Consider the following 81399-nt stretch of genomic DNA (forward strand, 5'->3'; position numbering starts at 1 on the left):
CGGGTCCGCATGGCTGGACCTTCGCCTTCGGCGACGAGCTGCAGCCTTTGCTGTCGTGGCGGTGGCCTCGCGTGCTTGCCGCGCTGAGTGCCGGGGCGATGCTGGCGCTTGCCGGGCTGATGATGCAGCGGCTGACCGGCAATCCGATGGCCAGCCCCGAAGTGCTGGGCATCAGTGCCGGTGCCGCCCTTGGCATGATGGTGGCGCTGTTTGCGCTCGTCGATGCCGGGCGCCCGGTTCAGACGGCGGCGGCAACGATCGGCGCCTTCGCCACTTTGCTGGTGACGCTGGCGATCGGCCGTCGTGCCACCTATGCGCCGGAGCGGCTGCTGCTTGCCGGCGTTGCCCTGACGGCCTTGTTCGACGCGCTGATCCTGGTGCTCACCGCGACCGGCGATCCTCGCGCCATGCTGCTGCTCAACTGGCTGACCGGTTCGACCTATGGCGTCGATGTCGGTGACGCCCTGCTGACCGGTGGTATCGCGGTCTGCCTCTTCGCGCTCGCGCCTTTCTTCGTGCGCTGGCTCGACATCCTGCCGCTCGGCTCCGCCGCCGTTCAGGGCCTTGGCATCAACCTGAAGAGGGCGCGGCTTCTCGTGCTGCTGGCCGTCGCGGCACTCACCGCGGCTTCGACGCTGATCGTCGGTCCGCTGACCTTCATCGGCCTTATGGCGCCGCATCTTGCTCGTCGCCTTGGCCTTTCCCGTGCGCTGCCGCAGGCCATTGGCGCGGTGCTCGCCGGCGCGCTGATCATGGTCGCCGCCGACTGGGTGGGCCGGATCGCCATCTTCCCGCGCCAGATCCCGGCCGGTCTCGTCGCCACGTTGATCGGCGGCCCGGTGCTGATGTGGCTGCTGCGCCGCCGCTGACCGTTTTGCCCCTGGAGATATCCATGTCCAAGATATCCATGTCCAACGCGACGCCAGCCCTGATCGCCAACACGGCGGTCCACGATCTTGTTCCGGCGCAGGGCGGCGCGCCCTGGCGGATATTCCTGCATGTGCCGTCCGGGCCGGTGCCCGAGGCCGGCTGGCCGGTCCTCTACATGACCGACGGCAACGCCGTCATCGGCACGGCGGTCGACGCCATGCGCGCGCAGGCCTTCTATCCCACGGGCACCAATGTCGGCTGGGGCGTCATCGTCGCCATCGGCTATCCCGTCGACGGCGCCTATGATCCGCTGCGCCGCTCATGGGATCTCGGCCCGCCGCCAGGCAAGACCTACCCGCCCTTCTACGAGGGCACGTCCGAAGTCCGGACCGGTGGGGCAGGGAAATTCCTTGCTTTCATCGAGGATGAGCTGAAGCCGTGGGTCGCCAGCCGGGTCACGGTCGATGCCAGCCGCCAGGCGCTTTACGGCCATTCTTTCGGTGGCCTGTTTGCGCTCTACGCCCTGTTCACGCGGCCTTCTTCCTTTCAGACCTGGATCGCGGCGAGCCCCGCCATCTATTGGGAAGAGCGTGCCATCGACCGCTTTCTCGAAGCCTTCGAGGCCGCCATTCCCGATGGTTTGGCGGCGACCATGATCCTGTCGGCCGGCGAGTACGAGACCGAGAAGCTGGCGCCGTTCCAGATTGGCGCCGAGGACGAGGAAAAGCGCCTGAAGCAGAAAAAGGTGACACGCACCGACGCATTCGCGCGGGCAATGGCGCAGCGTCTTGACGCTCTCCCGGGCGTGCGCGCCAGTTTCGAACTGCATGCCGGCGAGAACCACATGTCGATCCTGCCGGTCACCGTCAATCGCGCGGTGCAGGCGGCGTTTGCGGTGAGGAGGGACACCGCCCTTTGCTGAACGCCGCAGCAAGACGGTCGGCGCTGTCATTCCTGTGAAGGGGAGGCGCTCAATCGGCGGTAGGAGACGCCGCCGAAGTTTGCCGTCACAAAATCCGTGACGGACATCTTGCGCTTGCCTCCGTCGCTGCAGGCGTAAACCGGCCAACCGGCATCGCTGCATTCGCTGGCAGCGCAGATGCGCGCCAGGCAGTTGCCGATAGTCAGCCGGAAGCCGCCCTTGCCGGCGAAGCCTTGCAACAGGCTGCCGTCCGCCGAGCGCCATGTCCGCGCACGGAATTCCGCCCGCAAAAGCAGTGGTTCGAGAGGGACCGCAAGGTTGTTTTCGCCGGCACGCCCTGCGAGCTGCAGACGGAAGCGCGCCATTGCGGTCGCGTATGCAGTCACAAGATCGGCTTGGCGAAAATAGGCGGTTGCCAGGCTTGGGCGGTCAAGCAGATGAGACGTCCACTCGCCTGCCCCTACCGGCCTCACCAGGGCAACAAAGGCAAGAAAGGCGAAGCAAGCTCGTGACATTTCCAGCAGCCATATCTGTCTCGGCGTGCCGGTTTGCCCCCCGGTTGCCCTCCCATAACATCCCGCCAATCGGCGCCCGGCGCAAGCCGCTTGCTAAGGCAGTTCAGAAGGCCGCCGAGCAAGGGATCCTGGAGCCGAAGACGGTGACCCGCATCGACGAACCTGTGCGGGCGATCGCGAGAGGGTGGCGGTGTTTGCGGCAAGGGATCTTGACCAGCCCAGGGTTTCCTAGCCGATGCGAGCCGGCGGCAGCTCGAACAAAGTGGCGCCGTTCTCCCGGCCGCGCTCGACATAGCCGATGACGCCGAACCATCTTGCGACATCCGGCCCCTGGAGCCAACTGCGCGAATGGATGGCGAGATTGCCGGCGAGCGCCTGGATATGCCTGATATGCCGCTTGCAGAAACGGACGGTCGTGGCCCGGAAGAAGTCCTCCCGTGCGGCGAACAGCGTGTCGGCGGCGTCGCTGTTCTCATGCCAGGCGATGATCGCCACGGCCTTGTCACCCTCGACAAGCGCGTGCGCGCGGCCCTCCTTCAAATTCATCATAAGGTTGTCGTAGGCGATCTTGCTGTCCTTGCCGGCAGCGACGTATTCGTCCGACATCCGCTTGGACAGACCGCGAAAGACATCCTCCAGATCCCCAAGCGTTGCTGCGCGTGCTCTCATTTCACCTCCTGCAGCCCCAACGGGCAGTTTGCCCTAGGGTTGAGGGGTGGCCAAGCAAATTAAATCCGCCGGCGGGCTAATGTGCGCAAAGTGATTCCACTTGGCGATGCAGGCGGCGACGCCACGGGGGTGCCCAGAACGGACCAGGAGGGGATGGTGCCAGAGGCGGAATCGAATTGTTAGCTATCTATTTGAATTTAATTATAAAAAGTCAGTGAGGATATTGATAAATACCCACAAAATTACCCAATCCAAAATCATACCGATGGTTCGGTTCCGTTATCCACAGAAAATTGCTTTGCATGATGCGATAGATGCTATCATTTTGCCACCTCTTGCAATCGGATTTCATCATCTCGCCTCGGCCTCCACGATACGGGATTCTCAATCCACCGATTGATATCCGACTCCCGCCATCCGGCACCGTTGACACTGATCCTGATCTGAGCCGGAAATGTGCCTTCGGCGATCTTGCGATACATGGTTGAGCGGGACAGGCCTGTCCGGGCAAGGACAGTTCTGCTGCGGATGATACGGTCGGGTTCTGGCATGGCTGGCCTGCCTCCTGCTGGATGCTTCTGATATCTGGTGGGCAGGCATAATGGGGAACCGCAGCCGCGCAATACGGGTTTGCCGCCGTATCGTAAGTTGACGTGTTATCGGCGGCAAATCGGATGGGTCAGATTCCGATGCCCTTGCCTCGGCCGAGCCCGATGCCGTGGTTAAAGGCGAGTTCCACACCCAGACGCCGGCCGGATTCGACATGGATGCCGAGCGCCTTCTTATGATTGGCAAGCAGGGATTCAAGTTGAGGGTCGCGTTCAAGGCTCTTGGCCATATCGGACATGGCCGAGCGCGTCGACCTGTAGCCGGACATGTCGCCGGCCTGATATTGGTCGTGGCTTGTCCGATCGAGCTTTTGCCAGCGTTCCACGAACCGGTCAGCGCGGCGGCCGGGATCGATGTCCATCCCAGTGCGGATTTCCGTTTCAAGCTGGAGAGCAAGCACGATACGGCTGACGCGGCCGGCCCCCGCCTCACGGACAAGTTCTGGATTTTTCACATAGGCCGCTTCGGCATCGCGCCAGCCATGCGGCCGCACCTTCTCGAAAGCGCTACGGGCATCCCTCAATTCGCGCATCTGCTCGGGACTGCCGTGCCCGTCTGCATTTCCAGTACTGAGGATCGCGTCGAGCGCGCGCGCGTGACGCACAAGCGCCTTCGTGCGAGCACTGCGCAACGCCGCTTCCGCGTCCACCGGCACAGTCGTGTCGCGCGGCGCTCCAGTGGCGACATTTTCTCTGCCGGGCGTAGGGCCTGGATCTCCGATCCGCACCCCAACATCTTCCCTTTCCGGTCTTCGCCCACCTTCCAGCATGGGTTCGCCGTCTCCGGGCGAGCGCAATCCGTCCAGCAGCTCGCCGATCCTGTCGCGCAGCTTCTCCGGAACGATCCGGCGCACGATCTCGACGACGCGCTCGCGGAACGTGATGCCGCGCCGTTCGGCATAGCTCCGCGCCGGGTCGACCTGCTCGTAATCCGATGCCATGTCTTTGGCGCGGTCGCGTGACAGCGTACGGTCCAGCTGGTCCCGCGTGCTGAAGTCGTCGCCGCCATAATGCAGGTCCATGCCGTCTCGATGCCGCGACAGTGCGACGTAGCTGCCATGCGCGTCCATGCCCGGCGTGGCGAGCACATGGGTCCGGTCGACGGTCACCCCTTGAGCCTTGTGAATGGTCGCGGCATAGCCGTGGTCGATGTGCGCGTAGTCTTTCAGGTCGAAGCGAACCGACCTGCCGTCATCGGTGCGCACGGTCATGCTCTGTCTGCTGACTTCCTCCACGATGCCCAGCGTGCCGTTCTTGACGCCAAGCCCGCGCTCGTTGCGCAGGAACATGACCCGGTCGCCGCTGGCGAAGTTTCTTGGGCCGCGTTCGACAGTCACCTGAACCTCGTCGCCGAGATCGCCGGCAGCGCGCATTCGCTCGCGCGCTGCCTGGTTCAGCGCACGTACCTCGTCGTTTGTGTGGGTGAGAATAATCCGGCTTGCGTCGGGCTGTGCCCGCCGGTCGCGATCCCAGCGCTCGACGAGTTCACCTCGCGCGTCGTCGCGCGTCGCGGCCTGATGCACCATGCCTTGCGCATCGTAGGCGCTGATCGCAGCATTGATCCTGCCGGTTGCCAGATCGCGCGTGGCATCACGCTGCCAGTCCTGGCGCTGCCGGCGCACCTGGCCGATTTCGACGCCGCCGTGTCGCTCGTGAATCGATCGGAATGCAGCACCGGCTTCGATCGCCTGCAACTGCTGCGGATCGCCGACGAGGACGACTTTTGCGCCAACGTTGGCGGCATGGGAAAGCACGCGCTCCAACTGGCGCGTGCCGACCATGCCGGCCTCATCGATCACCAGGACATCGCGCGTGGTGAGCAGATCCCTGCCCTGTCCCCAGCTATGCTCCATGCTGGCGATGGTGCGTGACGGGATGCCTGATCCGCCTTCCAGATTCTCGGCGGCAATGCCGGAGAGTGCGGCGCCTCGGACCTCGTAACCCGCCGCTGCCCATGCCTGGCGCGCGACGCCCAGCATGGCGCTCTTGCCCGTTCCGGCAAAGCCGACAATGACACCAAGACCGCGACCATCGGTGATGTGATCCAGTGCATCGACCTGCTCTCCCGAAAGGACAAGCCCGCGTTGCGCAGCCCGCGCCAGAGCTGCCTCGCGATGTTCGTCACTCACCGTGTGTCGCTCGTCCAAATCGATACGCTCTGCCGCGCGGTGAAGGCGCTGTTCGGTCTCGATCATCTGCCTTGTGGTGAACCGGTCTTCGCCGCGTCCGTCCTTGCCGAGTTCGACCAGATCGGGTGCGTTGCTGATGGCTGCCACCATCTCGTTGAACTGCTCCATTCCATCGCTGTGGCGGTGCGAGAACTTCGCCATGTCTTTTCGGGTGAACGTCGACTGCTGATGCGTGATGGCGTCGAGCGCCAGGTGAGGATCCGCAATGATGCGCGCACCATTGTTGCGCGCGATCTCGCGATGCAGTTCGGCGCGATCTGCTTCAATGCCGCCAGCGTCAAGGCCACTGCCCTCGATGCGTTGAGCCGGTGCACCAATCTGCGTTTGCGGCTCCAGTGAAATGCCCTGCGCTTCCAGACTGCGATGATCGATGCGGGCGTCGATGTCGAGTTCGGCCAGGCGTTCATTGGCCAGTTCCGCCCATCGCTCGCGCCAGCGCTCAACCAGCTGGGTAGCATTCCAGTCTCGAACCTTTGACCCGAAACCGTTCTCATCGGCGGACCGCATGGTGAGCATGACATGGGCATGCGGTTTTGGACTGCCATCTTCGGCCCTGTCCCAATGCACATTGAGATCGGCGACCATGCCCCGGCTGACAAACTCGACTTGTACAAAGTCGCGCGCCAGTTCGATGCCTTGCGCCTGGCTGAGTTCGCGCGGGAGCGCAAACTCGACTTCGCGGGCAAGCTGCGCGTCCTTGCGGACCTCGAAACCCTCGACATCGTTCCACAGCCTCTCGCGGTCGCGCCAGGCCTCCGGCGCACTCTCCGGCAGCATCACCTCGGAATGGACGACGCCGCGTTTGGCTGAAAAATCGTGGCTGCGTTCGATGCGCTCGTCACGCAATCGCGAGGCCGAGCGATACGCGGCCGACGCGACAGCACTGCTCCCTGCCTTGCGGCCAATGACCTTGACGTGAAGATGATAGATCGCCATCGCGACCAGATCATTTGCACGTCAAAGCGCACGTCGGCACGACGTATAAGCGCGCCCTCCCTCGAAAAATTCTCGGGATGGACCAGCCCGTCCCGGGCTGTCTCGGCAACCTTAAAGCCTTCCGGCGGACGCTCAATTATCATCCAGAGATCGACAATTGATGGAGACAGCCATGCGTAAACCACGAGACTTCGACGCCGAACTGAAGGCGCTGGAAGACAAAGCGCGCGAGCTCAAGACGCGAAAGGTGCAGCAGCTTGGCGAACTGGTGATCGCCACCGGTGCCGATGAGCTCAGCCCGGGTGAACTGGCTGGTGCACTGGTCGCAATCGCTGAGACGACAGACACGGCAAAGCGTGAGGCATGGGCCAAGCGTGGAGTGATGTTTTTCGAAAGCAGGTCACGGCGAACTGCTCCGGCATCTCAGCGCAACGTTCGCGGTGCTCAAACGCAATCGGGCAGCCCACAATCGCCGGCAGGCGGTACGGGCTCGCAATGACATGCGCACCTGGCAGGTCGAGCGACGCCAGCGCACCCGACATCTGATCGAACTCGGTGGGCTCGTCGTCAAGGCAGGCATCGTCGAGCTCATCAATGACGATCGCGCTACGATCTACGGCGCGCTGCTGTGGATCGCCGAGAAGCTTCAGCGCCACGAAGGCGAGCATGCGCAGGACTTGTGGGCCGCGAAGGGAAAGCAGGCGTTTGATGCGGAACGGCATGAAGAGCGAGAGAATCAGGGAACGTAGGCGCGAGTAACGGGCGGCGAAGCCCCAAACAGCGAAGCTCCGCCCGCGTTGCGCAAGCCGTCGACGCTGCGTTTAACGATGTCGCATGGCTCGATTGGGAAAGGGACCAATGCCGGGAAGCAGACATATGTTCGCGTTCAAAACAGGGAGTAGGTTCGGATCTCGTCAAGCGCCGTTGGATCGCCCCGGTTTGAGAGATGGCTGCCGCCAACGGTAGACGTTTTCTAGAACGTCCGGGCGGCGCGTCGATTTTTCGATCGAGGAGACACGGCAACTCGCTTATCATCCATGCCATGGACATAATCACACCTGCAGCACGGTCGGCCATGATGGGCCGCATCAAAGGCAAGGACACGAAGCCCGAGATGGCTGTTCGCAAGCTGGCCCATGCAATGGGCTATCGCTTCCGGCTCCACCGCCGCGATCTGCCGGGAAAGCCCGACGTCGTCTTTCCGTTACGAAATACAGTCGTTTTCGTCCATGGTTGCTTCTGGCACCGCCACGAAGGGTGCAAGTTCTGCTATACTCCCAAGTCAAACATTGAATTCTGGCAAGGAAAGTTTAATGCTAACGTCGCCCGCGATGAACGCGTGCGACGGGAGCTTCAGGACTTGGGGTGGAAGGTAGCAATCGTATGGGAATGCGAGGTCCGTGATCTGCCTGGCTTGAAGTCGAAGCTCCAGGCATATTTGGAATCATGACCGCATCCGACCATCAGCTGATTCGCCGAAACAAGCTCGTTCGCCTGCAGACCGGGGCGACCCCGCGCGCACTCGAAATCTGCTCGGGTTGCGGGGGGCTATCACTCGGACTGAAGACTGCCGGCTTCGAACTTTCCGCGCACATCGAACTCGATGCTGAAGCCGCGCGAAGCTATGCGTTTAATTTCGGCGGCGACCGCGAGCCTGGTGACGCCTGGTCGAAGCCGCGCGATATGGAAGATGTAACGGCCGCGAAGCTGGTCAAGGATCTGGGGTTCGAAACATCAGCTTCAGAGTCCTTTGACGTTCTTGCCGCCGGCCTGCCGTGCCAAGCGTTCGCGCGAATTGGGCGCTCCAAGCTACGCTCGATTGCCGGCCACGAAGACGCGTTTCAGAAAGACCCGCGCGCTTCGCTCTACCGCCGCTTCCTCAAATTCGTCGAAGACACGCAGCCGCTGATCATTCTCATCGAAAATGTGCCGGACATTCTGAATTTCGGTGGTCACAACGTGCCCGAGGAAATCTGCGAGACCCTCGAATTGTCGGGATATCGCACCGGTTACACAATCCTCAACGCGGCGTACTACGGCGTACCCCAGGTCCGGGAGCGTCTCTTCATCGTCGCACTCGCCGATGTCCTGGGCAAAGCACCGAAATTTCCGGAACCGCTGCACTTCCTCGATCTGCCGCGCGGGTACGAAGGCTCTCGTCGTGTAGCCCTTAAGCATGTTGACCCCGGAAGCCACCGCTTCCACGAAATTCATATCCCCTCGGCGGACCTGGCCGACGCCGTCGGCGCGAAAGCCGCGCTCGATGACCTGCCGAGGATCAAGGAACACGCCAGCAATCCTGCCGTCATAAGACGCCGCAAGCTCTCGGAAGTTCTGCCCTATCGGGAGCTGGCTACCGGCCCGTCGGCGTATGCGCTGAAAATGCGGAACTGGCCCGGCTTCGAAACCGCAGATGGGGCCAACGGCCACCTCATTCGCCTAACCCCGCGTGACTTCCCGATCTTCGCGGGCATGAAGCACGGCGCCGACTATCCGCAGGCACGAGCGCTTGCTGAACAGATGTTCCAGGACGCGCTGATGGCGCAAGGGCTGACGCACATCAGCAAGGAGTCAAACGCCTACAGGGATCTGCGTGCGCAGGTGGTCCCGCCGTATGATCCGGAGAAGTTTCCGAACAAGTGGTGGAAGCTTGATCCGTCGAAGCCCTCTCGCACATTGACCGCGCACATGGGGAAGGACACCTACTCGCATATTCACTACGACAGCACGCAGAAGCGGACTGTCTCAGTGCGCGAAGCAGCACGGCTCCAGTCGTTTCCAGACGGTTTCGTCTTTGCCGGCGCGATGAATGCTGCCTTCCGTCAGATCGGCAATGCCGTCCCGCCGCTACTCGGCCTCGCAGTTGCCCGTGTCCTCAAAGAGCAGCTGACCAGTCGAACCGGCAAGAATAAAGAGGCTTCTGACCGGCAGGCGGCGTGACATGTCGCCTGAACGCATCATCGAGATTACCCCGGAAGCACCGGCCCTCATCACGTCGCTGAGAGGCCTGGGTTACTCGCCTGAAACGGCGCTCGCCGATCTGATCGACAACAGCATCACCGCGCAGGCTCGCTCCGTCGAGATTGACCTCCAATGGAATGACGGAACGCCAGTCGTCGCAATTCTGGACGACGGCAAAGGCATAGATGAAAAGCGCCTCGCCCAGGCACTGAAACTCGGCGGACAGGGGCCCGACACTCCCCGTGGGGCATCCGACCTCGGCCGGTTCGGCATGGGGCTCAAGACCGCCTCTCTCTCGCAGTGTCGTCGAATGACCGTCATCACCAAGGCCGACGCGACCCTTAGTGCCGTCATACTTGATGTCGACACGATCGCCACGCGTGGCTGGATCGCGATCGTACCCGATCCGCTTCCGACACATCCGTTCGTGGCGGAACTCGCGCAGCGCCCGACCGGCACCCTCATCATCTGGGACCGGATCGACGAACTGAGCGGTCTCGCGGGGCTCCAGAAAGAAGCTTTCTATCTGCGTATCGAAGAAATCAGGGCGCATCTCGGCATGATCTTTCACCGCTTCATCGGCGGTGATGCGTCGCGCCTTTCAATCACGCTCAACAGACGCGCAATCAAGGCGTGGGACCCCTTCCAGACAACACACCCTTCAACGCAGGAGATGCCCTCCGAACGCATTCGCCACGCGGGGACGTCGTTCACTGTCAAACCCTATGTGCTTCCTCACCGCGACCGCTTCGAAAACGATCGGGACTATGAACTCGCAGGCGGCCCTGGTGGCTGGGGCGCACGGCAGGGCTTTTACGTTTATCGCGGCAAGCGCCTGCTTGTCGCAGGAAGCTGGCTGGGTCTCGGCGGCGTTCGAATCTGGACGCGCGACGAAGCGAGCCGCCTCGCTCGCATCGAAGTCGACCTGCCCACCGGGCTTGATCGCGACTGGCGAATTGATGTGCGCAAGTCCCAGGCGCGTCCACCCGGAGCACTACGTGCCCGACTGACTGCCATCGCAGGACGCTCCCGCGAAGAAGCTCGAGAAGTGTTCGCTTTCCGCGGCCATGGTCCCCATCATCGCGGCGCGCGCCACGACGTACCCGCAGTCTGGCTGGCTGTGCCGAGTGCCAAAGGCATTCAGTACCGCATCAATCGGGATCATCCCGTTGTTGCCGCATGTCGTGCGGCCGCGACCGGCGGATTGCGCCCGCTTAACGCCGTACTGTCGATCATCGAGCGCAGCGTTCCCGTGGAACGCATCTGGCTCGACGTGTCGGAATCTGAAGGCGCCGAAGTCCCTGCTCTTGACGCAGAAGATATTGCTCAGCTGACTGAGCCGCTCGTCGAACTCGGCAAGGCTCTGCCTGCCAGCATGACGACAGACCAGCGCATCGATGCACTTCTGCTCAATCTTCCGGGAGACCTGACACAGCTGCGAACGGAACTGACAAGAAGACTGGGGGGTCGGCATGGCTGATGTTGTCGAGGCTCTCGCTCTGAGAGCGCGGAAAATTCTGCAGATTCAAAGGGACGTCGGCGACGAGATCACGCGCGAAAGCATCGCGAAGATCATCGGCCTGGATGCGCCCATCTTCAGCCTGACCACGAAGCAGATCATCTCCCCCGAACAGCTTGAGGCGGCAACGCGCCTGCTCTGGACTATCTTTGTCACCGAACAAGGGCCAGCGCTCTCGCTGATCGACACATTACGACCGGCCGCCTGGTATGTTGGCGAGCGACGCCAGCCGGGAGATTTCATGCGGCGCTACCTTAACAAGCTTGAGGAAGACGGATGGCCAGAAGAATCCATTCTGCAGCTTCAGGACAGCACTGCGAGAATTCTTGAAGTAATGGACGATCCCAAGCGGCCCGGCAGCTGGGACTGGCGCGGTCTTGTCGTGGGTGACGTGCAATCAGGAAAGACGGCTAGCTATGCTGGCGTCGTAAACCGCGCTGCAGATGCTGGCTACCGGATCATCATCGTCCTCGCCGGCATGCATAAGATTCTGCGCCTGCAGACGCAGAAGCGCTTCGACAATGACTTTCTGGGTTACGATACCAATCCGAAAACCCGACAGCCCCACCAGCCCATGCGCATCATCGGCGTCGGTAATTTCAACTCGCAGCTGACAGTCGACAGCCTGACGATGGCTGACCCGAACGGAGACTTCAGCCAGCGCATCGCCGACCAGCTGAGCTTCTCTCCCGTCAACCAGCCTTGCGTGTTCGTCGTCAAGAAGAACGCAAAGGTGCTGGAAAACCTCAACGGTTGGATTTCGCGTCTGCCCGGGCCTGCGAAAGCTGCCCCAGTGCTCGTCATCGACGATGAATCCGACCAGGCGTCAGTCGATACGGGCGACCAGCCGCTCCTGGAGGACGGGACGTTTAAGGAAGAATACGAGCCCAAACGGGTCAACGGTGAAATCCGTCGCCTGCTGATGTCCTTCGAGCGCCGCGTCTACGTGGGTTACACGGCGACCCCGTTTGCAAACATTTTCATCCATGACGAACGATCGGCGAAGAATTTCGGCCCCGACCTCTTCCCCTCGACCTTCATCGTTTCGCTCACGCCGCCCGATGACTATTTCGGCCCAGCCGCGGTTTTCGGTACAAACGATGATGCGGACAATCTTGGTCTGCCTCTGGTCCGGCCGCTTGAGCAGACCGAAGAAAACTGGATACCGGAAACGCACAACAAGACGCTCAAGCCTCTGTTCAACGGCCAGGATGTCATTCCGAGAAGCCTGGAGCGGGCAATCGACGCCTTCCTGCTCACCTGCGCGGCACGCGCCGCCAGAGGGCAGGAAACCGAACACAACTCGATGCTTGTGCATGTGTCGCGGTACGTCGACGTTCATTCCGAGGTTCACCGACAGGTAGAAAAGTACCTGTTCGAAACGCGCGCCATGATTTCCAACGGCGACCGCGAAACACTCCAGCGCCTCAAGTCGGTGTGGCAACTCGACTACCTGCCGACGACCGAAAAAGTCAGAACAACGGTCTACGGGCGTAATACCTTGCCCGTGACCTGGGAACAGGTTCTGACTGAGCTTCCTGAAAGCACGGACAAGATCCAGGTCATCACGGCCAACGGCAAGACGAAGGCCGACATTGACTATGATGCCTACAAGAAAACTGGTTACTCCGTCATCGCCGTCGGCGGTGACAAGCTTTCTCGGGGACTTACGCTCGAAGGGCTCTCAGTCAGCTATTTCCTGCGCATTTCGCGCCAATATGACAGCCTTCTGCAGATGGGGCGCTGGTTCGGCTATCGCCGCGGGTTCGCCGATCTGTGTCGGCTCTTTACGAGCGCAGACATGGAAGACTGGTTCCGATACGTAGCGACCGCGCAGAAGGAACTGCGGGGCCAGTTCTATGAGATGTCCATCACGAACGCGACGCCGAAGCAGTTCGGCCTCAAGGTCGCGGTGCATGACATTCTCGAAGTCACCGCGAAGAACAAGCAGCGTCACGCCGAACTTCACCAGAGTAGCTACGCCGGTGAGGGCAAGGTTCAGACGGTTATGTTCCAGGACGCAACGACCATTGAGCGTAACGCCTCTGTGACCGATGACTTCCTCGTCGCACTAGGTTCCGGAATGGAAAATCCACGCCGTCCGGGACCGGGTAACAAGACGGCCTCGGGCACACTGTGGACGGGCATTTCGGGCCAGGACATTGCTGCCTACCTTAGAAACCTGACTTTCCCCCCGGAAAGCCACCAAGTCGACGGCAAGAAGCTGGCGAGCTACATTAGCGATCAGCTGGCGATGAACCCCGCCGAGCTTACAGACTGGAGTGTCTACCTCGCCACTGGCGATCAAGAGCCCGTTGATCTCGGTGACCGCCGCATCAAGTGTATCCTGCGTTCACCCCGGGAATCCAGAAACGGCAAGCCTATGCCCGGCGACCGTTTCATCATCGGAACCGCCCTCAGCCCGCTCGATCAGGCCATCGATCTTACCGATGAGGAATTCGATTCTGCGTTGACTATGACCAACAACGAACGGCTGACACGCACCAAGCTGCCGACGGATGTCCCCTCTGGCGAATTCATCCGCAAAGCCCGCGGTGCGCGGCCGCAGAACGGCCTACTGATCATCTATCCCATCGATCCCGTAATGGCAGAGGTCGAAAAGACCCAACGCCCAGTAATCAGCGTTGTTGTCAGCTTCCCGGATAGTGATGCGGCCGACAAACGCGTTTATCTGATCAACAGTGTCCGTCAGCGCGAGGTCTCATGACCGACTGGCTTGTCGCACTGAATAAAGCCTGGGATACGCTCGCAAAAAGCCCGCCAGTCTCACGTCAGTATCGTTCCAAACTGATCTCGACTGAGGTTCCTCTCGATGTCCTGGCCGCAATGCGAGCTACCGACAATGCACCGTGTCTGATGCTGCAGACGGAACTGAGCCAGGACGCGCTCTTCGAACTAGGCGGAATGCGCCTCAGCCTCGTACCCGACACGACTGGCATATTCCTGGTGCTTTCGCTCGAAGACAGTTCCAGACGCGATCTATTCGCAACAATCTGTGCCGACGTGGTCAGTGCTGCAGCACTGGCAAACCGCGCTGACGCACTGGATCAATTTCTCGCACGCCTGGACGCCTGGCGACAGTTCCTCCGAGATCGACGCGACGGTCTCTCAAGATCCGAAACCGTTGGCCTGATCGGAGAACTCATCATTCTCGGTCGGATACTCACATCCCATGCTAACGGCCTCTCGACCTGGCAAGCGCCCAATGATGGATTGCATGACTTCGTAGACGAAGGCCATGCTCTGGAAATCAAGACGGGGCTCGGACCTTCATCGACGATTACAATTTCCGCTCTGGACCAGCTTGATGTCTCCGGCCTCAGCCGCCTCGATCTCATGCATGTCAGGCTGATTGAGACCCCGGAAGGAAAGCCCCTCCGGGATTTCATGTCCGATGTCTCAGCCCGGCTGCCGAATGATACAGGGCGCCGTGCCTTCGAAAATGCGCTTCTCAGTCGTGGCCTGATGCCCGATGACAATGTTGCACGCGCCGTGCCCAAGGTTCAGCTTCGCGCTATCGACAGTTACCAGGTCCAGGAGACCTTCCCACGCTTGGTCCGTGCAAATCTCCCGGTCGCCATTACCGACGCCACCTACTCGCTCGAAGTGCGAGCCATCGCAGGCTTTGCCACCGATACGGCCCTCGTCCTTGAAGCGTTTGTTCAAGGAGACCCGTCATGACAGATGACGTAGTAGCGGCATTCTCACAAGAAATCGCCGCCGAGGTCGAAGAAGGCCTCACGACCGACGCACCCTTCTCCCAGGAGGTATTCACTCGCCTCGTCCTTGAACGACTGGAAGATGCCGGACACCTGGAATCGACGTTTCCGCTCTACCAGGAAGGCCGCGTTAGAAACGCGCTCTATCGGATCGATGGCTACGCCTTTGACGAAGAGCGTTCGCGCCTTGACCTGTTCACGACCATTTACAGTGGTGAGCTTCCGGCAGCGAAGCTGTCGACTGCCGATGTGACAAAGGCCATCGAGCGCGCGCTTCGTTTCGCCAATGCGTGTGTTAACGGCTTGGCAAAGGACTTGGAGCCGTCAAACACAGACGCAAGCGATCTGGCCCGCCTGATCGAAACGCAGGCTAAGGACTTGGCCGTCATTCGCGTGGTCCTGCTCACCGATTGCATCGTCGGCAGTCTGGCCGGCTCAACGCAGTGGCGGGATCGCGAAGTCCTGTTCGAGGCATATGATATCGTCAGGCTTCAGCGCGTCCTCGGTGAAGGCGAAACGCGGGCCGATATCACGGTAGACCTTGTGGCACTTACCGGCGACGGCGTTTCCTGTCTCCATGTGCCCAGCCATGACGGCGGCTATGACGCGTACCTTGCAGTTCTACCCGGTGAGGCCCTTTCAAAAATCTACGAGCGCTACGGTGTGCGCCTGCTCGAACTCAACGTCCGGGCATTTCTCGGCCTTCAGGGCAGGAAGAGCGTCAACGCCGAGCTGCGCCGCACGATCGTCGAACAGCCGTCCATGTTCCTCGCCTTCAATAACGGGATCGTGGCAACAGTCGATGATCTCGAACTCGCCGACAACGGCGCTGGCGGAACAGAAATCACATCCTTGAGGGGACTTCAGATCGTGAATGGCGGCCAGACGACGGCGTCCCTTCACCGCGCGCGCCGCAAGGAAAGTCTCAGCCTCGACAACGTCTCGGTTCCCATCAAGATTATTAAGGTGGGCGGTGCCGACCTCGGCGAAATGGTATCCTCCATTTCCCGGGCCGCCAACCGCCAGAACACCGTGCAACTCGCCGATTTCTCGGCAAACGATCCTTTTCACCAGAACATCGAGACGATCGCCAACAATACGTGGCTCGATGATGGCAAAGGCCGCTGGTTCTACGAGAGGGCTCGCGGCTCCTACATCGCAGCCGAACAGAAAGCGGCCTACCGCAAAACGGAACAGCAGGCCTTCCGCATGCAAACGCCCAAGAACAGGCGTCTCAGCAAGCTGGACGTCGCCCGCTATCTCGCCGCCTGGGATGGACTTCCATACCGGGTCTGCCTTGGTGGCCAGAAGAACTTCCAGCACTTCATGCAGCTACTCAAAGATGAGCCTCAGAGGCCTATCGGCGACGCATGGTTCAAAAGGCTGGTTGCACTGGCGGTACTCTATCGCGCGACCGAGAAGAAGGTCCGAAGCATGAAGTTTCCGGCCTACGGAGCGCAGATCACAGCCTATGTCGTGGCCGGTCTCTCCCACAGAGCCGGGGGCAGGGTCGACTTCAACCGCCTCTGGTCTCGCCAAGCCATCAGCCCGGAGTTGGAACAGCTCATTGAAACCTGGGCCCCGCAAATGGATATCGCCATGCGCGCGTCCGCCGGTCAGAAGAACCCCAGCGAGTGGTACAAGAAGAACGAATGCTGGCAGGAAATTCAGAACCAGCTTCCGCCTCTCGGCGACCCGCTTCCTCCAGAGCTGTCCTATGCCGCGGTGAGCGCTGAAGATGGTTCTATGGTTGCGCCCGTGGGCACGACGCATTCCGTCGCGGACTATGACCGCATAGCTCTGTGCATGAAGCTCAACGGTGCGATCTGGCTCGACGTGGCGGAGAAAGGTCAGAAGGCCGGTGTGGTACACTACCGCGTGGCCGCGATCTGCCGCACACTTGCCAGCTATGCGGCTGGCGGCTGGGGACAGAAGCCATCACCGAAGCAGGCAAAGCCGGCACTTGAAGCTGCGTTCGCTGTCGACCGCGCGGGGGTCGTAGCAACCGGCCTTATCGAGCGGGCCGCTGAAGCCAGTTAGGCTTCTTTGGAAATTCCTCTTCGAGCCATGCCTTGACGGCGGGCAGGCTGCCTCGGCCATTCCTTCGCAACAGCTCCACGATGTCCTTGGCAGATAGGATCAGGATCGGGTGCTGATCTTCCTTGATCTCCTTGTAAGCCTGGAGATCAACGCATGACGTGGTTACCAGAACACCGAACTGCCGGTGCCTCAGACGGGAAATCAGCCGGGACATGTCCTTTACCCCCACAGCGGTCGGCGGCGAGTAACACTTCGCCTCAAGGGCGAAGTCCATAAGGATACCGCTCTGACCGGTACCGACACGCAGCTGGCCTACAGCATCTCGACCTCCGTCACGCGATGGTCGCGTTACGTCTAGGCCCGCGATGTCTGGAATCATCAGTCGCGCAAGTGCAGCGGCACAATGTTCGAAGGCGTGGGGACGGTCCTTGAAATGCTCGCGGACAGCGCCGATCAACGCTTGGCCGTCCTTGTCGTCCGGCAGCTGCTCCGCCCGCGAACGGTACTCCATGGTATGACCCGCGATCAGTGCCTTGCGCTTGCCTGTCTTGCGCCATGTCTTCCAGGCATCGGGAGCAAGCCCGTGATTCGGCTGTTTCGCAACTATGCTGTCGATCCATGCGCGCGACATCTGTGCCGCATCGAGAACCGTGAAACGCGCCCGATAATTTTGGAATCTACTGCCCTTGACGTTGCGCCAGATCGCGACCAGTTCCTCAGAGGCATCAAGATCGCTGGCGCCGGGCACCGCCAATCCGAGAAATCTGACATCGCGCGATACGCCTACGCCTGAAAAAAGGAAGATAGGCGGGACAACGCCTCGTCCTTCGGCGCCCGAGCGAGAATCTTCGAAGATCGTCTTCAGGATCAGGTTGCCGTCGCGCCCGGTGTCGTGCAGGTCGCGCCCCGGCTTCTTATTATCGCCGTAGTAGGTAAAGATGCCCGTCTCGGCATCAAGATCGTCAGGCCAGTCCGCATCGTTCATGCTCGTCATCAGCACGAGCATCTCCAGCTTGCCCTTCACCTTGCCGCGGTAGCGAAAACCGCCCTGACTGTCGACGCGCATGAGCGTAGGTAGCGGATCATCGCCCGCATTGCCTTTGCGGCCGCCCTGGTAGATTGCGTCTACATGCAGATCGGAACTGGATAGCTGATCAACTGGAACGACTTTCACGATTCCCCCTGAAGCGATTTTGGGGGCATTTGCTGCTGAAGTCGAGACGAAGGCCTTGTTGTATTTTCATAACCACTAATGGCGTTTGCTTCGGACGGGCTCTCGTGAACGGAGGCCTTCAATATCCGCCATCCGGCGTCCATCCCTGGCGTGTTGGCGGCGCAGACCTGGAACACTGCCTGAAAGCGTCGTTGGACAACGGAGGACTGCGTGGCCGCAGCGCTCAACGGTCTGGATCAGCAAGAGCCAGTTACAACTCCATCGCTCCACAATGAGGCGCTCTTGCGCGAACACGAGCTGCCTATCATTGAGCGGCAGCTCAGCAGCAGCACAACCACCCAGGTCTGAAATAGGCGCGTTGCCCGTCGGAAGCTTGGGGGCCGCAAACAGTCTGACCGCTTCTGGAGTTGGTAACGCGAATAGCGGAACTTCAAACTGATATGACCAAGATCTTGGATTGGCCAGAGCAGCCTTTAGATAGCGCCTCGACACTAAGTAACCCTACTTCGCTTAGCAACCGATGACGGGCGTTCTGCGAAGCAACCACCAAAGGCGGCTTAGCATATTTTAGACGCCTAGTTTCAATAAGGCGGCATCTAGAACAATGAGCAATTGGGCCGAACTGGCTTCCAGGTCGTCGTTACTTAACGCTACCATATGTTCGGCCCACGCCATTTTCGCATGTGTCTGTACGTCCCCATCCACACAGCTACTATAAAAAATCTGCCATGACGGTTCGATGAGTTCGCTCAGCTTGAGGTCTTCCTCGGCGAGGCGATTGCCAAGGGTATTGCTGAGGAGACCCTTCTTAGGTCGATCAACAAGCCAATTGTTTGCTTTTGCCTCGGCCCAGCGAGACGCTGGCCACATCTCTTCAAAACAAATCGGAAGGTCAACCCCCAATTCGCGCGCAGCTGCAAGATGGCTGGGGACTGGCAGTTGAGTCAAACTCACAAACTTCCAGTTTGCCTGTTCTTCGGCGAATTTTTTGACCGTACGTTCACCTTCTGCATCGGCGTCAACAATCCCAAGGGCTCTAACGCGCTTATCTACAGGCATGTGCTTGGTTCGATATTCCCAAGATCGGAGCATATTCGTCACGTAGTTAGCTCCGGCTCGAGCAGGAGGCTCGGCAACAAATATCAGCGCTGCCTTGGTGGGCCTGAACCTTGCAAGGAGAGCCTTGAAAACCAGATATTCAGTTCCCCCTTCAACGAAGAGCGTGGGCAGGTTATCAGTGTTGAGGGCAGATAATTTATTCCTGAGATCTTCAGACTGGGAAGACGCCTCGGCTAATGCATCTTGAGCCGCTTGAATATGTGGCGCAATAATTGCCATTGCGCCCATGGACTCGTCCAACGATACACTAGCGTCTGCCGCTGAATTGGCTTTAGTTCCAACTGTCGGAGCGGTGTGAGAAATGTGGTAGGCAGTGCACATGCCCGCGTTATCATCATACAAGTGCATGTTGTAGAAGATCGGAGAATGCGTAGTCAAAATCACTTGGGAGAACTCATCCTGGGCAAGCTTCTTGAATGAATCTGCCAAGGCCTGGGCTCTGCGGAACTCTAAATTGTTCTCTGGTTCCTCATAGGCCCAGATGAAGGTCGGTGACAGCCCAGAAGCTTCTCTACTTTTCTCGGCAATGAATTTAAGGATCAACGGAATGTAGCGCGCTTTGATCCCGTCGCCGCGACTGTCGAGTGAAATCGACTTTTCACCGTTTAGGAAATCCAAGCTTTCAAAAATCGACGTGAGGTCGTTTGGGAGCCTGAGCTTTGAACTGTCTTTAAGCTCAAGGGAGATACTTTCCAGAAGGCCCGAAACTGCGTTGCCGATCACGGTCTCAAACTGTCCGCTGCTCTCTCTAACGACGCTTTCAGACGCTTGTGCGATCACTTCAAAAATTCGCCCGCGAAGACTCCGGAAAAAATCGGCTCCGCGTACCGCCGGAACATATTCGAATTGTATTCGGTTAAGGAGTGGAGGAACCCGCGACCGGGTCGAAAGTTCGAACAGCTCCTCAATATAACCACTGCCACGCTTTTTCTTCAGGAAGCGAATGCCTTGCATTTCTGCGCGAGATTGCAAGCCATCCGCCCGCCATCGCTTTCGCCACAAGACCTGCTCGCCATTGTTCTCCCTATAGGATTCTGGGAGTTCCAGTCGTAACTCCACAGCGATTTCGGGCGCCTTTTTCGCTCGTGGCTCAGTGTAACGATTGAAGTCATTCGCAAAACTGAATTGCGTGTTTGGATTAGTTTGGCCATTGAAAAAAAGGTTTAGCGCGCGAAGAACATTGGACTTTCCACTGTCATTGTCTCCGACGATGACCGTCAGGTCCGTCGGATTCATATCGAGTTCTGCGATTGATCGAAAATTTTCGATCTTTATTCGACGTATCTTTGGCATTCGCCCCCCCCCAACAAACCAGACTGTGCGGGCATTCCAAATTCTATGTTTCAGTTAAGCCCCCACCTGCAATAGCACAGCCAGAGCAGGCGTAAACGCTTATGAGAGCGTCAGTTTTACCTTCTTTCCCAATAACACTGTCAGATCACGGTCAATCAGCACTCTTTTCCTCAACCTAGTGATAATCTTTTCGATATCCTCGAGCTTTCCATGCCGATAGCTCGACATGATGCAGCACTTGTCAGTGCGCGTCGCTTTGACAACGACATAGCGCCACGTCCGATCCGCTGACAGCAGCAATGCCAACGTCTGTTTCCCATTGCATGGGTTCTTTATCGCGCTGACGCGCAGGACGGCACGTCGTCGTGTGGCCGTCCTTGCAGCATCGGGCTGGTGAGGCCAGATGGAGCGTCTGGTGTAACTGTGCGATGTCAGCTTTGGGCGAACGATAGGTAGGGCCTCACCGGCCGAGATCAGGCGCAAAGTTGCCGTTCGCTCCGGCGCTGTTTAAGGGCGCGCGAGCGAGCGGGGGCCCAATTTTCGTCCACCCGAAGAACTGCAATCCTGCCAATGTCGGTCCAACGGCATGTTCTAACAAGGATGAGTCCGGAGTCGGTTTCTGCCGAAATCGGCAACTTCCCGGCAAACGATACTGCGTTCGCGGTCCAATCACTTAAAATCCAAGCTCATTTCCACCAAACGACGAATGGCCTCTGATCGAGTAGGCAAGTCCGGTTGTTTGCGACGCCATTCGTCAATCCTGCTCAGCAAGTCTCCTGAGAGGCGCAACTCGAAACGTTCATTTTTTATTTCCGATGGGTTCGGCGTATTTGACAATGTGAATATCCGTAATGTACGGTATGTACGTAAGAGTGGTCACCACTTGCAGCCGAACGACGTGCTCGAACACGTCGCCCGGCTTGACCACAACTCAAGCTGTCTGGAGCTCGGATCATGGCTGATTCCGACAATACCACGACTTTGCCTTTCGTCATCGGTCAGCAGGGCGATGATCCTGATGGCCCGGCACGGCAAGCCATAGATCACGCTTTGAGCCTGTGGAACGAGTGGCAACAAGCTCGATATGCCTCGTTGGTATTGTGTCGGGTGCAGCAGCGTTTGGAGGCACGAATGATGGCCAATACCGGAATTCCGGTATTGACCTCAGGCGAATCCTTGTCATGGCGGATTCCGGTGGCCGCGTCGGAGGCGAGCGCGGAATATGCGGTGGCTCGCGAGGCAGAGGTGTTTGCCATGACCGAGGCACTCAGATTTCAGGATGCTATCCCCAGCATTGCGGCTCTGTCGCTCGCTGGGATCATCGCAAAGCTGGAAATGATTGTTGGCGCCGACCGGGACATCGGCGATCCGACGGATTTCCCATGGCCGCACATTGCGTCCGTATTGCGCGACCTGAAGGCACTTGTGGGCGAGCTGCCAGCCTATCGACCTGACCGCGCCATTACCCGTGCGGAAGTGGAGCGGCATTGGAAAGAGGCCGCGAAACTCGTTGCGGCTTTGGAAGTAGAAGAACTCTGAAAATCAGTAAGTTGGCTTCCATCGTGACCGACGTTTCAAGTGCCGCGTCCATTCTGGCGAGGGCATGGCCGTTCTCGTTTGATGGGTCGCCGGATTAAGCAGGATGCCTAGGGCACGACGAGCGCGATTGAGATTGACTTGGCTAGCCCAAGAGCCCCGAGCCCAAACTCTAGGTTGCCGCTAAGTGAATAGCTTTAGTGATTATGCCGACGGTGATCACGCCAGCCCGGAAACAGCGGCCCTGCCGCGCAACGCGGACAAAACTAACGGCCCACCTTGAGTGCGTCTAGTAAATCTCCCCACTCCTGCATCAGCGTCACCCGCTGCTCCCAATAGGTCGCGCGGTTGTAGGTCCGCCGGATGGCGTTCTTGTCCTGGTGCGCCAGGACAGCTTCAATCACGTCTGGATCGTAGTCGCGGGCGTTGAGGATGGTGCTGGCGGTCACCCGGAAACCATGTGCGGTCACTTCGTCCTTTCCGTAGCCCATACGTCGTAGCGCAGCGTTCATGGCGTTCTCGGAAAGCGGCCGTTTTGTGGAGCGGATCGAAGGAAAGACTAGGCCGCCGTCCTCTGAAAGCTGCCAGACCTCTTCCAAGACCGAAAGCGCCTGTTTGGACAGTGGCACGTCGTGCGGAGCACGCATCTTCATGCGCTCGGCCGGAATATGCCAGACGGCCTTCTTTCGGTCGAACTCGTCGCGCGTGGCGCCCCGTACTTCGCCGGGGCGGACACAGGTGAGGGCAAGAAACTGGAGGGCGGCTTTGATGGTTGGCCAGCCGTCGTATTCGTCGACCGTCATCAGGAGCTTGCCGAACTTCTTTTCATCGGTGATAGCGGCACGACCGTTGACTTTCGGCGGCTGGAGAGCGCCCCGGAGGTGTAGGGTTGGGTCGGCCTCTGCCCGTAAGGTGACAATGGCCAAGCGGAAGACGCTGCCTATTACGCCGCGTAAACGCCGCGCTGTCTCTCTTCGACCACTCCTTTCGATCTTCTGGAGGAGTTGGAAAATTTCGGCTGGAGTGATCTCGTTGATGGGGCGCTTGGCGAGTGGGCCGGCTAGATCTCCCAGGAGCCATTTGGTTTTGGTGATGGTAGCCGCCGCAGCGTCCCGTTCCTCCATCCGCGTGACATACTCCTCCGCGACCAAGGCGAAGGTGGTGCGTGCTTCCGTGATGGCGGCAGTCTTCTCCTCTTTGCGTTTGGTGGAGGGGTTGATGCCGGCGATCAACAGCCTCTTGGCGTCGTCGCGCTTTCCTCTCGCGTCGAGAAGTGACACCAGCGGGTATTTTCCAAAGGAGAGGATATTTTCCTTCTCCAGGTAGCGGTACCGCAGTTGCCAGAGTTTGGAGCCGTTGTTCCGGACGAGGAGATAAAGCCCGTCGCCATCAGCAAGACGAAACGGCTTGTCTTTAGGCTTAGCGTTCTTGCAGGCGAAGTCGGAGAGAGACATGGGTAACGGACCTCCCGGGTAATGGGTAACGCCTAAATCGTTACCCACAAACCGATGCGTTGCAACGGTACGCGGTGGGTCACCATAAACCGCCAAACTAGGCTAAGTCATTGATTTCTATCGAATGGTGAGACGTCGTGGGAAGCGATGGGAAAGTGAAATGGTGCCCAGAGGCGGATTCGAACCACCGACACGCGGATTTTCAGTCCGCTGCTCTACCAACTGAGCTATCTGGGCCTGTTCCGGCAAACGAAAACTCGCAGGCCGGAATTCATCGAGGCGCCGTGGGCGCCCCTTGAAAGCGCGTGGGTTATAGCACGGGAATTCGGCCTGTCCAGCGCCTAGGTGGCGATTTCAGGCAGGAAAAGCGATGCCGTGCGGTGCCCCGGTTTCCATGCTGCTTGCAGGCCGGAATGGCGCACGGCATGGCACGATCCGGCCTTCGCCATTCTTGTCCGTGCCGCTATTGCAGGCTGAAACGCCGTGACATGTCTTTTAGCCGGCGGTCGAGGCGCAGCAATGCTCGCGGCACTGGGCGCCCGCAAGTCGCCATCGCCTATCTGGCGCCGGTCACGCCGCGGCGAAAATCGGAAGGCGACATGCCGGCGAGCTTGCGGAACGACTTGTTGAAGGCGCTGAGCGAGCCGAAACCCGAATCCATGGCGACACGCAGCACATTGGCGTCCTGATGCATCAAAAGCGCCTGCGCATAGCTCAGCCGCAACAGGCTCACATACTCGTTGAGCGTCATGCCGGTGGATTTCTTGAACAGGCTCATGGCGTATTTGGGATGGATGTCGGCCGCCGCGGCGATGTTCACGCAATCGATGTCATAGAGGAAGTTTTCGGCGATGAAATCGCACATGCGTCCGACATTCCGCGACGATTGCTGGTCGAAGGGGCTGCCTGTTTCCTGGTCGGTCGGAGTTGCGGATACCAGCCGATAGGGCTCGAACCGCACTCGCTCCAGCCGCAGCAGCAATTCGTTGACGGCATGTTCGGCCTTGGCCTGGTCGCCGGACCGGGCGTAGCGGTTCCAGCGCTCGAAATTATGGTTGTCGGACTGGTCGGTGGCTGATGTCACCAGTGTTGCGCCCGTCATCAGCCGGTGCCTTATATCCGTGGGCAGGTGCAGCCGGAAGAAATGCACCAGCGGCAGATGCGCTCCGGCATAGATGGCGTCGTCGGACAAATCGTCCATCTGGTGCGGCAGGCCACCCCAGAACAGGCACATCTCGCCGGCCGAAAGCGAAATCTCGTGGTCGTTCATGCGGTAATGCACGCTGCCGCGCACGATGAAATTAACCTCGACTTGGGCGTGCCAATGCGGCTTGAGCATCACCAACGGATTGGTGTGAAACATCTGCAGGAGCAGCGGCAGGCCTTCCACGCTGCTGGCCCCAGGCTGGTAGAACGGCCGTTCAGGCATCTTACTTTCCGCCAATTTCATATTCCCTTTGACGGCGACAGGCCTTGCCCGGTGCATAGTCTAGCCACGCTCACAGTGAGAGAGCAAATGAAATGGGAGGATTTCAATGCGCATCACAATGACCTGCGCCGCGCTCGCGCTTGCCCTGGGCTCAGCCCCGGCCTTCGCGCAATCCGGCGAAATCACCATCTGGAGCTGGAATGTCGCGGCTTCATCGCTGAAAGCGACCATTGCCGGCTTCAACAAGCAATTTCCCGACGTCAAGGTCACGGTCCAGGATCTCGGCAACCAGCCGACTTACGACAAGTCGATCGCCGGCTGCGCCGCCGGCGGCGTCGGGCTGCCTGATGTCGTCACCATCGAGAACGGCGAGGCCGAGAATTACTGGAGCCAGTTCCCCGACTGCTTCGTCGACCTGCATACGCTCGGTTACACAGCCGACGACCAGAAAAAATTCCCCGATTTCAAGCGCACCGAGTTGGAAGTGGGCGACAAGGCCTACGCGATGCCGTGGGATTCCGGCCCGGTGGCCGCCTTTTATCGCCGCGACTTCTACGAAAAGGCCGGCGTCGATCCGGCTTCGATCAAGACCTGGGACGATTTCATCGCCGCCGGCAAGAAAATCCAGTCCGCCAATCCTGGCGTCTCGATGACCAATGCCGATTTCAACGGCGACTCGGAATTCTTCCGCATGATCTCCAACGAACAGGGCTGCGCCTATTTCTCCGAGGACGGACAATCGATCACGGTCAACCAGCCCAAATGCGTCGATGCCATGACCAAGGTCAAGGAGATGAAGGACGCCGGCATCATCTCGTCGGCCGACTGGGGCACCAAGATCACCAACAACACCGCCGGCACCGTCGCCACCCAGATCTATGGCGGCTGGTATGAGGGCACCATTCGCACCGAATCTGCCGGCGAAAACGGCAAATGGGGCGTCTATCTGATGCCGAGCCTCACCGCCGACGGGCCGCGCGCCGCCAATCTCGGCGGGTCCTCGCTGGCCATCACCTCGGCTTCCAAGAACAAGGAGGCTGCCTACGCCTATCTGAAATACACGCTCGGAACCAATGAAGGCCAGATCACGATGCTGAAGGAGTTCGGCCTGGTACCGTCCCTGGTCTCGGCGCTCGACGATCCCTATGTCGCGCAAGGCTTGTCTTACTGGGGCGGCCAGGCGGTATGGAAGGACATTCTCGGCACCTTGCCGAAAGTTGTTCCGAGCCGCGGCACGCAGTTCCAGAGCGACGCCGAAATCATCGTCCGCGCCGTGCAGACCAAGTATCTGGCCGGCGGCTATCCGGACGCCAAGGCGGCGCTCGACGATGCCGCAAGCCAGATCGCGGCGGCGACCGGACTGCCCGTCAAATCTTGATCACCGCTTCTCCTTCTCCCCTTGTGGGAGAAGGTGGATCGGCGCGATAGCGCCGAGACGGATGACGGGTGCTCCAGCGGAGTGAGACGTTTGCGTTCCCCGGAACACCCCCTCATCCGTCGCCTTCGGCGACACCTTCTCCCACAAGGGGAGAAGGGAAGACCCAGGCGACGGCGTGAAACAACAAGCGGTAGAAGGAGGAGCAAGATGCGCAATCGTAACGCCACGGCCTATCGCTTCCTCACGCCCTATCTGCTGATCTTCGCGATCTTCTGGGTGTGGCCGATCATCAGCTCCTTCATGATTTCCTTCCAGGCGACGCGCACCGTGCCGTGGCGGTTCGCGCCGAGCTTCAACTGGGGCCGGTTGATCGGCGATCCGGCCTTCTTCAACGCCCTGAAGAACACGCTGCTCATCCTGGTCATCCAGGTGCCGGTGATGATCTCGCTGGCGCTCGTCATGGCGGTGCTGTTGAACTCGCCGCTCTTGAAGGCGCGTGGCCTCTACCGCTTCGCCTTCTTCGCCCCGGTCGTGGTCGGCGAGGTTGCCTATTCGGCGGTGTTCCGGCTGATGTTCAACCTCGATTTCGGCATCATCAACAAGCTCCTGAACAGCGTCGGCCTGCCCAAGATCGACTGGTTCTCCAACGTCGCGCCGGCGATGGCGCTGATCATGATCGCGGTGACCTGGCGCTGGGCCGGTTACAACGCCATCATCCTGCTCGCCGGCATGCAGTCCATTCCCGAAGACGTCTACGAGGCGGCGACGCTCGACCGCGTCAGCAAGCTCAAGCAGTTCTTCTACATCACGCTGCCGCTGCTGAAGCCGGTCATCGTGTTCTGTCTCGTGCTGTCGATCATCGGCACCATGCAGCTGTTCACCGAGCCCTTCCTGATCACCGAGCGCGGCGGGCCGGGCGGCGGCACGGAGACGCTTGGCCTGCTGCTTTACCGCCAGGGCTTTCGGTCGCTCAACTTCGGCTACGCCTCGGCCGTCGCCTACACCATGGCCGGGCTGGCGATCGCCATCACGCTGGCGCAGCTGTGGCTGACGAGGGAACCGAAATGAGTTCGCGCTCCTCCGCCAGGCTGGGACGCAGCATCGCTCTGCATCTGTTCCTGACGCCGCTGGCGCTGATCTGGCTGTTTCCGCTGTGGATGATGGTGGTGTTCTCGACCATGCCCGACAACGGCATCTTCAGCCCCGGCATCGAGCTTTTGCCGCACGGCAATTTCATCGACAATTTCAACAATCTGCAGCGCGACACGAACTTCGTCGGCGCCATCGGCATTTCGGTCTCGGTGGCGGTGACCTACACCATCCTGTCGGTGCTGCTGACGTCGATGGCCGGCTGGGCGCTGGCCCGATACCAGTTCTTCGGCAAGGGCGCGGTTGTCGCCATCATACTGGGCACCATAACGCTGCCCTATGCGGTCGTGCTGATCCCGCAGTTCATCATGGTGGCGCGCGACTTCAAGCTCGCCAACACCTGGGTGGCGCTGATCGTTCCGCCGCTGTTCAATTCGCTCGGCGTGCTGTTCATGCGGCAGAGTTTTTCGATGATGCCGGACGACCTCTTCGATGCGGCGCGCGTCGAGGGCGTGAAGGAGTGGCGCATCTTCCTCTTTGTCGCGCTGCCTTTGGCGCGGCCGATGCTGGCCGCACTCGCCATCATCCTGTTCCTCGCCTCCTGGAACAATTATCTGTGGCCGCTTTTGATCAACAGCCAGCCTGGTTCGATGACGGCGCCGGTGGCGCTCGGCACGCTGATCGGCCTCACCAAGGTGTCATGGGGCGGCATCATGGCGGGCGCCGTAATGCTGACGGTGCCGATGCTGGTCGTCTTCGTGCTGCTGCAGCGCCATTTCATCGCCGGCATTGCCGCCGGCGCGGTCAAGTAAGGGGCAGCATGGCAACGGTCACGCTCACCAATGTCGTCAAGCGCTTCGGCGTCTTCGAGGTTGTCCATGGCGCCAGCATGGACATCAAGGACGGCGAGTTCGTCGTCTTCGTCGGCCCCTCCGGCTGCGGAAAATCGACGCTGCTCAGGATGATCGCCGGGCTCGAGGACATCAGCGGCGGCGAAATCGCCATCGACGGCAAGGTGGTCAATGATGTCGAGGCGGCCGACCGCGGCATCGCCATGGTGTTCCAGTCCTACGCGCTGTATCCGCATATGAGCGTCGAACAGAACCTCTCTTTCGGCCTGCGCATGACCGGCAATCCAAAAGCCGACACCGAACGGCGGGTGAAACGGGCGGCCGAGATCCTGCGCATCAGCGAACTGATGGACAGACGCCCGAAAAAACTCTCAGGCGGTCAGCGCCAGCGCGTCGCCATCGGCCGCGCCATCGTGCGCGAACCGCAGGTGTTCCTGTTCGATGAGCCGCTCTCCAATCTGGACGCCGAATTGCGCGTCCAGATGCGCGTCGAGATCTCCCGGCTCCACAAGGAACTGGGCACGACAATGATCTATGTCACCCACGACCAGACCGAGGCGATGACGCTCGCCGACAGGATCGTCGTGATGCGCGCCGGCCATATCGAGCAGATCGGCCGGCCACTCGATCTCTACGACAACCCCGACAATCAGTTCGTCGCCGGCTTTGTCGGCTCGCCGAAGATGAATTTCATCAAAGGCCGGGTTGTCGGGCACGATGCACCTGGCGTCGTGGTCGAACTGGCGGGCCAGGAGAAGACCCGCATCACGCAACCGCTGACTGGCACTGCGCCCGAAATAGGCAGCCCAAAAATCGGCAGCAAGGTCATTGTCGGTGTGCGGCCCGAACATTTCGGCAATGCCGGAGAAGGCGACGCCGACCTTGTGGTTGCCATCGACGTGATCGAGCACCTGGGCGGCACAAGTTTCCTCTATGCCAGAACGGCCAACGGTGACGACGTGGTGATCCAGCGCGACGCGGCAAAGGTCCCTGACACGTCCGAGATCACCGTTTCCATCCGCAAATCCTACCTGTTCGACGAAAAAGGACTGCGGCTGCGCTGACCGCCAGCCCTTTCCAGCCTTCAAGGAGAATGACAATGACCGCAACCACGCCCATTCGCTGGGGCATTCTCGGCCCGGGCAGCATCGCCCAGTCCTTTGCCGGTGGCGTGGCCGCTTCGGACACCGGCAAGCTGGTCGCCATCGGCGCACGCAATCCCGCCAAGCCGGGGCTTGCCGAGCGTTTTCCCGGTGCCCGTATCCTCGACGGCTACGACGCGCTGCTCGCCGACCCCGACATCGACGCCGTCTACATTTCGATACCGCATCCAGGCCATGCGCAATGGGCGATCAAGGCGGCCGAGGCCGGAAAGCATGTGCTGTGCGAAAAGCCGCTGGCGCTGACCGCCTTCGAGGCCGACGCCATGATGCATGCCGCGCGCAAGGCCGGCACATTCCTCGGCGAAGCCTTCATGTACCGGTTGCACCCGCAGACCAAGAAGCTGGTGGATCTGATCAGGTCCGGCGTCATCGGCGAGATCAGGATGATCAAGTCGAGCTTCGGTTTCGCCATGCCGGGCTTCATGCCGCAGCACCGGCTCTATGCCAACGATCTCGCCGGCGGCGGTATTCTCGATGTCGGCGGCTATCCCGTCTCGATGGTCCGGCTGATTGCCGGTGCGGCCGTCGGAAAGCCCTTCAGCGAGCCAGACAAGGTGGTCGGCACCGCCCATCTGGGCCAGTCCGGCGTCGACGAATGGGCCTCCGCGCTGCTGCATTTCCCCGGTGGCATTGTCGCTGAAGTCTCCTGCAGCATCTCGCTCAGCCAGGACAATGTCCTGCGCATCCTGGGCACTAAGGGCCGCATCGAAGTGCCGGACTTCTGGTTCGCCGGCGGCAACCGCGATGTCGGTCTCGGCCGGATAGACGTCATCGCCTCCGATGGTACGCGCCAGACCATCAGCGTCGACGAGAAGCGCCATGTGTATTCCTTCGAGGTCGACGCAGCCGGCGAGGCGATCCTCGCCGGCGGCCAAGAATTCGCCTGGCCGGGCATGGCGTGGGCGGAAAGCCTCGGCACCTTGCGTGTGCTGGACAAATGGCGGGCGGCAGCCGGCCTCGAATACGGGATCGAGAAGGCCGAGCAACGCACCAACACCATCTCCGGCCGGCCGCTGCTGTCCGGCGGCACGGCGGTCGCCAAGCGCACCATTCCTGGCCTGTCGAAACCGGCATCGGTGGTGGCGCTCGGCTTCGAGGATTTCCGTACGTTTTCCTCAGGTTCGATCCTGCTCGATGCCTTTTTCGAGGCCGGCGGCAATCTCTTCGATACCGGCTATGTCTATGGCGGCGGCTATACCGAGAAGCTGCTTGGCGAATGGTTGAAAAACCGTGGCGTGCGCGCGCAATCGGTGGTCATCGCCAAGGGCGCGCACTCGCCGCTGTGCTATCCCGATGTGATCGGCAAGCAGCTCGACCAGACGCTCGAACGCCTGCAGACCGATCATGTCGATGTCTACTTCATGCACCGCGACAATCCGGATGTGCCGGTCGGCGAATTCGTCGATGCGATGGATCGCGAGGTCAAGGCCGGCCGCATCCGCGGCCCGTTCGGCGGTTCGAACTGGACGATGGAACGCATGGATGAGGCAACTGCCTACGCCGAACGCACCGGCAAGCAAAAGCCCGGTGCGCTGTCCAACAATTTCTCGCTGGCCGAAATGCTGGAGCCGATCTGGGCTGGCTGCGTCACGTCCTCCACGGATGTCTGGAAGGCCTGGCTGACATCCAGGCAGATGCCGAATTTCGCCTGGTCGAGCCAGGGGCGCGGCTTCTTCACCGATCGGGCGGGTCGCGACAAGCAAGACAATGAGGAGCTGGTGCGGGTCTGGTACTCCGAGCGGAATTTCGGCCGCCGCGACCGGGCGATCGAACTTGCCGCGAGACTGGGTAAGAGCCCGATCCATATTGCGCTGGCCTATGTGCTCGCTCAGCCCTTCCCCTCCATCCCGCTGATCGGGCCACGCACGTTGGATGAACTGGACGACAGCCTGCGCGCTCTCGACATCACGCTTTCGCAAGCCGATCTCGAATGGCTGGACGGCGGCAGCCTGCGCGCTGCCTAGTTGGCTGCCTGTTTAACCGTGGCGGCGTCAGGCCTCGTCATCGAACGCCCTGACGCCGCGCCTGGCCGGAGTCCGCAAATTCGCGTACATGCCTGTGGTGCGGAACTGGCTCGGTGTGATGCCGTAGCAGCGGCGGAAGACCTTTGAAAAATAGTTCGCTTCCTCGAAGCCGCATAGGATGGCGACCTCCTTCACCGGCAAAAAATCCGCTTTGGTCAGCAGCTTCGCCGCGCGTTGCAGGCGCTGCTGCAGCACGAACTCGGCCGGAGGCAGGCCTTCGCTCTCGGCGAGACAGCGTGAGAAATGGGCTCGGCTGAGGCCGCTGATCTGGACCAGGTCCGCCACCGGCAGCGGCTTGTCGAGATTGGCGTTGATGTGATCGATGACCGGCTGCATGGCGCTTAGTTTTTCGGCGAAGGCATGGGAACCGAAGACATCGTCATAGAGCGCCATCGCAGCCTCGTAGGCTATCGCGGAAGCAGCACCCGGCGAAGCGGCGCCTTTGATCAGGCGCAAGCTGCAATCGGCAAGATGATCGATTGTCGCCGGCTGCAGCCGAAATACAGGACCCGAGACGCTGAGGATCGACTTGTGGATGCGCAGCGCTTCCTCGCCGTTCATCGAAATCCAGAAATATTCCCAGCGCTCATCTCCAGCCAGCCAGTAGCGGTGGTTGTGCGGCACCAGCACCAGCAATGTGTCGTTCTTCTGCAAGCGGTAGTTGCGGTTTTCGTAGCGCAGCCGGCCAGTCCCGCTGATCGTGTGCTGGAGCACGGTGAACGGTGTCTGACCGCGCTTGCGGCCGTCCCAGTCGTAGATTTCGTCCTCGCGCACTTCGTAGCCCGTGCTCGTCGGCATGGCGTGCAGGCGCTGGCGGCCGCGCGGCAGCGAGATCGTGCGCATGGACTGTCCGTGTTCTATCAAATCATGCAGCACAAAATTACCCCTGAAAGCATAATCCTTCTCTGGTCGCGCTCGCGAATAAGCGCATAATCCCCATCGAAAAGCGAGAGAGATCCGCAGTCAAGGAGCGGACAGGGAGGTTGGCGAGCCGGATTCCGGCTTGTCCTGCATACATGTCGCGGCATGTGGCTACAGCCTCCATTGTCATTCCTTGCCTGCAATTCGAAATGGAATGAGGTGCGGCTGATGAGTTTCAAAATCGCTATCATCGGTGCCGGCAGCGTCGGCTTCACCAAGAAATTGTTCACCGACATCCTGTGCGTGCCCGAATTCAAGGACATCGAATTCGCGCTGACCGACGTCAGCGAGCACAATCTTCAGATGATCAAGGCGATCCTCGATAGGATCGTCGAGGCGAACAGGTTGCCGACCAGGGTGACGGCGACCACAGACCGCCGCAAGGCGCTCGAAGGCGCTCGCTACGTCATCAGCTGCGTGCGGGTCGGCGGCCTCGAAGCCTACGCCGACGATATCCGCATTCCCTTGAAATACGGCATCGACCAGTGCGTCGGCGATACGATCTGCGCTGGCGGCATTCTCTATGGCCAGCGCAACATTCCGGTGATCCTGGATTTCTGCAAGGACATACGCGAGGTCGCCGAGACGAACGTCAAATTCCTGAACTACGCCAACCCGATGGCGATGAACACCTGGGCGGCGATCGAATACGGCAAGGTCGACACTGTCGGGCTCTGTCACGGCGTCCAGCACGGCGCCGAACAGATCGCCGAGGTGCTTGGCGCGAAGTCCACGCAGGAGCTCGACTATGTCTGTTCCGGCATCAACCACCAGACCTGGTTCATCGACCTGCGCCTCAACGGCCGCCCCATTGGCAAGGATGAACTGGTGGCCGCTTTCGAGGCGCATCCGGTCTATTCCAGGCAGGAGAAGCTGCGCATCGACGTCCTGAAGCGCTTCGGCGTCTATTCGACCGAAAGCAACGGCCATCTTTCCGAATATCTGCCCTGGTACCGCAAGCGTCCCGACGAGATCACGCGCTGGATCGATATGTCCGACTGGATTCACGGCGAGACCGGCGGCTATCTCCGCTACTCCACCGAAACCCGCAACTGGTTCGAGACGGAATATCCGCAGTTCCTCGAAGCGGCGTCCAAGCCGATCGACCGCGAGAAACGCTCCAACGAGCATGCCAGCCACATATTGGAGGCGCTGGAGACCAACCGGATCTATCGCGGCCACTTCAACGTCAAGAACAATGGGGTGATCACCAACCTGCCGCAGGATGCCATCATCGAGTCGCCGGGCTTCGTCGACCGTTTCGGCATCAACATGGCCGCCGGCATCACGTTGCCGGAGGCCTGCGCCGCCACCTGCATCGCTTCGATCAACGTCCAGCGCATGTCGGTGCATGCCGCGATATCGGGCGACATCGATCTTCTGAAGCTCGCCGTGCTGCATGACCCGTTGGTCGGCGCGGTTTCGACGCCGGAGGAGGTTTGGCAGATGGTCGACGAAATGGTCGTCGCCCAGGCAGCCTGGCTGCCGCAATACGCCCATGCGGTTCCGGCCGCCAGGGAGCGGCTGTCGACATCCAAGGTGAAGACCCGCGAGTGGGCGGGCGCCGCACGGCGCAGCGTTCGCTCGATCGAGGAATTGCGCGCCGAAAAAGCCGCGCTGAAGCAAGCCGGCTGAAACGGGCCGGCTGAAACGGGCCGGCTGGAAATTCATGCGGTGATGGTGGATCCATGGGAGGCGGATCCACTGCCACGAAGCCGTTTGAATTCGAGGAGAGGCGGAGCGGGTGCAAACGCTCCGGACCAACAAGAGGGAGAGAGACAGTGAGGAATTTACGCAATATCGGCTTTGCTGCCGGACTGGCGCTGAGCGTCTCGGTCTCGGCACTCAGTGCATACGCTTCCGAGCCGACGGTTCCGCCGGCGCCGACACCGTTTCCCGCCGAAGGCAAGATCAATTATGTCGCGCGCGACTCCATTCTGGAGTTCAAGGCGCTTCCCGAATATCACGAGCCCGACTGGGTCACCGAGAAATACGTCAAGACCGGCAAGCTGCCGCCGGTGAAAGACAGGCTGCCGAAGGAGCCGCTGGTCTTCAAGACGGGCAATATGCAAGACGGCATCGGCGTCTATGGCGATACGATGCGCCACGTCATCGGAGGGCGGCCGGAAGGCTGGAACTACGGCGCCGGTCAGACGCAAGGCTGGGGCGGCATCGACATCGGCCTCTCCGAATGCCTGACGCGCACCGCCCCGCTGTTCCAAGTCGAGGCCAAGGACACCGAGCCGCTGCCGAACCTGGCCAGGAGCTGGGATTGGTCGAGCGATGGCCACAAGCTGACCATGCACCTCATCGAAGGCGCGAAGTGGTCGGACGGCGTGCCGTTCAATGCCGACGACGTCATGTTCTACTGGGACGACGAGGTCGTCGATCCCAACGTCTCGCCGCTGAACGGCGCCACGCCGGAAACCTTCGGCGTCGGCACGACGTTGAAGAAGATCGACGACTACACCGTCGAATGGACCTTCAAGGACGCCTTCCCGAAGCAGTACCTGTATGCCATGGCCTACGGCACCTTCTGTCCTGGTCCCGCGCACATCCTGAAGCCGCAGCATCCGAAATATTCGAAGAACACCTACGATCAGTTCAAGAATGCCTTCCCGCCGGAATTCATGAACATGCCGGTGATGGGCGGCTGGGTCCCGGTCGAATACCGGCCGGACGACATCATCGTCATGCGCCGCAATCCCTATTACTGGAAGGTCGACGAAAAGGGCAATCAACTGCCCTATCTCAACGAATTGCACTACAAGCTGTCGACCTGGGCCGATCGCGACGTCCAGGCGGTGGCCGGCGCGGCTGATTTTTCCAATCTGGAGCAGCCGGAAAACTTCGTCGCCTCGCTGAAGCGTGCGGCGGAGGCGAACGCGCCTGCCCGTCTTGCTTTCGGCCCGCGGCTCATCGGCTACAATCTGCGCTTTAATTTTTCCGCCAATGGCTGGGGCAATCCGGACGAACGCGGCCAGGCGATCCGCGAGCTGAACCGCAACGAGGATTTCCGCAAGGCCGTCACCATGGCGCTCGACCGCAAGGCGCTCGGCGACTCGCTGGTCAAGGGGCCGTTCACCGCCATCTATCCCGGCGGCTTGTCGTCAGGAACCAGCTTCTACGACCGCAATTCGACGGTCTACTACCCCTTCGACCTCGATGGCGCCAAGGCTGAACTCGCCAAGGCCGGCCTCAAGGATACGGACGGCGACGGCTTCGTGAATTTCCCTTCCGGCACCGCCGGCGGCAAGAATGTCGAGATCGTGATGCTGGTCAATAACGACTACACGACCGACAAAAGCCTTGCCGAAGGCGTCGTCGCCCAGATGGAAAAGCTCGGGCTGCGGGTCGTGCTCAACGGCCTCAACGGCACCCAGCGGGACGCTTCGCAATACTCCGGCCGCTTCGATTGGCTGGTCCGGCGCAACGAACAGGAACTGACCTCGGTGGTGCAGAACACCGTGCAGCTTGCCCCTGTCGGCCCGCGCACCAGCTGGGACCATCGTGCGCCGGAAAATGGCGAGGTCGATGTGATGCCGTTCGAAAAGGACCTCGTCGACATCGTCAACAAGTTCGTCTCCACGCAGGACAATGACCAGCGCGCCAGCTTGATGAAACAATTCCAGAAGATCTCGACGGAGCACGTCTACAATGTCGGCCTGACGGAATATCCCGGCGCGCTGATCGTCAACAAGCGCTTCTCGAACATTCCGCAGGGCACGCCGATCTTCATGTTCAACTGGGCCGAGGATTCGATCATCCGCGAACGGGTGTTTGTCGCCGCAGACAAGCAGGCGAAATATGAATTGTTCCCCGATGAGCTGCCCGGCAAACCCGGAGAGAAGGGGCTGATGAATTAGGTTTACCTCCCTGACTGAGAGACCTCCGGCCCCGCCGCTGGCGCGGCCGGACAAACCAACCTCCGGACGCAACCAAGGGCGCGATCGGCGAGACAAGGAAACGAACCGTCCATGCTGCGATTCCTGCTCACGCGCATAGCGTCGGCAATCCCGGTCCTCGCCATCTTGAGCCTGGCCACCTTTGCCATCATCCAGGCGCCGCCGGGTGACTATGCCGACTACATCCGCTCGCAGGCGATCAACCAGGGTGGAGCTTCCTTTGCCGAGGCCGACGCGCAGGCAAAGGCCTATCGCATCGAGCATGGCCTCGATAAGCCGCTGCCCGTGCAGTATCTCAACTGGATCGTCGGCATCGTCACCCGCGGCGATTTCGGCTACAGCCTCTACTACAACAAACCGGTCGCCGATGTGGTCGGAGAGCGCCTGCCGCGCACGCTCCTTCTGGCGCTGGTCTGCCATCTGCTGGCCTCGGTGCTGGGCATCACATTCGGCATATGGGCGGCGACAAGGCAATACACCTGGATCGACTCGACACTGTCGGCCATCTCCTTCCTCGGCATGACGGTGCCGCGCTTCCTGATGGCGCTGATCATCGTCTATCTCCTGGTCTTCCAGTTCAACGTGTCTGAGATCGGCTCATTCTTCTCGCCGCAATATGGTGGTGCGCCGTGGTCGTGGGCCAAATTCGTCGACCTCGTCAAACATGTCTGGCCGGTGGTGGCGATCGCCACTTTCGGCGGCCTCGCCTACAATATGCGCGTCATGCGCGGCAATCTGCTCGATACGCTGAACGCGCAATATGTCGAGACGGCAAGGGCCAAGGGGCTGACGGGTGCTGCCGTCGTCATGCGCCACGCCGTGCCCAACGCGCTGCATCCGCTCATCATGTATCAGGGCGTGGTGCTGCCCTATATGCTGACCGGCGAGATCGAGACGGCGATCATCTTCGCACTGCCGACCGTCGGCCCGGCGATCGTCGGCTCCATGGCTGTCGGCGACGTCTATGTCACTGCCACCTTCATGATGGTCCTGTCGGCGACGCTCATCGTCGGCAACATCATCGCCGACATGCTGCTCGTGCTGCTCGATCCGCGCGTGCGCCAGTTCGGGGAGCGTTGAGATGCTGGCGCGCGATCCATCCCCTCCACCGCTGCCTGCCGAAGGGCCCATCGTCGCCAAACCGGCGCATGGCAACGAAAGCTACATGGCGCTTGTCTGGCGCCGGCTGAAGCGCTCCTGGACCGGCATGGCCGGGCTCTGGCTCGTCGTGCTGCTGCTGGTGATGGCCGTATTAGCCGAATTCATCGCGCCAATGGACCCGAAGGTCACGGATGTCGGCTTCGCTCCGCCGCAGGTGCCAAGCTTCCATGACAGAGACGGCGGTTTCACCGCACGGCCGAGGGTCTATGCGCTGGCCGATTCGGCGGACCTCGATCCGGTCACTTTCCAGCCCGTCGTCGGCCCCGACTATGATCATCCTAGGCTGCTCGGTTTCTTCGTGCATGGCGCGCCCTACAAGCTGTTTGGGCTGCTGCCGGCGGACCGGCATCTGTTCGGCTCGCTGGACGGCCAGCCGGTGCATTTCCTGGGCACCGACAAGTTCGGCCGTGACGTGCTGTCGCGCGCCATCCACGGCTCGCGCGTCTCGCTGATGATCGCCCTGACGGTCGTCTTCATCATCACCGTCATCGGCACCACCGTCGGCATGGTTTCCGGCTATTTCGGCGGCAGGTTCGATGTCTGGATGCAGCGCTTCGTCGAACTGGTGCTCGCCTTCCCGCAGCTGCCGCTCTATCTGGCGCTGACGACACTGATCCCGGTCACCGCTCCCACCAACGTCTTCCTCGCTTTCGTCATCATCGTCATGTCGGCCTTGGGCTGGGCGCAGATGTCGCGCGAAGTGCGCGGCAAGACGCTGGCGCTGGCGCGGATCGAGTATGTGCGCGCCGCCATGGCGGTCGGCGCCACCGACCGGCGCATCATTATGCAGCACATCTTCCCCAATGTGATGAGCCATGTGATCGTCGCCGTGACGCTGGCGATCCCGACCGTGGTGCTGCTCGAATCCTTCCTCGGTTTCCTCGGCTTCGCCGTCAAGCCGCCGCTGATCTCGTGGGGCCTGATGCTGCAGGACACCGCGACCTATTCCGTCATTGGCACCTATCCCTGGATCCTGTCGCCGGTCGGTTTCGTGCTGGTCACTGTCTTTGCCTTCAACGCGCTGGGCGACGGCCTGCGTGACGCCGTCGACCCTTATTGAGGTGGCACAAATGGCCGTCGCGCTCGCCGAATCCTTCGCACCGATCGTCCGTCACGACCATGACGGACGCCAGGACCAGCCGATCATCGATGCTCGCAACGTCGCCGTGGCCTTCAAGGTGGAGCATGGCGTCGTCGAAGCGGTCAAGGACATCTCGTTCCAGCTCTATCGCGGCGAGACGATCGCCATCGTCGGCGAATCCGGTTCGGGCAAGTCGGTGACGGCGCGCACCGTCATGGGCCTGCTGTCGCGGCGCGCCACGGTGTCGCCCGGCTCGAGCGTCTGTTATGACGGGCAAAACATCCTGAAATTTCCCGAGAGCGCCCGGCGCAAGCTGCGCGGCAACCGCATCTCGATGATCTTCCAGGAGCCGATGAGTTCGCTGAACCCGATCTATACGGTCGGCAGCCAGATCGTCGAGGCGATCCGGGTGCATCGTAAGGTCAGCCGCAAACAGGCTTGGGCGCGAGCGCTCGAACTTCTGCAGCACGTGCAGATTCCCGATCCTGCCGCGCGGCTCAGACAATACCCGCATCAGCTCTCGGGCGGGCAACGCCAGCGGGTGATGATCGCCATGGCGCTGGCCAACAATCCCGACGTGCTGATCGCCGATGAGCCGACCACGGCGCTCGATGTCACCGTCCAGGCGCAGATCCTGAACCTGATCCGCAGCCTGCAGAAAGAGCTGCGCATGGCGGTGATCCTGATCACCCACGATCTCACCGTGGTGCGCCAGTTCTCCGACTACGTCTATGTCATGCAGCATGGCGAAATGTGCGAGCACAACGTCACCGAACGGCTGTTCGCCGACCCGCGGCATCCCTATACGAGGCGGCTGCTGGCTTCAGAGCCGCATGGGCAGCCGAAGCCGCTGCCGGAGGGCTGTGGCACCATTCTCGAGGCCAGCGGCGTGCGCGTCTCATTCATGCTGCGCCACGGCACCTTTCTGAAACCCGACTGGCGCGAATTGGTCGCCGTCGACGATCTCAGCCTGAAACTCTGTCGTCATGAGACGCTGGGGCTGGTCGGCGAGTCCGGCTCCGGCAAGACCACCTTCGGCCAGGCCCTGCTCCGGTTGATCGACGCCAAGCGCGGCGAGATCCGTTTCGACGGCAAGCCGATCCACGGCCTGTCGCGGGCCGAGATGCGGCCGTTGCGCTCGCGCATGCAGATCGTCTTCCAGGATCCGTTCTCCTCGCTCAACCCGCGCATGACGATCGGCCAGATCGTCGAGGAAGGGCTGATCGTCAACAGCATAGGGGCGACGCGGCGCGAGCGGGTCGAACGGGTGCGGGACGCGCTGGTCAGCGCCGGCATGCCGGGCGATATTCTGTCGCGGTTTCCGCACGAATTCTCCGGCGGCCAGCGACAACGGATCGCGATCGCCCGCGCCATAGCGCTCGAACCAGAATTCATCCTGCTCGACGAGCCGACATCGGCGCTGGACCTCTCCGTCCAGGCGCAGATCATCGACCTCCTGCGCAAGCTGCAGGACGAGCGCGGTCTCAGCTACCTCTTCATCTCGCACGACCTCAAGGTGGTGCGCGCGCTATGCCATCGCGTGATCGTCATGCAGAACGGCAAGATCGTCGAGCAGGGCCCCGTCGACGACATCCTGTCCAATCCCAAGACCGCTTACACCGAACGGCTCGTCAGGGCCGCTTTCGATGTGGCCTGAACATATGCCGGAGGTTAGCATGGCAAGAAATCCCAAGATCACGTTCATCGGCGCCGGCTCGACGGTGTTCATGAAGAACATTGTCGGCGACGTGCTGCAGCGCCCGTCGCTGTCCGGCGCAACGATCGCGCTGATGGACATCAATCCGCAGCGGCTGGAAGAGAGCGCCATTGTCGTCAACAAGCTGATCGCGACGCTTGGCGTCAAGGCGAAGACCGAGACCCATTCGGATCAGCGCAAGGCGCTGGCCGGCGCGGATTTCGTCGTCGTCGCCTTCCAGATCGGCGGCTACGAGCCCTGCACCGTCACTGACTTCGAGGTGCCGAAGAAATACGGCCTGCGCCAGACGATCGCCGACACGCTCGGCGTCGGCGGCATCATGCGGGGCTTAAGGACCGTGCCGCATCTGTGGAAGGTGTGCGAAGACATGCTCGCCGTCTGCCCGCAGGCGATCATGCTGCAATATGTCAACCCGATGGCGATCAACACCTGGGCGATAGCAGAGAAATACCCTGCGATCAGGCAGGTCGGCCTCTGCCATTCGGTGCAGGGCACGGCGATGGAGCTGGCTGAAGACCTCGACCTTCCCTACGAAGAGATCCGCTATCGCTCGGCCGGCATCAACCACATGGCGTTCTATCTGAAGTTCGAGCATCGCCAGCCGGACGGTTCCTACCGCGACCTCTACCCAGATCTCGTGCGCGCCTATCGCGAAGGCCGCGCGCCCAAGCCCGGTTGGAACCCGCGCTGTCCCAACAAGGTGCGCTACGAGATGCTGACCAGGCTCGGCTATTTCGTTACCGAGAGCTCGGAACATTTCGCCGAATACACACCCTATTTCATTAAGGACGGCCGCCCGGACCTGATTGAGAAGTACGGCATCCCGCTTGATGAATATCCCAAGCGCTGCATCGAACAGATCGAGCGCTGGAAGGGGCAGGCTGAAGCCTATCGCTCGGCCGATCGCATCGAGGTAGAGCAGTCCCGGGAATATGCCTCCTCGATCATGAATTCGGTCTGGACCGGCGAGCCGTCGGTGATCTACGGCAATGTCCGCAACAATGGCTGCATCACCTCGCTGCCCCGCGATTGCGCCGCCGAAGTGCCGTGCCTGGTCGATGCCTCCGGCATCCAGCCGACCTATATAGGCGACCTGCCGCCGCAATTGACCGCGCTGATCCGCACCAACATCAACGTGCAGGAACTGACGGTGCGGGCTCTGATGACCGAGAACCGCGAGCACATCTACCACGCGGCGATGATGGATCCGCACACCGCGGCCGAACTCGATCTCGACCAGATCTGGTCACTGGTCGATGATCTCTTGGCCGCTCACGGCGACTGGCTGCCGGGCTGGGCGCGGGTGGCGCGCAAGACCGAGGCCGCCTGACGACCTCATTTCGGAGCGTCGGGATCCGTCTCTTCCTCGTCATCGCGGGCCTTGATGACATAGGCGCCCTTCAGCCAGCGATTGAGGTCGATGTCCTTGCAGCGCGTCGAGCAGAACGGAAAGCTGTCGCGCGCCGAGGGCTTGCCGCATTCGGGACAGGGGCGCTTTGGGCGCAAGGGCGTGACTTTGGGATCGGAATTCACAGCCGGGTTCCCGCCAGCCAGCCGCCATGCACCTTGAAGCCTTCGCCGCTCAGCAGCGCGATGGTCTCATAGAGCGGCAGCCCGACGATGTTGGTGTAGGAGCCGACCAGCTTGACGACGAAGGCGCCGGCGAGGCCCTGGACGGCGTAGCCGCCCGCCTTGCCGCGCCATTCGCCCGAGGCGATATAGGCGTCGATCTCTTCGCGCGGCAGCCGCTTGAAACGCACCCGCGTCTCGACCAGGCGCTGGCGCAGCTTGCCACCCGGGGTGATAAGGCAGATGCCGGAATAGACCCGATGCGAACGGCCCGACAACAGCCCGAGACAGTTGGCAGCGTCGTCGAGGGTTTCTGCCTTGGGCAGGATGCGCCGCCCGACGGCAACCACCGTGTCGGCGGCCAGCACGAAACCCGGCGCATAGTCGGCTTCGGTCTTCAGTGAGGCGAACGCCTTCTCGGCCTTTTCCTTCGACAGGCGCTTGGCCAGCGAGCGTGGATGCTCGGCACGCAGCGGCGTTTCGTCGATATCGGCCGGCAGCACGCGGTCCGGCTCGATCCCGGCCTGCTGCAAGAGCTCGATTCGGCGCGGCGAACCCGAGGCAAGCACCAGCTTCTGCAAAATGCTCATCGCGGACCAGTCGGGCTTTGCTTACTTGAAACGATAGGTGATGCGGCCCTTGGTCAGGTCGTATGGCGTCATCTCGACCAGAACCTTGTCGCCGGTCAGCACGCGGATGCGGTTCTTGCGCATGCGGCCGGCCGTATGGGCGATGATTTCGTGTTCGTTTTCGAGCTTTACCCGGAACATCGCGTTCGGCAACAATTCCGTCACGACACCCGGAAACTCGAGGACTTCTTCCTTCGGCATTCGATACCTTTGCTTGGATGGTAGTTCCAGCACCCTGGCCGGAATTTCGGCGGAACCTATATGATAATCGTCCGCTTGTGAACACGCTTAATCCGTCGCGTTTTTTGCCTCTGGAAGCAAGAAACGTCGGCCTATGCGCACCTTCAGCCGCTCGCGGACGTCCCGGTACGCTGCCATGATCTGTTCGCGCGTGCCACCGGCGTCGGTCGGGTCCGGCGTCGGCCAATATTCGACCTCGACGGCGAGCGAGCGGGTGAGTTCGAGTGCGGCGTGGTGCGCTTCGGGTGCCAGCGTGACGATGAGGTCGAAATAGTCGTCCTCGAGATCGTCCATCGTCCTTGGGTGGCGCTCGCCCAGCGTGAGATCTTCTTCGGCCAGCACCGCATCGACGAACGGATCGCGCTCGCCGGCGCGAACGCCGGCCGAAGCGACAAAGACGGTGGCGGGCAGCATCCGGCGCGCCAGCTGCTCCGCCATTGGCGAGCGCACGGCATTCATGCCGCACAGGAACAGGATCGAACGGGGCAGGGCGCCGGGCGACAGGGCTAGCCCCGCCAGTGCAGCACGCAGACCAGCGTGAACAGCCGGCGCGCCGTGTCGAAGTCGATGTCGATCTTGCCGGACAGCCGGTCCATCAACGTCTGCGAACCTTCATTGTGCAGGCCGCGGCGGCCCATGTCGATCGCCTCGATATGGCTCGGCGTCGAGGAACGGATGGCGTCGTAGTAGCTTTCGCAGATCATGTAGTAATCCTTGACGATGCGCCGGAGCGGCGTCAGCGACAGGATATGGGTGACGACGGCGGTGCCATCCTCGCGCGCAACGGCAAACACCAGGCGCTGCTCGGCCAGCGACAGTTTCAGCCGGTAAGGGCCGTCGCCGCTGTCATTGACGGGCTGGAAACTGTTCTCCTCGATCAGGTCGAAGATCGCCACCGCGCGTTCATGCTCGACATCCGGCGTTGACCGGCCGATCGATTCATCGAGTTCGACATCGATCAGCCTGGCGCGGGTTTGATCGGGGCCAGACATCGCCGCCTACATGTTCAACCGTATGGCGACGGAGCGTCCATGCGCGTCAAGACCCTCCGCCTTGGCCAGCGCAATCGCCGCCGGCGCCAAGATACGCAACTGCTCCGGTCCAAGCTTGAGGATCGACGTGCGCTTGACGAAATCGAGCACGGACAGGCCGGACGAGAAACGCGCCGAGCGCGCCGTCGGCAGCACATGGTTGGAGCCGCCGACATAGTCGCCGATGGCTTCCGGCGTGTGGCGGCCGAGAAAGACCGCACCGGCATTGCGCATCCGCGACAGGAAGTCCTCGGCGTCGTCGATGGCCAGTTCGACATGTTCGGCGGCGATGCGATCGACCAGCGGCAGCGCGGCGTCGATGGTCGACACCTGGATCACGGCACCAAAATCGCGCCAGCTCGCCGCTGCCGTTTCAGCGCGTGGCAGGCTCTGCAACTGGCGCTCGACCGCCTGTTCGACCGCGATGCCGAAAGCCGGATCGTCGGTGACCAGGATCGACTGTGCCGAAGCGTCGTGTTCGGCCTGGGCCAGCAGGTCGGCAGCGATCCAGTTCGGATCGTTGCTGCCGTCGGCCACGACAAGCACTTCCGACGGCCCGGCGATCATGTCGATGCCGACGGTGCCGAAAACCTGGCGCTTGGCTGCCGCGACATAGGCATTGCCCGGGCCGACGATCTTGGCGACCGGCCGGATTGTCTCGGTGCCATAGGCGAGGGCGGCGATCGCCTGCGCGCCGCCGACGCGGTAGATTTCGGAAACGCCTGATATGTCCGCTGCCACCAGCACCAGCGGATTGATGATGCCGCCCGGCGCAGGCACGACCATGACGATGCGCTCGACGCCGGCCACTCTGGCCGGCACGGCGTTCATCAGCACCGAGCTCGGATAGCTCGCCGTACCGCCCGGCACATAGAGCCCGACGGCCTCGATCGCCGTCCAACGCCAGCCGAGCTCGACGCCGGCGGCATCTGTATAGCGATCGTCCTTCGGCCGCTGCCGTTCATGATGCGAGCGGATGCGGTCGCGCGCGAACTCCAGCGCCTCGATCGTCTTTGGGTCGGCCGTTTCGTAGGCGGTTGCGATGTCTTCCTTAGACACGGCAATGCCGAGGCCGGTCAAATCGGCGCGATCGAATTTCCGCGTATAGTCGATCAGTGCCGCGTCGCCCTCGGCGCGCACGCGCGCGATGATGTCGCGCACCGCGGCATCGACATCGGCGGAGACCTCCCGCTTGGTCGTGAGGAAGGCGGCGAAACGTTGCTCGAAATCGGCATCGGACTGACGAAGCGTGATGGCCATCGGACGCTCAGGCCTTGTGGATGGGGCGCGAGGTGGCTTCCCACGCCCCGCCGATGTCGGCAAGACGGGCCTCGATGCACTCGACGTCGAGCATGATCGCACCGCCGCCCGAGAAGATCAGCTCGACGATGCCGGCCGGCTTGCTGATCTCGATGAAGCTGATCGCCAGCAGCGACAGGACTTCGGCAGGCTTGTCGCGGTCAATACCGCTGGTCTTGGCGCCGAGCACGCGGTCGAAATGCAGCACGGCCTGCCGTCGCTCATTATGCTGGCGAAAAAGGCCGGATTTTGCCTCCCAGACGAAACGGTTCATGGTCAGCAGGAAACGCTTGGCCGCGGGTAGGAATTCGAGGTCGCTGACTTTCAGCACGGCATCCTGGACATGAGCCGAAACGATGCTCAGATCCTGGTCGTCGAGCGCGATAAGCTTAAGGGCGGTCATACGGATTTCGCACCTGAAGGTTGATTGTTCAGCCTTCTGTTAGGCGGTCTTGGCGATCGGTGCAACCGCACCAGCAGCTGCAGCTCTGCGCTGCCCCTCATCGCCCTGCCGGGCACTTCTCCCCGGATAGTGACGGGGAGAAGGACGCTGCCGCGAAGGATTTCGCCAATCTCCTGCGTTGCTAGAGAGGAGCCGAGGTCGCGGGCTACGCCGAAATCCGTTCGATCACCGCGCCGCAGTTGGACAGCTTTTCTTCCAGCCGCTCGAAGCCGCGATCGAGGTGGTAGACGCGGTTGACCGTGGTCTCGCCTTCCGCCGCCAGGCCGGCGATGACCAGCGAGACAGAGGCGCGAAGATCGGTCGCCATGACCGGCGCGCCCTTCAGCTTCGGCACGCCGTCGACGATCGCCGTCTGGCCCGAAAGCGTGATGTGAGCGCCGAGCCGCGCCAGTTCCTGCACATGCATGAAGCGGTTCTCGAAGATCGTCTCGGTGATGCGCGACTTACCCTTGGCCATGGTCATCAGGCCCATGAACTGCGCCTGCAAATCGGTCGGGAAGGCCGGGAAGGGTGCTGTCGTCACGTCGACCGGCGAAATGCCGGCGCCGTTGCGCCTCACCCGGATGCCGGAATTGGTCGGCGTGATCTCCGCACCCGTCTGGGCGATCACGTCCAGTGCGGTCTGCAGCAGGTCCGCACGCGCGCCTTCGAGCACGACGTCGCCGCCGGTCATGGCGACGGCCATCGCATAGGTGCCGGTCTCGATGCGGTCGGGAATGACGCGCACGCGCGCACCGGAGAGCGATTCGACGCCGTCGATGGCAATGGTTGGCGTGCCGGCGCCGGAAATCTTCGCGCCCATGGCGTTGAGGCACTCGGCCAGATTGACGATCTCGGGCTCGCAGGCGGCATTTTCCAGCACCGTCTCGCCCTTGGCGAGTGCCGCGGCCATCATCAGCACATGGGTGGCGCCGACCGAGACCTTCGGGAAGATATAGCGGTTGCCGACAAGGCGGCCATTCCGGGTCTTGGCGATGACATAGCCGGTGTCGACGTCGATATCAGCGCCCAGCGCCTGGAGGCCCTCGAGGAACAGATCGACCGGCCGCGTGCCGATGGCGCAACCGCCCGGCAGCGACACTTTTGCTTCGCCCATGCGGGCCAGCAGCGGGCCGATCACCCAGAACGAGGCGCGCATCTTCGACACCAGCTCGTAGGGCGCTGTGGTGTCGACGATGTTGCGGGCGGAGAAGTTGATGGTGCGCGAATAGCCCTCATTCTGCTTCTCGCGGCGGCCATTGACCGAATAATCGACGCCGTGATTGCCCAGGATGCGGATCAGCTGCTCGACATCGGCCAGATGCGGCACGTTTTCCAGCGTCAGTGTGTCGTCGGTCAAAAGCGAGGCGATCATCAAAGGCAGCGCCGCGTTTTTCGCGCCCGAGATCGGAATGCTTCCGGAGAGCTTGTTGCCCCCGACAATTCTGATGCGATCCATGGAAGAACGTCCCTCTCGGCCAAAAAAGGGCCGGTTCAATCGTTTGAGTAGCGGCCCGTCTAGACCATTGGCCAATCTGGTTCAAGAAATAGGATTTCGCCCACCCCAGGCCAAGAGTGACCTATTTGAGTTAATCTTTTTGTATTTTCTTCGATGCAGCGAGCCCGTCCGGACGCAGGTCGGCCTCGCCGGTCCGCCGCGAGCGCGACTGCGCCTTGCGCTTCTGCAGATTGGCGCGCAATTGCTCGGCGAGCCGATCCTTGCGGATTGTTGCGCTGCTTTTCGGTGGACCATCCTTTTTCACTGGAATTGTCTTGTCGTCCATCGCCCATCCCGCCGGCGACCCACCAGCTTGCTGTTCAGGGATAGCCAACATTGTGGCACTGCCATGTCATTAAAAGCCATCCGGCAAAGCCTTTCACAGAAGCGTTGCACTTGGCCTTGCGCTTGCCGGTTCGATATGGCAGAAGCCCCGCCATCAGCGGCTGCGGTAGCTCAGTGGTAGAGCACTCCCTTGGTAAGGGAGAGGTCGAGAGTTCAATCCTCTCTCGCAGCACCAGTTTCCAGCATCCCTGTTGCCGCACGATCGTCCTCTGCATTTGCGAGGGCGAGGCGGGTACATGGGATGGCGCGGCCCTCGTGCTGGCGGACCCGATCAGCGGTTCATTGCTTCAGAAAATGGCTGCCACAGGCAAATCCAGCCGAAGCGCATTTCGGCAAGACACGATTCATTAACCAAGATGCTATTCATCGACATGACGTATTGTGGCATGGATGCCCGTCTTCGCCGGTCAGACCCATGCTTGTCAGGAAGAGGGCCGAAAGGCTCCTGATCTGGGCGGAAATCTAAATCGCCCGAAACAAAAGAACGTGCAAGGCATGAACGTGAGCGAAAACGTGCAAAACGCCCCCGGTGCTTCCCGTCTTTGGACCCTGCCTGCCATCATCGCAGCGTTCCTTTGCCTGTGCGCTACCGGCGCGTTCGCGGAGACGCGTGCTTTGAGGATTCAACATCTCCATACGGGCGAGAAGGCTGAAATCGTCTTCAAGCGCAATGGGCGCTATGATCCGGCGGGATTGAAGAAGATCAATCTCATGCTGCGCGACTGGCGTCGCAACGAACCGACGAAGATGGATCCGCGCCTGCTCGATCTTGTCTGGCAGGCCTATCGCGCCAGCGGCTCGACAGCCTATATCCATGTGGTCAGCGCCTATCGTTCGCCGGCGACGAACGCCATGCTGCGCAGCCGCTCGAAGGGCGTGGCCCGGGAGAGCCAACACATGGTTGGCCGCGCGATGGATTTCTTCCTGCCGGATGTGCCGCTGAAGAAGCTGCGCGACATCGGCCTCAAAATGCAGGGCGGCGGCGTGGGTTATTACCCCACCTCCGGTTCGCCTTTCATACACATGGATGTCGGCAATGTGCGGCATTGGCCGGGCATCAGCCGCCAGGAACTCGCCAGGGTATTTCCGAACGGCAACACACTGCATGTGCCGAGCGACGGCAAACCGCTGCCCGGCTATGAGCAGGCGTTTGCCGCCTACAAATCGCGCAAGGGCGCCGGCACGCCCAACATCGAGCTGGCAAGCGTCGACGGCGGCCAACGCAGGCCGCGTGGCCTGCTGGCGACGCTCTTGGGCGGGGGCGGCGCAGACGAGTCCGACGATGTCGCGGAAGCGGTGCCGGCGCCACGCAAACCGGCGAGGTCCGTCGAACCCAGACCGGCCGGACAGGGTATCGCTATCGTGCCGCCGCAGGATGCCCAGCGGGCGGACATCCAGATTGCTGCCAGCGATCCAGGCGAAGAACCGCTTGCCGGGCAGAAGGGGAAGACGCCTGAAGCGATCGTCATGGCGATGGCGCCGGGCTCAGTGCCGCTGCCGGCCTTCGCACCGCGCGCCGAGTTCACGGCACCCGTTCCCACCCCGGAAACCGCACCGTTGGCAATCGCCGGCGCGTCCACGGCGCAGGCCGAGCTGGCCGTTGCCAAGCCGGACGCCGCGAATGCCGATGCCGCTGCCACGAGCGTCGCGCCGGACATGATGGCGCTCAACGTCCCATTGCCGACATGGCGGCCGGAAAGCCAGTCAAGCCCGACGCGCCAGCTGGAAGCAGCCAAATCTGGCGATGCCATCGGTGTCTTGCTGGCCATGCATCACCCCGACGACGGGCTGGCCGGCGAGCGGATCGCGGCGCCGGCGTCAAAGCCAGAAGATCGCGTCAGGACGAACCCCAAGGCCGATCGTGTCCAGCGGCGCCCCGATTCCGAGGCAGATCGCGCTATTGCCGGTGGGGCCGCATCAACAGGGGCGCCCATGATTGCCGCCAAATTCATCCGCACGGCGCCGGAGCATGTCTATCTCGATGGATTCCAACCGCGGGGACGGACGTCCGATCACCGCCGCTTCACCGGCTCCGCGGTGAAATTCCTGCCCATCGCCAGTTTCAAATAGAGGGCGAAAGCACCGTTCGATCCAGTGTCGAAATGTGTTGCGCCATATCGATGGCCGGGGCGGTCACGGGATTCGCAATGCCGAACCCTTCCGCGCTATAACACTTGGCGAGCAGCGCGCTACTGCAGCGGGCAGTCGGCTCGTTGCTGTCGGCCGCCATCCGTTGCCTTTCGAGCAGATCGCCCCGCGAACTTGCCAGGATCGTGGTGGCGGCGCAAACGTGCACGAGGCATATTTGGCCCCGCCGGCCGCAACCGGCGGGACTAAGCCACAGGCCGCCCAGCGGGCGAGTTCTGCGAAAAGGATCACGCCTGGTGAATCACCAATTCGCTGGTCATGGGAATTCCTCTAAGGGCGCCAAGCACCATGTTGTGCGAGATCGCGCGTTCATGAATTTTCTCCAGATCGGCGCGGGGCGCCGAAGAACACACGGTTGCGCTGAGGTGCAGGGACACGTAGCAATGCCGGGCGTCCACGGGCGCCGTGAGCCCATCAAGTCCGTCGAACTCGCCACGCGGGTCGAACACGCCTTCCGCGATGAAATCGACCGAACGAAGATCGACCCCCGCATGCGCTGCCAGCATCGGATAATCCGAGCCGGCGCACACAGCCGCCGCGGCAAAGATCTGCTCCCAGGGAAAGACGGCGGTCGGCGAATTGTCCTTGAGGCTCGCCGGTCGCTCCAGTAGCGGTGTTGTGTAAGGATCGCCTGATTGCGGGTCGAAGCGGTAGCGGGCACGATAGGTGCCACGCACCGCGTCACCGTGTTTCTTTAGCACGGACACGATATCTTTGACTGTGCTGACGGTTTCTCCGAAGACTACTGGCATCTTTACCTCCCTATAAAATGAGAATTCCACTCCCTATTCCGGTCCGCGGATGCCGACGACGGTTGCCGCGGCCTGGCCCCAATCCCGACAATGTGCTGACAAGGCTCGCGCTACTTGGCAGGCGCGGCAGCCTGAGCGTCGCCGCCGAGATCCTTCTTGAAGGTCTCAAAGTCGACCTGCATGCCGTTGAAGATCGTGCTCCAGTGCCGTGACAGAGCGGCGATAGCGACGGCCTCTTCGATCTCGTCCTCCGTTGCGCCCGCCTGTTTTGCGCTCTCGGTGTCTTCCCAGATGCAATACTGGCAGGGAATTTGTGCGGAGACGGCGAGCGAGATCAGAGCCTTGACCTTCGGCGGCAGGGCGGTTTCGCTGGAGAACTGCAGAGCCTTCACCTCTGCCCAGGCGCCCGGCAGCGCTGCTTTTGAAACCTGATGGAGAAAGGTCGGCACCGAGCCGAGCGTCCGCTCGACGTCCTTATAGGTGGCGTCGACCTCAGCCTGACCGGCCCAGCCTAAGCCTGATGACAACAATGTGGCGCAGACGACAGTCGATGCGAACGCCGTGTGAAGGAGGCGGCGCGAGCGGCTGGGCCCGAGCTCGCCGTGGTGTGCGATGGAAGCAACATGGGGAACTGCGAAGGCGAACATGATCTCTCTCCTCTTTGGAACCATTTGCGTCCGGGCCAGATGATGCCCGCGTGCTGTAAGGAGTCACGGACGGGAGAAAAAGTTCGATCAGTCGTCGTCGATTCTAGGCGGACGCGGCGAAAGATGAAGATGCAAGCGTCGGGCCTTGCCGTCTCGCTGAAAGATCACCAGGACGACACCCGGCGGGCAGTGGAAAGGGTCTTCCGGCGGATTGACGAATAGTCCCTCGATCACAGTGACCTGGCTGGCGCTGAGAATGCGCTGCGGTTCCAGGCGGACGCCGGCTTCCGTGTCGGCGTCGACTTCCCAGGCAAGGAATGAGCGACCCAGCACTGGTTTGCTCGTCCCGCGGACAAGATGCAGGTCCTCTGCAAAGTGCCCAAGGAAGCGGTCACGCTCGCCATGCTGGTTGAGCCCATTGAAAATTTCGGAGTAGAATCGCTGGCGCTCGCGAGACTGCGAGCGAGCCTCTGCGTCGGCAAGGCCCGCCGTTTCCAGCAGCATCTCGGCAAGCTTGCGTTTGGCTTGCGACAAACGACTGCGAACCGTCCCAATCGGGACACCCAGAATGGCGGCCAGTTCCTCGTAAGACTGATAGCTTCCGAAATAGCGCAACATGGCGGTAGCCTGCAGCGGCTCGGGAAGCTTGCGTAGCGCGTCCCAAACCCATTCGCGAAGCGCGACTTTCTCCAGCCGCTCCTCAATGCTTGCGCCTTCGTCTGGGCGGTCTGGAATGTCGGCGGTCAAGATCTCGCGTCGTCTTCGACGCAATTGTTGCAGGCAACAGCGGTGCAACACAGTGCGAAGCCAGCCACCGACGGCTTGCGGATCCTTGAGTTCGCCGATGCGCCTCAGCGCGATCAGGAAAGTCTCATGCACAGCATCTTCGGCGTCCGACCCATAGCCGAGCATGTTCAGCGCTATCGCATAGAGCCGTGCGCGATGACGTTCCAGCAGCAGGCCGAGGCAACCACAATCGCCGCCCCGAGCGGCAAGGGCCAGTTCGGCATCACTCGGCACGATATGAGTTTCGTAGCCCATGGACTTAAGATGCATCAACTGGCGAAAAGTTCGAATGCCAGTTCAGCTTCGTCACGATCCGTGTTCGGCGGGCACCAGTTCACCAATGACGCTTTGATCGGGTTTTGGATTGAGGTTATGACCCTCACTTCACGTCCGTAACAACCGGCCCCGAAACGGGGTCCGTGAGAACCAGGCTCGCCGCCAAGATACTCAAGCGAGATCGAAAGTGCATATGGCAGTGAGCAAGGATTGGATTCCGGCGGATGCGGGCGATCTACGCGGCTAGATTTAATCCTGTAAAACTTTTTCCAGATTTGACACCATTTCACAAAATTGTAAGATAATCATCTTCCGTCAGCGATAGGCGATGACCATGTCGATCCGCGAAGAACTGGCCAACACGACCGTGGCGTTCACCTCCGCGGAAGAGAAGATCGTCCAGGTCCTGCTCGCCGATTACCCGATGTCGGGGCTGGGCACCGCAACCCGGCTGGCACGGCGCGCCGGCGTCAGCGACCCGAGCGTGACGCGGCTGATGACCAAGCTTGGCTATGTCGGCTTTGCCGATTTCCAGGCACGCCTGCTCACCGAAGTCGAATCCAGGCTGCATTCGCCGCTTTTGATGATGGAGGCCAAGCGTCCGGGCGGCTCCAGCGAAGGCACCGCACTTGCCTATTTCCATTCGGTTTCCGACAGCCTGGAGCGTACGCGCACGGCTGTGCCGGTGCAGGCCTACACGCGCGCCGTCAACATGCTGCTCGAGAGCAAGGGCCAGGTCGTGCTGCTGGGCGGCCGGTTCAGCCGGCATATCGCCTCGATGCTGGCCGGCTATCTCCTGCAGTTCCGCTCCGGCGTGCGCGACATCGGTTCGTTGAGTCCCGCCGATTTCGACCTGTTGATCGACCTTGGCAAGCGCGACCTCCTCGTCGTGTTCGATTACCGGCGCTACCAGTCGGACGTGGTGAGCTTTGCCCAGCAGGCCAAGGAGCGCGGCGTCTCCATCCTGCTGTTCACCGATGTCTGGCTGTCGCCGATATCTGACATCGCGGACCTGACCATGGTCGCGGCGATCGACGCCAACTCGCCGTTCGACACGCTGGCGACGGCCGTTGCCCAGATGGAAACCGTCTTTGCCCACGCGCTGGAGGGCCATGGCGCCGGGGTGCGCAAGCGCATCGAGGACATCGAGAAAATCCGCAGCGCCAACGCGGTCACGCTCGATACCGTCCTATCGTCATCGGCCGACGACGCCGCCAAATCCAAAGCCACAAGGAAATAGTGTCGTTGCGCTCAGTGCAGCGATGCAAAGCGCCGCGACGCAGAAAAGGAAGCGACAATGCCCGACAACCAGACCATCATCGACGCCGTGCAGGCTGAGATCGAGACCGATCGCGACTGGTTGATCGGCCTGACCCGCGACATGGTCCGCATCCCTTCGGTCAACCCCAAATTCGAGCCCAATCCGGCGATCAACCGCGAGGCGGATGTCCAGGCGCTGCTCGAACCGATCCTCAAGCAGGACGGGTTCAGGACAGAGCAATGGGATGCCTTGCCCGGGCGGCCCAATCTGGTCGGCGAATGGGCGGGAGACGAGAGCCGCAGCCTGATCCTGTGCGGCCATATCGACGTCGTGCCGGTCGGCGCGATGAAGGACTGGTCGGTCGATCCGTTCGGCGGCGAAATCACCAATGGCCGGCTCTATGGCCGCGGTGCCGTCGACATGAAGGGCGGCGTCGCCGCTTGCATCGCCGCCGCGCGCGCGATCCGCAAGGCGGGCATCACGCTGCAGGGCCGGCTCGCCATCCACTCGGTCGTCGATGAGGAAGCCGGCGGCTTCGGCGCCATGGACGCGGTGAAGAAGGGCAAGCTCGCCAAGGCGGTGCTGGTCGCCGAACCGACCTGGGGCGATGTCCTGCCGGTCGAAGGCGGGCTGGAATGGGCGCGGGTGACGATCCGTGGCCGCAACGCCCATTCGGCGCTGCGCTACAACGAGATCTATCCGCAGCGCCACGACAAGGACCGGCTGGAGCCGGGCGTCAATGCGATCGAGATCGCCGCCCGCTTCATTGCCGCCGTGCGCCAGTATGAGCTGGACCGGACGCGAGCAAAATCCCATCCACTGCTGCCGCTCGGCATGAACACCATCAACATCGGCGTCATGCATGGCGGCACCGGCCTTGGCGAACACGGCCTGCCGACCGTCATGACCAACCCGGCCATCATTCCCGATGTCGCGGTGCTCGATCTCGACATGAAATTCCTGCCCGACGAGAATTCGGCCGACTACCGCCGCGATTTCGAGGCGTTCGTCCACCATTTCGCGCAGACCGATGCGTGGCTGCGCGACAACCCGCCTGCGATCCAATGGGAGCTCGGCGGGCTGCATTTTCCGCCGATGAACACGCCGGTCGACCATCCGCTGGTGAGATCGCTGATGAAGCGCAAGGCCATGGTCGGCAAGGCGCCGCAGGCGCGTGGCTTCGTCGCCGTGTGCGATGCCGCGCACTATGCCGGCGCCGGCGTCGACGGTGTCATCTTCGGCCCGTCAGGCGACGGCTTTCACGGTTCCGACGAATATGTCGAGGTCGAATCGGTGGTCGAGACCGCCAAGGTGATCGCGGCGTCCGTCATCGATTGGTGCGGCATCCGCAGAGGCGGAGCCGCCGCTCCGAGCCGATCAGGCCGGGCGCTTCAGGCGTCCGGCGACGGCGCCCCATGAAGCCTTGATCATGCCGACCAGGCCGCTCGGGTAGGCCAGCATCACGCCGATGATCAGCACCGCCGTGATCATCGGCCGCCACGCGCCGAAATCGGCCATCCATTCGGCGAAGATCGTCAGCACGAAAGAGGCGATGATGGCGCCGTAAATAGTGCTGGTGCCGCCAAGCAGCACCATCGACAGGATGATGGTCGCAAGGCTCATGCCGAAGACGTCGATCGAGGCATTGCGCTGGTAGGCGGCGTAGAAGGCGCCGGCGATGCCGGTGAAGAAGGCGCTCGCGGCAAGCGTCAGCATGCGCTGGCGCACAATCGAGACGCCGCGGCTGATGGCGTATTCCTCATTGTCGCGCAAGGCGACGATGCTGGCCCCGGTGCGTGAGCGCACGAACACGCGCAGGAACAGGGTACTCGCCACCAGCAGCGCCAGCGCGATGTAGAAATAGGCTGATTTGCCGTCACGGACCATGTTGTGGTCGAAGACGTATAGCCCGGGAATGCGCACCAACCCTTGCGTGCCGCCGGTGATGGCGGACTGGCTGATGATCACCTGCATCACCAGCTGCGCGAAGCCGAAAGTGACCAGGATGATGTAGATGCCCTTCAGCCGCAGGATCGGGATGGTCACCAGGATCGCCGCCAGGGTGGCGATGACACCGCTGGCAAACAGCGCGATCCACGGATCGAATTCGGCCAGCTTGGTCAGCAGGCTGTAGGCATAGACGCCGATGCCGAACAGCGCCAGATGGCCGAAATTGAAGACGCCGCCATAGCCGAGGCTGAGGTCCCAGTTCGAGGCGACGATCGCATAGATGAAGGCCATGATCAGGATGTGGCGGGCATAGGTGTCGCCGAAGATCAGCGGCAGCAGTGCCAGAAAGGCGAAGCCGAGCACGAAGCCGATGGCCTCCTGCTTCCACGGCGTGCGGCCGGGAGCGATCGGGGTTGCCGCCTCTGTGTGGCTAAGGGTGATCGGCGATGTCGTGTCGGTCATGCTAGGCCTCGGGAGCGGCTGGCAAAGATGCCCTCGGGGCGCATCATCAGGGTCAGGATCAGCACGCCGAACAGCAGCGCCGGCGTCCAGTACAGGCCGAAATAATAGCTGCAGGCGGCCTCGAAGAAGCCGATCAGATAGGCGGCGAAGATCGGTCCCGAGATGCTCGATATGCCGCCGAAGACGACGACGATCAGCGCCTTGAGCAGCGGGTCGCTGCCCATCACCGGCGACATGAAACGATAGCCGCCCATGAAGATGCCGGCGAGGCCTGCAAGCGACGCGGCAATGGCGAAGGCCAGCCCATAGAGCGCGGTGACGTTCAGCCCGACCAGATGGCTGGCATCTTCGTTCTGCGCCACGGCGCGCAGCGCCAGCCCGAGCCGCGTGCGGTTGAGGAACATCCAAAGTGCGGCCAGGATCAGCGGCGTGATGACGATGATGGCGATCTGGTGCAGGGAGACGCCGACGCCGCCGACGGTGGTGTTGCCGGTGATCAGCGCCGGGATCTGCTTCGAGCGCGGTCCCCAGATGGTCAGCGCGCCGTTCTCGATCAGCGACCCGGCTGCCAGCGTGGTGATGACGACGACCAGCACGATGTTGGGTCGGCCGATCAGCGGCCGCACGACACTCGCCTGCAGGATCCAGCCGACGCCGGCCATGACGACGACGGCGATGGGAAAGGCGACCGCCGCCGGCAGGCCGAGTTCGACCAGCTGCCAGGCGATGTAGGCGCCCAGCATCATGAACACGCCATGGCTGAAATTGAACACGCCGATCGTCGTCCAGACCAGAGCCAGCCCGACCGCCATCATGGCGTAGAGCGAGCCCTGGAACAGGCCGCCGAACAGGATTTCCGCCAATGCGCTCATCTTCGGATTTTCCTAATGGCCAAAATACATCGACATGATCTCGCCGTGGTCGAGGCTTTCGCCCGGCTTGATCTCGGTCGCAACGGCGCCATGGTTGACGAGGTAGAGTTGCTGCGTCAGCTCCAGCAGGAATTCGATGTCCTGCTCGACGACGATGAGCGGTACGCCGCCGTGCGAAATGTCCATCACGGAGGCGCAGAGCTCGTCCTTGATCTTGGGCGCCAGCCCCAGCGTCGGCTCGTCGAGGATCAGCAGGCGCGGATGGCTCATCAGCGCCGTGCCGATCGACACCATCTGGCGCTCGCCGCCCGACAGCGTGCGCACGCGCTGGCGCCAGCGTTCCGCCAGTTTCGGGAACAGCTTGACCACCTTTTCGCGGTTTTCCGCCTCATGCGGCCGGGCCCGCGGCGAATAGGCGCCGAGCGCCATGCAGTCGGCGATCGAGAGATCGGGAAACAGCCGGTTGCCTTGCGGCACATGGATCAGGCCGGCGCCGACGATGGCGCGTGCGCTGTGGCCGACAATGTCTTGCCCGTCGAACAGGATGCGGCCGCTCTTCGGCTGCAGAAGCCCGGAGATCGCACGCAGCAGCGTCGTCTTGCCATGGCCGTTGGGGCCGAACAGGCCGACATTGCCGAAGCGGCCGGCCTCCAGCGAGATGTCGTGCAGCACGGTGACGCGGCCATAGCCGGCGGTGACGCCTTCGACGCTGAGGAGGGGATTCACGCCGCCGACCTCCTCGTGCCGAGATAGGCCTCGATGACGTGCGGATCGGCGATCACGCCTGCCGGATCGCCGGCGGCCAGGACGCGGCCATTGTTGAGCACCAGCAGATGCTGCGAAAGGCTCATCAGGAAAGTCAGCACGTGCTCGATCAACAGGATGGTGATGCCGCGTTCGGCGGTGCGGCGGATCAGGCCGATCGACGTCTCGATCTCGGGTTTGGTCAGGCTCGATGCCGGCTCGTCGAGCAAGAGCATGCGTGGCTGCATGGCGATCGCCGTGGCAAGCATCAGGCATTTGCGCTCGAACACGGACAATTCGCCGGCAAGCCGGCCGAACGACTGGGATCCCAGGCCGACGAACTCCAGCGCCTCGGCGGCGGCATTGCGGGCCGTGGCCGCTGTCTTTTCCTGCTTGCCGTAGCTGGCGCCGATCAGCGCGTTCTCGAACACGGTCAGCCCGTCGAAGCTGGTCTCGCGCTGAAAGGTCCGGGCAAGGCCGAGGCGCGCGATGGCGTGTCCCGATTTGCCGTTTATGGCAATGCCGTCAAAGCGGATGTTGCCCCGGTCGGGCCCGAACGGGATGCCGGTGATGATGTTGAACAGGGTGCTCTTGCCGCTGCCGTTCGGGCCGGCGATGCCGAAGGTCTCGCCGGCCTCGACCTTGAACGACACGCCATCGACGGCCTTCAGCGAACCGAAGGCCTTCGACACGTCGTCCAGTTCAAGCAGGGCCATTCCCTACTTCATCCAGGGCTGGAGCTTGAAGGCGCCGGTGGCATATTTCTCCGGCGAGATCAGCGTGCGCTGGCCATCCCAGATCTGGAAGAAGGTGATCGGAATATAGTCGTCGCCCTGCGTGGCAAGGTGGGTGGCGGGATCGAATTTCAGCCGCCCTTCCGCGACCTGCTTGTCCGTCTCCGACAGCGCCTTCATGATCGCCGCATGGTCGGATGCGCCCCCGACCTTCTTGACCGCATCGAAATAGACATTGGTCATTTCGTAGAGGCCGACGCCGTAGGTGCCGCTCTCGACGCCGTATTTTGCCTTGAACTTGGCTGCCACCTCATCGGCGCGCGGGTTCTTCGGCGTCGTCAGCGCGCCGCCGAGCAGGTTGTAGATGACGCCATCCGATTTCTTGCCGGTCAGCTCGACGAATTCCGGAACGCTCGGCGCGTATTGCAGGAAGACGAGGCTCTTGGTCGGCTGCTCGAGGAACTGGTTGAGGAACGACGCCGAATTGCCCGGCAGATAGTCGGTGTTGATGACGACATCGGGAACGTTCTCGCGCACCTTGGCGAGGATCGAACGCCAGTCGGTCACTTCGCCGAAGGGTACGATCTCGTCGACGGTGATGGTCCAGCCCTTGTCCTTGAAGGTCTTCTTCATGCCTTCGGAGATGGTCTTCGAATAGGCGTTGTCGGACGAGATGATGGCGACCTTCTTGGTCGGCAGGGTGATCTTGCCGTCGGCCGCGAGCTTCTCGACGAACAGGGTGACGTCGGTGTTGTAGGCGTCGAAGGAAGGCGTCAGCGACCAGCAGCACATGTATTTGTCGGGGCTCGGCGCGATGATGTCCCTGGTCTGCTGCGAGGTGGCCGCCAGCATGTAGGGCATTTCCGCCTCGGCCATGTTGTCGATCTCGAAATTGGTCAGGCTGGCATAGCCGGTCAGCATGAAGTGCACGCCCGGATCGCCAAGCAGGCGTTCGACGGCGCTGGTGACGTTGCCGGCGGACTGATCCTTGACGTCGCCGACCACCAGTTCGAACGTATCTCCGGCAACGCCGCCGGCTGCGTTCGCTTCGTCGATGGCCATCTGCACGCCGCGCTGGAATTCCTGGCCGTCCGCCGCGGCAGGGCCGGTGAGCGGCGCAAGCAGGCCGATCTTGACGACGTCGGCAAAGGCGGGGGCGGCTGATGCGGCAAACATGCCGATCAACGTCGTGCTCATCAGCATATGGCGGATTCGACTTGCGGCGGATTTGGGCTTCATCGTGCTGTTCCCTGTTTTCCTCCCGTTCATCGGGAGTTGGATAATTGACAATCTACGCATAATTGTTCTTATTTGAAAAGGATTTTTCAACGCAACCTGGCCGGGAACAAGGTTCCCGCAAAGGTATGGAAGCCGTGGCGCTTTGCTGCGCAACTGCATTAAAACAGGGCAATTCCCGACGGAGCGGACAATGACGATCTCGCAGAAGACCCTTGAAACCAGCCACGGCAAGATCGCGGTGCGTGAGACCAGCGGCCAGGGAACCGCTGTCATGCTGATCCACGGCAATTCATCTTCCAGTGCCGTTTTCCGCAACCAGTTGGACGGCCCGTTGGGCGAGCAATATCACCTCATCGCTCCCGACCTGCCCGGCCATGGAGCGTCCGGCGATGCGATCGATCCAGAGCGTTCCTATAGCATGGAAGGTTATGCCGATGCCACGACCGAAGTGCTCGGGCTGCTCGGCATCGACAAGGCCATCGTCTTCGGCTGGTCGCTCGGCGGCCATATCGGGCTTGAGATGATCGACCGCTTTCCCGGCCTGCTTGGCTTGATGATCACCGGCACGCCGCCTGTCTCGCCCGAGCAGGTCGGCAGCGGATTCAAGCCGAGCCCGCATATGCATCTCGCCGGGCAGGAGACCTTCACCGGCGCCGACGTGGAGGCCTATGCGCGCAGCACTTGCGGCGAGCCGTTCGAGCCGTTTCTCATCGACACGGTGGCGCGCACCGATGGACGGGCGCGGCGCCTGATGTTCGAAAAGTTCGCGGCCGGCACCGGCCGGAACCAGCGCGAGATCGTGGCCGGCAAGACGCCGCCGATCGCCGTTCTGAACGGCATCGACGAGCCATTCGTCAACACCGATTTCGTCTCGGCTGTGAAATTCTCCAATCTATGGGAAGGCAAGGCGCATCTGCTCGACAAATCCGGCCACGCGCCGTTCTGGGATTCGCCGGATCGCTTCAATCCGGTCCTCGCCCGCTTCCTGGCAAGCGTCGACATAGCGTAGGTCCGTCGGAAACCGGCGCCACGGACCCGCCTTCGCGTTGGGTGGGTGACAATCACGCGCATCTGTCGTATATTGACATAAAGATATCCTTATGTGACATGAAAAGGCCTGTCGCCAAAGGGATAAAAAATGTCGCAGAATTCTGCCTCGCTGGACGCATTGTTCGGCCCCGTCGCGGCAAAACCGGACGGCTCGGAAGTGCTTGCCGCGCTGACAGCGGCGGCACGCGAGCGCATTCTCATCCTCGACGGCGCCATGGGCACGCAGATCCAGGGCCTCGGGTTTAACGAGGACCAATTCCGCGGCGAGGCTTTCGCCGGCTGCGCCTGCCATCAGCAGGGCAACAACGATCTCCTGATCCTGACCCAGCCCGGGGCGATCGAGGAGATCCATTATCAATACGCCATCGCAGGCGCCGACATCCTGGAGACCAATACTTTCTCCTCGACCTCGATCGCCCAGGCCGACTACGGCATGGAAGATGCCGTCTATGCGCTGAACCGCGATGGCGCGCGGCTGGTCAGGCGCGCCGCTGTTCGGGCCGAGCAGCAGGACGGCAAGCGAAGGTTTGTCGCCGGAGCGCTCGGGCCGACCAACCGCACCGCCTCGATGTCACCCGACGTCAACAATCCCGGCTATCGCGCCGTGACCTTCGACGATTTGCGCCTCGCCTATGGCGAGCAGCTGCGCGGGTTGATCGATGGCGGCGCCGACATCATCCTGATCGAGACCATCTTCGACACGCTGAACGCCAAGGCGGCGATCTTCGCGGCGGAAGAGATCTTCATCGAGAAGGGCGTGCGCCTGCCCGTGATGATTTCGGGCACCATCACGGACCTCTCCGGCCGCACGCTGTCGGGCCAGACGCCGACCGCCTTCTGGCATTCGGTGCGCCATGCCAACCCCTTCACCATCGGCCTCAACTGCGCGCTCGGCGCCAACGCCATGCGAGCGCATCTGGCCGAAATATCCGGTGTCGCCGACACCTTTGTCTGCGCTTATCCGAATGCCGGCCTGCCCAACGAATTCGGCCGGTATGACGAAAGCCCGGACTTCATGGCCGCCCAGATCGAGGATTTCGCGCGTGAGGGACTGGTCAATGTCGTCGGCGGCTGCTGCGGCTCGACGCCGGAGCACATCCGCGCCATCGCCGAGGCGGTGCGGAAGTATCCGCCGCGCGCCATTCCGGACATTGAGCCCAGGATGCGCCTGTCCGGGCTGGAGCCATTCACGCTCACCGACGAGATCCCCTTCGTCAATGTCGGCGAGCGAACCAATGTCACCGGCTCGGCCAAGTTCCGGAAACTGATCACGGCGGGCGACTATGTCGCCGCGCTCGACGTCGCCCGCGACCAGGTCGCCAACGGCGCGCAGATCATCGACATCAACATGGACGAGGGTCTGATCGATTCGAAGAAGGCCATGGTCGAATACCTCAACCTGATCGCCGCCGAGCCGGACATCGCCCGCGTTCCTGTCATGGTCGACAGTTCGAAATGGGAGATCATCGAAGCCGGCTTGAAATGCGTGCAGGGCAAGCCGCTGGTCAACTCCATCTCGATGAAGGAGGGCGAAGAAGCCTTCCTGCATCATGCCAGGCTGGTCCGCGCCTATGGCGCCGCCGTCGTCGTTATGGCCTTCGACGAGGACGGCCAGGCCGACACCAAGGCGCGCAAGGTCGAGATCTGCACCCGCGCCTACAAGCTCCTCACCGAGCAGGCCGGCTTCCCGCCCGAGGACATCGTCTTCGATCCCAATGTCTTCGCCATCGCCACCGGCATCGAGGAGCACGACAATTACGGCGTCGACTTCATCGAGGCGGCCGGCGAGATCACCGCCACGCTGCCGCATGTCCACATTTCCGGCGGCGTGTCGAACCTGTCTTTCTCGTTCCGTGGCAACGAGCCGGTGCGCGAGGCCATGCATGCCGTATTCCTTTACCATGCCATCCAGCGCGGCATGGACATGGGCATCGTCAATGCCGGCCAGCTCGCCGTCTACGATACGATCGAGCCTGATCTGCGCGAGGCCTGCGAGGATGTCGTGCTCAACCGCGCGCCCAAGGCCGGCGGCACCGCCACCGAACGCATGCTGGAGATCGCCGAACGCTTCAAGGGCACGGCCGGCAAGGAAGCGCAGGAGCGCGATCTCGTCTGGCGCGAATGGACTGTCGAACAGCGGATCAGCCATGCGCTGGTCAACGGCATCACCGAATTCATCGACGCCGACACCGAGGAAGCACGGCTTGCCGCCGAGCGGCCGCTGCATGTCATCGAAGGTCCGCTGATGGCCGGCATGAACGTCGTCGGCGATCTGTTCGGCGCGGGAAAGATGTTCCTGCCGCAAGTGGTGAAGTCGGCGCGGGTGATGAAGCAGGCGGTGGCTGGACTGCTGCCGCACATGGAAGCCGAGAAGCTGGCAAACGCCGCCAACGGCATCGACAATGGCGAACGCAAAACGGCCGGAAAAATCCTGATGGCGACGGTCAAGGGCGATGTCCATGACATCGGCAAGAACATCGTCGGCGTGGTTCTCGCCTGCAACAATTACGAGATCATCGATCTCGGCGTCATGGTGCCGGCGGCCAGGATCCTGCAGACGGCGCGCGAGCAAAATGTCGATATCATCGGCCTGTCCGGCCTGATTACGCCGTCGCTGGACGAGATGGCGCACATGGCCGCCGAGATGGAGCGTGAAGGCTTCGAAATTCCGCTGCTGATCGGCGGCGCGACGACCAGCCGCGTGCACACGGCGGTGAAGATCCACCCGCGCTACAGCAAGGGGCAGACGGTCTATGTCACCGACGCCAGCCGCGCGGTCGGCGTGGTCTCATCCTTGCTGTCCAACGAGAGCAAGGATGGCTTTGTCGATACGGTGCGCGCCGAATACAAGAAGGTCGCCGATGCGCATGCCCGCTCGGAAGCCGACAAGCAGCGTTTGCCGCTGGCCAAGGCGAGGGCCAATGCGCATCGGATAGACTGGTCTGAATATGAGCCGCCGAAGCCGTCCTTCACAGGCGTGAAGGTGTTCGAGAACTGGGACTTGACCGAGCTCGCGCGCTACATCGATTGGACGCCGTTCTTCCAGACCTGGGAGCTGAAGGGCCGCTATCCCAAAATACTCGAAGACGAGGCGCAAGGCGCCGCCGCGCGCCAGCTGTTCGAGGATGCGCAGGCGATGCTGAACAAGATCATCGCCGAGAAATGGTTCGCGCCGCGCGGCGTCATCGGCTTCTGGCCGGCCAACGCCGTCGGCGACGACATCAGGCTGTTTACGGACGAGAAGCGGTCGCAGGAACTGGCGACGTTCTTCACCTTGCGCCAGCAACTGACCAAGCGCGACGGCAAGGCCAATGTTGCCCTGTCGGATTTCGTCGCGCCGGCGGAGTGCGGCAAGGCCGATTACATCGGCGGCTTCATCGTCACCGCCGGCATCGAGGAGGTGGCGATCGCCGAACGCTTCGAACGCGCCAACGACGACTATTCCTCGATCATGGTCAAGGCGCTGGCCGACCGCTTCGCCGAAGCCTTTGCCGAGCGCATGCATGAGAAGGTGCGCAAGGAATTCTGGGGCTACGCGTCAGACGAATCGTTGGCGCCGGACGAGCTGATCGGCGAACCCTATCGCGGCATCCGACCGGCGCCCGGCTATCCGGCTCAGCCCGACCATACGGAGAAGGCGACTTTGTTCCGGCTGCTCGATGGCGAAGGCAATGCCGGCGTGAGACTGACCGAAAGCTATGCGATGTGGCCGGGTTCATCCGTCTCGGGGATCTATCTGGCGCATCCCGAAAGCTATTATTTCGGCGTCGCCAAGGTCGAACGCGACCAGGTCGAGGATTATGCGCGCCGCAAGGCGATGCCGTTGACCGAGGCCGAGCGCTGGCTTGGCCCCATCCTCAACTACGTGCCGGCACACTATGCCGAGGCGGCTGAATAGCCGATGCCGGCGCGCCTGACGGAAGCGACAGGCGAATGCCGATCGCTTCTCCAGTGTCATCCTGGCCCGCTTCGATTCCTGTGGGCTATTGCATGGCCGACGGGTTCATCCACAGCAGCTCCCAGACGTTGCCGTCCGGATCTTCGATGTGGCGGTTGAACATGAAACCAAGATCCTGCGCCGGGTTGGGATCGGCGCGACCGCCTGCCGCCACGCCCTTCTCGATTACGACATTGACCTCGTCCTTGCTGTCGACGGTGAGTGCGATCAACATCTGGCTGTCCCGCTTGGGGTCGCCGATCGGGCGCGCTGTGAACTGGCTGTAATGCTGGTGCGTCAGCAACATGACCCCGATCGAGTCTGAGAACATGATCGAGCTGGACTGGTCGCTCGAGAACTGCGGGTTCAGCGTGCCCCCGATCGCGAGATAGAACTTGGTCGCCGCCTGCAGATCGCGTACCGGTAGATTGAGGAAGATCATTTTGGTCATCGGTCTAAGCCTTGCTGCCGTTGATGGGTACTAGCCAGTCTAGTACTGTAACTATGGCTACCATGCGGGAACGGTACCGTCTAGTACCGGTTGAGAGGCGCTATGAAAATTGATGGTGAGACCAGGTCGGCTCGCAAGGATCGTGAAATCATTGAAGCGGCTACGGCCGCCTTCATCGCCAAGGGCTATGATGGAACCAGCATGGAAGAGATCGCCACCAAAGCAGGCGCATCCAAGCAGACTGTCTACAAGCATTTCACGGACAAGGAGACGCTTTTCGGCGAAGTCGTCGAGTCCACCGCCAGCCAGACCAACGATGTCGTCGAGTCCGTGACGATGCTGCTTTCCGAGGCGAAATTCATGGAGGGTGGGCTACAGCAGCTTGCCCGACGCATGACAACGACGCTGATGGACGAAGAGCTGCTGAAGCTGCGGCGTCTGATTATCGCCAACGCGGATCGGATGCCGCAGCTTGGCCGGAGCTGGTATGAAAAAGGTTTTGAACGCATGCTTGCCTCGGTGGCATCATGCTTTCAAAAGCTTACCAGTCGAGGCCTGTTGCAGACCAGCGATCCCCGTCTGGCGGCCAGCCATCTCTTCGGAATGCTTCTCTGGATCCCAATGAACGAAGCCATGTTCACCGGAAGCAACCCGCGTTCGAAGGCGGACCTCGAGCGGCACGCCGATGCTTCGGTCGAAGCATTCCTTGCCGCCTATGGGGCGCGGCCGAAATAGTCGCGCGCCGCTCCACCAGCGATGCTTATTGTGGTCGATTGTCCGTCCACGCCAGCGTCTTTTGCTTAAGGCCGGTGGCGGAGTCGGTTTAGGCACAGGATGCTCGCTTACGATCCAAGGCTGCGATAAACCCAGGGCAGCCGTCTTTGCAGCTGGAGCGTCAAATGACCGTACTCACCCGACGCGGGCTTTTGAAAACGGCAGCGATTGCCGGCGCAGGCGGGGTCGGGCTTTCGGCCATGGGCCGGCTTGGTGGCTGGGCCGCTGCCACGCCTGAGCCGGTGGTTTTGCAGACGGCAAAGATCCAGGCGAAGCTGATGGATATCGGCCAGACCAGGGATGTGCTGACCTATGGCAACGCCGGAATGCCGCCCGTGCTCAGAATGAAAAAAGGCCAGCCCTTCGCTGCACGCCTTGTCAACGCGATCGACGATCCGACGACGATCCACTGGCACGGTATTCGCGTTCCAAACAAGATGGACGGCGTGCCGTTCCTGGTCCAGCCCTACGTCTACACCGGCGATCATTTCGACTACGCCTTCACGCCGCCCGATGCCGGCACCTTCTGGTACCACCCGCATTGCAACACGCTGGAGCAGATGGGCCATGGCCTGACGGGCGTGATCGTGGTCGAAAACCCAAGCGATCCGAAATTCGACGCCGAAATCGTCCTCAATTTGCGCGACTGGCGCCTCGGCGACGACGGTCAGTTCATCGACCAGTTCCGGCCGCGCGATGCCGCAAGAACCGGCACTTACGGCACGGTGCGCACCGCAAACTGGCTCGACCAGCCGCAATATGACACGCCGGCCGGAGGGCTGGTGCGGCTCAGGGTCGCCATCACCGACGTGACGCGCATCTACGCTTTTCGCGTCGACGGTGCGGAGGCGAGTGTCATGGCGCTCGACGGCAATCCGGTGCCTGAGCGTTTTTCGCCCGATGCCTTGCTGCTTGGACCCGGCCAGCGCATGGAGCTGGCCATACGCATGCCCGACGAGGAAGGCGCGATCGTCAGCTTGAGGGACGTCAGAGGCACCAAGCCAAAAATCCTGGCAACCCTGCGCGCGACAGGAAACTCCCTCAAACGGGACATTCGCGATGTTGCTCCACTGGAGCTCAATCCGGTGGCGGAAGTGGATCTCGCCAGTGCCAGGCATATTTCCCTGGCGCTCAGCGCCACGGCGGAAAATGTCCCGAGCGATGGCATCTGCGGCTCGCTGGGCTACAGTTTCTGGGCCATCAACAAAGTGCCGTGGCCCGGCGACACCAAGGATCCGACCGCGCCGCTGGCCGAATTGAAGCTTGGCCAAAGCTACGTCATCGACATGGAGAACCTGACGCCGCAATCCCATCCGATGCATCTGCACGGCATGAGCTTCAAGGTGCTGTCGTCCTCGACGCGCCAGGTTCAGCCTGTCATTTCCGACACCTATCTCATCCAGCCCAACGAGAAGGTTCAGCTCGGTTTCGTCGCCGACAATCCCGGCGACTGGCTGCTGCACTGCCACATCATCGAGCACCAGAAATCGGGAATGACGAGCTACGTCAGGGTGGTGTGAAGCCGCGTCAGCCTGCGCGTGGCGTCTGGACCGTCACTTGCGCAATTGAGCCTCGATCTCGTCGAGCACTTTGTCCTTGCCGATGCCGGTGAGGAAGGCAAGGCCCTTGATGACCGGCTTGGTCACCGAAGCGGAGATCGGGGTGGTTGCGACGATGAAGTCGACATTGTCGGCCAGTCCGGGCACTTCGGTGGCCTTTGCCTGCTGGGCATTGAAGGTGAGGCCACGTTTCTTCATTTCCTCGGTGACGGCGACATTGACCGCGGTCGAGGTGGCGATGCCCGTGCCGCAGGCGAAGAGAATGGTTTTCTGTCTGGACATCTCTGCTTCTCTCCTTGGTTATCAGCCGAGTACGGCTCGCACGTCTTCGAGGGTTCTGGCCGACCTCAAATCATCCAAGGCTTGCGGGTTCTGGATGGTGGCCATGACGGCCTGCAGCGCCTCAATCTGCTTGTCCTTGTCGTTGATGGCAAGCAGGAAAACGAAGCCGACCGGCAGCATCTCGTCGGGATCCTCCATGTTGGCGAAGGTCACCGGTTGCTTCAATGTGCCCATCGCGATGCCAGGCTTCAGCACATGCTCCGGATCGGTGTGCGGCACCGCGACATTGTCGGAGCGTTCCAGCGGCAGTCCTGTCGGGATGGTCAATTCGCGGCGCACGACCGCGTCGGCATAGGAGCTTTTGACATAGCCAAGTGTCTCCAGCCGGCCCGCCAGGATGCGGATGATCTCCTCATTGGTCGAGGCATCGGATCCGAGCACGATCGCGTCGGGATCCAGAAGCTGCATGAGGCCGTCGGACATTCTTTGCTCCGTCGATGAAATCGTGCGCCCCGAGGAGGGCGCACGATCGGGCTCCGTCGATGAAATCGGGCGCCCGAGGAGGGCGCACGATCGGTTTGAAGGGTGGACCCTATCAGGTTCAGGCCGTCTCTTCGGCCGGCTCGTCCTCGGCGCCCGCAGCCCGCTCCCAGCCGAGCGGATTGCGGCGGTAGAGGACAAACAATGCCGCGATGACCACCGCGATCACGATGATGCCGACAAGTCCAAGCCCCTGGATCGCCTCGATGACCACGTAAGGCACCCACAGGAAGCCGTCGACCACCGAGGTGATCTGCAGCGCATCCGCCGGCAGCTTGAAGCCCGATGCGACGGCAGCACTTGTGAACAGCGGCGCCAGCGCGTTGGCGACGTAGAAGCCGATGGCCAGCGTCACCGTGCCGATCACCACCATGCGGAACACGTTGCCTTTGACCAGCGGCGCGGTCATGGCGACGATGAAGGGAATGACCGCAAGGTCGGCGAACAGGATGACGCGGTTGCCCGGCAGGATGATGGACAGGATGATCGCGATCGGCACCAGGATCAGCGACGACGAGATCGCGGCCGGATGGCCGATCAGGATCGCGGAATCGAGGCCAACAAGAAGCTCGCGATCGCCCGTGCGCTTGCGCACGAATGCCTGGGCTGCGTCGGAAACCGGCAGCAGGCCTTCCATCAGGATCTTGACCATGCGCGGCAGCAGCAGCATCACCGCGGCCAGCGTCATGCCGGTGCCCAGAACCTTGGCCAGCACCACGCTGAGATCACCCGCATTGTAGAAGGCGATCGCACCAAGCACGAGGCCGATAATGAGGCCCATCACGACAGGTTCGCCGAACACGCCGAACCTGCGCTCGATCGTATCGGTGTTGATGTTGATGCGGTTGATCCCGGGAATGCGGTCCATGATCCAGTTGAGCACAATGGCGATCGGCAGGATCTGCGCCGAGGCGAGATGCGGCACGGAGATGCCGGGCACGCCGTAGAACTGCTGCACCGCGCGCGCCGACCAGTCGGCGAACAACAGCGAGAGTGCTGCGACAAGTGCTGCGACCGCGATGCCATAGGCCAGGTTGTCGGTTGCGGCGACGACCAGCGAGCCGACAAAGGCGAAGTGCCAGAAGTTCCAGACGTCGACATTGAGCGTGCGCGTCATGCGTGTCAGCAACAGCACGATGTTGACGAGGATGCCGACCGGAATGACCCAAAGGCCGACCGATGAGCCGAAGGCGATCGCGGCCGCGGAGGGCCAGCCGACATCGATGATGTCGCGATGGATGCCGGTGTTGGTGACGATGGCCTTGGCGACGTCGCCAATCGACGTGAACATGAGGCCAAGCACCAGATTGATGCCGATGAAGGCGACGCCGATGGTGACGGCGGCGCGAAAAGCCTTGCTGACCTTGGCGCCCAGAACCACGGCGATGACGAAAATGACAATTGGCAGCAGGATCGTCGGGCCAAGCGTATCGATGGCCCCTTTTAGGCCCGCGAGAACAGTATCCATTTTTCCTCCCCTGGAGCCGCGAGCCTTCGCTCGACGCCTCGCAATGATGCTCCATCCAGCCTTTGACGCCGTGGCGCAAAGACACTCCCCAATTTGCCCAGAGGCGAATGCTTCCCGACTGTCGCGTCGGTGAACATTTGCCTTTGTTGACAAACGAATGTTTTATTGGGGTTGTCCGCTGCAATGTCAATTGGTTGGGCTTCGGCGAATCGAGCCCCGGCGGACGTGCCTTCCGAGACGATTTCGTGGGAAATTGCCGGTCGCGACCGGGTTTCGTTGGCAAATAGAACCCATTCCCTGCTATCCGACCCCAAATCACGAAGCTGTGGACATTCCTGCATGACCAACGTCGCCCTGACCGGGCTTGCCCGTGATCTCGCCAAGCGTGCCGCCGAGAACCGCCCGGTGCGCATCGGTGTCATCGGTTCGGGCGAAATGGGCACCGATCTGGTCACGCAGGGCATGCTGATGCCGGGCATTTCGGTCTGCGCCGTCTCGACGCGCCGCCCGCACACCGCGCGCGACGCTATCCGCATCGCCTATGGCGACGAAGCCATGGCGGTCGAAGCCGACACCGCCTCGAAAGTCACCGCGGCAATCGAGGCGGGAAAAATCGCCGTCACATCCAACGAGATGCTGGTCACCAATCCGCTGATCGACGTCGTCATCGACGCCACCGGCAAGCCGGGCGTCGCCGCCGATTTCGACCTCATGGCGATGGAGCACGGCAAGCATCTGGTGATGATGAACGTCGAGGCCGACGTCACCATCGGCTGCTATCTCAAGCAGCAGGCCGACCGGCTTGGCGTCGTCTATTCGGTGGGTGCGGGCGACGAGCCGTCGAGCTGCATGGAACTGATCGAGTTTGCGTCGGCGCTCGGGCTGACCATCGTGTCGGCCGGCAAGGGCAAGAACAACCCGCTCAACCACGATGCCGTACCGGACGATTATCGCGCCGAAGCGATCCGCCGCAACATGAACCCGCGCATGCTGGTCGAGTTCGTCGACGGCTCCAAGACCATGGTCGAGATGTGCGCCATCGCCAACGCCACCGGGCTGGTGCCGGACGTCCCCGGCATGCACGGCCCCAAGGCCGATCGCGACGACCTCGCCAAGGTGCTCATCCCGCGCGAGGATGGCGGTCTGCTCACGAAGAAAGGCGTCGTCGACTACACGGTCGGCAAGGGCGTCGCGCCCGGCGTCTTCGTCATCGTCGAGGCGACGCATCCGCGCATCATCGAGCGCATGGACGATCTACATATCGGCCACGGCCCCTATTACAGCCTGTTCCGGCCTTATCATCTGACGTCGCTGGAAGTGCCGCTGACCGCAGCCCGCATCGTGCTTTTCGGCAAGCCCGACATGGTGCCGTTGCCGCGGCCCGTGGCCGAAGTCTGCGCCGTTGCCAAGCGCGACCTAGTCGCCGGCGAGACCTTCGATGCGATCGGCGAGACTTGTTACCGCTCCTGGACGATGACCGTCGGCGAAGCCCGCGCCCAGCGCGCCGTGCCGGTCGGCCTGCTCGAGGGCGGCAAGGTGCTGAAACCGGTCACGAAAGGCGAATTGCTGACGGCGGATAATGCGTCGCCCGACCAGACGACGAGGCTGTTCGCCTTGCGCCGGCTGCAGGATGAGATGCTGTACGGGACAAGCTGAGGATTTATCTCCCCAGTTCGACCGACCGCAGCCGCGCAGCCTCCACCGCTTGCGTCAGCAGATTGGTCAGCCGGTCCTCGCCCATCAGAACGGCCAGCGCCGCGGCCGTCGTGCCGTTGGGGCTGGTGACCTGCTGGCGCAGCACGCCCGGTTCCTCGCCGCTTTCGGCGGCGAGCGAGGCGGCGCCATAGACGGTCTGCATGGCGAGCAGCTTGGCGGTCGCCGTCGGCAGACCGGCCTTCTCGGCGGCAACCGTCAGCGCTTCGATGAAATGGAAGATATAGGCCGGTCCCGATCCGGACACGGCGGTCACCGCATCCATCAGGCCCTCATCGTCGATGGTGGCCACTTCGCCGCTCGCCGACAAAAGGTCGGCGACGAAACGCTTGGTGTCATCGGACACGAGCTTGTTGGAGAACACCACCATCATGCCCTTGCCGATCGCCGCGGGCGTGTTGGGCATGCAGCGCACGATCGGCGCGCGATTGCCGAGAATTTCCTCGAAGGTGGCGGCAGGCGTGCCGGCGGCGATGCTGACGAAGGTGGTGCGGCCGTCGCCGAAGCGCTTGTAACCAGCGGTGACGTCGCGGATCACCTGCGGCTTCACCGCGATGACGACGAGATCGGGCAGGGCATCGGCCGGTATGCTACCGGCATCGGCTGATGTCGCGCAGCCCAGCGTTGCCGCGCGATTGCGCAGATCGGCATTGGGCTCGACCACGAAAACCGCCGACGGCGCGAGCTTGCCGGATTTCAGCCAGCCCGAGAGCATGGCGTAGCCCATATTGCCGCAGCCGGCGAGAACAAGCCTGATCGTCATCGAAAGCCCTCCAAAGGAAGGCCTTCACATAGACGCTGGCGCTTCCCTGGGGAAGCCCCATCAGGATCGCGAGCCGCGATCGGGATCGCGCACCGCGATTGGCCGCAGCGACACTTGCCTGAGGCCGAGCACGCCGAGCACGAAGAACAGCCAGACCGGGTCGCCGCGATGGAAGAAGAAGCTTTCGAGGAAAGCGTTAAGCGCCGTGAACAGCACCACCATCATGAAGAAGTCGCCGAGAAAGATGTTTTCCCTGCGCAACGGAATGCGCATGTAGTCGCGCAGCGGCGCGATGAGGAAGGTGTAGACCGCCACGCATAGTGCCGGAATGCCCATCAGCACGGCGATGTCGAGATAGCCGTCATGGCCGTGCACGATGGTTCTGATGTCCCACGGCCGGTCGAAGGGCTGGTCCTGGTTGAGCAAGAGCGGCGTGCCCCAGAAGCTCTCATAGCCGTAGCCGGTCCATGGCTTCTTCGCCAGCATGCTGCCGGCGAACTCCCACAGCGTCGTGCGGCCGGTATAGGTCATGCCGGGGAAATAGATCGCCGCCAGATGTTTCACAGGCGGCAGGAAGACGATGCCCAGCGTGCCGACAGCCGTGGCGATGATGGCCAGCGCAAACAGGATCGGCGTGCCGAGCCGCATGCCTATCAGGCTCGGGAACATGACGATCAGGATCGAGAACGGCACCAGGCCGGCTGTCGTCTTGGAGCCGGTGTGCAGCATGAAGATCATCGCCGCGAAGAAGATCCCGGCGCCCCAGTAGCGCTGCCCGCGCCGGTAGAGATAGAGGCCTGCGAAGCTGAGGCAGGCCATGACCGGCCCGGCAATGTTCTTGTGGGTGAACACGCCGCGCCACAGTCCGGCATGTTCGGGCTCCTGCGAGTCGGCTGTGTGCATCGCCTCGTGCGGAAACACGATGAGGCCGAGATAGGAAAGGCCCATGACCACGACGGCGGTGAAGATGATCACCTTCGAGAAGGCTTCGGCGTCGCGCGGCAGCACCAGGATCGTCGCCATCGTCAGGATGCCGATCAGCGTGAAGGAGGCGGCGCGCATGGCCGAAGGCGGATCGGTCGACAGGATCACCGAGAGGAAAAAGAAGCCCAGCATCAACACCCAGGATGGGCTCAGCAGCGAGCGCACCACGCGCGGATCGGCAAAGGCCATCAGCGAGAAGATCGACATGGCGCCGAGCGAACCGAAGCCAAGCTGGTTGACGATGTCGCCGCCTTGACCGGTGAGTTCGGCGCCGCCCGGCTGGAACGGCCGGAACGACACCATGATGACGGTGAACAGCAGCGCGGCAATGGCGGTGGCCACGCCTTCGCGCGTGAACGCGTCGCTGAGCGGCGCGCGCTCAGTTTTTCTCAGGCTGGCGGTATTGCTCATTGGCATATCCGAATTCGGCCAGCACGCGGCCCAGCGCCACATGGACGGGGTAAATGGCGATCGCCGGCGATCGGGTCCGCGCCAGCCGGATCAGGCCGCGAAACGGCGAGGCGGCAAGCAGTGCCAGGCTCTTCAGCAACACTTTGGCGCCGGCCATTGGCGTGCCGGCGCGCTTCTTCTTTTCGACCAGTGTCGAGATGACGCCGTTGCGCAGGCTGCGGGCGCGGATCCAGTCGGCTTCGATACGCCGCGCCGGAACGGTTTCCAGCACCTTGGCCTCGGCGCACCAGCCCAGCACAAAGCCCTTTTGCACCGACCGGCTGAGAAAGTCGGAATCGCCGCCGCCCATGAAATTGAATCTGAGATCGAGAAAGGGCGGACCCATGGCGATCAGCACGTTGCGCCCGACCAGAAGATTGCCCGACGAATAGAGCGCCGGCACGCGTCCGGTTTCCCGGTAAGGCGGCGCGAACACCGGATGCTCTGCCCATCGCGCATGGGCGGGGTCGGCAAACACGGGCACCTGCGGGCCGCCGACAATGTCGGCGCCGAGCGTTTCGGCAGCCAGGCACATCCGTTCCAGCCACTGCGGATCGGCGATCTCGTCGTCGTCGATGACCAGCAGATGCCTGAAGTTCGGGAATTGCAGGATGGCTGTCTGCCAGCCGGCATTGTAGGCGCTGCAATTGCCGCGCTCATGCGCGATGATCACCAGGCCCGGCATTTCGCCCCGCTCGAACAGCGGCAGCGCCGCCTTGGCGCCGGCCCGCGCCTCGGCTTCGTTCTCCATGACGATCACGGCAAAGCGTCTGCCGGTTTGCTGCGCGCGCAGCGACGCCAGCGTTTCCAGCACCTGCTCGGGACGCTTGAAGGTCGGCAAGGTGACGACGGCTTCGACGGCCTCGACGTCAAGCCGCGGCGTGCGTCCCGCGACCGATACCGAACCGTCCGATGGCAAAGGGATCATCCGTGTCCAGCCACATGGTGAGTTGGGCTCTGGTAGCACCACGGTTGATAAGGTTTCGTTAATCACCTTGTACGGAGAAGCCCGCCAGGCAGCGGCTTTCGGCCGTCGAATGTGCAGGCTTAATCAAGGGTTCACCGCACTTTGCTACCGGCTACACCACTGGATAGGTAAGATGCATCTGCTGTTCGCCACATCGATCGTGCCCGACGGCGCTCTCGCCTCGGGCTACGAGATCGCCAACGCTGCGATCATCGCTGCCTTGCGGCGCGCTGGCGCGCGCGTCACCGTCATCGGCTTTACCTGGCCGGGAAAACCCGCGGACGACCCCGAAAACACCGTGGTGCTGGGTGCGATCGACGTGCGCACGGAAAATGCCTCCGCGCGGCAAAAGCTGGCCTGGGTCGGCAAGGCGCTGCTTTCGGGCCTCACCTTCGCGTCGGTCAAGCTGCGCGCCGTGTCCGACAGCGATGTTCTCGCTGCCATTGAGCGTGCCGGACCGTTTGACGGCTATGTCTTGAATTCCGTGCAGTTCGCCGGCGCCTTCGAAAAGCTGTTCGCTGAGCGGCCTTCGATCTTCGTTGCCCACAATGTCGAGCATCTTTCGGCGCGGGAGAATGCCGCTGCCGCCGACGGTCTCTTCCAGCGCCTGCTGTTTCGCCGCGAGGCGAGGCTGCTCAAGACCGTCGAAGAGCGTCTCTGCCGCCGGGCGCGCTTCGTCTTCACCCTGGCCGAGGAAGACCGCGCCGCACTCGGTGTCGCCTCCGACAACCGCTCGGCGGTGCTGCCGCTGGTGACCGGTGCCCAGGCGCCAACCCTGAAAAGCCCGCGCCGCACCAATTGCGACGCCGCCCTGATCGGCACCTGGACCTGGCAGCCGAACCGCATCGGCCTCGATTGGTTCCTGGGCAAGGTCGTGCCGCATCTGCGGCCCGATTTCCGCATCCGCATTGCGGGCCACATGCCTTCGGGCGTCGCGTCGAAGCACCCGGGTGTCGAATTTGTCGGCCGCGTGCCCGACGCGCAAGCTTTCGTGCGCGGTGCTGCCGTCATCCCGCTGATCAGCACCGCCGGCAGCGGCGTCCAGTTGAAGACAATCGAAACCTTCGAGCTCGGCCTGCCTTCGGTCGCCACCAGCCGTTCGCTGCGCGGCATCGACCACCGTCCGGCCAATTGCGTCGTCACCGACGATCCCGTTGCCTTCGCCAGGGCTCTCGAGGCTGCAGCGGCCGACATCCGCGACGTTGACGGCAGCGCGTTCCGGGGCTCGCAGGTCAAGGCGCTCGACGCTGCCATCCGGCTCGGCCTCGAAAAGCTCGCACCTCTCAGGCAGGAGGCGTTTGCATGAACATGCATTCCGCCCGCGCCGCGTTCGGGCTCGACACGCTGAAGACGATCCTTGGCATCCCGGTGGTTGCGGTCCGCTGGAACGATGCCATCGCCCTGCTGAACCGGTTGATTGCCGAGCGGCGCTTCACCAAGGTCAGTTTCCTCAACGCCCACAACGCCAACATCGCCTATACCGACCCGGTGTTCGCCGAAGCACTCGATGATTTCCTCATCCTGCCCGACGGCATCGGCATCGATCTGGCGGCGAGGCTCCTCTACGGGGCGCCGTTTCCCGACAATCTCAATGGTACCGATTTCGTCCCGGCCTTCCTGCAGGCCTCGACGACGCCGCTGACCGTCGGGCTGCTCGGCGCGACGCGCGTCAACGCAGAAGCGGCGTCGGTCAAGCTGGCGGCACTGGCCGTGCAGCACCGGTTCGTGGTGATCCATGACGGCTATTTCCCCCCTTCGCAGGAGCAGGAAATCGTCGACCGGATTGCCGCGCTTCGGCCCGACGTGCTGCTCGTGGCCATGGGCGTGCCGCGCCAGGAATTGTGGATCGAACGCCATATCGACGCGCGCCATTGCACGCTGCCGATCGCCGTCGGCGCGTTGCTTGATTTCCTGAGCGGCGCGGTGCCCCGCGCGCCCTTGTGGATGCGCCGGCTGCGGCTCGAATGGCTGTTCCGGTTGGCTGTCGAGCCGGGCCGCCTGTGGCGCCGCTATGTGGTCGGCAACCCGCTGTTCCTGCTGCGCGTCGTCAGGCAGAAATTCTCGCTTGCGCCCGAAGCCGCGGGAGATATCAAATGAACAGCAGGTTCGTGCCAGGTGCCGCTGTCGAGCCAAGCCCGCTTCGGCAGACACCGACGGCGGCAATCGTGACGGCAAGCTATGCGCCCGATTTCGAGCGCTGTCGCCTGCTGTGCGAGACACTTGATCGCCACGTTTCCGGCGCGGCGCACCATTACATCCTGGTCGAGCATCGCGATGTCAGTCTGTTTCGCCAATTGGAGACCGGCCGCCGCACGGTGGTCGACGAGCGGGAATTGCTGCCGCGCTGGCTGCACGCCTTCGACGACCCGCTCAGCCTGTTTCGCCGGCGCGTCTGGCTCAGCCTGAAGACGCAGCCGCTGCGCGGCTGGCATGTGCAGCAGTTGCGCCGCATCGCCATCTCGGCGCATGCATCTCAAGACGTGCTCATCTTCTGTGATTCCGATGTTGCGTTCCTGAAACCTTTCGACTGCAGCGCCTTCTGGCGCGACGGCAAGGTGCGCCTGTTCCGCCGCGACGCTGTGCTGGCGGACGAAGGTCATGAGGAGCATCGCATCTGGTCGCGCAATGCGGGATCGGCACTCGGCATCGACCCGTCCCGGACGTCGATCCATGACTACATCTCGACGCTGATCGCCTGGCGGCGCGACACCGTGCTGGCCATGTGCGGCGAGATCGAGAAGGTCCATGGCCGCAACTGGGTCGAGGTCGTCGGTTCGGCGCGCAAATTCTCCGAATGCATGATCTACGGCCGCTATGTCGACGATCTGCTGGACGGAGCCGGCCACTTCCACGGTTCCGAAGAGTTCTGCCGCGTGCACTGGACCGGCGAAGCGCTTTCGGATGACGAGTTCCGCCGCTTCGTTGCCGCCATGGCGCCGGAGCAGGTGGCGATCGGCATGCAATCCTTCATCGGCACCGATATCGGCCGCATCCGCCGTCTGATTGGGCTGGATTAGATCATCCCGAAAAGCGGAAACCGGTTTTCTCGGACAACGATTTCCGTTTGTCCAGAAGTCATGTACAAATGAGAAAGTCCTAGACGGGTTTGGCCGGCCTGCGCATCGCCGAATAGGTGAGCAGCGTCGAGGCGAGATACAGAAGCAGGAAGACGACATTGAGCGACAGCACCAGCTTCGGCGTGTCGAGGATGGTCGTCAGCACATAAGTCAGCAACAGCGCCTTCAATCCGGCGAGCAGGCCGAGATTGAGCGCCCGCACCAGCGTTTGGCCGCGTGCGAACAAAAGCTCGGCCTGGTATTCGACCAGATTGCGCAATCCCGGCACGCAGATTGCCAGCACCACCAGCGGGGCGGCCTCGGCGACATTCTTGCCGAGCGCATTGGGGAAGAAATGCAGCACGATGCCGAGCGTCAAGAGCGCCAGCGTCGACACCGCGAAAACGCCGCCTTCGATGCCGCTCTTGACCGCCAGCCGTGACAACAGTTCCGGCGCGCGCATCATGCGCTGCACCAGCATCATCGAGAAGGTGCGGATCGGAATGGCCGTCAGGTCTACCAGCCGCATGATGATGGCGTAGATGCCGGCCAGATGCGGGCCGCCGATCGCCAGCACCAGCAGCTTGTCGAACTCCATCTGCAGGTAGAACAGCACTTCGGCGCCGGCCACATAGATGGAATCGGCCAATCGCCGAAGATACAGCTCGACGCGCAGCCGCAGCCTCTGGCGCGGGTAGAAGAAGCCGAAGGCAATCAGCAGCGAGGCGGCATTGGCGCCGATATAGAACCAGGACCATATCCAGACGCTGTGTTGCGCTGAGAACATGAACAGCACCGCGCCGAGCGCCCGCAGCGCGGTCGCCAGGATGGCCAGCAGCGCGGCACGGCCGAACTTGCCCAGGCCGTTGTTGACGATCAGCGCCACCTCCACCGGCCGCCACAACAGCGCCTCGGCAAAGACGATTGCGGCAAACACCGACAGCGGCACGGTGTCGGCGAAGAAAAGCAGATAGACGCCGAACGAGGCCACGGCCAGCAGCGGCAGCGACAGCACGCCGAGCAGCAGGAAGCCGGCGGAAAAGGTGCCGATCAGATTGGGGCGGATGGTGGCGGTGCGGTAAAGCGCCGAGATGAACCCGAAGGCGAGGATGCGCGACAGCATGACGCCGGCCGCCGACGCCGTGGCGAACATGCCGAATTCGGATATCGACAGCGTGTTGGCCAGCGCGATGAAATAGGCCAGCGAAAACACCAGTCGCCCACCGGCACCGCTGATCGCTGAGAAATAGTCGCGAAGCAGCCCCCGTCGTTCGGCCAAAAAGCTGCCGATCCGGGCGAGGGGCCGCCTTTGCGGTATGTCACTGGCCTGCGTCATGTCTCAAGGAGAGCCTAGGCCGGAAAACTTAACGTGCCGTTCTGGCGGCTGGGCTTGTGTCGAAAATAGATGCAACCGAAACGAGAAACCGACGCTTCGGCGCGGGAAAATTAACCTTTTGTTTTCCATGCCTGTTTAGCGTGGCTTAACGAATGGCCAATCTCCGTTCGCAGGTCGCCAAGGGTAAAGTTCCAGACGATGGTCGACAGGGAAAACCGCGAAGACTGGAAGCGCGAGCGCTCGTTGCTGGCGCTGGGCCAGGCTGTGCGTGGCGACGAACCCGACGCGTCGCTGGTCTCGATCGGCGACCGGGCAGACCCGTCATGGCGCGAGGACGCCGCCACGCGTCATCGCCTCGCCCGCTCGCAGCGCGAGGCGCGCAACCCGAAACTGTCGGGGGATCCGGTCGCGGCCGACGGGGATCATGAGCAAGCTTACCGCGCGCAAACCACGCCACGGACACAGCCCGGTGCCGCCGAAACCGCTGGCGCACGTCGCGCCGATCATACATCGGAACCTTACGCTGCAGGCGACGCGTCGTTATCCCGAAACGACGGCACGGACAGCCAGCAGTGGAAGCCGCTGATCGATCCGATGCAGGTCGTGCGCGGTGTCGGCAAGTCGAAGCTGCTGATCGTGACGACGACACTGCTGGGCGCCGCGCTCGGCATCACCATCGCGCTGTCGACGCCGAAGAAATATGAGGCCACCACCGAACTGATCGTCGACCCGCGCGACCTGAAGCTCACCGACCGCGATCTCACCCAGTCGGTCGTCGCTTCCGACGCCACGCTGGCCATCGTCGAGAACCAGGTCCGGGTGCTGACATCAGGCACTGTTCTCAACAAGGTCGTCGACAAGCTCAATCTGGTCAACGACCCGGAATTCAATGGGCAAGGCGGCGGCCTCAGTGTCATGTCGCTCATTCGCTCCATCCTGTCCCGCAATGATGGGCCGGGGGGTGTCGACGACAACCGTCGCCGCGCGCTTGCTGTCGGCAATCTGGCTGAGAGCCTTTCGGTCGAGCGCGGCGGCAAGACCTTCGTCATCACCGTCAGCGCCACCACGCAGAATGGCGAAAAATCGGCCCTCATCGCCAACACGATGACGGATGTCTTCCTGCAGACTTTCGGCCAGATACAGTCGGACACCGCAGGCCGCGCCACCGACGAACTGACGGCCAGGCTTGACGAGTTGCGCAAGGGCGTCGAGGCAGCCGAGCGCAAGGTCGAGGATTTCAGGGCCACGCACGATCTCGTTGACGCGCAGGGCCATCTCATCAGCGACGACGAGATGCTGAAACTCAACGAGCAGCTGTCGGTCGCGCGCGCCCGGACCCTGGAACTCAACGCCCGGGCGGCCTCGGCGCGTTCGGTCGACGTCAATTCGGTTCTCACCGGTACCTTGCCGGAGGAGATCAACTCCAACACGATGAGCGATCTGCGTTCGCAATATGCGTCGCTCAAGCAGGAAGCTGACCGCGCCGCCATCCGGCTCGGCCCGCGTCACCCCGAACTCCAGGCGATCAATGCCCAGATTGCCGGCGCACGCGACCGCATCGCCTCGGAGCTGCGCCGCATCGGCTCGTCGCTGCAGGTCGACCTCAAGCGCGCCGTCCAGCTCGAACAGGATCTTGCCTCTCGCCTGGCGCAGCTGAAGGTCCGCAGCGGCGACGTCAACAGCGACCTCGTGTCGATGCGCGAACTGGAGCGCGAGGCGACCGCCAAGCGTTCCGTCTACGAACAGTACCTGCTGCGCGCCAAGGAGACCGGCGAGCAGAAGGACATCAACACCGCCAACATCAATGTGATCTCGAAGGCCTTCGCGCCGCTTGAGCCGAACGGGCCGTCGCGGGTCGTGGTCGCGCTCGCCGGCCTGTTGCTGGGTTTCGCCTCCGGCATTGGCCTCGGAGCCATGCGTGGCGCCTATGAGAGCCTGCGTGACACCGCCAATTCGCGCTCGCGTCGCGACCATGGCGCGGACGAACGCCGGACGCCTTACGAAGACAAGGCATATCGGGCAGCGCCGCCGCCGGCGCCGCCATTACCACCAGCGCCGCAGCCATCGACACCCCCGCCTGCATCACCACCGCCGGCCGCGCCACCGCCTGTCCAGCAAGCCGAGGTCTCGCCGGCCGAAGGTCCCGGCCGGATCGGTGCCTTGCTGTCGAGGCTGCACAAGTCCGTCTCGCGCAGGCCATCCCGGGAGGAGCCGTTCGATACCATCGAATGGGCCTCTGCCGAAAACGGGGAGCCAACGCAGGATCCGCAATACCGCGCCTATCCCCGGCCGGCGCCGGCCTTCGAGCCCCGGCAGGCGGTCGCGACAGCATATCCGGCACCACCTTTCCAGCCCGGCGGCCATCCGCAGCAGACGGCGCAGCCGCCACTGCCGCCTCCCATGATGACGCAGCGGCCATATTCCGGGCCGCAGCTCTATCCCTACGCGCAGCCATTGGGCTACGCGCAGCAGCCGGGCTATCCCTATCCGCAATCGATGCCGGCCGCCAATGCCGGGCAGCAGCCCGATCCGGCTCAGCCCGCTTCCGAGTCCTATCCACAGCCGCCCGTCGCGCAGCAGCAGGCGCCTCAGCCTCATCAGCGATCGGCGGAGCCGTCGCGGGCCGTGGAGGATGCCGAGCAGCAAGCGCCAATCGAGGAAATCCGCGCCAGCCTGCGCGAATTCCGCGAAGCGGTTCGCGAACTGACCGAGAGCCGCACGCGCCGCCGCTACTTCTGAGCCACAAAAATCTGCGCGGTGCCGTACAAAAACATGCCGGTTTCGCGTAAACGGCATGGGACGGCGCTTTGGCGGGATTGCATGTTGGATTTTTCGTGAAGATGCCACGCTGTGAAAGATCGAAAAGCGGGTCGCTTCCGGA

General features: G+C 62.1%; 68 protein-coding genes and 2 tRNA genes (1 of these 70 running past the window's edge). 35 read left to right on the plus strand and 35 right to left on the minus strand.

What is annotated here, in order from left to right:
* Both fhuB and LB519_RS03150 read left to right on the plus strand, forming a co-directional pair.
* Positions 1 to 869: the final stretch of a Fe(3+)-hydroxamate ABC transporter permease FhuB gene (fhuB, locus tag LB519_RS03145; protein ID WP_224618630.1), read on the plus strand. 1180 nt of this gene lie to the left of the window's left edge; 869 of the gene's 2049 nt are visible here — the last part of the coding sequence; its start codon lies beyond the left edge, outside the window; it ends in the stop codon at positions 867 to 869.
* Between the two features lie 23 nt (positions 870 to 892).
* Entirely contained in the window at positions 893 to 1792 is a 900-nt protein-coding gene (locus LB519_RS03150; protein WP_224618631.1) for an alpha/beta hydrolase, read from the plus strand.
* 26 nt (positions 1793 to 1818) lie between these two features.
* Here the strand turns inward: LB519_RS03150 and LB519_RS03155 are convergent, their stop codons facing one another.
* From LB519_RS03155 to traA, 4 genes are all read right to left on the minus strand, one after another.
* Positions 1819 to 2157, minus strand: a complete 339-nt coding sequence (locus LB519_RS03155; RefSeq protein WP_013533590.1) for a hypothetical protein — start codon at positions 2155 to 2157, stop codon at positions 1819 to 1821.
* A gap of 378 nt (positions 2158 to 2535) precedes the next feature.
* Positions 2536 to 2976, minus strand: coding sequence for a hypothetical protein (locus tag LB519_RS03160; RefSeq protein WP_013533589.1), 441 nt, complete (start codon positions 2974 to 2976; stop codon positions 2536 to 2538).
* Positions 2977 to 3296: 320 nt separating this feature from the next.
* The gene (locus LB519_RS03165) at positions 3297 to 3527 is read right to left on the minus strand and encodes a helix-turn-helix transcriptional regulator (RefSeq protein WP_224618633.1); all 231 of its coding nucleotides are present in this window, start codon (positions 3525 to 3527) and stop codon (positions 3297 to 3299) included.
* 128 nt (positions 3528 to 3655) lie between these two features.
* Positions 3656 to 6709 (minus strand): Ti-type conjugative transfer relaxase TraA, encoded by a 3054-nt coding sequence (gene traA / locus LB519_RS03170; RefSeq protein WP_224618635.1) that lies wholly within the window; start codon positions 6707 to 6709, stop codon positions 3656 to 3658.
* 172 nt (positions 6710 to 6881) lie between these two features.
* Between traA and LB519_RS03175 the strand changes: the two genes are divergently transcribed.
* From LB519_RS03175 to LB519_RS03210, 8 genes are all read left to right on the plus strand, one after another.
* Positions 6882 to 7208, plus strand: coding sequence for a conjugal transfer protein TraD (locus LB519_RS03175; protein WP_224618636.1), 327 nt, complete (start codon positions 6882 to 6884; stop codon positions 7206 to 7208).
* Position 7209: 1 nt separating this feature from the next.
* The gene (locus tag LB519_RS03180) at positions 7210 to 7458 is read left to right on the plus strand and encodes a conjugal transfer protein TraD (protein ID WP_224618638.1); all 249 of its coding nucleotides are present in this window, start codon (positions 7210 to 7212) and stop codon (positions 7456 to 7458) included.
* A 197-nt stretch (positions 7459 to 7655) separates the two neighbouring features.
* Complete coding sequence (locus LB519_RS03185) at positions 7656 to 8159, plus strand: DNA mismatch endonuclease Vsr (RefSeq protein ID WP_318011896.1); 504 nt, start codon at positions 7656 to 7658, stop codon at positions 8157 to 8159.
* On the plus strand, positions 8156 to 9649 hold the full coding sequence (locus LB519_RS03190; protein ID WP_224618640.1) for a DNA cytosine methyltransferase: 1494 nt from the start codon (positions 8156 to 8158) through the stop codon (positions 9647 to 9649). Before LB519_RS03185 ends, LB519_RS03190 begins: the two co-directional genes overlap by 4 nt.
* 1 nt (position 9650) lies before the next feature.
* The gene (locus LB519_RS03195; protein WP_224618642.1) at positions 9651 to 11150 is read left to right on the plus strand and encodes an ATP-binding protein; all 1500 of its coding nucleotides are present in this window, start codon (positions 9651 to 9653) and stop codon (positions 11148 to 11150) included.
* Positions 11143 to 13917 (plus strand): Z1 domain-containing protein, encoded by a 2775-nt coding sequence (locus tag LB519_RS03200; RefSeq protein ID WP_224618644.1) that lies wholly within the window; start codon positions 11143 to 11145, stop codon positions 13915 to 13917. Before LB519_RS03195 ends, LB519_RS03200 begins: the two co-directional genes overlap by 8 nt.
* Positions 13914 to 14891 carry a PD-(D/E)XK motif protein gene (locus LB519_RS03205; RefSeq protein WP_224618645.1) on the plus strand — a complete coding sequence of 326 codons (978 nt, stop codon included), beginning with the start codon at positions 13914 to 13916 and terminating at the stop codon, positions 14889 to 14891. Before LB519_RS03200 ends, LB519_RS03205 begins: the two co-directional genes overlap by 4 nt.
* Positions 14888 to 16969 (plus strand): AIPR family protein, encoded by a 2082-nt coding sequence (locus LB519_RS03210; protein WP_224618647.1) that lies wholly within the window; start codon positions 14888 to 14890, stop codon positions 16967 to 16969. Before LB519_RS03205 ends, LB519_RS03210 begins: the two co-directional genes overlap by 4 nt.
* Here the strand turns inward: LB519_RS03210 and LB519_RS03215 are convergent.
* Both LB519_RS03215 and LB519_RS03220 read right to left on the minus strand, forming a co-directional pair.
* On the minus strand, positions 16941 to 18143 hold the full coding sequence (locus LB519_RS03215; protein WP_224618649.1) for a restriction endonuclease: 1203 nt from the start codon (positions 18141 to 18143) through the stop codon (positions 16941 to 16943). The two genes, LB519_RS03210 and LB519_RS03215, sit on opposite strands and share 29 nt — an antisense overlap.
* A gap of 567 nt (positions 18144 to 18710) precedes the next feature.
* On the minus strand, positions 18711 to 20555 hold the full coding sequence (locus LB519_RS03220; RefSeq protein WP_224618650.1) for an ATP-dependent nuclease: 1845 nt from the start codon (positions 20553 to 20555) through the stop codon (positions 18711 to 18713).
* A 954-nt stretch (positions 20556 to 21509) separates the two neighbouring features.
* Here LB519_RS03220 and LB519_RS03225 point away from each other — a divergent pair.
* Positions 21510 to 22094 carry a hypothetical protein gene (locus tag LB519_RS03225; protein WP_224618652.1) on the plus strand — a complete coding sequence of 195 codons (585 nt, stop codon included), beginning with the start codon at positions 21510 to 21512 and terminating at the stop codon, positions 22092 to 22094.
* A gap of 263 nt (positions 22095 to 22357) precedes the next feature.
* Here the strand turns inward: LB519_RS03225 and LB519_RS03230 are convergent, their stop codons facing one another.
* The 3 genes from LB519_RS03230 to LB519_RS03240 all read right to left on the minus strand — a co-directional run bounded on the left by LB519_RS03230 (position 22358) and on the right by LB519_RS03240 (position 24995).
* On the minus strand, positions 22358 to 23545 hold the full coding sequence (locus LB519_RS03230) for a tyrosine-type recombinase/integrase (RefSeq protein ID WP_224618664.1): 1188 nt from the start codon (positions 23543 to 23545) through the stop codon (positions 22358 to 22360).
* Between the two features lie 161 nt (positions 23546 to 23706).
* Positions 23707 to 23782, minus strand: a tRNA-Phe gene (locus LB519_RS03235).
* Between the two features lie 319 nt (positions 23783 to 24101).
* On the minus strand, positions 24102 to 24995 hold the full coding sequence (locus LB519_RS03240; protein ID WP_224618666.1) for a helix-turn-helix domain-containing protein: 894 nt from the start codon (positions 24993 to 24995) through the stop codon (positions 24102 to 24104).
* An 85-nt stretch (positions 24996 to 25080) separates the two neighbouring features.
* Between LB519_RS03240 and LB519_RS03245 the strand changes: the two genes are divergently transcribed.
* The 5 genes from LB519_RS03245 (at position 25081) to LB519_RS03265 (ending at position 31419) form a co-directional block, all read left to right on the plus strand.
* Positions 25081 to 26352, plus strand: a complete 1272-nt coding sequence (locus tag LB519_RS03245) for an extracellular solute-binding protein (protein WP_224618668.1) — start codon at positions 25081 to 25083, stop codon at positions 26350 to 26352.
* Between the two features lie 207 nt (positions 26353 to 26559).
* Positions 26560 to 27420, plus strand: coding sequence for a carbohydrate ABC transporter permease (locus tag LB519_RS03250; RefSeq protein ID WP_027163430.1), 861 nt, complete (start codon positions 26560 to 26562; stop codon positions 27418 to 27420).
* Entirely contained in the window at positions 27417 to 28253 is an 837-nt protein-coding gene (locus LB519_RS03255; protein ID WP_013530185.1) for a carbohydrate ABC transporter permease, read from the plus strand. The genes LB519_RS03250 and LB519_RS03255 overlap by 4 nt, the downstream gene beginning before the upstream one ends.
* Before the next feature lie 8 nt (positions 28254 to 28261).
* A complete protein-coding gene (locus tag LB519_RS03260) occupies positions 28262 to 29356 on the plus strand; it encodes an ABC transporter ATP-binding protein (protein WP_224618671.1) in 1095 nt (364 codons plus the stop codon).
* A gap of 35 nt (positions 29357 to 29391) precedes the next feature.
* Complete coding sequence (locus LB519_RS03265; RefSeq protein WP_224618673.1) at positions 29392 to 31419, plus strand: aldo/keto reductase; 2028 nt, start codon at positions 29392 to 29394, stop codon at positions 31417 to 31419.
* A 27-nt stretch (positions 31420 to 31446) separates the two neighbouring features.
* On the opposite strand, the gene LB519_RS03270 is transcribed toward LB519_RS03265, so the two are convergent.
* A complete protein-coding gene (locus LB519_RS03270; protein ID WP_224618674.1) occupies positions 31447 to 32322 on the minus strand; it encodes an AraC family transcriptional regulator in 876 nt (291 codons plus the stop codon).
* Positions 32323 to 32568: 246 nt separating this feature from the next.
* On the opposite strand from LB519_RS03270, the gene LB519_RS03275 reads away from it, so the two are divergent.
* The 6 genes from LB519_RS03275 (at position 32569) to LB519_RS03300 (ending at position 41594) form a co-directional block, all read left to right on the plus strand.
* Complete coding sequence (locus tag LB519_RS03275) at positions 32569 to 34035, plus strand: alpha-glucosidase/alpha-galactosidase (RefSeq protein WP_224618675.1); 1467 nt, start codon at positions 32569 to 32571, stop codon at positions 34033 to 34035.
* A gap of 146 nt (positions 34036 to 34181) precedes the next feature.
* The gene (locus tag LB519_RS03280) at positions 34182 to 36266 is read left to right on the plus strand and encodes an ABC transporter substrate-binding protein (protein ID WP_224618676.1); all 2085 of its coding nucleotides are present in this window, start codon (positions 34182 to 34184) and stop codon (positions 36264 to 36266) included.
* A 111-nt stretch (positions 36267 to 36377) separates the two neighbouring features.
* The gene (locus LB519_RS03285) at positions 36378 to 37385 is read left to right on the plus strand and encodes an ABC transporter permease (RefSeq protein WP_013530191.1); all 1008 of its coding nucleotides are present in this window, start codon (positions 36378 to 36380) and stop codon (positions 37383 to 37385) included.
* 1 nt (position 37386) lies between these two features.
* Positions 37387 to 38526: an ABC transporter permease gene (locus LB519_RS03290; protein ID WP_064994576.1), complete on the plus strand. Its 1140-nt coding sequence runs from the start codon at positions 37387 to 37389 to the stop codon at positions 38524 to 38526.
* A 10-nt stretch (positions 38527 to 38536) separates the two neighbouring features.
* Positions 38537 to 40204 carry an ABC transporter ATP-binding protein gene (locus LB519_RS03295; RefSeq protein WP_224618677.1) on the plus strand — a complete coding sequence of 556 codons (1668 nt, stop codon included), beginning with the start codon at positions 38537 to 38539 and terminating at the stop codon, positions 40202 to 40204.
* Positions 40205 to 40223: 19 nt separating this feature from the next.
* Positions 40224 to 41594, plus strand: a complete 1371-nt coding sequence (locus tag LB519_RS03300; RefSeq protein ID WP_224618678.1) for an alpha-glucosidase/alpha-galactosidase — start codon at positions 40224 to 40226, stop codon at positions 41592 to 41594.
* 5 nt (positions 41595 to 41599) lie between these two features.
* Here the strand turns inward: LB519_RS03300 and yacG are convergent, their stop codons facing one another.
* From yacG to LB519_RS03345, 9 genes are all read right to left on the minus strand, one after another.
* Positions 41600 to 41797, minus strand: a complete 198-nt coding sequence (yacG, locus tag LB519_RS03305) for a DNA gyrase inhibitor YacG (RefSeq protein WP_013530195.1) — start codon at positions 41795 to 41797, stop codon at positions 41600 to 41602.
* Positions 41794 to 42423, minus strand: coding sequence for a Maf-like protein (locus LB519_RS03310; protein ID WP_013530196.1), 630 nt, complete (start codon positions 42421 to 42423; stop codon positions 41794 to 41796). Before LB519_RS03310 ends, yacG begins: the two co-directional genes overlap by 4 nt.
* Positions 42424 to 42444: 21 nt before the next feature.
* On the minus strand, positions 42445 to 42663 hold the full coding sequence (gene infA, locus LB519_RS03315) for a translation initiation factor IF-1 (RefSeq protein ID WP_006200926.1): 219 nt from the start codon (positions 42661 to 42663) through the stop codon (positions 42445 to 42447).
* Positions 42664 to 42750: 87 nt separating this feature from the next.
* Entirely contained in the window at positions 42751 to 43221 is a 471-nt protein-coding gene (locus tag LB519_RS03320) for a low molecular weight phosphatase family protein (protein WP_013530197.1), read from the minus strand.
* Positions 43209 to 43694: a UPF0262 family protein gene (locus LB519_RS03325; RefSeq protein ID WP_013530198.1), complete on the minus strand. Its 486-nt coding sequence runs from the start codon at positions 43692 to 43694 to the stop codon at positions 43209 to 43211. Before LB519_RS03325 ends, LB519_RS03320 begins: the two co-directional genes overlap by 13 nt.
* Positions 43695 to 43700: 6 nt before the next feature.
* Positions 43701 to 44993 carry a histidinol dehydrogenase gene (gene hisD, locus LB519_RS03330; RefSeq protein WP_013530199.1) on the minus strand — a complete coding sequence of 431 codons (1293 nt, stop codon included), beginning with the start codon at positions 44991 to 44993 and terminating at the stop codon, positions 43701 to 43703.
* Between the two features lie 7 nt (positions 44994 to 45000).
* Entirely contained in the window at positions 45001 to 45435 is a 435-nt protein-coding gene (locus LB519_RS03335; protein ID WP_013530200.1) for a DUF2948 family protein, read from the minus strand.
* A gap of 205 nt (positions 45436 to 45640) precedes the next feature.
* Positions 45641 to 46933, minus strand: coding sequence for a UDP-N-acetylglucosamine 1-carboxyvinyltransferase (murA, locus tag LB519_RS03340; RefSeq protein ID WP_013530201.1), 1293 nt, complete (start codon positions 46931 to 46933; stop codon positions 45641 to 45643).
* Positions 46934 to 47063: 130 nt separating this feature from the next.
* Positions 47064 to 47258 (minus strand): hypothetical protein, encoded by a 195-nt coding sequence (locus LB519_RS03345; protein WP_013530202.1) that lies wholly within the window; start codon positions 47256 to 47258, stop codon positions 47064 to 47066.
* A 159-nt stretch (positions 47259 to 47417) separates the two neighbouring features.
* On the opposite strand from LB519_RS03345, the gene LB519_RS03350 reads away from it, so the two are divergent.
* Both LB519_RS03350 and LB519_RS03355 read left to right on the plus strand, forming a co-directional pair.
* Positions 47418 to 47492: transfer RNA gene (locus LB519_RS03350), tRNA-Thr, on the plus strand.
* A 320-nt stretch (positions 47493 to 47812) separates the two neighbouring features.
* Complete coding sequence (locus tag LB519_RS03355; protein ID WP_224618679.1) at positions 47813 to 49387, plus strand: DUF882 domain-containing protein; 1575 nt, start codon at positions 47813 to 47815, stop codon at positions 49385 to 49387.
* A gap of 305 nt (positions 49388 to 49692) precedes the next feature.
* Here the strand turns inward: LB519_RS03355 and LB519_RS03360 are convergent, their stop codons facing one another.
* The 3 genes from LB519_RS03360 to LB519_RS03370 all read right to left on the minus strand — a co-directional run bounded on the left by LB519_RS03360 (position 49693) and on the right by LB519_RS03370 (position 51905).
* Positions 49693 to 50217, minus strand: coding sequence for an OsmC family protein (locus LB519_RS03360; protein ID WP_013530204.1), 525 nt, complete (start codon positions 50215 to 50217; stop codon positions 49693 to 49695).
* A 110-nt stretch (positions 50218 to 50327) separates the two neighbouring features.
* Positions 50328 to 50864 (minus strand): carboxymuconolactone decarboxylase family protein, encoded by a 537-nt coding sequence (locus LB519_RS03365; RefSeq protein ID WP_013530205.1) that lies wholly within the window; start codon positions 50862 to 50864, stop codon positions 50328 to 50330.
* A gap of 87 nt (positions 50865 to 50951) precedes the next feature.
* Positions 50952 to 51905 carry an RNA polymerase sigma factor gene (locus LB519_RS03370; protein WP_064994581.1) on the minus strand — a complete coding sequence of 318 codons (954 nt, stop codon included), beginning with the start codon at positions 51903 to 51905 and terminating at the stop codon, positions 50952 to 50954.
* 355 nt (positions 51906 to 52260) lie between these two features.
* Between LB519_RS03370 and LB519_RS03375 the strand changes: the two genes are divergently transcribed.
* Positions 52261 to 53166: a MurR/RpiR family transcriptional regulator gene (locus LB519_RS03375; RefSeq protein WP_013530207.1), complete on the plus strand. Its 906-nt coding sequence runs from the start codon at positions 52261 to 52263 to the stop codon at positions 53164 to 53166.
* 57 nt (positions 53167 to 53223) lie between these two features.
* Complete coding sequence (locus LB519_RS03380) at positions 53224 to 54606, plus strand: M20 family metallopeptidase (RefSeq protein WP_224618680.1); 1383 nt, start codon at positions 53224 to 53226, stop codon at positions 54604 to 54606.
* Here LB519_RS03380 and LB519_RS03385 read toward each other — a convergent pair.
* From LB519_RS03385 to LB519_RS03405, 5 genes are read right to left on the minus strand one after another with little or no spacing between them, the layout of a single operon-like run.
* Positions 54565 to 55599 carry a branched-chain amino acid ABC transporter permease gene (locus LB519_RS03385; protein WP_027162307.1) on the minus strand — a complete coding sequence of 345 codons (1035 nt, stop codon included), beginning with the start codon at positions 55597 to 55599 and terminating at the stop codon, positions 54565 to 54567. The two genes, LB519_RS03380 and LB519_RS03385, sit on opposite strands and share 42 nt — an antisense overlap.
* On the minus strand, positions 55596 to 56471 hold the full coding sequence (locus tag LB519_RS03390) for a branched-chain amino acid ABC transporter permease (protein ID WP_024504788.1): 876 nt from the start codon (positions 56469 to 56471) through the stop codon (positions 55596 to 55598). Before LB519_RS03390 ends, LB519_RS03385 begins: the two co-directional genes overlap by 4 nt.
* Before the next feature lie 12 nt (positions 56472 to 56483).
* Positions 56484 to 57197, minus strand: a complete 714-nt coding sequence (locus LB519_RS03395) for an ABC transporter ATP-binding protein (RefSeq protein ID WP_063172841.1) — start codon at positions 57195 to 57197, stop codon at positions 56484 to 56486.
* Positions 57194 to 57931, minus strand: coding sequence for an ABC transporter ATP-binding protein (locus LB519_RS03400; protein WP_224618682.1), 738 nt, complete (start codon positions 57929 to 57931; stop codon positions 57194 to 57196). The genes LB519_RS03395 and LB519_RS03400 overlap by 4 nt, the downstream gene beginning before the upstream one ends.
* Positions 57932 to 57934: 3 nt before the next feature.
* Entirely contained in the window at positions 57935 to 59188 is a 1254-nt protein-coding gene (locus LB519_RS03405; RefSeq protein ID WP_063172840.1) for an ABC transporter substrate-binding protein, read from the minus strand.
* 190 nt (positions 59189 to 59378) lie between these two features.
* Here LB519_RS03405 and LB519_RS03410 point away from each other — a divergent pair, with 190 nt between their 5' ends.
* Both LB519_RS03410 and metH read left to right on the plus strand, forming a co-directional pair.
* Positions 59379 to 60197 (plus strand): alpha/beta fold hydrolase, encoded by an 819-nt coding sequence (locus LB519_RS03410; protein WP_224618683.1) that lies wholly within the window; start codon positions 59379 to 59381, stop codon positions 60195 to 60197.
* Positions 60198 to 60326: 129 nt separating this feature from the next.
* Positions 60327 to 64136, plus strand: coding sequence for a methionine synthase (gene metH / locus LB519_RS03415; RefSeq protein WP_224618685.1), 3810 nt, complete (start codon positions 60327 to 60329; stop codon positions 64134 to 64136).
* Positions 64137 to 64221: 85 nt separating this feature from the next.
* Here metH and LB519_RS03420 read toward each other — a convergent pair whose 3' ends face one another.
* A complete protein-coding gene (locus tag LB519_RS03420; RefSeq protein WP_013530216.1) occupies positions 64222 to 64626 on the minus strand; it encodes a VOC family protein in 405 nt (134 codons plus the stop codon).
* A 102-nt stretch (positions 64627 to 64728) separates the two neighbouring features.
* Between LB519_RS03420 and LB519_RS03425 the strand changes: the two genes are divergently transcribed.
* Both LB519_RS03425 and LB519_RS03430 read left to right on the plus strand, forming a co-directional pair.
* Positions 64729 to 65361 carry a TetR/AcrR family transcriptional regulator gene (locus tag LB519_RS03425; protein WP_024504795.1) on the plus strand — a complete coding sequence of 211 codons (633 nt, stop codon included), beginning with the start codon at positions 64729 to 64731 and terminating at the stop codon, positions 65359 to 65361.
* Positions 65362 to 65525: 164 nt separating this feature from the next.
* On the plus strand, positions 65526 to 66920 hold the full coding sequence (locus tag LB519_RS03430) for a multicopper oxidase family protein (protein ID WP_224618687.1): 1395 nt from the start codon (positions 65526 to 65528) through the stop codon (positions 66918 to 66920).
* A gap of 33 nt (positions 66921 to 66953) precedes the next feature.
* Here the strand turns inward: LB519_RS03430 and LB519_RS03435 are convergent, their stop codons facing one another.
* From LB519_RS03435 to LB519_RS03445, 3 genes are all read right to left on the minus strand, one after another.
* Positions 66954 to 67241 carry a PTS sugar transporter subunit IIB gene (locus LB519_RS03435; protein ID WP_023809203.1) on the minus strand — a complete coding sequence of 96 codons (288 nt, stop codon included), beginning with the start codon at positions 67239 to 67241 and terminating at the stop codon, positions 66954 to 66956.
* A 21-nt stretch (positions 67242 to 67262) separates the two neighbouring features.
* Positions 67263 to 67724, minus strand: coding sequence for a PTS sugar transporter subunit IIA (locus tag LB519_RS03440; protein WP_063170054.1), 462 nt, complete (start codon positions 67722 to 67724; stop codon positions 67263 to 67265).
* Positions 67725 to 67842: 118 nt separating this feature from the next.
* Positions 67843 to 69249, minus strand: coding sequence for a PTS galactitol transporter subunit IIC (locus tag LB519_RS03445; protein ID WP_013530221.1), 1407 nt, complete (start codon positions 69247 to 69249; stop codon positions 67843 to 67845).
* Between the two features lie 339 nt (positions 69250 to 69588).
* On the opposite strand from LB519_RS03445, the gene LB519_RS03450 reads away from it, so the two are divergent.
* Positions 69589 to 70905, plus strand: coding sequence for an NAD(P)H-dependent oxidoreductase (locus tag LB519_RS03450; protein ID WP_224618689.1), 1317 nt, complete (start codon positions 69589 to 69591; stop codon positions 70903 to 70905).
* Between the two features lie 4 nt (positions 70906 to 70909).
* Here the strand turns inward: LB519_RS03450 and proC are convergent, their stop codons facing one another.
* Genes proC through LB519_RS03465 form a run of 3 tightly spaced genes read right to left on the minus strand, consistent with a single transcriptional unit; the run spans position 70910 to position 74087 of the window.
* On the minus strand, positions 70910 to 71725 hold the full coding sequence (gene proC, locus LB519_RS03455; protein ID WP_224618690.1) for a pyrroline-5-carboxylate reductase: 816 nt from the start codon (positions 71723 to 71725) through the stop codon (positions 70910 to 70912).
* 60 nt (positions 71726 to 71785) lie between these two features.
* Complete coding sequence (locus tag LB519_RS03460; RefSeq protein ID WP_224618691.1) at positions 71786 to 73120, minus strand: O-antigen ligase family protein; 1335 nt, start codon at positions 73118 to 73120, stop codon at positions 71786 to 71788.
* The gene (locus LB519_RS03465; RefSeq protein ID WP_224618692.1) at positions 73089 to 74087 is read right to left on the minus strand and encodes a glycosyltransferase family 2 protein; all 999 of its coding nucleotides are present in this window, start codon (positions 74085 to 74087) and stop codon (positions 73089 to 73091) included. Before LB519_RS03465 ends, LB519_RS03460 begins: the two co-directional genes overlap by 32 nt.
* A gap of 172 nt (positions 74088 to 74259) precedes the next feature.
* On the opposite strand from LB519_RS03465, the gene LB519_RS03470 reads away from it, so the two are divergent.
* From LB519_RS03470 to LB519_RS03480, 3 genes are read left to right on the plus strand one after another with little or no spacing between them, the layout of a single operon-like run.
* Positions 74260 to 75432 carry a glycosyltransferase family 4 protein gene (locus LB519_RS03470; RefSeq protein WP_224618693.1) on the plus strand — a complete coding sequence of 391 codons (1173 nt, stop codon included), beginning with the start codon at positions 74260 to 74262 and terminating at the stop codon, positions 75430 to 75432.
* Positions 75429 to 76223, plus strand: coding sequence for a WecB/TagA/CpsF family glycosyltransferase (locus LB519_RS03475; RefSeq protein WP_024504805.1), 795 nt, complete (start codon positions 75429 to 75431; stop codon positions 76221 to 76223). The genes LB519_RS03470 and LB519_RS03475 overlap by 4 nt, the downstream gene beginning before the upstream one ends.
* Positions 76220 to 77143, plus strand: coding sequence for a DUF6492 family protein (locus LB519_RS03480; RefSeq protein WP_224618694.1), 924 nt, complete (start codon positions 76220 to 76222; stop codon positions 77141 to 77143). Before LB519_RS03475 ends, LB519_RS03480 begins: the two co-directional genes overlap by 4 nt.
* Positions 77144 to 77222: 79 nt before the next feature.
* On the opposite strand, the gene LB519_RS03485 is transcribed toward LB519_RS03480, so the two are convergent.
* Positions 77223 to 78518 (minus strand): lipopolysaccharide biosynthesis protein, encoded by a 1296-nt coding sequence (locus LB519_RS03485; RefSeq protein WP_224618697.1) that lies wholly within the window; start codon positions 78516 to 78518, stop codon positions 77223 to 77225.
* 198 nt (positions 78519 to 78716) lie between these two features.
* Here LB519_RS03485 and LB519_RS03490 point away from each other — a divergent pair, with 198 nt between their 5' ends.
* On the plus strand, positions 78717 to 81257 hold the full coding sequence (locus tag LB519_RS03490) for a Wzz/FepE/Etk N-terminal domain-containing protein (protein WP_224618699.1): 2541 nt from the start codon (positions 78717 to 78719) through the stop codon (positions 81255 to 81257).
* The last annotated feature ends 142 nt before the right edge of the window (positions 81258 to 81399 follow it).

Source organism: Mesorhizobium sp. AD1-1 (assembly GCF_020164655.1).
GTDB classification, from domain to species: domain Bacteria; phylum Pseudomonadota; class Alphaproteobacteria; order Rhizobiales; family Rhizobiaceae; genus Mesorhizobium; species Mesorhizobium ciceri.

What these genes read in the sequence shown, in the direction of transcription:
- LB519_RS03150 (WP_224618631.1), top strand. Translation starts at nt 893, where the DNA reads ATGTCCAAGATATCCATGTCCAACGCGACGCCAGCCCTGATCGCCAAC.
- LB519_RS03155 (WP_013533590.1), bottom strand. Translation starts at nt 2,157, where the DNA reads ATGGCGCGCTTCCGTCTGCAGCTCGCAGGGCGTGCCGGCGAAAACAAC.
- LB519_RS03160 (WP_013533589.1), bottom strand. Translation starts at nt 2,976, where the DNA reads ATGAGAGCACGCGCAGCAACGCTTGGGGATCTGGAGGATGTCTTTCGC.
- LB519_RS03165 (WP_224618633.1), bottom strand. Translation starts at nt 3,527, where the DNA reads ATGCCAGAACCCGACCGTATCATCCGCAGCAGAACTGTCCTTGCCCGG.
- traA (WP_224618635.1), bottom strand. Translation starts at nt 6,709, where the DNA reads ATGGCGATCTATCATCTTCACGTCAAGGTCATTGGCCGCAAGGCAGGG.
- LB519_RS03175 (WP_224618636.1), top strand. Translation starts at nt 6,882, where the DNA reads ATGCGTAAACCACGAGACTTCGACGCCGAACTGAAGGCGCTGGAAGAC.
- LB519_RS03180 (WP_224618638.1), top strand. Translation starts at nt 7,210, where the DNA reads ATGCGCACCTGGCAGGTCGAGCGACGCCAGCGCACCCGACATCTGATC.
- LB519_RS03185 (WP_318011896.1), top strand. Translation starts at nt 7,656, where the DNA reads ATGGCTGCCGCCAACGGTAGACGTTTTCTAGAACGTCCGGGCGGCGCG.
- LB519_RS03190 (WP_224618640.1), top strand. Translation starts at nt 8,156, where the DNA reads ATGACCGCATCCGACCATCAGCTGATTCGCCGAAACAAGCTCGTTCGC.
- LB519_RS03195 (WP_224618642.1), top strand. Translation starts at nt 9,651, where the DNA reads ATGTCGCCTGAACGCATCATCGAGATTACCCCGGAAGCACCGGCCCTC.
- LB519_RS03200 (WP_224618644.1), top strand. Translation starts at nt 11,143, where the DNA reads ATGGCTGATGTTGTCGAGGCTCTCGCTCTGAGAGCGCGGAAAATTCTG.
- LB519_RS03205 (WP_224618645.1), top strand. Translation starts at nt 13,914, where the DNA reads ATGACCGACTGGCTTGTCGCACTGAATAAAGCCTGGGATACGCTCGCA.
- LB519_RS03210 (WP_224618647.1), top strand. Translation starts at nt 14,888, where the DNA reads ATGACAGATGACGTAGTAGCGGCATTCTCACAAGAAATCGCCGCCGAG.
- LB519_RS03220 (WP_224618650.1), bottom strand. Translation starts at nt 20,555, where the DNA reads ATGCCAAAGATACGTCGAATAAAGATCGAAAATTTTCGATCAATCGCA.
- LB519_RS03225 (WP_224618652.1), top strand. Translation starts at nt 21,510, where the DNA reads ATGGCTGATTCCGACAATACCACGACTTTGCCTTTCGTCATCGGTCAG.
- LB519_RS03230 (WP_224618664.1), bottom strand. Translation starts at nt 23,545, where the DNA reads ATGTCTCTCTCCGACTTCGCCTGCAAGAACGCTAAGCCTAAAGACAAG.
- LB519_RS03240 (WP_224618666.1), bottom strand. Translation starts at nt 24,995, where the DNA reads ATGAAATTGGCGGAAAGTAAGATGCCTGAACGGCCGTTCTACCAGCCT.
- LB519_RS03245 (WP_224618668.1), top strand. Translation starts at nt 25,081, where the DNA reads ATGCGCATCACAATGACCTGCGCCGCGCTCGCGCTTGCCCTGGGCTCA.
- LB519_RS03250 (WP_027163430.1), top strand. Translation starts at nt 26,560, where the DNA reads ATGCGCAATCGTAACGCCACGGCCTATCGCTTCCTCACGCCCTATCTG.
- LB519_RS03255 (WP_013530185.1), top strand. Translation starts at nt 27,417, where the DNA reads ATGAGTTCGCGCTCCTCCGCCAGGCTGGGACGCAGCATCGCTCTGCAT.
- LB519_RS03260 (WP_224618671.1), top strand. Translation starts at nt 28,262, where the DNA reads ATGGCAACGGTCACGCTCACCAATGTCGTCAAGCGCTTCGGCGTCTTC.
- LB519_RS03265 (WP_224618673.1), top strand. Translation starts at nt 29,392, where the DNA reads ATGACCGCAACCACGCCCATTCGCTGGGGCATTCTCGGCCCGGGCAGC.
- LB519_RS03270 (WP_224618674.1), bottom strand. Translation starts at nt 32,322, where the DNA reads ATGCGCACGATCTCGCTGCCGCGCGGCCGCCAGCGCCTGCACGCCATG.
- LB519_RS03275 (WP_224618675.1), top strand. Translation starts at nt 32,569, where the DNA reads ATGAGTTTCAAAATCGCTATCATCGGTGCCGGCAGCGTCGGCTTCACC.
- LB519_RS03285 (WP_013530191.1), top strand. Translation starts at nt 36,378, where the DNA reads ATGCTGCGATTCCTGCTCACGCGCATAGCGTCGGCAATCCCGGTCCTC.
- LB519_RS03290 (WP_064994576.1), top strand. Translation starts at nt 37,387, where the DNA reads ATGCTGGCGCGCGATCCATCCCCTCCACCGCTGCCTGCCGAAGGGCCC.
- LB519_RS03295 (WP_224618677.1), top strand. Translation starts at nt 38,537, where the DNA reads ATGGCCGTCGCGCTCGCCGAATCCTTCGCACCGATCGTCCGTCACGAC.
- LB519_RS03300 (WP_224618678.1), top strand. Translation starts at nt 40,224, where the DNA reads ATGGCAAGAAATCCCAAGATCACGTTCATCGGCGCCGGCTCGACGGTG.
- LB519_RS03310 (WP_013530196.1), bottom strand. Translation starts at nt 42,423, where the DNA reads ATGAGCATTTTGCAGAAGCTGGTGCTTGCCTCGGGTTCGCCGCGCCGA.
- infA (WP_006200926.1), bottom strand. Translation starts at nt 42,663, where the DNA reads ATGCCGAAGGAAGAAGTCCTCGAGTTTCCGGGTGTCGTGACGGAATTG.
- LB519_RS03325 (WP_013530198.1), bottom strand. Translation starts at nt 43,694, where the DNA reads ATGTCTGGCCCCGATCAAACCCGCGCCAGGCTGATCGATGTCGAACTC.
- hisD (WP_013530199.1), bottom strand. Translation starts at nt 44,993, where the DNA reads ATGGCCATCACGCTTCGTCAGTCCGATGCCGATTTCGAGCAACGTTTC.
- LB519_RS03335 (WP_013530200.1), bottom strand. Translation starts at nt 45,435, where the DNA reads ATGACCGCCCTTAAGCTTATCGCGCTCGACGACCAGGATCTGAGCATC.
- murA (WP_013530201.1), bottom strand. Translation starts at nt 46,933, where the DNA reads ATGGATCGCATCAGAATTGTCGGGGGCAACAAGCTCTCCGGAAGCATT.
- LB519_RS03345 (WP_013530202.1), bottom strand. Translation starts at nt 47,258, where the DNA reads ATGGACGACAAGACAATTCCAGTGAAAAAGGATGGTCCACCGAAAAGC.
- LB519_RS03355 (WP_224618679.1), top strand. Translation starts at nt 47,813, where the DNA reads ATGAACGTGAGCGAAAACGTGCAAAACGCCCCCGGTGCTTCCCGTCTT.
- LB519_RS03360 (WP_013530204.1), bottom strand. Translation starts at nt 50,217, where the DNA reads ATGCCAGTAGTCTTCGGAGAAACCGTCAGCACAGTCAAAGATATCGTG.
- LB519_RS03365 (WP_013530205.1), bottom strand. Translation starts at nt 50,864, where the DNA reads ATGTTCGCCTTCGCAGTTCCCCATGTTGCTTCCATCGCACACCACGGC.
- LB519_RS03370 (WP_064994581.1), bottom strand. Translation starts at nt 51,905, where the DNA reads ATGGGCTACGAAACTCATATCGTGCCGAGTGATGCCGAACTGGCCCTT.
- LB519_RS03375 (WP_013530207.1), top strand. Translation starts at nt 52,261, where the DNA reads ATGTCGATCCGCGAAGAACTGGCCAACACGACCGTGGCGTTCACCTCC.
- LB519_RS03380 (WP_224618680.1), top strand. Translation starts at nt 53,224, where the DNA reads ATGCCCGACAACCAGACCATCATCGACGCCGTGCAGGCTGAGATCGAG.
- LB519_RS03385 (WP_027162307.1), bottom strand. Translation starts at nt 55,599, where the DNA reads ATGACCGACACGACATCGCCGATCACCCTTAGCCACACAGAGGCGGCA.
- LB519_RS03390 (WP_024504788.1), bottom strand. Translation starts at nt 56,471, where the DNA reads ATGAGCGCATTGGCGGAAATCCTGTTCGGCGGCCTGTTCCAGGGCTCG.
- LB519_RS03400 (WP_224618682.1), bottom strand. Translation starts at nt 57,931, where the DNA reads ATGGCCCTGCTTGAACTGGACGACGTGTCGAAGGCCTTCGGTTCGCTG.
- LB519_RS03405 (WP_063172840.1), bottom strand. Translation starts at nt 59,188, where the DNA reads ATGAAGCCCAAATCCGCCGCAAGTCGAATCCGCCATATGCTGATGAGC.
- LB519_RS03410 (WP_224618683.1), top strand. Translation starts at nt 59,379, where the DNA reads ATGACGATCTCGCAGAAGACCCTTGAAACCAGCCACGGCAAGATCGCG.
- metH (WP_224618685.1), top strand. Translation starts at nt 60,327, where the DNA reads ATGTCGCAGAATTCTGCCTCGCTGGACGCATTGTTCGGCCCCGTCGCG.
- LB519_RS03420 (WP_013530216.1), bottom strand. Translation starts at nt 64,626, where the DNA reads ATGACCAAAATGATCTTCCTCAATCTACCGGTACGCGATCTGCAGGCG.
- LB519_RS03425 (WP_024504795.1), top strand. Translation starts at nt 64,729, where the DNA reads ATGAAAATTGATGGTGAGACCAGGTCGGCTCGCAAGGATCGTGAAATC.
- LB519_RS03430 (WP_224618687.1), top strand. Translation starts at nt 65,526, where the DNA reads ATGACCGTACTCACCCGACGCGGGCTTTTGAAAACGGCAGCGATTGCC.
- LB519_RS03435 (WP_023809203.1), bottom strand. Translation starts at nt 67,241, where the DNA reads ATGTCCAGACAGAAAACCATTCTCTTCGCCTGCGGCACGGGCATCGCC.
- LB519_RS03440 (WP_063170054.1), bottom strand. Translation starts at nt 67,724, where the DNA reads ATGTCCGACGGCCTCATGCAGCTTCTGGATCCCGACGCGATCGTGCTC.
- LB519_RS03445 (WP_013530221.1), bottom strand. Translation starts at nt 69,249, where the DNA reads ATGGATACTGTTCTCGCGGGCCTAAAAGGGGCCATCGATACGCTTGGC.
- LB519_RS03450 (WP_224618689.1), top strand. Translation starts at nt 69,589, where the DNA reads ATGACCAACGTCGCCCTGACCGGGCTTGCCCGTGATCTCGCCAAGCGT.
- proC (WP_224618690.1), bottom strand. Translation starts at nt 71,725, where the DNA reads ATGACGATCAGGCTTGTTCTCGCCGGCTGCGGCAATATGGGCTACGCC.
- LB519_RS03460 (WP_224618691.1), bottom strand. Translation starts at nt 73,120, where the DNA reads ATGAGCAATACCGCCAGCCTGAGAAAAACTGAGCGCGCGCCGCTCAGC.
- LB519_RS03465 (WP_224618692.1), bottom strand. Translation starts at nt 74,087, where the DNA reads ATGATCCCTTTGCCATCGGACGGTTCGGTATCGGTCGCGGGACGCACG.
- LB519_RS03470 (WP_224618693.1), top strand. Translation starts at nt 74,260, where the DNA reads ATGCATCTGCTGTTCGCCACATCGATCGTGCCCGACGGCGCTCTCGCC.
- LB519_RS03475 (WP_024504805.1), top strand. Translation starts at nt 75,429, where the DNA reads ATGAACATGCATTCCGCCCGCGCCGCGTTCGGGCTCGACACGCTGAAG.
- LB519_RS03480 (WP_224618694.1), top strand. Translation starts at nt 76,220, where the DNA reads ATGAACAGCAGGTTCGTGCCAGGTGCCGCTGTCGAGCCAAGCCCGCTT.
- LB519_RS03485 (WP_224618697.1), bottom strand. Translation starts at nt 78,518, where the DNA reads ATGACGCAGGCCAGTGACATACCGCAAAGGCGGCCCCTCGCCCGGATC.
- LB519_RS03490 (WP_224618699.1), top strand. Translation starts at nt 78,717, where the DNA reads ATGGTCGACAGGGAAAACCGCGAAGACTGGAAGCGCGAGCGCTCGTTG.